99 protein-coding genes, 1 tRNA gene and 1 pseudogene (1 of these 101 only partly in view) are annotated in these 115,343 nt (G+C 42.9%); 60 read left to right on the top strand and 41 right to left on the bottom strand.

Translation table 11 applies throughout. From position 1 onward, the window contains the following. Positions 1-392 carry the 5' portion of a DUF47 domain-containing protein gene (locus ACQY3M_RS04500; RefSeq protein WP_428066326.1) on the bottom strand. It extends 232 nt beyond the left edge of the window, so the window shows 392 of its 624 coding nt (coding positions 1-392); it begins with the start codon at positions 390-392; its stop codon lies off the left edge, out of view. A gap of 278 nt (positions 393-670) precedes the next feature. Here ACQY3M_RS04500 and ACQY3M_RS04495 point away from each other — a divergent pair, with 278 nt between their 5' ends. Then, the gene (locus ACQY3M_RS04495; protein ID WP_428066324.1) at positions 671-4,570 is read left to right on the top strand and encodes a hypothetical protein; all 3,900 of its coding nucleotides are present in this window, start codon (positions 671-673) and stop codon (positions 4,568-4,570) included. After that, on the top strand, positions 4,530-5,585 hold the full coding sequence (locus ACQY3M_RS04490; RefSeq protein ID WP_428066323.1) for a hypothetical protein: 1,056 nt from the start codon (positions 4,530-4,532) through the stop codon (positions 5,583-5,585). Before ACQY3M_RS04495 ends, ACQY3M_RS04490 begins: the two co-directional genes overlap by 41 nt. 94 nt (positions 5,586-5,679) lie before the next feature. On the opposite strand, the gene rmuC is transcribed toward ACQY3M_RS04490, so the two are convergent. The 3 genes from rmuC to ACQY3M_RS04475 all read right to left on the bottom strand — a co-directional run bounded on the left by rmuC (position 5,680) and on the right by ACQY3M_RS04475 (position 10,204). Beyond that, positions 5,680-7,023: a DNA recombination protein RmuC gene (gene rmuC, locus ACQY3M_RS04485; RefSeq protein ID WP_428066322.1), complete on the bottom strand. Its 1,344-nt coding sequence runs from the start codon at positions 7,021-7,023 to the stop codon at positions 5,680-5,682. A 76-nt stretch (positions 7,024-7,099) separates the two neighbouring features. Further along, the gene (locus ACQY3M_RS04480) at positions 7,100-8,800 is read right to left on the bottom strand and encodes a diphosphate--fructose-6-phosphate 1-phosphotransferase (protein WP_428066321.1); all 1,701 of its coding nucleotides are present in this window, start codon (positions 8,798-8,800) and stop codon (positions 7,100-7,102) included. A 108-nt stretch (positions 8,801-8,908) separates the two neighbouring features. After that, the gene (locus tag ACQY3M_RS04475) at positions 8,909-10,204 is read right to left on the bottom strand and encodes an MATE family efflux transporter (RefSeq protein ID WP_428066319.1); all 1,296 of its coding nucleotides are present in this window, start codon (positions 10,202-10,204) and stop codon (positions 8,909-8,911) included. A gap of 83 nt (positions 10,205-10,287) precedes the next feature. On the opposite strand from ACQY3M_RS04475, the gene ACQY3M_RS04470 reads away from it, so the two are divergent. The 6 genes from ACQY3M_RS04470 to ACQY3M_RS04445 all read left to right on the top strand — a co-directional run bounded on the left by ACQY3M_RS04470 (position 10,288) and on the right by ACQY3M_RS04445 (position 15,912). Further along, a complete protein-coding gene (locus tag ACQY3M_RS04470) occupies positions 10,288-10,719 on the top strand; it encodes a pyrimidine dimer DNA glycosylase/endonuclease V (RefSeq protein WP_428066318.1) in 432 nt (143 codons plus the stop codon). 34 nt (positions 10,720-10,753) lie between these two features. Continuing rightward, complete coding sequence (locus ACQY3M_RS04465) at positions 10,754-11,635, top strand: VIT1/CCC1 transporter family protein (protein WP_428066316.1); 882 nt, start codon at positions 10,754-10,756, stop codon at positions 11,633-11,635. A 207-nt stretch (positions 11,636-11,842) separates the two neighbouring features. Further along, the gene (locus tag ACQY3M_RS04460; protein ID WP_428066315.1) at positions 11,843-12,610 is read left to right on the top strand and encodes a glycosyltransferase family 32 protein; all 768 of its coding nucleotides are present in this window, start codon (positions 11,843-11,845) and stop codon (positions 12,608-12,610) included. Between the two features lie 377 nt (positions 12,611-12,987). Beyond that, positions 12,988-14,802: an anti-CBASS protein Acb1 family protein gene (locus ACQY3M_RS04455; protein WP_428066313.1), complete on the top strand. Its 1,815-nt coding sequence runs from the start codon at positions 12,988-12,990 to the stop codon at positions 14,800-14,802. Between the two features lie 489 nt (positions 14,803-15,291). Further along, positions 15,292-15,642 (top strand): hypothetical protein, encoded by a 351-nt coding sequence (locus ACQY3M_RS04450; protein ID WP_428066329.1) that lies wholly within the window; start codon positions 15,292-15,294, stop codon positions 15,640-15,642. A 105-nt stretch (positions 15,643-15,747) separates the two neighbouring features. Next, positions 15,748-15,912: a hypothetical protein gene (locus ACQY3M_RS04445; RefSeq protein ID WP_428066312.1), complete on the top strand. Its 165-nt coding sequence runs from the start codon at positions 15,748-15,750 to the stop codon at positions 15,910-15,912. Here ACQY3M_RS04445 and ACQY3M_RS04440 read toward each other — a convergent pair. Next, positions 15,901-16,194: a hypothetical protein gene (locus ACQY3M_RS04440; RefSeq protein ID WP_428066311.1), complete on the bottom strand. Its 294-nt coding sequence runs from the start codon at positions 16,192-16,194 to the stop codon at positions 15,901-15,903. The genes ACQY3M_RS04445 and ACQY3M_RS04440 overlap by 12 nt on opposite strands. Positions 16,195-16,227: 33 nt before the next feature. On the opposite strand from ACQY3M_RS04440, the gene ACQY3M_RS04435 reads away from it, so the two are divergent. From ACQY3M_RS04435 to ACQY3M_RS04410, 6 genes are all read left to right on the top strand, one after another. Then, positions 16,228-17,103, top strand: a complete 876-nt coding sequence (locus tag ACQY3M_RS04435) for a phage minor head protein (protein WP_428066310.1) — start codon at positions 16,228-16,230, stop codon at positions 17,101-17,103. Between the two features lie 12 nt (positions 17,104-17,115). Continuing rightward, positions 17,116-17,562 (top strand): DUF2213 domain-containing protein, encoded by a 447-nt coding sequence (locus ACQY3M_RS04430; RefSeq protein WP_428066308.1) that lies wholly within the window; start codon positions 17,116-17,118, stop codon positions 17,560-17,562. A 271-nt stretch (positions 17,563-17,833) separates the two neighbouring features. Continuing rightward, the gene (locus ACQY3M_RS04425; RefSeq protein WP_428066307.1) at positions 17,834-18,817 is read left to right on the top strand and encodes a hypothetical protein; all 984 of its coding nucleotides are present in this window, start codon (positions 17,834-17,836) and stop codon (positions 18,815-18,817) included. A gap of 83 nt (positions 18,818-18,900) precedes the next feature. Continuing rightward, complete coding sequence (locus tag ACQY3M_RS04420) at positions 18,901-19,599, top strand: hypothetical protein (RefSeq protein WP_428066306.1); 699 nt, start codon at positions 18,901-18,903, stop codon at positions 19,597-19,599. Next, positions 19,599-19,796 carry a hypothetical protein gene (locus ACQY3M_RS04415; protein WP_428066305.1) on the top strand — a complete coding sequence of 66 codons (198 nt, stop codon included), beginning with the start codon at positions 19,599-19,601 and terminating at the stop codon, positions 19,794-19,796. The genes ACQY3M_RS04420 and ACQY3M_RS04415 overlap by 1 nt, the downstream gene beginning before the upstream one ends. A gap of 306 nt (positions 19,797-20,102) precedes the next feature. After that, on the top strand, positions 20,103-20,717 hold the full coding sequence (locus tag ACQY3M_RS04410) for a hypothetical protein (protein ID WP_428066304.1): 615 nt from the start codon (positions 20,103-20,105) through the stop codon (positions 20,715-20,717). 1,068 nt (positions 20,718-21,785) lie between these two features. On the opposite strand, the gene ACQY3M_RS04405 is transcribed toward ACQY3M_RS04410, so the two are convergent. Further along, positions 21,786-21,857: transfer RNA gene (locus ACQY3M_RS04405), tRNA-Arg, on the bottom strand. Between the two features lie 99 nt (positions 21,858-21,956). Between ACQY3M_RS04405 and ACQY3M_RS04400 the strand changes: the two genes are divergently transcribed. Together ACQY3M_RS04400 and ACQY3M_RS04395 are read left to right on the top strand one after the other, a co-directional pair. Then, the gene (locus tag ACQY3M_RS04400; RefSeq protein WP_428066303.1) at positions 21,957-22,559 is read left to right on the top strand and encodes an HAD family hydrolase; all 603 of its coding nucleotides are present in this window, start codon (positions 21,957-21,959) and stop codon (positions 22,557-22,559) included. 79 nt (positions 22,560-22,638) lie between these two features. Continuing rightward, complete coding sequence (locus tag ACQY3M_RS04395; protein WP_428066301.1) at positions 22,639-22,965, top strand: DUF805 domain-containing protein; 327 nt, start codon at positions 22,639-22,641, stop codon at positions 22,963-22,965. 47 nt (positions 22,966-23,012) lie between these two features. Here ACQY3M_RS04395 and ACQY3M_RS04390 read toward each other — a convergent pair whose 3' ends face one another. Then, positions 23,013-24,008, bottom strand: coding sequence for an aldo/keto reductase (locus ACQY3M_RS04390; RefSeq protein ID WP_428066300.1), 996 nt, complete (start codon positions 24,006-24,008; stop codon positions 23,013-23,015). Positions 24,009-24,017: 9 nt separating this feature from the next. Next, complete coding sequence (gene asnA / locus ACQY3M_RS04385; protein ID WP_428066299.1) at positions 24,018-25,025, bottom strand: aspartate--ammonia ligase; 1,008 nt, start codon at positions 25,023-25,025, stop codon at positions 24,018-24,020. A 116-nt stretch (positions 25,026-25,141) separates the two neighbouring features. On the opposite strand from asnA, the gene ACQY3M_RS04380 reads away from it, so the two are divergent. Genes ACQY3M_RS04380 through ACQY3M_RS04370 form a run of 3 tightly spaced genes read left to right on the top strand, consistent with a single transcriptional unit; the run spans position 25,142 to position 26,746 of the window. Beyond that, the gene (locus ACQY3M_RS04380) at positions 25,142-25,447 is read left to right on the top strand and encodes a hypothetical protein (RefSeq protein WP_428066298.1); all 306 of its coding nucleotides are present in this window, start codon (positions 25,142-25,144) and stop codon (positions 25,445-25,447) included. 1 nt (position 25,448) lies between these two features. Continuing rightward, positions 25,449-26,567, top strand: coding sequence for a hypothetical protein (locus ACQY3M_RS04375; RefSeq protein ID WP_428066296.1), 1,119 nt, complete (start codon positions 25,449-25,451; stop codon positions 26,565-26,567). Continuing rightward, entirely contained in the window at positions 26,564-26,746 is a 183-nt protein-coding gene (locus ACQY3M_RS04370; protein WP_428066295.1) for a hypothetical protein, read from the top strand. The genes ACQY3M_RS04375 and ACQY3M_RS04370 overlap by 4 nt, the downstream gene beginning before the upstream one ends. A gap of 68 nt (positions 26,747-26,814) precedes the next feature. Here ACQY3M_RS04370 and ACQY3M_RS04365 read toward each other — a convergent pair whose 3' ends face one another. Then, the gene (locus tag ACQY3M_RS04365) at positions 26,815-27,267 is read right to left on the bottom strand and encodes a hypothetical protein (RefSeq protein ID WP_428066293.1); all 453 of its coding nucleotides are present in this window, start codon (positions 27,265-27,267) and stop codon (positions 26,815-26,817) included. Positions 27,268-27,310: 43 nt separating this feature from the next. Here ACQY3M_RS04365 and ACQY3M_RS04360 point away from each other — a divergent pair, with 43 nt between their 5' ends. Genes ACQY3M_RS04360 through ACQY3M_RS04350 form a run of 3 tightly spaced genes read left to right on the top strand, consistent with a single transcriptional unit; the run spans position 27,311 to position 31,352 of the window. Further along, the gene (locus ACQY3M_RS04360) at positions 27,311-28,933 is read left to right on the top strand and encodes an O-antigen ligase family protein (protein ID WP_428066291.1); all 1,623 of its coding nucleotides are present in this window, start codon (positions 27,311-27,313) and stop codon (positions 28,931-28,933) included. A gap of 41 nt (positions 28,934-28,974) precedes the next feature. After that, the gene (locus ACQY3M_RS04355; RefSeq protein WP_428066289.1) at positions 28,975-29,619 is read left to right on the top strand and encodes a polysaccharide biosynthesis/export family protein; all 645 of its coding nucleotides are present in this window, start codon (positions 28,975-28,977) and stop codon (positions 29,617-29,619) included. A gap of 11 nt (positions 29,620-29,630) precedes the next feature. Further along, complete coding sequence (locus tag ACQY3M_RS04350) at positions 29,631-31,352, top strand: GumC family protein (RefSeq protein WP_428066288.1); 1,722 nt, start codon at positions 29,631-29,633, stop codon at positions 31,350-31,352. A 174-nt stretch (positions 31,353-31,526) separates the two neighbouring features. On the opposite strand, the gene ACQY3M_RS04345 is transcribed toward ACQY3M_RS04350, so the two are convergent. The 8 genes from ACQY3M_RS04345 to ACQY3M_RS04310 are packed head-to-tail and all read right to left on the bottom strand — an operon-like array spanning position 31,527 to position 40,107. Beyond that, positions 31,527-32,717 (bottom strand): Coenzyme F420 hydrogenase/dehydrogenase, beta subunit C-terminal domain, encoded by a 1,191-nt coding sequence (locus ACQY3M_RS04345; protein ID WP_428066287.1) that lies wholly within the window; start codon positions 32,715-32,717, stop codon positions 31,527-31,529. Continuing rightward, positions 32,714-34,171, bottom strand: a complete 1,458-nt coding sequence (locus ACQY3M_RS04340) for a lipopolysaccharide biosynthesis protein (protein ID WP_428066285.1) — start codon at positions 34,169-34,171, stop codon at positions 32,714-32,716. The genes ACQY3M_RS04345 and ACQY3M_RS04340 overlap by 4 nt, the downstream gene beginning before the upstream one ends. Before the next feature lie 56 nt (positions 34,172-34,227). Continuing rightward, positions 34,228-35,271, bottom strand: coding sequence for a polysaccharide pyruvyl transferase family protein (locus ACQY3M_RS04335; protein ID WP_428066283.1), 1,044 nt, complete (start codon positions 35,269-35,271; stop codon positions 34,228-34,230). A 2-nt stretch (positions 35,272-35,273) separates the two neighbouring features. Next, positions 35,274-36,224, bottom strand: a complete 951-nt coding sequence (locus ACQY3M_RS04330; RefSeq protein WP_428066282.1) for a glycosyltransferase family 2 protein — start codon at positions 36,222-36,224, stop codon at positions 35,274-35,276. Positions 36,225-36,226: 2 nt separating this feature from the next. After that, on the bottom strand, positions 36,227-37,093 hold the full coding sequence (locus tag ACQY3M_RS04325) for a glycosyltransferase family A protein (protein WP_428066281.1): 867 nt from the start codon (positions 37,091-37,093) through the stop codon (positions 36,227-36,229). Positions 37,094-37,095: 2 nt separating this feature from the next. Further along, entirely contained in the window at positions 37,096-38,181 is a 1,086-nt protein-coding gene (locus ACQY3M_RS04320) for an EpsG family protein (RefSeq protein ID WP_428066280.1), read from the bottom strand. After that, the gene (locus ACQY3M_RS04315) at positions 38,178-39,284 is read right to left on the bottom strand and encodes a glycosyltransferase family 4 protein (protein ID WP_428066279.1); all 1,107 of its coding nucleotides are present in this window, start codon (positions 39,282-39,284) and stop codon (positions 38,178-38,180) included. Before ACQY3M_RS04315 ends, ACQY3M_RS04320 begins: the two co-directional genes overlap by 4 nt. Position 39,285: 1 nt before the next feature. Then, on the bottom strand, positions 39,286-40,107 hold the full coding sequence (locus ACQY3M_RS04310) for a glycosyltransferase (protein WP_428066277.1): 822 nt from the start codon (positions 40,105-40,107) through the stop codon (positions 39,286-39,288). Between the two features lie 52 nt (positions 40,108-40,159). Here ACQY3M_RS04310 and ACQY3M_RS04305 point away from each other — a divergent pair, with 52 nt between their 5' ends. The 5 genes from ACQY3M_RS04305 (at position 40,160) to ACQY3M_RS04285 (ending at position 46,260) form a co-directional block, all read left to right on the top strand. Next, positions 40,160-41,080 (top strand): SDR family NAD(P)-dependent oxidoreductase, encoded by a 921-nt coding sequence (locus tag ACQY3M_RS04305; RefSeq protein ID WP_428066275.1) that lies wholly within the window; start codon positions 40,160-40,162, stop codon positions 41,078-41,080. Between the two features lie 3 nt (positions 41,081-41,083). Next, a complete protein-coding gene (locus ACQY3M_RS04300) occupies positions 41,084-42,406 on the top strand; it encodes a sugar transferase (RefSeq protein ID WP_428066273.1) in 1,323 nt (440 codons plus the stop codon). Beyond that, a complete protein-coding gene (locus tag ACQY3M_RS04295; RefSeq protein ID WP_428066272.1) occupies positions 42,399-43,418 on the top strand; it encodes a hypothetical protein in 1,020 nt (339 codons plus the stop codon). The genes ACQY3M_RS04300 and ACQY3M_RS04295 overlap by 8 nt, the downstream gene beginning before the upstream one ends. Before the next feature lie 136 nt (positions 43,419-43,554). Further along, positions 43,555-44,955, top strand: coding sequence for a hypothetical protein (locus ACQY3M_RS04290; protein WP_428066271.1), 1,401 nt, complete (start codon positions 43,555-43,557; stop codon positions 44,953-44,955). A 12-nt stretch (positions 44,956-44,967) separates the two neighbouring features. Further along, positions 44,968-46,260: a hypothetical protein gene (locus tag ACQY3M_RS04285; RefSeq protein WP_428066270.1), complete on the top strand. Its 1,293-nt coding sequence runs from the start codon at positions 44,968-44,970 to the stop codon at positions 46,258-46,260. Between the two features lie 120 nt (positions 46,261-46,380). Here the strand turns inward: ACQY3M_RS04285 and ACQY3M_RS04280 are convergent. The 3 genes and pseudogenes from ACQY3M_RS04280 to ACQY3M_RS04270 all read right to left on the bottom strand — a co-directional run. Further along, positions 46,381-46,611 (bottom strand): annotated as a pseudogene (locus ACQY3M_RS04280) (GNAT family N-acetyltransferase); the annotation flags it as partial. A 320-nt stretch (positions 46,612-46,931) separates the two neighbouring features. Beyond that, positions 46,932-48,059 carry an outer membrane beta-barrel protein gene (locus ACQY3M_RS04275; protein WP_428066269.1) on the bottom strand — a complete coding sequence of 376 codons (1,128 nt, stop codon included), beginning with the start codon at positions 48,057-48,059 and terminating at the stop codon, positions 46,932-46,934. Positions 48,060-48,083: 24 nt separating this feature from the next. Continuing rightward, positions 48,084-48,629, bottom strand: a complete 546-nt coding sequence (locus tag ACQY3M_RS04270; RefSeq protein ID WP_428066267.1) for a hypothetical protein — start codon at positions 48,627-48,629, stop codon at positions 48,084-48,086. 147 nt (positions 48,630-48,776) lie between these two features. Between ACQY3M_RS04270 and ACQY3M_RS04265 the strand changes: the two genes are divergently transcribed. The 3 genes from ACQY3M_RS04265 to ACQY3M_RS04255 all read left to right on the top strand — a co-directional run bounded on the left by ACQY3M_RS04265 (position 48,777) and on the right by ACQY3M_RS04255 (position 54,601). Then, the gene (locus ACQY3M_RS04265; RefSeq protein WP_428066265.1) at positions 48,777-49,007 is read left to right on the top strand and encodes a hypothetical protein; all 231 of its coding nucleotides are present in this window, start codon (positions 48,777-48,779) and stop codon (positions 49,005-49,007) included. A 291-nt stretch (positions 49,008-49,298) separates the two neighbouring features. Continuing rightward, on the top strand, positions 49,299-53,993 hold the full coding sequence (locus ACQY3M_RS04260) for an MFS transporter (RefSeq protein WP_428066263.1): 4,695 nt from the start codon (positions 49,299-49,301) through the stop codon (positions 53,991-53,993). Positions 53,994-54,139: 146 nt separating this feature from the next. Beyond that, positions 54,140-54,601 carry a YbaK/EbsC family protein gene (locus tag ACQY3M_RS04255; protein ID WP_428066262.1) on the top strand — a complete coding sequence of 154 codons (462 nt, stop codon included), beginning with the start codon at positions 54,140-54,142 and terminating at the stop codon, positions 54,599-54,601. Positions 54,602-54,708: 107 nt separating this feature from the next. On the opposite strand, the gene ACQY3M_RS04250 is transcribed toward ACQY3M_RS04255, so the two are convergent. Both ACQY3M_RS04250 and ACQY3M_RS04245 read right to left on the bottom strand, forming a co-directional pair. Continuing rightward, the gene (locus ACQY3M_RS04250) at positions 54,709-55,983 is read right to left on the bottom strand and encodes a carbohydrate porin (protein WP_428066260.1); all 1,275 of its coding nucleotides are present in this window, start codon (positions 55,981-55,983) and stop codon (positions 54,709-54,711) included. Between the two features lie 11 nt (positions 55,984-55,994). Next, complete coding sequence (locus tag ACQY3M_RS04245) at positions 55,995-56,141, bottom strand: hypothetical protein (RefSeq protein ID WP_428066259.1); 147 nt, start codon at positions 56,139-56,141, stop codon at positions 55,995-55,997. Positions 56,142-56,186: 45 nt separating this feature from the next. Here ACQY3M_RS04245 and rfbF point away from each other — a divergent pair, with 45 nt between their 5' ends. The 13 genes from rfbF to cdd all read left to right on the top strand — a co-directional run bounded on the left by rfbF (position 56,187) and on the right by cdd (position 68,635). Continuing rightward, positions 56,187-56,963, top strand: coding sequence for a glucose-1-phosphate cytidylyltransferase (rfbF, locus tag ACQY3M_RS04240; protein WP_428066258.1), 777 nt, complete (start codon positions 56,187-56,189; stop codon positions 56,961-56,963). A 15-nt stretch (positions 56,964-56,978) separates the two neighbouring features. Next, the gene (rfbG, locus tag ACQY3M_RS04235) at positions 56,979-58,073 is read left to right on the top strand and encodes a CDP-glucose 4,6-dehydratase (protein ID WP_428066257.1); all 1,095 of its coding nucleotides are present in this window, start codon (positions 56,979-56,981) and stop codon (positions 58,071-58,073) included. Next, a complete protein-coding gene (gene rfbH / locus ACQY3M_RS04230; protein ID WP_428066256.1) occupies positions 58,045-59,406 on the top strand; it encodes a lipopolysaccharide biosynthesis protein RfbH in 1,362 nt (453 codons plus the stop codon). Before rfbG ends, rfbH begins: the two co-directional genes overlap by 29 nt. 1 nt (position 59,407) lies before the next feature. Beyond that, positions 59,408-60,229 (top strand): aldolase/citrate lyase family protein, encoded by an 822-nt coding sequence (locus ACQY3M_RS04225; RefSeq protein ID WP_428066254.1) that lies wholly within the window; start codon positions 59,408-59,410, stop codon positions 60,227-60,229. 5 nt (positions 60,230-60,234) lie between these two features. Continuing rightward, a complete protein-coding gene (locus ACQY3M_RS04220) occupies positions 60,235-61,992 on the top strand; it encodes a thiamine pyrophosphate-binding protein (RefSeq protein WP_428066253.1) in 1,758 nt (585 codons plus the stop codon). Further along, entirely contained in the window at positions 61,989-62,885 is an 897-nt protein-coding gene (locus tag ACQY3M_RS04215; RefSeq protein WP_428066252.1) for an NAD-dependent epimerase/dehydratase family protein, read from the top strand. Before ACQY3M_RS04220 ends, ACQY3M_RS04215 begins: the two co-directional genes overlap by 4 nt. 1 nt (position 62,886) lies before the next feature. After that, positions 62,887-63,867: a glycosyltransferase family 2 protein gene (locus tag ACQY3M_RS04210; protein ID WP_428066251.1), complete on the top strand. Its 981-nt coding sequence runs from the start codon at positions 62,887-62,889 to the stop codon at positions 63,865-63,867. A 3-nt stretch (positions 63,868-63,870) separates the two neighbouring features. Beyond that, positions 63,871-64,722, top strand: coding sequence for an NAD-dependent epimerase/dehydratase family protein (locus tag ACQY3M_RS04205; RefSeq protein ID WP_428066249.1), 852 nt, complete (start codon positions 63,871-63,873; stop codon positions 64,720-64,722). Next, positions 64,723-65,715, top strand: coding sequence for a glycosyltransferase (locus ACQY3M_RS04200; RefSeq protein ID WP_428066248.1), 993 nt, complete (start codon positions 64,723-64,725; stop codon positions 65,713-65,715). Positions 65,716-65,727: 12 nt separating this feature from the next. Then, on the top strand, positions 65,728-66,036 hold the full coding sequence (locus ACQY3M_RS04195; protein ID WP_428066246.1) for a hypothetical protein: 309 nt from the start codon (positions 65,728-65,730) through the stop codon (positions 66,034-66,036). After that, positions 65,990-67,024 (top strand): glycosyltransferase family 9 protein, encoded by a 1,035-nt coding sequence (locus ACQY3M_RS04190; RefSeq protein ID WP_428066245.1) that lies wholly within the window; start codon positions 65,990-65,992, stop codon positions 67,022-67,024. The genes ACQY3M_RS04195 and ACQY3M_RS04190 overlap by 47 nt, the downstream gene beginning before the upstream one ends. An 11-nt stretch (positions 67,025-67,035) precedes the next feature. Beyond that, a complete protein-coding gene (locus ACQY3M_RS04185) occupies positions 67,036-68,097 on the top strand; it encodes a glycosyltransferase family 9 protein (protein ID WP_428066243.1) in 1,062 nt (353 codons plus the stop codon). Between the two features lie 79 nt (positions 68,098-68,176). Beyond that, positions 68,177-68,635, top strand: a complete 459-nt coding sequence (cdd, locus tag ACQY3M_RS04180; RefSeq protein ID WP_428066241.1) for a cytidine deaminase — start codon at positions 68,177-68,179, stop codon at positions 68,633-68,635. Positions 68,636-68,740: 105 nt separating this feature from the next. Here the strand turns inward: cdd and ACQY3M_RS04175 are convergent, their stop codons facing one another. After that, a complete protein-coding gene (locus ACQY3M_RS04175) occupies positions 68,741-69,469 on the bottom strand; it encodes an SIR2 family NAD-dependent protein deacylase (RefSeq protein ID WP_428066239.1) in 729 nt (242 codons plus the stop codon). A 237-nt stretch (positions 69,470-69,706) separates the two neighbouring features. Here ACQY3M_RS04175 and ACQY3M_RS04170 point away from each other — a divergent pair, with 237 nt between their 5' ends. From ACQY3M_RS04170 to ACQY3M_RS04155, 4 genes are all read left to right on the top strand, one after another. Further along, on the top strand, positions 69,707-71,086 hold the full coding sequence (locus ACQY3M_RS04170) for an MFS transporter (RefSeq protein ID WP_428066238.1): 1,380 nt from the start codon (positions 69,707-69,709) through the stop codon (positions 71,084-71,086). Positions 71,087-71,371: 285 nt separating this feature from the next. After that, positions 71,372-71,977: a LexA family protein gene (locus ACQY3M_RS04165; RefSeq protein WP_428066236.1), complete on the top strand. Its 606-nt coding sequence runs from the start codon at positions 71,372-71,374 to the stop codon at positions 71,975-71,977. 199 nt (positions 71,978-72,176) lie between these two features. Further along, on the top strand, positions 72,177-73,562 hold the full coding sequence (locus tag ACQY3M_RS04160; RefSeq protein ID WP_428066234.1) for a basic amino acid/polyamine antiporter: 1,386 nt from the start codon (positions 72,177-72,179) through the stop codon (positions 73,560-73,562). Continuing rightward, positions 73,559-74,908 carry a basic amino acid/polyamine antiporter gene (locus ACQY3M_RS04155; protein WP_428066233.1) on the top strand — a complete coding sequence of 450 codons (1,350 nt, stop codon included), beginning with the start codon at positions 73,559-73,561 and terminating at the stop codon, positions 74,906-74,908. The genes ACQY3M_RS04160 and ACQY3M_RS04155 overlap by 4 nt, the downstream gene beginning before the upstream one ends. A 53-nt stretch (positions 74,909-74,961) precedes the next feature. Here the strand turns inward: ACQY3M_RS04155 and ACQY3M_RS04150 are convergent, their stop codons facing one another. The 5 genes from ACQY3M_RS04150 to pyk form a co-directional block, all read right to left on the bottom strand. After that, positions 74,962-76,377: an MFS transporter gene (locus ACQY3M_RS04150; protein ID WP_428066231.1), complete on the bottom strand. Its 1,416-nt coding sequence runs from the start codon at positions 76,375-76,377 to the stop codon at positions 74,962-74,964. Beyond that, a complete protein-coding gene (locus ACQY3M_RS04145; RefSeq protein ID WP_428066230.1) occupies positions 76,370-77,104 on the bottom strand; it encodes an ion transporter in 735 nt (244 codons plus the stop codon). Before ACQY3M_RS04145 ends, ACQY3M_RS04150 begins: the two co-directional genes overlap by 8 nt. A gap of 204 nt (positions 77,105-77,308) precedes the next feature. Then, complete coding sequence (locus tag ACQY3M_RS04140) at positions 77,309-81,997, bottom strand: hypothetical protein (RefSeq protein WP_428066228.1); 4,689 nt, start codon at positions 81,995-81,997, stop codon at positions 77,309-77,311. Between the two features lie 280 nt (positions 81,998-82,277). After that, positions 82,278-87,185 carry a hypothetical protein gene (locus ACQY3M_RS04135; protein WP_428066227.1) on the bottom strand — a complete coding sequence of 1,636 codons (4,908 nt, stop codon included), beginning with the start codon at positions 87,183-87,185 and terminating at the stop codon, positions 82,278-82,280. Between the two features lie 207 nt (positions 87,186-87,392). Continuing rightward, complete coding sequence (gene pyk / locus ACQY3M_RS04130) at positions 87,393-88,817, bottom strand: pyruvate kinase (protein WP_428066226.1); 1,425 nt, start codon at positions 88,815-88,817, stop codon at positions 87,393-87,395. A gap of 147 nt (positions 88,818-88,964) precedes the next feature. Between pyk and ACQY3M_RS04125 the strand changes: the two genes are divergently transcribed. Further along, positions 88,965-89,903: an ankyrin repeat domain-containing protein gene (locus ACQY3M_RS04125; protein ID WP_428066225.1), complete on the top strand. Its 939-nt coding sequence runs from the start codon at positions 88,965-88,967 to the stop codon at positions 89,901-89,903. A gap of 12 nt (positions 89,904-89,915) precedes the next feature. On the opposite strand, the gene ACQY3M_RS04120 is transcribed toward ACQY3M_RS04125, so the two are convergent. Beyond that, positions 89,916-90,470, bottom strand: coding sequence for a hypothetical protein (locus ACQY3M_RS04120; protein WP_428066224.1), 555 nt, complete (start codon positions 90,468-90,470; stop codon positions 89,916-89,918). Continuing rightward, positions 90,467-90,883: a D-Ala-D-Ala carboxypeptidase family metallohydrolase gene (locus tag ACQY3M_RS04115; protein WP_428066222.1), complete on the bottom strand. Its 417-nt coding sequence runs from the start codon at positions 90,881-90,883 to the stop codon at positions 90,467-90,469. Before ACQY3M_RS04115 ends, ACQY3M_RS04120 begins: the two co-directional genes overlap by 4 nt. Before the next feature lie 156 nt (positions 90,884-91,039). On the opposite strand from ACQY3M_RS04115, the gene ACQY3M_RS04110 reads away from it, so the two are divergent. The 5 genes from ACQY3M_RS04110 to ACQY3M_RS04090 all read left to right on the top strand — a co-directional run bounded on the left by ACQY3M_RS04110 (position 91,040) and on the right by ACQY3M_RS04090 (position 96,827). After that, complete coding sequence (locus tag ACQY3M_RS04110) at positions 91,040-92,308, top strand: ankyrin repeat domain-containing protein (RefSeq protein WP_428066220.1); 1,269 nt, start codon at positions 91,040-91,042, stop codon at positions 92,306-92,308. A 2-nt stretch (positions 92,309-92,310) separates the two neighbouring features. Further along, the gene (locus tag ACQY3M_RS04105; RefSeq protein WP_428066218.1) at positions 92,311-94,101 is read left to right on the top strand and encodes an ABC transporter ATP-binding protein; all 1,791 of its coding nucleotides are present in this window, start codon (positions 92,311-92,313) and stop codon (positions 94,099-94,101) included. After that, on the top strand, positions 94,091-94,597 hold the full coding sequence (locus ACQY3M_RS04100; protein WP_428066216.1) for a deoxycytidylate deaminase: 507 nt from the start codon (positions 94,091-94,093) through the stop codon (positions 94,595-94,597). Before ACQY3M_RS04105 ends, ACQY3M_RS04100 begins: the two co-directional genes overlap by 11 nt. A gap of 30 nt (positions 94,598-94,627) precedes the next feature. Next, the gene (locus ACQY3M_RS04095) at positions 94,628-95,281 is read left to right on the top strand and encodes a tetratricopeptide repeat protein (RefSeq protein WP_428066214.1); all 654 of its coding nucleotides are present in this window, start codon (positions 94,628-94,630) and stop codon (positions 95,279-95,281) included. 124 nt (positions 95,282-95,405) lie between these two features. Further along, positions 95,406-96,827 carry a PTS transporter subunit EIIC gene (locus tag ACQY3M_RS04090; protein WP_428066212.1) on the top strand — a complete coding sequence of 474 codons (1,422 nt, stop codon included), beginning with the start codon at positions 95,406-95,408 and terminating at the stop codon, positions 96,825-96,827. A gap of 335 nt (positions 96,828-97,162) precedes the next feature. Here the strand turns inward: ACQY3M_RS04090 and ACQY3M_RS04085 are convergent, their stop codons facing one another. Continuing rightward, the gene (locus ACQY3M_RS04085; RefSeq protein WP_428066211.1) at positions 97,163-97,711 is read right to left on the bottom strand and encodes an epoxyqueuosine reductase QueH; all 549 of its coding nucleotides are present in this window, start codon (positions 97,709-97,711) and stop codon (positions 97,163-97,165) included. Positions 97,712-98,257: 546 nt separating this feature from the next. On the opposite strand from ACQY3M_RS04085, the gene ACQY3M_RS04080 reads away from it, so the two are divergent. From ACQY3M_RS04080 to ACQY3M_RS04060, 5 genes are all read left to right on the top strand, one after another. Beyond that, the gene (locus ACQY3M_RS04080; protein ID WP_428066210.1) at positions 98,258-99,064 is read left to right on the top strand and encodes a hypothetical protein; all 807 of its coding nucleotides are present in this window, start codon (positions 98,258-98,260) and stop codon (positions 99,062-99,064) included. 61 nt (positions 99,065-99,125) lie between these two features. After that, the gene (locus ACQY3M_RS04075) at positions 99,126-99,761 is read left to right on the top strand and encodes an OmpA family protein (RefSeq protein WP_428066208.1); all 636 of its coding nucleotides are present in this window, start codon (positions 99,126-99,128) and stop codon (positions 99,759-99,761) included. 2,046 nt (positions 99,762-101,807) lie between these two features. Then, complete coding sequence (locus tag ACQY3M_RS04070) at positions 101,808-102,323, top strand: DUF302 domain-containing protein (RefSeq protein ID WP_428066206.1); 516 nt, start codon at positions 101,808-101,810, stop codon at positions 102,321-102,323. 323 nt (positions 102,324-102,646) lie between these two features. Further along, complete coding sequence (locus tag ACQY3M_RS04065) at positions 102,647-103,063, top strand: YqaA family protein (protein ID WP_428066205.1); 417 nt, start codon at positions 102,647-102,649, stop codon at positions 103,061-103,063. Next, the gene (locus ACQY3M_RS04060) at positions 103,060-103,620 is read left to right on the top strand and encodes a sugar O-acetyltransferase (protein WP_428066203.1); all 561 of its coding nucleotides are present in this window, start codon (positions 103,060-103,062) and stop codon (positions 103,618-103,620) included. Before ACQY3M_RS04065 ends, ACQY3M_RS04060 begins: the two co-directional genes overlap by 4 nt. A gap of 90 nt (positions 103,621-103,710) precedes the next feature. On the opposite strand, the gene ACQY3M_RS04055 is transcribed toward ACQY3M_RS04060, so the two are convergent. After that, the gene (locus ACQY3M_RS04055) at positions 103,711-104,670 is read right to left on the bottom strand and encodes a bifunctional 4-hydroxy-2-oxoglutarate aldolase/2-dehydro-3-deoxy-phosphogluconate aldolase (protein WP_428066201.1); all 960 of its coding nucleotides are present in this window, start codon (positions 104,668-104,670) and stop codon (positions 103,711-103,713) included. A gap of 133 nt (positions 104,671-104,803) precedes the next feature. On the opposite strand from ACQY3M_RS04055, the gene ACQY3M_RS04050 reads away from it, so the two are divergent. Continuing rightward, positions 104,804-105,628, top strand: a complete 825-nt coding sequence (locus tag ACQY3M_RS04050; RefSeq protein WP_428066200.1) for a P-loop NTPase — start codon at positions 104,804-104,806, stop codon at positions 105,626-105,628. A 2-nt stretch (positions 105,629-105,630) separates the two neighbouring features. After that, positions 105,631-106,059 (top strand): phosphohistidine phosphatase SixA, encoded by a 429-nt coding sequence (sixA, locus tag ACQY3M_RS04045; RefSeq protein WP_428066198.1) that lies wholly within the window; start codon positions 105,631-105,633, stop codon positions 106,057-106,059. Between the two features lie 51 nt (positions 106,060-106,110). Here sixA and ACQY3M_RS04040 read toward each other — a convergent pair whose 3' ends face one another. From ACQY3M_RS04040 to hydE, 9 genes are all read right to left on the bottom strand, one after another. Further along, on the bottom strand, positions 106,111-107,223 hold the full coding sequence (locus ACQY3M_RS04040) for an ABC transporter permease (protein ID WP_428066197.1): 1,113 nt from the start codon (positions 107,221-107,223) through the stop codon (positions 106,111-106,113). After that, positions 107,224-108,372 (bottom strand): ABC transporter permease, encoded by a 1,149-nt coding sequence (locus tag ACQY3M_RS04035; RefSeq protein ID WP_428066195.1) that lies wholly within the window; start codon positions 108,370-108,372, stop codon positions 107,224-107,226. Continuing rightward, positions 108,369-109,298, bottom strand: coding sequence for an ABC transporter ATP-binding protein (locus ACQY3M_RS04030; protein ID WP_428066193.1), 930 nt, complete (start codon positions 109,296-109,298; stop codon positions 108,369-108,371). The genes ACQY3M_RS04035 and ACQY3M_RS04030 overlap by 4 nt, the downstream gene beginning before the upstream one ends. Beyond that, positions 109,288-110,010, bottom strand: a complete 723-nt coding sequence (locus tag ACQY3M_RS04025) for an ABC transporter ATP-binding protein (protein WP_428066191.1) — start codon at positions 110,008-110,010, stop codon at positions 109,288-109,290. The genes ACQY3M_RS04030 and ACQY3M_RS04025 overlap by 11 nt, the downstream gene beginning before the upstream one ends. A 9-nt stretch (positions 110,011-110,019) precedes the next feature. Then, positions 110,020-110,739: an efflux RND transporter periplasmic adaptor subunit gene (locus ACQY3M_RS04020; protein ID WP_428066189.1), complete on the bottom strand. Its 720-nt coding sequence runs from the start codon at positions 110,737-110,739 to the stop codon at positions 110,020-110,022. Next, positions 110,736-112,079: a TolC family protein gene (locus tag ACQY3M_RS04015; protein WP_428066188.1), complete on the bottom strand. Its 1,344-nt coding sequence runs from the start codon at positions 112,077-112,079 to the stop codon at positions 110,736-110,738. The genes ACQY3M_RS04020 and ACQY3M_RS04015 overlap by 4 nt, the downstream gene beginning before the upstream one ends. Then, a complete protein-coding gene (locus ACQY3M_RS04010; RefSeq protein ID WP_428066186.1) occupies positions 112,076-112,708 on the bottom strand; it encodes a TetR/AcrR family transcriptional regulator in 633 nt (210 codons plus the stop codon). Before ACQY3M_RS04010 ends, ACQY3M_RS04015 begins: the two co-directional genes overlap by 4 nt. A gap of 144 nt (positions 112,709-112,852) precedes the next feature. Then, positions 112,853-114,142, bottom strand: a complete 1,290-nt coding sequence (gene rimO / locus ACQY3M_RS04005) for a 30S ribosomal protein S12 methylthiotransferase RimO (RefSeq protein ID WP_428066185.1) — start codon at positions 114,140-114,142, stop codon at positions 112,853-112,855. Further along, on the bottom strand, positions 114,139-115,170 hold the full coding sequence (gene hydE / locus ACQY3M_RS04000) for a [FeFe] hydrogenase H-cluster radical SAM maturase HydE (protein WP_428066183.1): 1,032 nt from the start codon (positions 115,168-115,170) through the stop codon (positions 114,139-114,141). The genes rimO and hydE overlap by 4 nt, the downstream gene beginning before the upstream one ends. Between the last annotated feature and the right edge of the window lie 173 nt (positions 115,171-115,343).

The raw sequence follows: 115,343 nt of genomic DNA, 5'->3' as shown, positions 1-115,343 counted from the left end.
CTTAAGGAATTTACAACCTTACATACCGCGCTTACGGAATTTTCTATTATGGAAGCCATCTTTTTACTCTCTTCCGAAGGAGTATTTATCTTATATAAATAAAAGCGGTTGGCTATCATATAAATACCGTCTATTACATTATCCATATTTTGGGCAAGGGTAAAAATATCTTCGCGGTCAAAGGGGGTGATGAAACTTTCGTTTAACATATTCAATATATTGTGGTTTATCTCGTCGCCGCGGTGTTCTATTGCGTGCATTTTGTCAACATTGTCTCTGTTTATCTCGGGAGTGTTGATTATTTTATTAAGCAACTGGGCTCCTTCCAACAGATTTTCGGCCTGCTTGTCGAACAGATCGAAGAATTTTACTTCTTTTGGCATAAATAACATAGTTTTGTTTCTCCTTTTTTTAATCTTTATTTGAAATTCGTAAAAAAAGAGCAGACTAAAAAGTCTGCTCTTCAATACGCAAAAAAATTTATAGTCCTGGACAAAGGACTTCTTTCATTTTTAAATTTAGATATTCTACGCTTATAATAGTCCATAAACAAATTCTTATTATCTAAATTATATCATAATTTGTCTTTTTGTTTATAGGTCCTTAGTCCTAAAGAGTGATAGGGCCTTTTTCACTTGTTTAGTTTCCTCTATATTATTAGTATTTAAATATGAAAGCGCACTTGATTAAATATACATCTGTACTTCTTTCACTGTTTATGCTGGCGCAGAGCTCGCTTCCCACTTATGCGCAGGCTTATACGGCCACCCCTTTTTGGGCTCAAAATAAGGATAAACAATTTTCTTTTGACGAGGAAAAATTTGCCGTAAACGCAAAATTCTTCACGATAGGCAACACCCTCTCTTTCGATAGTTATAAATTCGCGATGAGTTTCGATAAAGATTTAAAATCTTTTCGTTCTTTAAGCGAAAAAGAATGGCAGGATTTATATTTTGAATACAAAAAAGCCGTCGTCGCAGAAGAAGATGCGGTTTCCGCCGCATATAACCATATAAACAAAACTCACACATATGGCCCCGATGACGCCGTATATATCGCCAACAGTTCCAAATTCAGGAATAAAAACGGCGATATCTGCGATAACGGAAAATGCTTCGACCCTCTAATATATAATAGGGGCCTGCTTAGGGCGCTTTTAAGGTATGGGGCAGGCGTCGACGAAACGAATAAAAAATGGCGTTGGAACAATGAACTTATGCTAGCACCCGCCAAAGACATTTACAATACCATATCGGAATACGGGATAAGCGTCGGCGATGCGGGGTTAGCGCAGAAGTATTTTAGACAGCTGATAAATAAAACCGGCGATTATTGCGATAATGACGTCTATATGGCAGATATAATGCCCGGTCTTGCCGGCGGAGATGGGCGGGCCGACGCCAGGAAAGGAAAAGAAGAACGCCGCTCCGCTTGCGAAAAATTGGGATATATAGCGCTTTCGCTCGGTATGATTGACAATCTTTCCGCCGCCGATAAAAACGCAAACGCCGAGCTTCTCTACAAACAATTAAAAAATAATTACAGGGAAGATTACGGCGCCTTGGTATTGGGCAATTATGTTACCGCCTTATTGCTGACTGCCAACAATAGGGCTTATCAGCTTTTGGAGAAATTCCTTCTTAAAGACAGTTTGTCCGACGGTTTGAGGGTGGGCAGCGTTTGGCAAATACTCGGCCGCGCATTTGACATTATTTCAATAAAAGCCTGGGTGGACAAAAGCACCGATATAAATAATAGGATAAGAGGCCGCGGCGGAAGATATTTAAACGAAGTCGGTTTAAGGTTCCAATATATAGACGAAGAAACCGCAAAAGAATACGGGTATAGCAATTTCGGCATAAGTATGGCTAAAGACGGACACAGCGGCTACAATATGCCTTACGGCAATCTTTTGGAAGATATCGGAGTATTGTTAAGCCAATGGCCCGATAACCGCGCCCGCGCGATAGCGAACAAAGCGGTAAACAATTACGCTTTTGCTTTAAGATCTTCAAACACCGGATATTCGGCGGTGCATATACCTTTGGTTACCGGTGCGATAAAAGGCGGCGGGGTAAAAGGCGGGAATTCTGCCTATGTAATAGGAAAACTTTACAGCTTGGACTGGTGGGATTTAAACGAAGGCACCCAACGCCGTGTCAATAATATAATGGCGCGTGTATCAAAAAGTTATAATGCCGGTTATAGACCGGAAAAGACCAAAGACGCCATAAAAATATCTAGGGCGGAAAAGAACCAAAAAATAGCTCAGCTGGCCGTATGGGGCGATATATTGGTAAGCGCGGTATTGATTACATCATTTGTAGTAAGTCTGCCTTCTTTGGCGAGGGGTACCTCCTCTTTTATAAAGAGTTTCCGTACTTCCAGAGCGGTAAGAAGCGCGCGCATCGCCAAAATCAGAGGTGCGGGCAAAGGCGCTTTGCTAAAGAAAGTACACTCAAATATAAAGAAAGGCGGGGTAACCCCGGTAAAACGAACGGCGGCACCACCTGCTAAACAGGGCTCTTCGATAGGTGCGTCTGCCAAAAATACAAAAAATGCGGCCCCAAAAGGCAAAGATACCCAAAAAGCACTTTCCTCAATGGCCGAAAAACACAGGAAAGCGACAAATACTTCCTCATCACAAAAAGTTGTCGCCTCAGCCGAAAAAACGCCTTTAAATGAGGGTACTGCTCAAGTGGTTTTAAGCAGACAAACCGTTAAAGCCACCCCGGCGATAGAAGGGGAGAAAACCGTTCTTACCGCAACGGTGGGGGAAGGCGGCGGCGGTGCGGCGGCGCAAAGCTCTGGGAAGCTTACGCGCGAACAAAGATTGTTCATATCCAAGCGGGAATCCGAAACCCAAATGAAAATAGCGGAAGAAGCTTTAGAAATGTCTCAGCCGGTTGCTTCAAAACCGTTTAAACCGGGCTGGTTCTTTAATAAGCCGTATAAAGAGTTGCCCAAATGGAAACGTTTTATCGCAGATCAATATTTCTCGTGGATATTGCCCTCTTGGGACGTAAGCGAACAAATAGCCAGAGGATCAATACGCAATCCGGGCAAAGCTTTTTCGGGCTTGACTCTTACCGGAGCGCCTACCGTAAATCTCTTTAGTCCAACCGTAATCGTGGCACCCGTTTCGCAAGCGCCGCAGACGGCAATTAAAACGGCTTATAATTTGTCCGACGCCTTCGGAACCGCTTTTAATATCACAAAAGTAACACCAAGCTTAACTACGGTTGAGGTTTTCTCAAACACTTCAAAAACGGCGGCAGCCGTAGCCAACGGCTTGCAGAAAGGAACGGCGGGAACAAAGCAAATATATTCCATCTTCGCACTCCCGAAAATAGAGGGTATTTTGAATGAATTTCACGGCGGGCCGAGCGCGAGATTTAAAGTCAATTACGCAGGCAACTATTATTTTGACCATTCCCCAACGGGTAGTTTGCCGGCTGTAACCCAGCCGCAGGAATCAATATTGTCCATATCCAATCAGGACGAATCTTCCCTGCCAGAAGTTATCGGCTATGACGAATTTTCTTACTTTGCTTCTCAACTTCTAAAGAAACGCAGCATCCCCAAGGCTAACAAAGGCCGTTATCAGCAGCTGCAGGCTGCCGCCAGATACCTTTCGCCAAAATTGACTGCCGAATTGTTGAATATTATCGACCAAAATCCATACGGACATCAGACATTTGATATGTATATGGACGAAATCGTAGGCGCAATAGAATCTCTTGAAAGCGGGCAGATGATAGCCCTCTCAGGACATAGAATACCATCCCTAAAGTATGGACCGCTGGAAGATTGGCAAGTAATAAAGTCTTTAGTGATAGAAGACAGCCCCCTGCAGGATATGTTTGAATATGTAAGTTCCTCAGCCAATTTTATGGTTAAATCCGCCTTACAAAGAGCTTTAACCTTCAGTGCGGAGAAGCAGAAGGAAGTACTAAAAAATTTAATAGAAATAAAACTCCGCTCAAGCGAGGCGGGTGCCCCAAAACATTCTTATTTGGTAGGGTTAAGCGGCGATACTTATGAATGGGAAAATTTTTCAAATGACAATGTGCTTCAGATGGCTTTAGGCAAAGAAATAAAGAAAGATTTGTATAAAGAATTATCCGCCGCCAAAGGAAAGGTAAAATATTCCGTTCTGCTTTCGAAATATAAAGAATGGCTTATAAATGTATTGGGCGCTTCCAAGGCGTCCCCGGCTGTATGGTTTGAAAATTCTGAAGGGACTTTCTTTATATACAGCCACGACGGACAATCCAGAATAAGAGTCGGCGGGCATGAACTTTTGCTGGGCAGAAAGATAAATTTCCATCTCCACTTGGAATATCGCAACGCCGTAGACGGCAGCTGGATAGGCCCGATAAATTATAATTATTCCTGGTTTAGTCAGGATATGCTTCCGTCGGATGCATTTAAAGATATCATACAGGATCCTATCGCCTATATGACGTCCAAGGGTGTCCTTATAAATAAAGAAAATATGGATTGGGACAAGACCGCGCCTCAAAACTATGGGGGGGGAGTCTGGTATTTATTACCTTTCAAACTCTAAAGACGGCTTAAAGCCGATAGAGGATAACGGGGGAACGGGGCCCGATTTCGCGGCTGGTCAAACAGAAAAATTTCATTCGGTCTATACCAATCCTTTTCTGGGAAATTTTAAGGGAAGCGACGAAAGTATGATCCCTAATATGACGGCAAGATCTTTATCCCATGTGCCCTACGACAAAACGGAAAAGCAAATTTTCTATAATCTTATAAAATTAGATTTGTCGGATATATTCGGCACTACGAACTATCTTGATTCTTGGCGCAGCAAAATGCGCTCATATGATGTATCTCCTTACAGAAAGAGTGTCTTTTCTCTATGGTCGAACAACAGATATAATGCCACCGCTTTCCTAACGGAATATTTGGGAATGAAGTTTCTTCTTACCAACAGGCATGCCGTAGGAAAAGCCAGCCAAGTCCATCTTTTTGACAGCGATTTCAATATGTTTGAGGCCGACGTAATTGCCAAAACTACCGATAGGGAAGGAATGGATTTGGCTTTGCTGCTCCCCAAGGATATCCGTGTTTTGGATAGATATAAACCTTTGCCTTTGTCTTTGAAGCCTATGCCTCAAACCGGCGGGGGACTATATACAATAGGATATCCGGGCAACGGTTTTCGTTTCATAAAAAAGCCCTTGCTTATGTTTGAACAAGATAAGACGTCAAAATATCCTCTTATAAACGTTTTGCCTTCTGTACTTGGCGGCACTTCAGGTTCGCTTTTAATGTTGCCCGCAGATCAAAAGGGGCACGACGGCGTGGCTGGTATAGCACATATCGGCGGAAAAATAAATTCCTTTTTTATACCGACTTTGACTATCAAGAGCTTCCTTAAAAAGACGATAAGACTCGGCTTTCTGACCCCTATTTTGACAATAATATATTCTATAACGCGGGGCTTTTTAAAGGATACGATTCTTTTAGGGAAAAGTTTTTGCTGGACGATTCTTTTTGGCAAAATAACCTTTTACAAAGCAAAGACTTGCCTTCCTACGGGTTTGACCATGGCTTAAAAATAGACGATATTTACATACCGCTGATATTGAAAGAAACAAATCCTAACAATATCCCGCTGAGCAACGATAATATATCTGACGAAGAGTAGTATCAGTCCACGTCTTCAAACAAACTGTCGGAGGTTTCGTCTGTTGTATTCTCTTCGGGCTGTCCCAGAAGGGGGACTTTAACTCCCGCCGATTTGTCCTGCGGCAGGTTCTTTTTACCTTTAACGCCCAGCTCTTCAAGTTTTTTTGCGTAGAGCAAAATACCTCTTCCGCCGTCTAGCGACGTCATCGACTTGTTAAAGGCCTGCCCCGCTTTGTTTATGCCGTTTCTAAGCTCCTGCATATTCTCTAAAAACGATGCGGCTTGGGTATGTATTGCGGAGCCTATTCTAATTATCTCGTCCATTTCTTTTTGGCTGGTGCTTATGCGCCAGAGGCTTTCCACCGTTTTAAGGATAGGTATAAGGGAGGAGGCCGTCACCACCGCTATGCGCTTGCCGCCCGCGAAAATGCCCAAATCGCGTTTGGCGTCCAAAGCGGCCATATAGGCATATTCTATGGGTACGAACATCATTACAAAATCCGGCGTGCGGCCTTTGATTTCTTTTAAATCCTGATATTTTTTTGCCGATAATTCTTTGATGTGTTTTTCGATGGATTCTATATGGTCCTGCAAATATTTGGCTTTTAGTTCGGAATCTTCTTCTGAAACAAATTTCGTGTAAGCCGTTAAAGACATTTTAGAGTCTATTACTATATATCGTTGGTCGGGCAAATTTACTATGCAATCAGGGCGGTAAGGTTTGCCCTCGTCGGAATGCAAGGTGGCCTGCACCTCATAATTTACACCCTTTTTAAGGCCGCAAGCTTCCAGAACTTCTTCCAATATCATTTCCCCGAAGTTGCCCTGAGTTTTCCCGCTGAACTGAAGCGCCTTGGTAAGGTTAGCGGCTTCTTTTTGCAGGTTTTCGTTTAAGTTCTGCATTCTGGAAAGTTTATCATGCAGTTTCTCCAAATTTGTGTTTAAAGGGGCTACGATTTCTTTGCTTTCGGTTTTGAGCTCCGATATTTTTGTTTTAAAAACTTCGTCGGCCAGCTGGCGGAAGTTATCCTTAGCAGAAGCCTGAAGTTTGTCAAAGGAGGCCTGTTGGCGGGCGAAATTATCTTCCAAATTTTGTTTTACGGCCTTTAGTTCGGCCTCTTTGGCTTTGAGGGCGGAAAGCTCATTTTTGAGGCTCTCGTTCAAGTTTTGAGTGTCTTTAAGTTCGCTTTCACATTTTTGGTTGAGGGCGGAAAGGTTTTTGTTCTCGTTCTCCAAAACGGCAGCTTTGGCAGATATATCGGCGAAATCTTTGTTTTTGGCGTCGTTTTCCTTTTTCAGGAGGAAAACCCACGCCGTAAGAGCGGCGGCAATAACCGCCAAAATAAGAATTATAATTATTGACATAGTTACATAATATCAAAATAGAAAATAAAAATCCCCGCCATATAAAAAGGCGGGGATTTGTGAGTTTAAAGAATTTTTATTTCTTTTTATGCTCGTATTTTAAGGTTTCGGTAGTCATATCGGTAACCTCTTCCGGGCCGAAGAACTGCATAGGGCCGGGGAACAAATAGCTTTCGGTTTTGGCCCAAAGCTCTCTGTTCTTGGCAAGCTGCTTAAACGGTTCGCCTTTAAGGTCTACGAGCGCTTTCCTTATTACGGGTTTTTCCTTGCCTTTTCTTCTTTCAATATTCATCATCATCGTAAGAGGAATGCCGCCGCAAGCCCAATCTTTGGGGCTTTTGACCAAATTCCTTACGGAAGAAAGATACCCGCTGCATTTGTTCAAAGCCAATACCGCCGCGTTGTAGCCCAAAGCGTAGGTATAATTGGCGTCGAAGTTGGAAGGCACGCCGCAACGCCCTTCATAGCCGAAGAAGTGCGTAATGGCCGAAAATTTGCCGTTATATTTGCCTTCTTTCTTGAGTTGGGCAAGCCTGGCGCGAAGCATTTCGATTAAGAGCTTTTCCGTCTCTATCAAAGATACCTGAACATTGCCGTGCGGATCTCTGTCCAACATAAGCTGGGAGGCGATGCCTTCGGGCAGGGATTTCATCAAGTCGGCCAGTTTCTTGGGCAGTTTGGAAATTACAAACTCTTTCTTTTCGGAAACTTTGTTCAATTTGGAAAGGGCTTCCTCATTGTCGGCCAAGAGGTCATTTAAAGCGGCGATGAGTTCTTTCATCTCCGGGATAAACTCTATCAAACCTTCCGGCACCAATACTACGCCGAAGTTTTTGCCGTCTTTGGCTCTTGCCGCCACGATTTTGGCCAAATAGTCCACGATTTGGGCCAAAGTCATTTTCTTGGCCAGGACTTCCTCGCCTATCAAAGTAATATTGGGGTGGGTTTTTAAAGCCACTTCCAAAGTGATGTGAGAGGCGCTCCTGCCCATAAGGCGCACGAAGTGCCAGTATTTCCTGGCGGAATTTACGTCGCGGCAGATATTGCCGACCATTTCCGCATAGATTTTGGTGGCGGTATCAAAACCGAAGGAGGTTTCTATCTGTTCGTTTTTCAAATCACCGTCTATCGTCTTAGGTACGCCGATTACGCTGGCGTCCACGCCTTCTTTTTTAAGATATTCGGCTATTACTCCGGCATTGGTGTTGGAATCGTCGCCGCCGACTACCACAAAGGCAGAAATTTTATTGTTTACGATATTTTCTTTGGCTTTGCTTAACTGCTCGTCGTTTTCTATTTTCGTTCTGCCGGACTGTATCAAGTCAAATCCGCCGGTATTTCTGAATTTATCCATTAAGGCGGGGGTAATCTCTATGAAGTTGCAATCGATTACGCCGCTGGGCCCGCCCAAGAAGCCGAAAAGTTTATTTCTGGAATTGGCCTTTTTAAATCCGTCCAAAAGGCCGGCTATCACATTATGGCCGCCCGGAGCCTGCCCGCCGGAAAGCACTACCGCCGCGTTAATGGGTTTCTTTGATACGGCCGAATTGGCGCCCTTGACGAAAGCTATTTCCGGCATACCGTAAGTATGGGGGAAAATCTTTTTTACCTTTGCTTGATCGGCAACGCTTTTAGTCGGTTTGCCCGCTTTCACTTTAACGGACGCGGGCCCGTTCTTTAAAATATTGGGAAGTACAGGTTTAAACTTGCCTCTGTGCTGCTGAAGCTGCGAGCACTCTTGAGGCGCACATTTCTTGTTGCACTTTTTAGTGGCCATGATGTAACTCTCCTATATTAAATATATAAGTTAATAATATTATACTTTTTTGAGAGCGAAAAGCGCCCTTTTTTCCGTTTTCGATTTTTCCAACGCGTTCGCGGAAGTCTATTTAAACCGCTTCTTTATCTTGCCGAAGTATAAAAACTGCGCCAATCCGCGTATGGAAAGATAACCCAAAAACGCCAGCCATAAGGCATTGTTATCCAATGCAGGGGAAAGCAGCCAATAAAGCGCAAAGAACACCCCCACCGCAAACAACATCGAGTTACGCATCTGCCGCGCCGCAGTTATTCCCACGAATACTCCGTCCCACAAAAACGCCGCAAAGCCGGCAAAGGGGATCAATACCGCCCAATATTTATAATTCATAGCCATGGCGATTACTTCGGTTTTATCGGTAAGAATATTCAAAATGAGATCCGTAAATCCAAGATAGAGCAAAGCAAATACTCCGCTAAGGCAAAAACCCCAAAGAAATATCCTCTTTACGATTTTTATAAGTTTTAAATAGTTCTTCGCGCCGTAATATTTGCCGCTTAAAGCCTCCGCCGCGAAAGCGAACCCGTCCATAATGTAGGAAAACAACAAAAAAAGCTGCATAAGCAAGCTGTTCGCCGCCAAGAAAATATCGCCCCGCCGCGCCGAGATGCCAGTAAAAAACACCGTTGCCATAATCAAGCCGAAACTTCTTATGAATATATCCCTGTTTACCTTGAAAAACGCCTTGAAGCCTTGCGCTGACTTCAAACACCCAAGGCTTATATAACGCCTTAATTTGCCGTAATATTTAAGCCAAATTAAAGCAGCCAAAGCGCAAGAAAGTATTTGCGCCACCAACGAACCTAACGCTATCCCCTTAATTTCCATATCGAAAACGAATACGAATATTAGGCTGGCCGCAATATTAGCCAAGTTCGCGCTTATCGCTATCGCCATAGGCGCTTTAGCGTTCTGCATTCCTATAAACCAGCCCGAAAACGCGAACATCGCCAAAGCGAACGGGGCTGACCATATATAAACGTAGAAGTATTGGGCGGCAAGCTCTTTTACTTCGGCCGAAGCTTTAAGAAAGAAAAACGCAACCTCAAAGATTAGGCTTTGCAGTATTATCAATACCGCGCCGGCCGATACAGCCGTAAAAAGCGAGCGGCACAAGACGGCGGTAGTTTCTCTCAAATCGCGCGCGCCCAGCGCTTGGGCGGTAAAACCGCTGGTACCCATTCTCAAAAAAGAAAAATTCCAATACAAAAAATTGAATATCACCGCCGCGGCCGCTATCGCCCCTATATACAGAGAAGATGACAAATGCCCCGATATTGCCGTATCGGTCATACCCAAAATAGGGACAGTTATATTGGCTATTATATTTGGGAGTGCCAGGCGAAGGATTTCTCTGTTCATATATAAATTATATCAATCCCGAAAGGCTCCTGCCTCGCCCATTGAAAAGCGCGCCCGCGCCCTTATACTATTACGGGGGTAGTATGACAAGAATAAATTTGCTAAATCCGCGCGAACTTTACGACCAGCACCTTATGGCCGAATACCGCGAAATCTTTATGATTCCCGCCGCACTTAAGCGCAGCCTAAAGAGCAAAAGAGGCTTCAAACCCGAAGATATCCCGCCAGAATTTATGCTCGGGCGTGGGCACGTGAAATTCTTCTACGATAAAGGCAAATACCTTGACGAAAGATACGAAGCCCTTAAAAAGGAACTCAAACGCCGAGGCTACAAACTTGATGCCAGGCGTATATTCCCCAGAAATATTTTTCTGCAACACAATCTATTTGGGGCTTGGTCCCCTTCAGACAAAGACTTGGCGTTAATACGGGAAAGACTAGCTCAAAAAATCGCCAAAAAACCGCTTTGGTACCGCAAGACCAGAGAGAGAACGAAAATTTACAAAAAGATATAATTTAATATATTTCCATATTTTAAGAAGGTAATCTATGCAAGAACAATATACTCCGTACGAAAAAAATCTTATGCGCAAATACCAGCGCGACGAAATAACCGCCTCCGTCATATACAAAAACATAGCCGCGCGGGAAAAAAATCCGCACAATAAAGAAGTCCTTTTAAAAATATCTTCCGAAGAACACGAACACGCATTGTTGTGGGAAAGATACCTCGGCGAAAAAGCCAAGCCCTCTAGAGCAAAAATTTTGTGCTACGGTTTGATGTCAATATTATTTGGGTATACATTCGTCATAAAGCTGATGGAGAAAAACGAATATCAAGGCATAGAGGATATGCACCTTCTGCAAGATAAAATAAGCAATATAAACGATATAATCGCCCAGGAAAAGGCGCACGAGGCCGCCCTGATAGACCTTTTGGACGAAGAACGCCTTAAATACGTAGGGGCGATGGTGCTTGGCCTTAACGACGCGCTTGTCGAGCTTACGGGCACGATAGCGGGCCTTACTCTGGCTTTGGCCAATACCCGCCTGGTCGCTCTTGCAGGTATAATAACGGGCATATCGGCCACTTTATCTATGGCGGCTTCAAACTATCTGGCCGAACGAGCCAGCGGCAGCAAAGACGCCCTAAAAGCCAGTATTTACACGGGCATAGCCTATCTTATAACGGTAGTACTGTTGGTAGCGCCCTATCTGATTTACCCGCAGGATATGTATTTGGCGGCTTTGTTTACGATGTTGGCGATAATGATACTGATAATATTCATCTTCAATTATTACGTATCGGTGGCAAAGAGTCTGCCGTTCTTTAAACGCTTTGGCGAGATGGCGGGGATAAGCTTGGGCGTGGCAATAATATCGTTCGTCATCGGCCTTTTGGCGAGATATTTCTTAAATATCGATATATAGAAATAGCTTTAACGACCCTGAAACCCCTCAAAAAGAGGGGTTTTTTATTCTGCATAATAATCAGAAACAAACCCCGCGCTCAAATCAAATTCTTTCCGCACGCGTAGATAATCTCTACGATTGAAAAGAATAGTCTTATTTATTATAATCTTGGCATAAGACAACGTTTTTTACGTCAAAAACATAAACGAAAAAGAGGTATATTCTATGCTTTCCGTATACAAGGGACTGCTGCTGCTAAGCGGTAACATTTTTAAACATCTATGCTATGTCTATCAATATCTTTTTCCCAAGAAGCGCTTTACTGTTCCGTCCCATACCCAACCTTTGAAAAAAGCAAAATACGAACAGAAAATCCCGCGCATAATTTGGCAGACCAATTTTACCGATAAGTTTACTTTGCCCGTATATTTCAACTATTGGGTAAACAGACATATGTCGCCTACTTATGAGCATCGTTTCGTATCTACGGAGGCCAGGGCCGAGTTCATAAAAGAAAATTATCCGAAGGATATTTATGACGCCTATTCCAGAATACAAATAGGCGCCGCGCAAGCCGATTTTTGGCGCGTACTGGTATTGTACAAATACGGCGGAGTATATTTGGACATCGACGCCACAACCGTAGTATCCTTGGATAAACTGATAAAACCAGAAGATACCGAAAAATTCCTTAAACTTAAAGACGGCAGAATATGCAATTCATTTATTGCCGCCGCGCCCAATAACCCCATAATCGGTAAAATTATCGAGCAAATTAAACGCAATATAGAGGAAAATACTATCGGAGGAGTGTTCGATATGACGGGCCCAGGCGTTTTTAATAAACTGTTGGACAGCGGCAAGGTAAACACTTTCCACTACAAGTCTTGTTTCCAAGGGGGATTCACCAATGAATACTTCCAATACATAGACAAAGCCGAAGGCAAGTGGACGAAACAGCAAAACACCACGCCGGTAGTAAGGAAAGACTAACCCCCGCGGCTAAATGCTTTGTATAATCAAAAAGCCCTCGTTTTAAAACGAGGGCTTTTAAATTTCTACCATCCTTGCCGCATAAGCGCTTGTTGAGTGTTTGCCGATTAAAAGGATTGGGGCAAATTCGGCAAACAATTTTGATAAAAACACCTTTGCTTTTGATAAAAAGGTTATTGAGGATTGCACAAAAGGAACCCCTCCGTCATGCCTACACTAAGTGCGGTGTCTAACGGTAGGGGTATTTATAGTATACAGTAAACAATTGACAGAATCAATAAAAAAATAATCTATCCCCAGAGGAGGAGATAAATAACAGCAGTAAAAAGAATAATTCTGGATATCATCTCTTTTGAGAAAGGGAAAACTATTAACGATTGGACAAAGGAATCAAACAAGACATAGTGTATACCTTTTTTGCGAAGTATGGCTTTATCGGTTATCAGGCGTGCGCGCTTCTTTCTCAACATTGGCTTATTGATAATGCCTGCACAATTCCAAACGAGGACGCTTTGCGTCCCGGCTGGAAAACCGAACTTTTGAGCAAGGAAAAACAAAGCGAAAATGCCGAACTTTTAAAAGAATTAGGCAATATCGAAACGAAAAAATACGATATATTTGCCAAAGCTCTGAAATGGGGCAGGAATCGTAAAATCTTCGGTATAGCTTTGGCTTATCCGATTATTGATGGCATAGATACCGAGAAACCTTTTAATATCGACGGGGTAAAGCCGGGCTCTTTTAAAGGAATAGCGATAATAGATCCTTATTGGTGTAGGCCGGAATTTAGCGCGGAGGGTATAATAAATCCTTTATCTGCGGAATATTTTACCCCGGCCTACTATGTTTTTAACGGGCACAGAATACATCGTAGCCACCTGTTAATTTGGCTTAATGACGAGCCTGCCGATATTTTAAAGCCGACTTATCAATATGGCGGCATTCCTCTTACGCAAATGATTTATGAAAGGGTTTATGCGGCGGAAAAATGCGCTAACGAAGCGCCGGAGATATTGCTTACGAAGCGCTCGACGATAGCTAAAAGCGACGACATCGCAAACGCCTTATTAAACGAGGCGGAAACCGCCAAAAAACTTACGTGGATGCGCAAACTGTTGAATAATTTCGGGATTTGGCTTACGGAATATGACGTACACCAATTAGATACTACGCTAACAGGTCTTACCGAGATTATAGACAACCAATACAAATTGGTCGCGAGCGTGGCGAAAGTGCCTGAACATAAGCTAATGAAAACCAACCCCAGCGGCGGGATAGGAAATACCGGCGAATTTAGTACCAAGGATTACCGTTTAGAGATTAAATCCCTTCAAGAAAACGGATATAAACCATTTATTGAAAGAGTGGAAGACATTATTTTACGTTCCGATTTGGATAGCAAAGCGCAAACGAATGTTATCTTTAGCGAAATAGATTTGTCCGACGAAAGCGAAAAGGCCGATCTGCAAGAGAAGAAAACCCGGAATTTGGCTACCCTTATAGATAAAGGGATAATTAGCCCCGATGAAGGGCGGCAAAGTGTAATTAGAGACGAAAACAGCGGGCTGGCTTGGCTTCCGGAAGACGCGCCGGAAGCTTTAATAACGCCGCAGCAGGAAGAGGAATTAAAGCCCTTGGCTTCCGGGAAAGATAAAGACAAAAACGGCGGCAAGAACAACAAAGCCAAAGCTGAGGATAGGGCCTTTAACGAGAAAGAAGTCAATAGGGACGAATTGGGCAGATTTGCGGAGAAAAATACTAATAAAGAAGAATTTATCCCGGTAGATAATCCCCCTGATATTAAAATCTTTTTAGGTGAAGAATTTAAAGGTTATAAAGGGCAAGAAGCAATAAATAAACTTTTAGAAGAAAAAAGAGGACATATAAAAGCCGCTTTTCACAGAGAGGATATAGGCGACATTACTTTAGCTTGGGGTGATGAAGAACGTGGATTATGTCATTTAATATCAAGAAGAAAAAGTAAAGGTGTTGATACAGAGGAATTCCTTTCTAATATTGCCGAAGTCGTTGAAAAGGGCAGATTACATAATCATCCAAAATATTCCAATCGTTGGCTTATATGGTATGACGGGAAACAAATCGCAATTTGTGCCGATTATAATGGGGAAAAAATGAACTGGATTATTACGGGATTTTATAAAAAGAAAGAACCTTCGGGGGAGAAAGATTGATGAACTGTGTTCTCTCTTTTCAGGAAACAGAAATGATTTCTTTCCTGCCCAAAGGTTCTATTAAAAGTGTAGCCAATCTTTAAGGAAAAGTCAATATATATGGAATTTAATAAAAGAGAAGATAACAACGGCAATATTTACTACAACCATATTTTGAGAAAAAAAAAGAAGCAGAAGATACCAACTTATCGGCTTCAACTGCCGGGGTGTATCTATCTTCTGCTAAAAATAGTATAGCGGATAATTTAGGAATAGTCAACACTAAGGCAAAGGTTTATAGTCCAAATCGAAATCCGGGAACGACGGATTTACAGTCAAAAGGGCAAGCTCAGGATGCTAAGGCTGAAGATGAGAGATGGATCACTGTCAAACCTAACGGGGAGGAAGAGAAAGGCCGCCCTGTATTACTTGATGATGATGGTACTGTAAAGGCCGGAATGGGCGGCAAGTTTAACGGCATACAAAGGGCAGGAAGCCGTTAATAAACTCCTGCAAGAGCAAAGAGGGCATATTAAAGCCGCTTTTACGCGTGAAGACATAGGCGATATTACTTTAGCTTGGGGCAATGAAGAACAAGGAATAGCACATTTAATTAAATCCCGAACGGAGAAAAGCCCATATAACGTAGATGTAATATTAGAACGGTTGACGGAAACGATAGAGAACGGACAACTCAGAAAAGGCAAATCCGGCAATTTTGAAATTTGGCACAAAGGGATAATGGTAGTAGTGCGGCCTGATTATTATGGAGAAGATATAAGATTTGTGGTTACAGGTTTTAAACAAAGAAGCCCAAATAAAAACTCAACAACTAGGGAGGACGCCGCTCCGGGGCTTTAACCCGGTCCCCTCCATTAATTGGCAGCTAGGGCGACTTTCTGCTGTCTAGTTATTGAGTATAAATAGTATAGCTAAAAAGGCGGAGTTTTTCAAGGAGTTAAGAATATGGAAGAAACAAAGAAAGAAGTTTTTAACAGGGGTGTGGCAGAATTAGTTTTTGTCGCATATTTTATGGGCGGCGGGAAAGAAGCTAAAGAAAGCTATAACGTAGCAACTAATATAGTTGACGTCTTGGAAAATATTTCTAAGAAAAACAAATCAGCTGCTTAATTTTTGAGACAGCTGTTCATCGGCAATGTGTCCGCATGTATCACATTCCCATATATTGCCGACTGTGAAACCGTGAAAGCGTCTAGGTTTATTTGTAGCACGATAAAGCCCTTTATGGCAGGAGCGACACAGATATTTATTATTATCAGAATGTTTAACAACAGCTTCTAATGCGGCAATTTTTTGTAATGCGTCATTAAGCTTCTGTTCAAGATTGTTAAATCTTTCTTCCATAAGAATGTATTTATCGTAAATTTCTTTAAGGTTTTTAAGGTTAATCATATATAGATTATACAACAAAGAACATAAAAACAAATGGCGAGCAAAGAACGCAAAATAATACGGCGGAATATCCTTTACGGTGGGGAACTGTTCCCCAGTGAGGGCATACGCAAATGGTATAAACGGGAGCTTTCGGCTTTAAGCACGGAAATGAGCCGTAAGACCATAGCCGATATTATAAAGATTTACCGCCGGGAAAATGAAAATATTAAAGCGCTTTACGCTCAGGACGCGGACAGCGCGGAAGTTTTAAAAGCGGAGCTGGACAGGCTAAATAAAGAGTTCTACGCAGTATTTACGGGCAAGGCGGAAAGTTTGGCAAAAGGCTTTGTAGAAAGGCAGTCAGATTATGCAAATATCAGCGTGAAAGGCTCTTTAAAGGCTTTCGGCACCAGTATAGGGGGCGCCAGCGGCACCACTTTTGAGGTCAATTTTTTAAAGGGTTTTTACAGCCCGCGGGATATAAAAATAAGCAAAGCGGCAATAGCGGCAAACGTGAAATTGATAAATAGCATAAATTCCGATTTTTTTAAAGAAATAGCGGAACTTATTTTTAGAAGCGTAATGAACGGCGAGGGTATAACGGCGGTAAAAGAGGGTTTAAGTAAGATAACGGGCAAATTAGACAGGCGGGTTGAGTTGATAGCAAGCGACCAAAACAAAAAGGTATACGAGGCTTTAAGCCGCAGGAAACTGTTAGATGTCGGTATAAAACAATATGAATGGGTTTATACATACGGTTCTAAAAAGCCGCAATGGGAAAGGGAATATCACAGGGATGTGCTGGCGGGGCAAATATTTAATTTGAATAAAGCGATAGTCGTAGATCCTAAAACCGGCGAAGAGGGATACCCCGGCACATTGATAAACTGCCATTGCATAAAGCGGCCGGTGATAGTTTTCAACTAAGAGGTAATAAAAATGGCTAAAGTAATAGACCACAATAACTTTTGGTATATAGAAAAGAACCCTATAAGCAGGGCGGGCATATTCCCGTATTTGGGGCGCGAAATAGGGCTTCCCGATCTTGAGGCGGATAAAATTTACAATGTTTTGCGCTCGGAAAAGGAACTTATGAACCCCGAGGCTATAAAGAGTTTTGAGCTTTTGCCAATAATCAAGGGACACAGAATGCTGGGCCCTGCGGAAAACGGTTTAACTCCGGCGGAAAATATACCACAGCAAGGAATAGTGGGCGAGGAAGTGTTTGCGCAAGGCGATACTTTGTACGCCAATATCAAAATAACCAGCGAGCAGGCAAAAGATGATATAAACAACGGTCTTAAGGAGTTGTCTTTGGGGTATTTTTGCGAATGGGTCAAAGAAAGCGGCGAATATAAGGGGCAACCATTTGGCCATAGTGCCTAGGGGGCGTATGGGGCACGGCGTAAGAGTTATGGACGCATTGCCAAGCGCGCTTGCGGGCAGTTGCGCTTGCGACAGTTTAGAACTTTCGGGCCCTTTACTCCGTCAGGCTCAGGATAACGATTTTGACGAAAGCAAAGTAAAGCGTGACGAACTTGGGCGGTTTGCGGAGGAAAATGGACTGTCCACGCAAAAGCAAACCGAGAAAGAGCAAGAACATCGAAGGCAGAGGAAAGAAGCCGAAAAAGCCATTTTTAGTCCTTCTGAAGAACTTTTGGAAAAGTTTAAAAATGAAGTTCAAAACGTTTTGGCGGACGATAAGGTATCGCCTAGAACGGAATTAAGCCTTGGAGAAACACCACAAATTTATGTTAATTTAGGTTTACCAAAAGGCGAACTAAAGACAAATAAAATGACGCTTTTAAAAGCACTTGGCAAAACCGGAAAGCACCCGCATAATGTGCCCATAAAGGTATTAGAAGAATTACCCGCACTAATAATGGACCCGCAAGCAGTTTTTAAGTCTTTAAGTACTTCTTCCAACCCAAGCGGCTATATTTCCGTATTGGACGCTGTAGATAAAGCGGGAAAACCAATTATTGCCGTGATTTCTCCCAATAAAAAGGATGAAAACGAAATTTCTTTTATACCCAGTGTTTATGAAAGAAATAATTTTAACAATTTTGTAAGCAATGTGATAAAGGAAAACGGGGTTCTCTATATAAAAGAAAGAACCGTGTTGCCTTCTCTGCACAATGCAGTTCTTCAGCGGAACACGGTTCCTACAAATAAGATACTAACAAAAGAGGATATTGTCAAGGGATATTTAGAAGAATCGCCAAAAGAACCAATAGAAATTACCGGTACGGAACTGGGCGATTATACGGATATAAAAGATTTCAGGGCTAAAGCCATTGATTGGTATAAAGCCAATTTGCAGGGCAAAACCGTCAAACACCCACAACTGGGGGAGATATTATTTAGCCGTAAAGGACGGGATGAATATGAAGCATTTTCAGGAAACCCCGATAAGTTGAAAATGGTAGTAGCCTTGTACTCTATTATTGAAACTGGCCGCTATTTAGGATCAGAGCCGTTGCATAAAATAAGAAAAGACGGGGCGATTTGTTTTCACCTGATAGAGAATATGGTGAAAATAGGGCGAGGTACAGCGCAAAAGGTTAAGGTTATCGTTTGGGAAGATACTAACGGGAAAAAGTTTTACGATTTGAAAATACCTAAAAAAGAACTTCAGTAACGGGAATCCTACACCAATTAGGAGCCGCTACTGAAGCCAACAATAGTATAGCGAATAAATAGAGAAATTTCAAGAGGTGTTTTATGAAAAAGTTGTTAGAACTATTGGGAAGTTCCAATGACGGAATAAACCTTTTTTTAGAAGAAGATTTAAGCAGTAAACAAAGCGGGGCAGACGGCATAAGCGCCGCACCCGAAAAAAAGGAGAATGCACAAATGGACAAAAGCAAAATAGCAGCAGAAATACTGGCTATTGCCTCTAAGCCTGAAAGCGAATTTGAAGATGGCAAAGAGGGGCAAATGAAAGCTGTTATCGGGTTGCTTGATAAAGTGGCCGATAATAAGTCCGCAAGCGGCGCGAATGACGATAAGGGCGCGCTTGAGGAGGATAAAGCGGATAGTGCCAATCCCTCTGAAAAGGATGAGAAGGACGATACCGCAAACGATAAAGCGCCTTGCGATAAAGATAAAGCCGAGGACGCTTTGGAAGCGCGCATAATGGAAAAAATGGCAAAAAAGCTTGCTCTTTACGAGAAAGTCTCTCCATTTACCGGAAGCTTTGACCATACCCCTATGTCTTTAGCGCAAATGGCTAAATACGCCTGTGATAAGTTAGGTATTAAAGGTATAGCCGAAGACAGCGCGGAAACGGCTTTAACGGGTTATTTGGCCGGAGCGCAAAAGCAGGTTGTGTTCCGCGAGGCGGTAAACGGTGCAGTAGGCGACGCTATGCCCGTAGAAAAAGACGCCGCTTTTGAAAAATATTTAAAGGAGGCTAACTAATGCCTATACAAACTATCGTAAACAAAGAATTACCAATCGGCGTACCCGGCGAATTTTATGATGATTCGCCGCGCAGGGTACACGCCTATGCGTTGGGAAACAATTCCGATAGTACAGCCGCCGTGGGGGTAGCTTACAGTAACACAAAGGACATTATTATAGAAAATAGCGGCTTTATTTACACGAAGTCTATTTAACAGAGAAACTGGAAGATGTGTTCAAGACCACCACTGAAGGGGCACATCTTCCAGCTTCTAAGTTAATTATAGCAAAAAAATAATGGATTACAAGGGGATACAATACGGGCAAGACAAAAATATATGCAGGCTTGAAATGCACACTTTACTTACGGAAATTATTTTGTAGATAGGATAAAAACAGAAAGTATACTGCTATGTAAAACGGCAGCAAAATATGTTGCGGCGAGTATATTAAACGCCGAGGAAGTAGGTAATGCCCTGCGTTCCGAACGCGGCGGCAGATTTGCCGATATAGACGAGGTATTGCCCGCCGATGAAATCCCAGAAGACTTGGAACTGCCGGAAGATGAAACGGCTATTGATGAGTGGGACGAAAGCAAGCACCCCCGCAAGGACAACGGGCAATTTGGCACGGGGAGCGGCGGAAAGGAAACAAAAGAAGGAAAACAGACAATAAAAACAAATGTCTGGAAAGACGAAACAAAAAAGAAAGAAGCCGAGGCACTTTTAGAAAAGGAGGACTCACAAAAAAACATTGATGATGTCCCTTCTGTTAGTTACAGAGAGGTGGGAGAAAAAGAAGCTGACAGATTAAACTCTGCTATCGGATTAGACTTAACGGGATTTGTCCACCAGTTGACAGCTGGAGGAATTCGGCACATTTTCAAATCACACGGCGATGAACAAACCGAGAAAGCCCGAGGGCAATTGCCTATAACCAAAGAAGATATTTTGCTAATTCCTCTTATTACGGGCGATTTTGACAATGTGGCTCTGGCAAAAGAAAAATCAGAGGGGCGTAATATACTTATTTACAGCAAAAAGATAGGCAATATGTATTTTTATTACGAATCAGTCGGTGGCAGGAAAAATAAGACTTTGCAACCTAAAACAATGTACAAACGAAAAGCAAAGTGAACGAATTTGATGACTGGTATACAGTCCCCGTTATCCCTAACGCCCGAAGCGATTCACTTTGCTTATAAACAGTATATCTCAAAAAGAGAGAATTTTCAAGTAATTATGAAAAAGAAAAGCAATTTTATTTTAGGCAAACCGCACTCTGTCAAAACGGGAATATTTACTATAAATACCATATAAAAGAAGAAGCAACGGACTCGGTCAAAGCTGGAATGCAATCCAGTACCGGAACCGCCGCTTCTAATAATAGTTTAGCTAAAGATGATTGGAAAATAAAGGCTATTTCGGAGAAGACGATTTAAGCAGTGGAAATTACTGGGTTGGCGGTAAAGACGTCGCCCTGGGGCTTTGCCCTGAACTTTTCATTCTAACCAAACAGCTTGAGGAGGCTTTCTCTTGTCAGAAATAACTCTAAATATAGTCAAAGAACAGTTTTTTATAAAATTTACTGCTGTCCGTTTGTGGAAGCTTTTATGTACGTACCGCAAGTGATACAAAAGATGGGTATTTTTGACATAAAGCAGAATTGGAAAAACAGCGGCTATGAGGCCTTTTTTTAATCGCACCGATATTTATTGTCGGCAAAAGATATGCGGAAGAAGTGGCAATAAAAAGGATAAAAGAAAATCAAAGGCTTTATTTGCACGAAGTGGAAATACAAGAGAGGCTGGAGCAATTTATCCAGACGTCCCAAACTCAAGACGTTAATGCCCCAGCCTTTAAGTTAATTATAGCTGATTACAAAAAAAAATACAAATACCCTTATAGGAAAGGTTATTTGGAAATTCGGAAGTGAATAAAACGGCATTACAAAATGTAGCCCAGGGAGGTTTGTCTCGGAACATTTTCCCGTTTAAGATCGGCGGGTAACTAAAACAGGGGCAATTGCGGCGTATGTGTAAGAATTGTCTATAAATTAAATCCTCACTTTTAGGCGGGGATTTTTTATTTTCATTTTTTAGCGAATTCGGCAAAAATTTAAATGGAAAAAAAGCGCTTTTTTATCTTCTTTGTGGCTATTTGTGACCATTTTAAGGGGTAAAAGTTCTTTTCCTATAAATAAAATACCCCCAATAAGAATCGAACTTATATCCCCTGCTTAGAAGGCAGGTGCTCTATCCATTGAGCTATGGGGGCGTACTTTCTACAACAAATTTTCTATAAATATTATATAAAATTTTTCGCACACGGTATCCTTTTTTATTAAATATTCCTCTTTTATGATAGAATAACCCTATGAAAAAGACCGTAATATTCGATTTGGGCGGGGTTCTTGTCGACTGGAATCCCAGATATTTTTACCGCGCAGTCTTTAACGACGACAATCGTATGGAAGACTTTTTGGCGCGCTGTTGCAATTCCGAGTGGGTTTTAAGAATGGATGAGGGTATGAGCGTTAAGGAGAATATCGCCCTCGCTCAAAAATCTTGCCCCGAATACGCCAAAGAAATCGCACTCTACGACGAGGGCTGGCACCATATGTTCGGCCCTATATTCCAAGGAACGGTGGAAATATTAAAAGAGTTAAAACAAAAGGGATATAAACTTTACGCTTTGACAAATTGGTCCGCCGAGAAATTCCCCTGGGCAAAAGAAAATTTTAATTTTTTTACTCTCTTTGACGCTATGGTCGTATCGGGACAGGAAAAATGCATAAAACCGTTCCCGAAAATATATCAAATTTTACTCTCCCGCTATAATCTTAAAGCAGAGGACTGCGTTTTTATAGACGACAATATTAAAAATGTGGAAGCCGCGCGTGAGTTGGGGTTTTCAGCAATTCGCTTCACTAGCCCGCAAGAACTTAAAAACGAACTCTCAATCCTGCTGGAAGATTAAAATCTCTTGCTTTTATACTCATTATGCATTATTATAGATAGAGTAAAGATTTTATATTAAAAAAAGAGAGGGTAAAAAAATGGAGTCTTTTAAAAAATATTTTGTAAACGTTGTAAGCAAAAAGTACATAGCTTTCGAGGGAAAAGCGGACAGGGCGGAATTTTGGTATTTCGTTTTGTACTCTTTTATAATAAGTTTCGTCTTAGGGCTTGTATTTGCGCCGCTGGCGGGCCTTTTTAACTTGGCTATATTACTGCCGTCTTTAAGCATATCGGCAAGGCGCCTTAGAGATGCCGGCCATAGCCCGTGGTGGCTGCTTACCACAATTTTCGGCATAGGTGTGTTGATCGTTATCGTTTTATGCGCTTTGCCTAGCAAAAACACTTCCCACACTAAAGCAAAATAGACAATAAAAAAGGCGGCCTCAAAAGCCGCCTTTTTATACTTGGCAATCTACTCGATAGGGGCGATATTGTCTATTGCCTTTAGTTCCTCTTCCGTAAAAGAGGGGAACGCCATCACCCCCAGATTTTCCTTGACTTGTTCCGGGCTGCTTGCGCCTATCAATACGCTTGTTACCGAGTCATCGCGCAAAACCCAGTTTAAAGCCATTTGCGCCAAAGTCTGATTGCGTTTCTTGGCGACTTCATTTAAGGCCATTATCTGCAAAAGACGCTCGGGCGTCAAATCCGCCCGTTTTAAAAAGCGTCCGTCTTTGGCTATGCGGCTGTCTTCCGGTACACCGTTTAGATATCTGTTCGTCAAAAGACCTTGCGCCAAGGGGCTGAACGCTATCAAACCGATACCGTTTCTGCGGGCATATTTCTTTAACCCGTTGCGTTCTATCGTCCTGTCAAATATGGAATACCTTATTTGATTGATTACGAAAGGACATTTCAAATCTTTAAGTATTAAAGCGGCTTGGGCGGTGGTTTCAGCGTCGTAATTGGAAATACCCGCGTATAAGGCCTTGCCAGATTTTACGGTCTGGTCCAAAGCGCCCATTGTTTCTTCCAAGGGGGTATCTTTGTCCATACGGTGGGAATAGAATATATCTACATATTCAAGCCCCATTCTTTTAAGGCTTTGATCCAAACTCGCCAAAAGATACTTCCTGCCGCCAAAATCGCCGTAAGGGCCGGGCCACATAGTGTATCCCGCTTTGGTGCTGACGATAATCTCGTCCCGGTAAGGTTTAAGATCGCCGTTTATTATCTTGCCGAAGTTCTCTTCCGCCGCGCCGGGCACGGGGCCGTAATTGTTGGCCAAATCAAAGTGGGTAATGCCGTTGTCGAAAGCGGTAAAACATATCGCTTTCATATTCTCGAAATTGTCGTTCGTGCCGAAATTGTGCCACAAACCCAAAGAAACCGCCGGCAGCTTTAATCCGCTGTTGCCGCTGCGATTGTACTTCATTTTAGAATATCTGCTTTCGTCAGCTTTATACATATATCCCTCCTACAAAAGATTGATGCCGTTTTTCGAGCATTCCTCGCGCATGCCCGAAGGCCAAAGCGAGGCTTGCACTTCCCCTATATGCGCCTTGCCCAAAAGCAACATGCAAAGGCGGCTTTGCCCTATCCCACCGCCTATCGTGAGGGGGAGTTTGTCCTCCAAAATCAGTTTATGATAATGATATTTCTTGCGTTCTTGGCAGGAGGCCGCTTCCAACTGCTTTGACAAAGACTCCGCATCAACCCTAATGCCCATGGAAGAGATTTCAAACGCTTCCCGCAGAAGATCATTATAAACCAATAAATCGCCGTTTAAGGACCAATCGTCATAATCTGGCGCGCGCCCGTCGTGCGGCAAGCCGCTTTTTAAAGCGCCGCCTATGCCGATTATAAATACAGTCTTATGTTCTTTGCAGACTGCGGTCTCCCGCTCTTTGGGCGATAGGGCGGGATATAAAGATTCCAATTCCTTGGCCGATATAAAAAATACGTCCCGCTTTATTTCAGTCTTAACTTGCGGATACTCCCTTTTAAGTTCCGCCAAAGTGTCGCAAAGCACGCCCGCTATTTTGTTTACCGTTTCCTTAAGGAAAGATAAATTGCGTTCTTTGCGGGTTATTATAAGTTCCCAATCCCATTGATCTACGTATATGGAGTGGAGATTATCGGTTTCCTCGTCGCGGCGTATGGCGTTCATATCGGTGTAAAGGCCTTGTCCAGGTTTAAAATCATAAAGTTTCAGGGCCATACGCTTCCATTTGGCCAAAGAATGTACTATCACGGCTTTGACGCCTGTTTGCTTAAGGTCAAAACTGACGGGGCGCTCAACACCGTTTAGGTCGTCGTTGAGGCCGCTTGACTCCTCCACAAACAAAGGGGCGGAAACCCTTTCAAGATTAAGCGCCAGCGCCAATTTCTTTTGGAAAGTGTCTTTTATAAATTTTATGGCTTTTTGGGTCTGCCTCAAATCGGTAGAGCTTTTGTATTCTTTGGGTATTATCAATTTCTTCATTATTAAATTGTATAAAATTATCTTACATGGGGTTCAAAATTGACAAAATACTCATTTTTTTGGTATCTTTTTAATTAGGGAGAGCCTCATATTCAATTATATATGAGGTTTTTTTAATGGTTATAACAGATCTCTCCCAAACACCACAAATAAACAAAAGCGTAAAATTGACGGAAATCGCCGCCTGCACAAACGGCAGGAGCGAATGTATTATGCTGCTTGCCACCGGCTCTTTCAGCGGGGGCGACATAAAACTGCAAGTCAGCCAAGACGATATAAACTATTATCCGCTTACCGATGAAAACGGCGTGCAAATCCTGCTTAAAGCCGATATTCCGCTATATCTCAAATTCGCCAATCTCTATTTAAAATGCGATTTGACCGGCATATCCAGCCAAGACCTTAAGGTAACGGTGCAGTAATATGAAAACTTCCCTTTTAACTTCCCTTAAGGGGAATATGGGTTTTAAGGCGGGGGAAGGCTTTATCCCTACGGAGTACAACTGGGCCAAGCCTTCTTCCTGGCCCGAACTGCGCCAAACGACGCCTGAAGGAGCTATCGGCATTTTGATAAGCGACAAATATCCCGTATTCTCTTTTTCCGTCAACTGCGAAGGGGGCTATAAAGTGCTTGTGGGACAACGGGAATACGCACTCTTTGAAAATGGGCAGCAGTGCGTAATCAATATCGCCGATTTGGCGGATTTTGAAAGCATTCTTATAAACTATCCCGAAGCCCTAACTTCTTATAGCTTAACTCTTTTGCCCGTAAACGAAAATGCGGATATAACGGGTTTCAAATGCGAAAGAAGCCAAGAGAGCGGAACCCAAGAACAAGGAGTATTATGGGTCCACCTTGCCACAGATTGCCTGATGGAAAGATTTTTGCTCTCGGACGACAACGATACCCAAAAAGTCCGTAACAGAGATTTGCGGGCGGTAACTTCCTCAAGCGGAGAAATAAAAGTAAAAAGCATATACGGCGCTTTTAACGAGTGCGGAGAACTTTCTTATCTGCCCGTTATCAATTACGGAAATTATCTCTCAAAGAATTACTGTTCTTTAAGGAACTGTTCAAAACTGAGCAAAGTTACGCTTAAAAACTTTACTCCCCAGGATACCATAAATATGTTTTACAACTCCCAAGCGCTGCGTCGGGTTATATTTGAAAATTCAAATTTTGGTTCATTAACCAATGCCTTTAATATCTTTGGCAACTGCCCAAATTTGGATATGGCTATGCTGGATTTATCTTCGGGCGATAAGCTGGAAAGGATAACCTGTGCGGGGACTTCTCAGAAACCAATGACCGGGTTTAAAGGATTGAAGGTATCTTCCGCCGCGCCGTTTACTCAAAGTGCGCCGCAAATTGATGTTTCTTATACGGGTATGGACAAAGAGAACCTTAAAAGTTTATTTGAAAGCCTGCCGCAGGTAAGCGCGGGACAAAAAATAAATATAACGGGTTCCAGCGGCAGCGCTGATTTAACCCAAGAAGATATAGCCATAGCCGTAAACAAAGGCTGGGAGGTGCTGCAATGATGTATCAACTTTCGGAAAACCCGCAAGGCCCATATTATAGAGAGCAAGACGGCAAATATTATGATTTGCTTATATGCTCCAAAGCTACGGGGCCCAAAGGGGTAAATGTAGGCTGGAAAGAATACAAATCCCTAAAAAGCGCCCTAAAAGCGCTGGGGGTAAAAGCCGGAAATGAATAAAATGAAAAATCCCTCCGTAACGGGGGGATTTTTTATGTCTTTTAAAAAAGCCTTTTCTTTTGGAGAACTTAGCGTGCCGTTATCTTATTAAAAACTACTTCCACGTTTTTTTTAAGTTCGGTCATAATCTTTTCAAACGGGCGGCCGGAAAGCGCGATAGGATCCGGCATATCCTTTTCAGTGCCGTAGGCATAATCCAAAAAAAGGAATATTTTATCGGTATATTGCGGTGCTCTGTCCAAAAGCGTATCCAATATATCCTGCGTCATAACAAGCAGCAAGTCGGCCTGCTCCAAATCTTTTACGGATACGAGAGTGGAAATATGATTCTCAAAATCGGCTCCGTTTTCTTTAAGAAAGTTCTTTATTTTCTCCGGAATGACATAATCTGGGCTTGCGTACAATCCGCGGGAAAAGACCTCTATATCCGTCCGTCCGGCTTTCAGCGCGGCCTCTTTTAAAAGGCGTTCCGCGGCAAAACTCCGGCATATATTAGCGTGGCATATAAAACATATTTTCATAATATAATCTTAATATATCAAATTTTATACAATATTAGTTAATATGGATTTATTCTTTAAAGGCTTTTTTGCTATACAGCTTTTCTTTTTGGTATTTGCTTTTGCGGGCACCACTCCGTGGGCTTTTTCCATTTTTCAAGGCTGCGCATTTATATTATCGGCGATGCTCCTCTTCAGACGGGGCCTAATCCTGACAAAACCCTTCAAAGCGGCGGCGGCGGCTTTTTTGTTTCTTATAGTCTATACTCTTATACAAGCCTGTTTTACAACGACGATTTTGGATCCCGTACCCAATTTCCCGGCCACCCTTATGCGCCTTTATACTTTGGATCACGCCGCACTTTTTCTCACTTGGTTGGCCCTTTTTGTTATAGGAAGCAATATCGCGGGCGACTTCAAATCCAATAAAGTAATAATATGGATAATAATCATTCCCGCCGTCATAATTACCTTGCTGCATATAGCGGTGCCGGGACTATATCTTAAGACTTTGATAGATTTTAACGGGGGGATAGGCCCATTCATAAACCGTAACCATGGGGGCTGTTTCTTAGCTGTTTCCGCGATACTCTGCGAGACTTTATCGGCGGTGCATTTTGCCGGGAAAAATAAATATCTCGCGGAAAATAAAAGAAATGAGTTTTACGCAAAGCAGATCTTATTCCTGTTTTTATTCTTCTTTTTGGCTTTTGCGGCCGTATTTACCCGCTCAAGAGGGACCATGCTGGCTTTGTTTACGGGCGCTTTTGTTTACTCCCTTTTCTTGGCGTATTTTTTCTTAAAAAATAGGGCAGCCAAAATTACAGCCATTATTATGGTTCTAATTTTATTTTTCGGGGGAGTATTTTTCGCCTTGAAAGAGAAAGGAGATATTAACGCCTTCGCGCATAGGACGTCTTCCCGCTCGGTAGACATAAGAAAAGACTTGTACACTTCCGCCTTAAAAGCGTTAAAAGAGCGCCCGCTATTCGGCACCGGGATAGGAGCTATGCCGATAATGATAACCAATTACACCCAACCCCTTAGAGAATACATAGAACGCCTGCACAGCGACCCGCTGGAAATCCTTTTGGGCGCGGGGATAGCCGGCACTCTTCCGCCGTTTCTGCTTACGCTTTTATTTTTCTTGTTGGCTTTAAAACGCTTAAAATACCTGCCTTTAAAGAAGCAAGTCTTCTACAGTGGGCTGATATGCGCCCTTATATCCTTTTGCATAAGCAGTGCGATAGACTTCCCGTTGTTTATACCGGCCTGCGCTTGCGTCGTATTCATTTTGGCGGGTATGCTTTGCGGAGTATCTTTTTATAGAGAAAATTATTCCAGAATAAGTATAAAATTATGGTTAAAGATTATAATATTAGCCGTTTTCTGCCTAACTTTTTACTATACTCTGCAAAAAGCGATAGCTTGGCGGTATTATTACTTCGCCAACGGTTTTAAATACGAGGGTAAAGTAGAATACTATCAAAAGGCATTGCGCTATTATCCATCGCCGCGCTACGCTTTGCGCTTGGGGGTGGAATATTATAATAAAAGCTTGGACAAAAAACTATCCCCGGAAGAAAAATCAGCCTTAAAAACCAAAGCCCACGATTTGGCGCAATCTTATCTGATTAAATATCCGCGCGAGAAGGAACTATCCCGCCTTTATATCAATACTCTCTAGTCCTTTAATGTTAGCTCCATATTTGCTAAAATAAAGTTATTATGAAATATTACAGCATTATTATATTTTTGGCTTTTGCGGCGATACTTAACGGCTGCGGCAGTCCCGCAAAAGTAAACAACAGCTTGATTACGGAAATAAATAATGGAGATATCACTCAAGACCTTAACGATTTGAAAGGAAACTCCGACTATATTTTGCAACCCGGCGACCTTGTGGAAATACAAGTCTTTATGGAAGATGATATGAAACGTATTCTCCGCATAGCCACAAACGGTACCATAACTTACCCGTTGATAGGCAATATAAAGATTTCGGGATACTCCGTTTCCGACGCGGAATACATTCTTTCTTCCGCCTTGAAAAAATACATAAAAAACCCGCAAGTATCCATGCTGATACAGGAATACGGCAATAAAACCGTATATGTGCTGGGGCAAGTGGCAAAACCGGCCGCGATACAAATACCGCCGGAAAAACCTCTTACGGTATTGGAAGCCATAACTTCCGTAGGCGGGTTTACCGATATAGCGGCAGTATCCAGGGTAAGAGTTTTGAGAATGGAGAACGGCAAACAAACCTCCATAGACGTCGACGTAACCCAAATAACCAAACAAGGCAACAAGGCTTTGGATATCCCCTTAAAACCGGGCGACGTAGTATTTGTGCCGCAAAGTATTTTTTAGGAACATAGAATATGCGTGAAGAACTTAATAATAATGAAGAGATAGACTTTAATTACTATATAGAAGTGCTTCTTAAACATTTTTGGGTTATAGCCGCCTTTATGGCGTTGGGTGCGTTTTGCGCGATAATGTTTAATACCTTCACCAGGCCCGCTTACCAAGCTACCGTGCTTATGATGATTAATCAGGAAAACGCGGGAAAACTGAACACAAATCCTTATGCTTCCTTCAGTGCGGAAGAAGATTATTACAGAACTCAATATAAACTTTTGGAAAGCAGAAACCTGCTTGAAAAAGTCTACCGCCAAATGGAGCTGAATAAATACGAGGAATTTGCAAACCCCGCCGGGGTTAAAAAACTGCTCAAAGCCATCGATATTACCCCGATAACTAGATCCCGTTTGGTAAACTTGTCGGTAACCAGTTTCGACCCTGCCCTTTCGATGGAAGTAGCCAATAATATAGCCGAAACTTTCGTCCGCGACAATATAAGCAACCGCATATCTATGGGGCAAGACGTAATAAGAGCTCTTGAAAGTACGGAAAGAAGCGAAGGTGAAGAGGAATTATTAAATTCAATGCCGCAGATAGTAAACAGCGACTTTATAAAGAATTTGAAACTGCAGGAAACCTCTTTATTGAACAAACAGGCTGAATTATCCTCCAAATATACTGCCATGCACCCGGAAGTTATTTCCGTAAAAAGGCAGCTTTCCTCGGTGCAAAACAAAATAGCATTGGAAACACAAAGGCTGGTGCAAAGTATAAAAATAGAGCTTTCGGGGCAATTTTCCGGCAACAATATCCGCATAGTGGACAATGCCGTTATGCCGGAAAAACCGATAAAGCCAAGAAAACTGTTTAACCTTGCCTTAGGGCTGTGCGTGGGTACGCTGCTTGGCATATTATTTGCTTTTATATTGGACTTCTTTGATCAAACGGTAAAAAGCTCTGAAGATTTGGAAAAGAAGCTAAGACTGCCTTTCTTGGGATTTGTACCCAAAGAGAAAATCAAGAAAAACGAAACGGAATATGCCTTTATGACGAAACAGGGCAATTTCCTTTTGGCGGAAAATATCCGCAATATAAGAACGATGCTCGCTTTCGCACAATCGCAGGCCCCGCACGAGCCGCTTTTAATAACCAGCTCTTTGCAGGGTGAGGGAAAGAGCAATCTTTCTACCAATTTAGCCGTAGCTTTGGCCCAGACGGGCAAGAAAGTACTGATAGTAGACGGCGATTTAAGGCGTTCGCGCCTGCATAAAACCTTTAGGCTTTCACCCGAGTTGGGGCTAAGCAATATTTGGACGGCGGAAGGCGAAAAGGCGGAATACGCCGCAAACGTACAAGCCGTAAAAGACGTGCCCAACCTCTATGTAATGACGGCGGGCCAAAGGCCGCCAAACCCGGCTGAACTTTTAAATACGCCCAAACTGGCGGATTTTATCGATTGGGCAAAAAAGAATTACGACCAAGTATTAATAGACTGCCCCGCCATTGTACCGGTATCCGATACTCTGCTTTGGGGCAAGTATATACCCTATGCGGTATTCGTGGTCAAATACGGCCAGACGAATACCAGAGTAGCCCAAATAGCCATTGATAAGCTAAATAAGGCGGATATAAAGATACTCGGCGCGGTAATAGGCCACTATCAGCCAAGCGGTATGGCTATCGGCAAATACGGTTATTACAAAAAGAGTTACAGCTACTATAACGAAGACAAAAAATAACCCTCGAACCTATTGCGAACTAAAAACCCCCGTACAAAAACGGGGGTTTTTTATAGCTTAAACTAATGCCTGTTTAGTCGTAGAAATAATAACGTCACCTTATTTTGGGGGAGCAATAAAGAGAAAACGGCAGTTTATCGTTTTAACTTCGCGGCATTTACTTTCAATCCGCTTTTATCTTGCTCCGCCCAAGAAGCGAATTATCTTTAAGATAAGGGGCTTCATTCCTTTTTTGTTTCTGATAAGCGAATAAAAAGAGCCTTTTTTGTTTATCAAAGCGTCAAAAAACTGCGCGCGGAAAGGACTGGGCTCGGTAGACTTCATAAAATAGGGATTGTATTGGGACATATTCTCAAAAGAAATATCCTTATAAATCAAATTATTCTTTAATTCCTCAAAAAGATCTTCGGCCTTCGGGGAATTTAACATAAGTACGGATACGCCTTTGACGTCGTACATTTCGGGTATAAAATTCTTTACGCCCCATAAGTCGGCCATGGTAAAATCCGAATATTTATCGCAGCCTTTGAAAGAACAGGCGTGGCACGAGGGCCTTTCATACAAATTTGAAATGGTAAAAGGAAGAATATAAATAATCTTAAACAACCGCCCTTTTGACCTTAACAATAAGGATTTAAAAGGCTTTAAGAGGCCCTTTATTTCGGGAAGGGAAGCCCCGTCCTTCTTTTTAATACAGAGATAGCTGGCGTCCCAGCCAAAGCGTTTATAACGGAAATCTATGGCCGAAATGTCTTGAAGGGGGAGTGTTTCCTCCAAAAATCTGCGCCATACCAACGGGGAAGGCACGCCGTGGCATATAATATCCGCCGTAATAAGCGAAGCATAGTCCCTTCCCAAATAATTTTTGAGGCCTGCTATTTGGCAAGGCGTACCGGTAAAAAGGACGGTTTTACCCTCTTGCAAAAATTTTTTGGCTAGCCTAAAGCATTCCTGCATATCGCTTTGCACATATTTGGAGCGGCGCAGTTTATCCAATTCTTGTTCGTCTTGCGCGCTTTGATGCACTACATTCCACTTCCCGTCAAAAGCCGCGCCGAATACCACGCCGCCGCGTTTAAGGGCGTATTGCGCCAATAAGGAAAACATACTGCCAGAAGATCCCGCACTCCTTATATTTTCGTCCTTATGTTTAGCGGCCATAATCCTGCCGGTATGAAAGGGGGGGGTATTGTTTATTATAGGGCATACTTTAAGACATAATCCGCATTTGACGCACAGACTATCGTCAACGTTGGGATACAAAAAGCCTTCCGCGTCGGCCTTCATTGAAATGGCATTTTTCGGGCAGATATTGCGGCAGGCACCGCAGCCGCTGCATTGGGTTTTGTCTTGAATAGATATCATTTTATTTTCTTGGAGATTATTGTTCCTATCCTCTTAAAAATATCTAGCATATTTTGTTTATCTATAATCAGGTTTATAAATAATGCCCATATAAAAAAAGCAAAAGTAAAAAGGGCCCCATATAAAATCCACTGAATAAAATTATCAATTTCAATAGGATATTTAAAAGAAATATATAATGCCGGAATGAGGGTAAACAATACAGCCGACATATTCCTAACAGTACGCATATGCGAAAGTTTTGTAATATTCTTTGGCACAAAGAACAACAAGTCTATATCCCTGTAAATATTGGATAACATCAATCCGATTACAATACCGTAAAGGCCAAGGAACTTTACCCCTATTAATCCACCTATAAGCGCGATACTTCCCTGAATAGTAGTTTGCCAACGTGTTTGTCTGTACATACCAGCCGCTACAACCATCATTCCTTGTGGCGTTTTAATATTATACAAAAGCCCATTTAATACTATTATCGTTCCTAAAGTAGGCAATATATATTCGGCATCTTTTACCCCTTTAGTATATAATGATATAAATGGTATTATAAGCAATAAAGATACACTGTATACTACGGAAATAAACAAATAGTACATTTGCTCAAATTCTCTGTATGCTTTCTGTAATGTTTTACGTTCTTTCCGTACTATTACGTCACCAAAAGAGGCAGATAACCCCGCGGTAAAAACAGAAAGTATTCCGTCTATTCCGCTTACAACCATATTATAAATCGCATAAACACTTACTTCTTTTATCTGTAAAAATACCGTCGCCAAAATTACCGGACAAGCAGATTGTATACTGCCAAGCAATTGAAGATAAAGAACATTCCATCGTTCCTTTATCGAGGAGATATCAGGTTCTACAGAATAATTGATATAGTCGTAATGCTCCTTTACGTAATACCATAGAATAAAAGAACGCACAAAAACCGATGTTAACAGTATAACTTGCAATAGAACTATGTCACATTTTGCTTTGGCTAAGAAATACGTTAAAACAACATTTAAACCCCAATAAACTATTTGGGAAATTGATATTATATAACTGCGTTGATCCGCAGTTAGCAAAACTCTGTATTTTGAAAGAGTAAAGAAATCTAAAGCGCCTGAAGTACCAAGCGCAAAAACTATAATGCTTATTTTCCAATATGGCAATATATTCCCCTTTATTATATAAGGGTAAAATAAAGCCAATAATACAACCAATGTAAGAAATATATAACCAGATAAAATATAAAATTTTTTTGACGCAGATAAAATACCGTTTATTGAACTTATATTCTTTTCCGCCAAAGGCTTATAAAGAGCATATATGCTTGCGCCGGAAATTCCAGCTTCCACCAATACAAAATAAGCTATAAATTGCGTAACAGAAGTTACTATACCGTTTATATCAGAGCCATAGGTTGTTATTATTATTCTCGGTATTATGAATGCCGCCAACATCATAATTAGCTTCTGCGACGCCATAGCAACAGAATTATTTACAAAAAATTTAGTCCTACTCACCGTATTATGCTCCCAAGATAAGAAAAGGATTTTAAACGTTCTCTTTCAATAATGGCATTTATCCTTCCCCAAGAAATTTCTTCTTCGTAATTATCGCAGATATTGTCTATCAGGCGGCCTTTCAGCCCAGTTAATTCAAGCAAATTTTCCAATCTGGAATTGACATTGCTCGGAGGGGGGAGCAAATCCACAAAAAAATCTTTATTGAAATTTATTGAAAACGCCAATCCGTGGAAAGAGTTTGTCACCACATATTTTGCCTTTAAAAAATACCCCAGCCACTCCTGTGGAGTAACCATCAGCACTTCTATTCCCTTTCTTGGGATAGGAGAAGTGGTTATCATAACAACTTTCAAGCCTTTTTTTTGCCCAAGTTCCTTGGCATAGTCGATTATTTTGGCATTATGGCTCATAAGGTATAGCAATACATAATTTTCCCTGTCTGGCATTTGCGCGACTTCAAGCCACTCGTTTTTAGTCAAAAGCAAGGTTGGGTCTATATCCCTGCGTACGGATTTTGAAGATAATCTTTCCGCCAATGGCACGCCGCAGTCTTCCCTGACTGAAATCCTCGCAAACAATTTAAGCAATGGAGCGCAAAGAGCTTCTTCCTCAGGAGTAATTTCCGGCCTTCCGAAACTTGCCGCATAAGAATATTTCTTGTTATTATCCCTTACAAAATCCAACAAATAACTGCTGTCAAAACCGTTGCCGAAGAAATTCCAAACTTGATCGCTGCCGGTTATAAAAATATCAAATTTATCATTTAGGGCGGGCAAATTATCGCGCTTTAACGGAAAGGAGTTTTTTAAGATAATATCTCTAAAAGATTTGAAATTGCGCCTTACCCTGAAATTCCAAATAGGAAAGAATATCCTTTTTACAAATTGTTTTATATTTTTTTTGTTAGGAATGCCCCTGTAATTCAAAATTAAGCTTTCCGCCCCCAATAAAGATATTGTTTTTTTTAAAGCGTAGGCCTGTAACACGGCGCCATAATTATTTGCCCAAACATAAGTCAAAATCCCTGTTTTTCTCATAATTAAGTCCTTACTATATATTTGTTTACTGTTCTGGCCAACGCCGTATTGATAAGACAGATCGTAACGAACAATTTAAATTTTAAGGATATATCTTTGACAAGAAAAAGTCTAAAATATTCTCTTTTGGCGATTTTTATTATTTCTTCGGGGTTCGCTCTGTGCGGATATAAGCGGACTTTTATAAATAAAGAGTATAAATGTTTTATATATCGTTCTTCAAAAAATTTTATCCGATTCTCGTCTTTTAAAGATCGTTCTTCATTTATAATTTCTCTAAAAACCTTTAAGGAATCAAGATCTCTCTGTTCAAAAGAAGGTTTTCCATTACTTTTGTCATAATAATACTTAGCTTTAAAACCACAGACCATACTTACATCCTTTTTACAAATATCATATAAAAATTTTAAATCCTCACTCATTCCGACTGGCGGGAAAGTAATATCATTAACAACTTCCCTTTTGTAGAGTTTGTTCCATACCGATACGAAAACGGCATTGTTAAGGAAACATTCTTTTATAGCCGCAAATCCATTTAGTATTTTTTTCTCAGAATCGTCTGCAAAAAGTTTTTGCCCGTTTCTATTTATATAGAATATATTGCAGGAAGATATATCGGCGTCGTTTTCTTTCAACAAATTTAGAAGGTATTCATACATGTCGGCAGCGATATAATCATCGGCATCTACGAAACCGATATAATTCCCCATCGCTTTTTTTAATCCCAGATTTCTAGCTTCGGAAACGCCTTTCTTTTCACTTCGGTAAACTTTAATGCGGCTGTCTTGTTCGGCCGCCGAGCGCGCGACATCAAAAGTCGCATCCGTTGAACCGTTATCCACCAAAAGTATTTCCAGATTGGAATGAGTTTGCGCTTTAATGCTTTCTATACAGTTATTTATTAAAGTTTCGCAATTGTACATCGGAACAATTATTGAAATAAGTTCGTTCATTTTTATCCCCTAAAGCAATCCATAAAATAAAAAAACACGCCCGCGGGCCAAAATATTGCCGAAAATAACGGCATATTTTTATATCCTTCCCCGTTAAAACACAAATACCGCCAATACAATACGCCCGCCTTTGCCCGTTCTTTCAGCGGGATGGACTTATCCTTTATCAGCCTGCCGTAATAAAGTTTTGTTCCTTTGGGGCTGCGGCGATATTGGCGGCGTATCGAACGGGTTAATCCGTCGGGCATATAGTCGCAGTAATACAAAATATCGCCTGTATAGCGCATAAGATGTTTTTTGGCTATTTCGCCCCAGACGACGGCCTCGTTCATAAATTTTTCGCCCTCAAATACGGGAAACGGATATTGTCTTAATACCGAGGTCTTAAACACTTCCGCCATATCACCGCGGATATGATATTTATACCTTATATCCGCCATTGAGCAATCCAAACCAGCCGAAGCCGCGCTATTGCCCAAAGGCTGTTTGTCAAAAGCCCCTGCCTTTAAACCGCAAATGCCGGCAAATCTTTCATTATCAACTACGGAGGAAAAAGACTTCTCTATCTTTTCAACGGAGTCTGACGGAAGGAAATCGTCGCTGTCTACTATAAAAAAGGCTTCCCCGCCCGCTTTTGAAACGCCTAAATTTATCGCCTTATGCTTGCCGCCGTTTTCCGTCTTGATGTATGTTATTTTGAAGGGATTGCGTTGCTCAAGCCAAGTTTTAAAAAGTTCTTGCGTGCCGTCCTTGCTGCCGTCGTCTATTACAAGCCACTCAAAATTATGGCTGCTCTGCCTTTTAAGGCTTTCGTACAATTTGCCCAAAGTATGCGCACGATTATAAGCGGGGGTGAATATCGTTATCATAATCAAATGTCCATAAAATAAAATTGATAGGACAAAAAGGAGCCGTCCCCAAAATTCGCCGCGCGGTAAAGTATCGCCATAATAGATAATGCCCCCACGGCGGCATAAGTTAATATCAAAAACGGCTTGCGCTGAGAGGGTGAAAATCTGTTTGCCACAATATTGACGGCATAAGGTATCAAAACCAATAAACTTAAATCAAAATAAGCGAAAACGCGGAACAATATTTCTATATTTCTTGTCCAAAACAGAAAAATTATCCCGAAAAAGTAAAAGAACGCCCAAATGTGGTTTCCTTTATCGGCAAGTATTTTCTTGGCGAAAGGAAGAATAATGCATAAAGCCGCGGCCATTTTCACGTATTCGACTAAATTAAGGGCATACTCTCCACCGGCGTTTTCCAAATAGTTAAGAAGGCGCGCGGACATTGAAGAAAGGCCCGGCAAAGAAGCCGTAATGCCAAGCAGCCTTTGCGGATTGATTAAAGCCGTAAAACCTATCGCGGCGACAAAAAACAATAGCCAATATTTTATGCCTTTGGTATGCTTTAAAACTTCAAAAACCAACAGCAGGGGAAGCAAAACTATTATGGATTGGTGGAATAGGAACCCGGTAAGCAGGCACAAAAGAGAATAGAGTTTGTTCTTGTCCCAAAAGTATATTACCCATAAGGACATCGACATACAAAGCATCTGCCTGTTAAGAACCATATTGTAAAAGAAGAAGTAACACGCCATATAGAACAGCAAGGCGAATTTAGGGTATTTTACGTGTTTTTCCAAAAAAATCACCATTATGCTTATCGCAGCCAAGCTGTAAACAAACAGAAAAGCGTTATAAGAAAACCCCAATCCGGAAAATAGATTATTTATTATGGCATAGCCAGCTTCCGCCGACATATAGTTAAGCGTTAAGCCGTAATATATATCTTGGTAAACATAGAAATCGCTCCCGCCCATATTGCGCCACCCCGCAAGCATCGCAAGCAATATTATGCACATCAGCGCGCCGAATTTGCGCAATTTGGGTATAAAATCGGTAAAACTTAACGCGGCCACTGCCGAATAAATGGTAAGAAAATAAATCATAGTCCGTTTAGATATAAATCTCCGTAACCTTCCGCCATCTTTTGCAGGGAGTAAGAGTCCCTTATCATTTTAACTGCGGCCTCTCTCTTGGCGGGGGAATATTCTTGCGCGGCAATTCCTATCGCTTTAGCCAACTCTTTGTAATCGCCCCTCTTGAAAAAGGAAACAGCCTCATTGCCGCGCAAATTGGAGTAAGCCTCTATATCGCTTAAAATTACGGGCAGCCCGCAGGAGAGAGCCTCATACACCGTAAGGTGGAAACTCTCCGTAAGCGATGTGGATATGTAAAAATCCGCAGCCTGCAAATATTTGTGTATCTCAGGGCAAAAACCCGTAAACATTATGTTTTTCTGCCCGTCCAACATCGTTTGCATTTCCGAAAGCAAAGGCCCATCGCCGCAAAAAACGAAAAAGTCCTTTTCCTCTTTCAAAGCCATTACCGCTTTTGCAAGGGTGGGGAAATCTTTTCTCTTTATAAATACGCCCGCCCATATAAAAATTTTTTTATCTTGCGGCAATTTCAAAACGCGCCGCAAAGCGGCCTTATCTCCGTCATAAGGCTTAAATTTTTCCGTATCCACGCCATTGTTTACATAAGCGTAATCGACGTCCGGTTTTTTGCGCCTTAAAATAGCCGCCAGCATTTGCGAACAACATACTCTCTTATCTGCGGAAGATAAAGCCCAAGTAAACGCTTTGGCCATTATAGCCCCTTTAATTCCGCCGTAGGCCAAAGCATAATCTTCCTCATAATCGCAATGAATTTCCGACACCCGCTTATATCCCTTAACAAATAACGCGCAATATACCGCCGAACGGAAACAATGCGTATGTATTATATCGGGTTTAATTTCTTCAATTTTGCGTTTTAAAGCCCGCCCCGCACAAAAAATCCCCTTTATGCGGCTTAAATTTAGGGAGTACACCTCTATCCCCTTAGACTGCAGTTCTTGTTTCCAAGAATTATTCTCGTCTTCCTCGGGCGAAAGAGTTAGAACCATAGGCTTAAAAACCCTTCCGTCCAAATTTAGTGCCGTACCCGCCAAGATATTTGTGGGGCCCGTTCGTTTCAAGGTGGAAATTATATAAAGGACTTTCTTCATACTATAACTTCCTCAGTATCCGAGTATAAAAGAAACTCCTTAAAGAATTGGGCATAAGGGTTTGTACAAAAAAGCGGATGGAAAGTATATAGATATAGTCTTTAAGGCCTATCATGGCGTGCTCTTTCATATAAGAATACAGCTTTTTGTTGCTCAAAAAATATTCAAAGCCGCCGCGCCGACCATATAAAGCCTTGTCTGTCCTGGCACGGACCAGTATCTGCGGCAAATTGGCGAATTTAAAACCCTTTTCCGCCATTCTCGTCCAAAGATAATAATCTTCCATATAGTGTAAATGCAAGTAGCCGCCGGCCGATAAGACATCTTCCTTTTTAAACATAACCGTCATGTGATTAAACGGACATCTCTTCTTTAGGAAAGACTTAAGTTCCCCGTCGCCAAGCGGAAGACGCCTGAATGCTATGCTCTTTTTGGTAAGGGAATCAATTTCCTCAATGGCTCCGCCCGATACGGAAAGATCTTTATCTCTCTCAAAAGCCGCAATTTGCAGTTCAAAACGGTTGGGGGCGGCAATATCGTCGCTGTCCATACGCGCTACCAAAAGATAAGAACAAGCCTTAAGCCCCTCATTAAGCGCGGTGCCCAGTCCCATATTTTTAGGAAGGCGGACAAGTTTAAGCCTCTCTTTAAAGGAAGATATTACGCTTTCAAGCTCCGGCGTCAAAGAGCCGTCGGCCACCAAAACCGTCTCGGAAGGGGGAAAAGTCTGATTAAAAACGCTTTCAAGCGACTCTTTAAGCCAAGAGGCCTTTTCTTTGGCGTAAACCGACATCAAAACTGAAAATTGCGTATTGCTCTTCATTTGATATATTATACCATTTAGGGGAGATTGCAAAAATGGTATAATTTTAAATATGAGCGGGAAGATATCCTTTATTACGGGCGGGGCGGGTTTTATAGGCTCTCGTCTGGCAGAAAAACTGACCGAAAAGGGCCATAAAGTTATAGTTTACGATAATTTTTCTTCCGGCGACGTAAAAAACCTGTCCGCAATCAAAAACAAAATAAAGATAGTAAAAGGCGACATAACCGATTTTAAAAAATTGAAACAAGCTATGAAAGGCGTCGATTGCGTTTACCACCATGCGGCTATGGTTTCGGTCGCACAGTCTATGGAGGAACCGGCAAAAACCCATAAAATCAACATAGAGGGCACCAATAATGTCTTGGAAGCCGCCCGCTTAAACGGCGTAAAAAGGGTTTTATTGGCATCTTCCAGCGCGGTATACGGCAACGGGAAAGATATTCCCTACAAAGAAACCTCTGGGACCGATTGCCGCTCGCCTTACGCCGCCAGCAAATTGATTGGGGAAGAACTGCTAAAATGCTATTTTAAGGCCTACGGCCTTGAAACCGTCTGCGTAAGATATTTTAATGTGTTCGGGTCGAAGCAGAACCCCAATTCGCCCTATGCCGCGGTAATAGCCAAATTTATGGATTTAGCCAAACGCGGCACTACCTTCTTTATCGATTGGGACGGCAAACAAAGCAGAGATTTTGTCTTTATAGATGATGTGGCCGACGCCACAATTTTGGTAATGGAAAAAGGCAAGGCGGGGGAAGTTTACAATGTGGCTTCAGGCAAAACATATACTCTGCTCAAGCTGGCAAAAGAAATAGAGGCTATCGCCGGCAAAAAAATGAAGCGCGTTTTTAAGCCCAAAAGAGCCGGCGACGTAAAAAATTCCGCCGCCGATATAACAAAAATAACGCAATTGGGCTACAAAGCGAAAGTTTCGCTTAAAGAAGGCTTAAAAGAGATACTTAAAGCTTAAATTATGAGATTACTATTTTTTATTGCGGATTTAATTTCATTCACGTTGATAACGGCGCTGGTCGTCGCTCTAAGATACGGGAAATTTTCCCACAATGTTTTTGACCCGACTATAAAAGTTCTTTTGCCGGTGTTTGGCGTAACTTCGCTAATTTTGTGGATATTTTCTTTTTATGACACTCAGCTGATAAAAAAAGGACGCTTGGACTACAGCAACATAATAATAGCTTTTACCATATCTTTGATTACTTCCGCTTTCGGGATATATTTTACCACGTCATTTTTCAACGTAGCTACCCCTAAATTTATCTTGCTGTTGGTGTTTATTATCTATTTTTCTTATATGTACATATCCAGAAAGTTATATGCCTCTTTCACTTTTGTCAAACAAAGAATATTGCTGCTTGGCAAAAGCAATACCTTAAAGGAAATAGAAAAGGATTTGGTTTCTTATGACAATTTGGAAGTACTGGGCCGTTTTGAAAATCCGGAAGACATAAAAAGCATTCCGCCCGAAACCGTGGATCTTATAGTAATGGCCAGCAAAATGCTGAGCGAGAATAAAAAAACTTGGGCGGTAATATCGACAATGTTCCTAAATAAAGGCGTTCTGCTGACAACGGACTATAATTTTTACGAACATCTGTTTATGCGCTCAAGCAAGGGCAGCCTAAAAGACGCGATGTGGCTTATACGCGGCGTCGCCGCTAGGCAGGAAGAAAAATATTATCCTTTTATCAAAAGAGCCTTGGACGTTCTTTTCTGCCTGGTGCTTATGCCGATTATGCTTCCGCTTGGGATTTTAACTTATTTCGCGATAAAATTTATCGACGGGATACCGCCCTTTTTCTTCCAGGAACGAATCGGCAAGAACGAAAAGAAGATATACATCTACAAATTCCGCACGATGAAGCCAGGCAGCGAAGATATTACCAAAATCGGCGCGATTTTAAGACGGTTTAGACTGGACGAAATACCCCAGCTTATCAATATATTCAAAGGCGATATTTCTATCGTCGGGCCCAGACCCGTCTGGACCGACGAATATTATTTTCTAAACAAATATCTGCCTTGCCACAATATAAGAAGCGTAATCAAACCCGGCCTTACGGGTTGGGCTCAGCTTAACTTCAAGGCGCCGCCCACCTATTGCGTAAGGGAAGATCTTAAAAATAAAGAGTCTATCCCCGATTCCACTTTCGACGCCGCTTACAAACGCCTTTCCTATGACGTATGGTACATAAAAAACCGCTCCCTGTTTTTGGACTTGGAAATAATGTTCAAAACAGCCAAAAGGGCTTTTATTAAGGATAAAAACATTGTTTAAAATTATTTTAACTATTTCGTTTATAGTTTCGGCCGCTGTTATCCAAGCCGCAGGTTTCCCATTATGCCTTTACGAGGTAAATGAAGCTAAATATATAAAAACCGTCAAAAAGGCGGGATTTAATTGTATTCAGACATACACGCAAAACCCCGAAAAAATAAAAGACTTGGCTTTAGAGGCCCAAAAACGCGGAGTTAAAATCGTTGTATATCCCGATAAAATAATAAATTCGCCATACCTGGAAGAAGCGCGTTCCTGGCCTATACTAGCCCTCTATTTATACGACGAACCGGACGTAAATAAAAAAGACAATTCCTATTTAAAAAACCTTCAAAATGCCGCAAACAAGGCTTTCCCCGATAAGAAAACCGCCTTTGTGGTAGGCAAGGGAAGCCACGCAAAGCCCTATTATGATACGGCGGATATTTTGATGGTGGATTGGTACCCCGTACCACATCTGCCTTTAACTTCTTTCGGGGAGCAAGTGAAAGATGTAAAAAATATTTTAGAAGAGGGCGGCCTGCCCGAGAAGCCCGTATGGGGGGTGGTACAATCTTTTGACTGGCGGGAATTTAAACAATACCGCCCCGATGACAAAAGGATAGGCCGATTCCCTACGGTTGAGGAAATGCGGTTTATGGCTTATGACGGCCTTTTGGAAGGTGCGGAAGGTTTATTCTTTTTCACTTTCAATTCACAAAGCATTCCTTTGCCCCAGTCCAAGCCGGAACATTGGAAAAGACTAAAAAAAGTCGCCAAAGAAATAAACAAAATGCTTCCCGTATTCGAAAAGGGCTTGCAAACGGCCTCTCCGCTTGAGGGGGAGAATAATTTAAAAACGCAAAGACGCCTCTATAAAGGGTACTACTACGATATAATTTTAAACATATCGGAAGGCGACCTCCTTTTGCCTAAAGAATTTGAAAAGAAAAAATATAAAAATCTTTTCGGTAAAAACAACAGAGTTGTGCCCCCATATACCGCTGCGGTATTAAAAAGCAAAGCGAATTAAAAAATAAAATACCTCAACCGATTTTGGCGGATTTTAGGACTTTAGACCCATTTCCCAATGGGAATAAAGACTCTTCCATTTTATCTTCCATAACTTATACTATATATTAAAGCGTAACACAGGAGATTTAACTAAAATGAAAAGGATAATTTCGCTAATTCTTGCCTTAGGGATCATTAGCTCAAACCTTACGACGGTATTTGCACAAGACGCCGCCTCGGCCTTGCACAATAGAATGAAATTATACGAAATATGGCCAGGGCTCTTTGCCGAAGACATAAACAAGTATGTAGCCAAATCTGAACAATATTTATTGGCAAAGCCTTCGGCTTCCCAGGCGGAATTAGACGCAATGACAAAATCGCTTAGAGAAAGCGAAAACCTTATAAATAAAGTATTGAAAGCAAATCTTGCCAACGACGATTTTATTTACGACCTTTACAATTCTTTAGCCATCGCCGATAACAGATATAGCAGTAAGAGCAGATTTTCCTTGATGTATACGAAAAATGCGGTAAATGCGCTTTCTTCGGGGCAAACCCCTCGTTCTGCGGCGACCGTATTGAAAGATACTCCTGATTTCTTCAATAAAATAGCAAAAGATATCTTGGATAAAAGTTCCATGGATTTCGAATTTTTGGTAAACAAAATACAAAAGACTTTTAATATGCCCCGCGTTAAAGCCGTCTCTTTGGCCTTATCGGCGGAAATACAATATGCGCAAAGCCTTCTTGGCGGCAGGATAGCGGCGTTAAGGGGCAGAATTGCCAGAAATAAAGTCCTGATAAGAAAAGCGGGCGCCAGAGCAGACAGACAAGTAACCGCTTGGAGAAGAGAAATATCAAACGCACAAAAAGAGCTTTTGGATCTTAAAAGAATCTACGACGATCCTTTTAGAACATTGCTCTATTCCGTAGGAGATGAAGGGATAGATAATATAGTCGCAATAGCAAAACAAACCAATAAAGCAGAAATAAGTATGATACCGGGTTTGGCACAAAGGGTATCAAAGGCGGAATTGACCAGTAAAACAAAAATGGGTTTAAAATCTTTAAAGAGCGTATTGCCTTTAGCCATAGGCGCGGGATTGTTCTTAACATTATATACCAGCCAAGCGAATGCGGCAAACACATCTAACAGCGAACTGGCAATAATAAATGCGGTATCAAACAGAACTGAACTGAAAAGAGAAATTTTAACAGCCGTACAAAACAATCCCGATAATATCGGTATAATATATACAGGGGGGAAAGAAGTACGGAATATGGTAAGCGAGCTTTTCCAAAGCGAAAGCGAAAACTCTCTTTCGGCAGAGAAACTCCTGCCATATATAGAGGACTGGGGCGATAGAATACACACATTGGCAACTAATGATGAAGCTTTGGAAGCGTATCTCTCCGACATTAAAGCCATAACGACCGAGATAGAAAAGGAAGAATTTAACGAAAGGATACAAAGGGATTTGGTAATTCCTCAGGACAATACGGCCGTACACAAGAATATCCCTTTTGAATTGATGAGGTTTCAACCCAAATAACGGGAGGAAATTATGATATACCAAAAAACGGTTTCTATAATGCTTTGTCTTACTTTAATCGGAGGGTCAATACCCTTAAACGCGCAGCCTATACCTCGCAAAAAGGAGGTTCCTTCCTACAATCAGACGGGCGTATATTCTTTTGGCGGGTTTAATTCGGGCTTTACCGCTCCGTCTTTTGGCAATACGGGAAATGTCCTTATGGCGCCACCTCAAAAAGCAAAAAGCCCTAGTCCCTTAAATTTCCTTCATCCTTATCAAGGGTTAAACTATTTTGAGGCAATATCCTTATATAAAAAACTTAATCCCAACGGTAATATTTCGGGCTTTCACGATGTGTATTACATTAAACCCGCATGGAATAAATATCAATCGGCGATAAAGGATTATCATAACAGCGAGTTTGCCAATTATACCCCGTATCAAGTAATGAACGCCATGAGCAGAGAAACTAAAGTAATATCTGAACTGCTGAAGAAGAATCCTCGCTACCAAAAAGAGTTAAAGAAAGCGAAAGTAAAAGAATACGGTTCTGCCTGTCTGCAAGGAATAGTTTTGGGCTTGCTTACGGTAGCGGCGGTATATACGGCAGGGGCGACGCTCGGCGCAGAAGGGGCATTGGTGGCTACTTGGTTTGGCTCTTCCGCCGCGGTTACTTCAATGACTCTAGCCTCCGCCAGCATAACAAAAGGTTTGGCCGCCGTAATTATGCTTGAGATGATGACTTTTTTAGGCTCTGAAATAGTGGATAATCTCTACGAAGATCTCACCCAGCGCTTGGTAAAATACAACTATTTAACCAATAGCCAATACGCTCAAGATTTAACCGGGAGTGCCGCCAAAGCCTCCATCGCGAACGAAAATATCGTGGAGCTTCCTCAGCCGCAATCTTGTGAAAAGCCTCAGCTTCCCAATATTACCCGTTCCACCCGTTGGTTGGATAATATAGCCAAAGAGGAATCCATCATTCGTCTACACGGTTTGATAGTTATAAGAACGGAATTACAATATTCCTCCGATCCGATTAAATACGATATGGCACTGTTGGATATAATCAATCTTTTCAGCGATGCCCAACAAGTGGAATTTGATGAAAATGTCTTTACCAGGCCGATTATTGATGAAAACGGCAAGCACTATCAAAACAACAGCAATATCGTAGACGTTGGAACGGGCAGACTTATAAAAAGAACGCCCGAACTATTAAAAGCCTTAAAAGCGATACAGAATATGGACGCTGAATCCGGCAAGGTGAAACTCAATCACCCCAGATCGGTAAACGGAGTAATTTGGCCCAATAAATAAGGCTGTATATTTGCTAAATACCCCCGAATATTCGGGGGTATTTTTTGTTTTGCTTACGTTTTATACTCCGTAAATATTTTAATATATTCTATTGGAAACATTGCTTGCAAGCATAGGAAATCATTTCCTCATATCCTTTTCAAAACGAAAATAAACATCAGTGCCAATCTCAGGTTTACTTACTTGGTTTGCGCTATGGATATTTTTCTCTTTATGCTTCTCGTAAAAAAACTCCTCTATGCGAAAGCCGCATTTATTAACGTAAAAGTGAATATTTCTTTGCTCAAAATAAGGGGTTACGGTTTCCCAAATAAGGGTATCGGAATATTTGGCTTCTATGGTGTGCCAAGCGACCTCGGCTGTGATTTTTCGGACTTCTCTTTAACAACGGGGGAAAATGCCTCTTGCAGCTTTTTTTGCAAAAGGGGGGGGAAATGCTCGGAATTAACTTTTTAAATAATATATTTACGTTTTGGGAGATTTTTTATTTTCATCTAATGGCTACTGCGCTTTTACTAGGAAGTTAATTATATTCTACTTTATTATTGGCTTGTAGGAATTGGATAAACTTTAAAACAATTTATACAAGTTGATAAGATAATAAAATAACCCCAATTATAAGAGACAAAAAAAAGCCCTCCTGAAGGAGGGCTTTTTCTCTAATTTTAAAATTAGAACAAGGCTTTTACGAATACGCCGCCTTTGTTGCTGGCATAATCATTGCCGTTGGTGTTGGAATCTCTGTTCCTGAACTGATACCATACACCGGCGGAAAGCCACTCTTGGAACTGGTAATCCAATTCCGGGCGAACGGTGAAGAGGTCGTCGCTTCTCTTTACTCCGTTATTGTTAGCGCGGTCATAAGCCATATTTTCATAGGCTAAGGTCAAACCGGCGGTAAGTTTGTCGGAGAGTTTGTGAGAACCGTATAAGGATACCAAAGTATCGGTAAAGTATCTGTTATTTTCATATACAGATTCTTCGAATCTTCTTTCACCGGACAAGCGAACGGTGTTTCTTTCGGTCGGGTTCCAGGACAAAGCTACATAATAACCGACGAGGTCTTCATAGCTGCTGTAACCTTCCATATCGTGGCTGTAATCGCGCATTACATAGTTAACTTTAGCTACGCCGGAAACTTTCTGAGCGATTTTGCCTTCAACGCCGAGTGCTACCGCACTGCCGTCGGAATCATTGTTGGTATTGTCCTTATAAGCAATGTTCGTGTAAACGTATTCTACGAAAGCGCTGGTCTTGGAGGAAATATTGTAGAAAGCCTGCACGCCGGCGTTTAAGCGGTTGCGGGTCAAATCATATTTCCACGGATTATCGATATAGTAATCGTAGGAATCGTTGGCTACAACGCCGAAACCGAATTTCTTATCGGTGGAAGTCTTAGCCGAAAGATAGAAGTTGTTGTTCAATCTTTTAGCTCTTTCGGTAAGTTCGGAGTTGGCCTGATCAGACGTATAGAGGAAAGAATCCCCGATTTTCAAGAGATCATTTTTAACGTCGACGTTGGCATAAGCATTCCAGAAGCCGTTCTTGCCATTGTCTTCGGTATAGGCGTTATAACCGCCCAAAGCGGTGGCGTTTAATTCCAAGCCGCTGCCGGCTATGGGGTTGGCATAAGTCACACCGGCCTGAGTCTTGCTTATGAAAGAATCCTTCTCATTACCGTCGGTAAGGTAAATATTGTCGTCGTAGCTGAGATCTTCCGATACGAGGAACTTTACGTCACCCGCAAAGGCCGAGTTGACGACCAATAAAGATACTGCCAATAATAATAACTTTTTCATATGTTTCTACAAAGTCTCCTATAATTAACGCGGTGAAGACGGGCTCAACGTTTCTTCCACGTTCTGCACGGTCTGCTGGTTAGCAGCACTTTCCGTGCTGGGCAATACGAAAGCGGGAACGACTTCCGCTTTCGCGGCCGGCTTAGCCGTTGTAACGGTCGCGGCGGCTTGGGCGGTAGTTTGCCCGGCTTTTACGGAATACGTTTGGCCTTTGGCATTGGTTACCGTTACGTTATTACCTTCCTTTACTGTCATCACTTTGGTGGAAGCATTGATTGAAAGAGTCGTTTTACCGGTGCTATTTACAGTTTCTCCGTCAATTTTTACTCCATTGAGATCAGAACCTGAAACAATGATATTGCCCTTAGCATCTTTGGACACCGTAGCTTTTACCCCTTTAGGGATAGAAATAACTATACCGTTATATTCTACCGTGGTATCTTTTTGGCCATCGGTGGTTATTGACGTTTCGGACGCGGTCGCTTTCTCGGCGGCGGCATTTGTCTTCTGAGCGGAAGCAAACGTCACAAGCATCAAGAAAGCAAACATTAATGCAGTTATTTTTTTCATTTACTTTTTACTCCTGTTTTTTTGTAATACAGATTGTCCTTACTAGATAAATTTTACTATATTTGCAAAATATTTGCACAAGTCTTAAAAAAATATTATACTCGCTTTCCGAAATTTTATATAATATTGGAAGAGAAGGAAATAATTATGTCGAACAGCATTACCTATAATATAATAAGCGCTTTTGAAAAGGCGGATATCCGCAAATCTATTTGCGGCGGATATTCTTTTATATTATTCGGCATATATTCCTTTAATAATTATATCACTTCCATTATGCGTCTATTCTCCAAGGGCTTATATTACACCATGTTAATGTCCAGGTTAGGATATAAGTTATCCCTTAGGAAGAATATGATGCAGATTCTCACGAGATAATCCAAAATTTAAATTTATTATACGTAAGATCTGCGGGACTTAATAAAAGAAGCGGCAGATCTTATTATTTTTTTGTTTTGAGGTTATTTTATGAGAACATTATTTTTAAAAAATTATTTTTACGTTTTTCCTTATATATATAGAGCGACATATTATCTGATGTCGATGTTCATTCATTTTATGATTAGGCGATAGCGGCGCAAAAATACAATTTTTTACGCGGGGACACAAAGGCAAAGTAAAGATTAATGGTTTCCGCAAGCATTAAAGAAGGACTAAAAGGTAAATAAAATGAAGAACACTGTATCGTGGTTGCAAAAAGGTTTAAGCAAGAGCTTAAACAAAGCTATATCGATAGCTATCAGCTTGGCGATTCTGCTGAACTTAACGGCAGAAAGTTATGCCCAGCTGCTCCCGGTTAAAACCGGATACGATTTTGCCGCTTGGCAAAAGGAGAACTCGTTCGAGTTTGACATATCCGACATATTAAACGGGGCATACAATCGCGCGCAAGACGCCGACACGATAGAGGCACTCTCTAAGCTCATCAAAGAGGAATACGCTGGGGTAGAGCTTACGGCCGAAGAACTTGCGGCGGAAATAGAGTTCGCCTACCAAGCGTACAAAGAGCTTGAACGTCTTAACTCGGCTTCTTATCAAGCGGGGCGTTCAGCCTACGCGCGTGGCAAAGCGCCGGACGGCAGTTACGACGTTGAAAAGTATTACCTTAAAGCCTGTTCCGGGAAAGAACAAACCCTATACAATAAAACCACATACGAGTGCCCCGCCTTCATACAAGGTTTGCTCAATGGAGTTCTAAACGATAAATTCTACAAATCAGAAATACAAAAAGGCATTTTGGAAAAAGGTGATACGCCCGCAAGCAATAATAGCGTATTTGCCAAAGTGCGGGATCTGGCCTTATTAGGCGGAGTGAACGATAAAGATTATGCCCGTTTTATAAACTACATAAGCGCCATAGCAAAACAAGCGCCGCAATACTGCGATAATGACATTTACCTTGTAGATTATATGCCCGGTATAGAATATTCTTTTAGCGGGAAAAGCCGCGGCCTAAAAGAAAAAAGCGCCAAGGGTAAGCAAAAAAGACAGCTCGACTGCATAAATTCCGGCGAAGCCATGGTCTTGCTTGCCTTGTTTGGCAAAAATCCCTCCGCCAACGGGAGGATAATATACGATTCCGTCTCAGAAGCCTGGGACGGCGACTACGGCGCCATAGCTTTGGAATCGGGCGTAACGGCCCTATCGCTGATAAACGACAAATCGTCTTGGGCCAAAATAGAGCATCTGCTTTTAAGCGAAACTTTAAAAAACAAAGGGATAAAGGGTAAAGCGAAAGCGGTTCTCGAGCTTCTAAGCGTAGAGAACGCCGCCGAAAAAGGCATAGGGGTATTTAACAGATACATAAGAGGCGGCGGCGGCAATTATCTTAACGGATACGGGGAAAAGACGCAATATCTCATACAAGAAGGGCAAGACAAATACGGCAATATATACGGCAATGTCCTTGAAGATATAGGTTATTCGATAAGCGTAAACAAATCCAAATACGCCGCCGCACTTTCGCGGAAAATCATAAGTAAATATCTGCGGGAGGAAGCGCGGAGCTACGCTTTAGCCAAAACTGCCGCCGCGCAAGGCAATTTCCTCTTAATGCTGCTAAAGAGAGATACGGGCAACAAAATACACACGCCTTTAGTAAGCGGTGTATTGAAAAACAAAGGCAGAAAAGACGCCTCAGCTTTAAGCGCAAGGAAACTGCTTAATAATCTTGACTGGTGGGACCTTAACGCCGCCACGCAGACGCGCGTCAACAATTTGGCTTTTATGGAAGGGGGGGAAGGCCTCTCTAAAAAGGTTCTCAACGACAATAAAGCCGCCAGATACAATGACAACCAAAAAATAAAATCCGCCGGTTATTGGACGGATATGGCACTAATGGTGGTTTTGACGCCCGCACTTATCAAGAGTATACCTTCTCTTATCCGCGGCGGGGCAAATTTAGCAAAGACTTCATACCGTTTAAGCAAAATAAAATTGGCCGGCAAAGCCCGTTTGTTAAAGGCGGTAAAGATACGCGGCGAGGGTATAAACATAGCCGCGATAAAAGCCGATAATCTTAGAATTAAGAAACTCTACAACGCGCGCAAAAGCGCGATAAGCAAACTAAGAGCGCGGCGCAGCGGCGGCAAAAACATAAGCGCATACCGCCAAGCCAAAGCCGATAAAGCAACGGCCGAATATAAATTGGCCAAAAGCGAACGCGATATAGCAAAAGCACAGCGCAATATATCCGCTCAGGAAAAGGCCGCGATAGAGGCAGAGATAAACACCGTAAATCAAACAAACAAAAGCATGTACGAAAAATATCTCGCCGCCACTAAGTCCTATAACGCCAAAGTAAATCTTTATAATACCAAAGCGGCGCAGTATAATGCTTTGTCCGCAAGCGGCGAGAACGCAAAAGCGCAGCAGATTCTAAAAGAACTTGAAACGCTTAAAGCCGAACTTTCGATAAAACCTCAAGCCCCTAAAGCGGTACAGCTTAGCAAAGCATCGGCAGATTATATCGCCCGCTACCGCAGCTACGAGGCCAATTTGGCAAAATACGCCAAAAGCTCAGAGGCTTTAAAAACAGCACGCGCCAACAGATTTGGAGATTGGCTAAAAAACAGCAAACTCGGCCGCTGGTGGAACAGCGAAAGCGGAAACGGCTTGATATTTAACCACTCGGGCAAAACGGAAACAACTTTGGCCGAAGCCTTTAACATAAAAGGAGAGTATAAAGCGCCGACTTTATCGGACTCGCCAAAAATATCTCCGCTCAACCGTATTGACAATCTATATAAATGGCTTGATAATCACCACCTTGGCTTAGCTAGCAAAACCCTGCGAATAGTAAACAACAAAGCCACCGTGCTGGGCACGACCTTACTGTTCAATTATAATGTAGCCACCGTAACGCCTGGAATGTTAAACGGAGGCAGAGTTCTGGCGGCGACGGAACAGGTGGCCAATGTTACGCGCGGCGGCGTTAAAGCGGCGAATATATTTAATCTCAGCACTTACGATATCGCGGCCAAAACGGGCATAAGCATAAAGAATATAAGGCCCGTAGACGTAGTAGACCCCAAGATATTAAGTTTCTATAACGGCATTCCATTAATAGGCGGAAATATACTGCAAGGGCGGGGTGCGGCTTATTGGACGGCTAAACTTGCCTCCGGGCTGCAAAACGCCGCGGCGGGCGTAGCTTTGCCTGTAATGCTGGCGCGCGACGTATACAGATACGCCGATGGCAAACTCTTGGCAGGTTCATACGGGCAAACGCAAGCCCCTACGGCAAGAATAACAAAGGATTACAATTACGGTTTTATAGAAAACAGAACCGATCCGTCCTCTTGGGTGTACGAAGTACCCGGCAGGCCTCATCTTTTAAGGGAAAGCCCCGCCGCCGTAGCGGAAATATTGGGAGATTTTTACTCTTCCGCATCGGTCGGCAACAGTGCCAATGAAGCGGCGGAAAATACCACTCAAGCTAAAGAAGAACCCAAAAGCCTGTTAGGCAAAATAGCGGCATTCTTAAAGAAGAAGGACGATATAGTAAAGCCTTCGGCTTTCTTGTATAACTTCCTCGCGGCGACGACGGTAACAGCCACCGCACCCATGATAAGCCAAGTATACGGGCTGGATACTTCCACTACAAACACGATAATCAGCTTAATAAGTTATCTGCCCGCGGGTTTGGTGCCGTTTATGGGATACTTCTTTAACAGATGGGGCGTAATAAATATGGCGAGGACGGCCGCGGTCGGCACTTTCCTCGGCATCGGGCTGACGGTATTGGGCGGCCTTAACGGCTTTACCAATGACGGCAGTACGGCCGGCCTGATAAGTTCTTTGGCGGGCATATCGCTGGTATCGCTTTCCAACGAGATAAAATACTCGACGATATATCCTTTGATAGACGTCAATTTCGACGCGCAAAGAGCGCTCGGCCTTACCACGCAAACGGCTATGGCCAGAAGTTTGGGAACCATATTGTTCCTTGAATTTGGGCCCTTGCTTAACTTTGCGTCGCAATCTTTGGGCTTTGGGGAAGTAAATAACGCTATAACTTTTCCTTTGCTTCTCGCGCCGTTAAGCCTTATCGCGCTTACCAGCATCTTCAGGGGGAACTTCAGAGACGTACCCTTGCCCGAATCCAAAGAAGACGGCGGGCTAAAAGGCCTTGTGGAAATGTTCTTTAAAGATGCCGAAGCCCGAAAAGCCGCCATCTCTTTCTCTTTGATAGAAGCGGGCGAGCTGACAACTTCTTTATTGGTATTTTCCATGGCGCAGGAGCATTACGGCGCTCTATCTGATATGCCTAATATATTGGGCGGCGTACTGATATATACGGCCATGGGCCTTGCCAGGGCTTTATGCGGAGAACTGCAGAAGAGGGGGATACTCTCTTCGACCTCCACGTACAAAATATCGGGTGGATTGGTCTTATCGGGTTTAACCCTTTTCGCCTTGGAGGGAATATCGCCTTTGGGGCTTACGGGCGCGGCTTTATTCTTTATTGGCGATGCGAATCTCTTCCCGCCTTTATTTAACGCGGCACTGCAAGGCAGAGGCGAAAAAGCGGCAAACACCACTTTGCTTATATTCAGCTTTTCGGTAGCGGCGGCCGCCGCGGGAACGCTGCTCAGCTTCGTATCGGATTTGACGGGCTCTTTGCAGGTAGCGGTGCTTGTCCCGGTTGCCTTGAGCGGCGGTGCTTTGGCTTTAGCGCAGTCCATATTCAAAAAACAGAAGGCAAATGCCGCGCAGACCGCCCAAAAAAATACGACTTCTTTTGACTTCTCTACGGAAGTAGTATACGCCAGCGGCGAAAAAGAAGGGGAAGAACTCCTGCCCGATAATAAAACAGAAGAGAAAAAGGAACTTTTTACCAAAACAGACACTGAAAACAAATAAAATGTAAATTAACAGTCCCGTTCCTCTTTGAGAAACGGGGCTTTTTAAAGCTCGGGTTCAACACCGTACAAAGAGCCGGAAAAAGCGCTTTAAACAAAGAAAAAACGGACCCTTTCAAGGCTTTTTTAAATTGATATGATATATTTATGGAAAATATAGAAAGAGTAAAACAACAGCTTAAAGAACATCATCTTGAAGACAGATATATAGAATTGCCCGCCTCCACCGCGACGGTGGCTTTGGCCGCCCAAGCCATAGGCTGCGAAGAGGGGCTTATAGCCAAAACACTTTCCTTCAACACAAAAAGCGGCCCGATAGTCATAGTGGTTATGGGTACGGCACGCATTGACAATAAAAAATTTAAGGAATATTTTAAGGAGAAAGCCTCCTTTTTAAAAGGTGAGGAAGTCACAAACCTTACCGGCCACCCGATAGGCGGAGTATGCCCCTTCGGTCTTAAAGAGGGGGTAAAGATTTACTTGGACGAATCTTTAAAGAAATACCCTTATACCTATCCCGCGGCTGGCGCGGCCAATAATGCGGTAAAACTTACGATAGAAGAACTGCAGAATATCACCCGCGGCATTTGGGTAGATGTTTGCAAATAAAATTTTGTTAATAACAAATAAAAAAAACGCGCGATTAAGGCGCGGGTTTTTTTGATGCGGAAATGCGTTTATTAGCCCAATTTTTACAATATAAACTCAATATGGACTTAGAACATAAAAGTTGTCCTAAGTGAGGCTACGCTAACCCACTCTTGCTCAGAACTTAAACCCGCGCGCGGATAAAGCTGTATATCGGGCGTAAGAGTAAAATATTTGCTTATTCCCCAAACCCATTGTGCTTCTATAACCGTTTCGGCCGAGCGGACATAAGGCAGGAGCAATGCATCTTCGCTCAAGCGGTTATAAGCCGCGGCTATGGTAATTACGTCCAACGGATTTCTTTCCAAAGGATTTAGGAAAGAAAGCCCCAAAACATAGGATTGTTTTATAGAAGTTATATTATCGGTTGAGCCGTTTGCGCGCCCAAATATATTCCATTTTTTGCCGAGGTCTCGCTCCGCGTTTAAAGACCAGCCCCAGCTGTAACCCTCCTGATCTTCCACCGACGGCTGATAATACGCCATCGCCGAATATTGGGCGGAATTGTCCGCATAACTTAAAGAGGCAAATGCCGTATATTCGCCGGGAAAGGCGTCCTTAAACCTTATTTGACTGCCGCTGATATTTGTGGCGTCCTGATAGCCTGCGCTTAAGATTATTTTCTCGTTTAAAGCGGCTTGCAGGTAAGCGCCCAAACTAGCCGCAGGGTAACTCGCGCTAGCGTTCTGCGCAAGAGCATAGTTTATAAGCGCCGTTTGAGGGTTTGAATCATAAGTCGTCCCGTCAAAATTGTATAGAGGATATTGCCCCACCGTCAAACTAAGCCAGCTTAATTTGCCGGGCATGGTGTGTGTATAGGTAGCTTGGGAAAAAGTATCTCCGTCCGATAAGCCGTCGTTTATACCGGCAACTACATTAACCATATTGTTTAAAGCCGCAGCTTCTCCGCCCCAATAACGCGTAAGAGTGTAGTTAAAATCTATTTGGCCGGAACCCCAGCGCTCGCTCTTAAATAAATTCCACGTGGCATAGGGGTAATAAATAGCTTGTATTGCAGTGTTCTTTCCGTTCGGCGCGGCACGCTGAGCCATAAAAGAAACGTCAATGCCGAATTGCAGCCCCAATTTGTCTTCCGCCATTTTTTTGGCTTCGGAATAAAAGGAAAGGAAATCACCGTACTCGCTAAAAGATTTATTCTGAGAAATCCGCCTCTCATGCCTGGCTGAAACCTTTTGCGCAGAGATGGCTTCCTCCAAGAGTACCTGTTCATAAAAAACGCTCTCTTTCCCCGTTTGATTTTTATCGGTTCCCGAAAAAGCTGAAACAACAAAACCGAAAGTTAAAAAACACGCCAACAAAACGGCGCGAAGCAATCTCCCCATAAAACAAAACCTCATCTGTACATATACTTATTTTGTATTGTAGCATTAAAATTGAAAGCCAAGGCAAACTGTTTGGATAGTTCCGTCATAGAAAGAATATCGCAAATAAAGATAAGATAACCTTTCTGATAATCCTTTTTACTTATATATTTCGCCACAACTTAATTATGTATAATATATAAAACCATTTGGAGGCATATTTTATGAAAGCTGTAATATTGGCGGGCGGGATGGGTACGCGCATAGCGGAAGAATCCCACCTTCGCCCTAAACCGATGATAGAAATAGGCGGCAAGCCGATACTGTGGCACATAATGAAGATATACTCCCATTACGGTATAAACGAATTTATAATATTGGCGGGCTATAAAGGATATATAATAAAGGAATATTTCGCCGATTATTTTCTGCACAATTCCGATTTGCAAATAGATTTGGCGGCAAATACCATACAAACCCTGAACCATAAAGCCGAGCCGTGGAAGGTTACGATACTTGATACGGGGCTAAATACTATGACCGGCGGCCGCATAAAACAGGCGGAAAAATATATCGGGGACGAAACTTTCCTCTTAACCTACGGCGACGGAGTAAGCGACGTCAATATCAAAGATTTAATAGCCTTCCACAAAAAGACGGGCAAACTGGCCACCGTAACCACCGTACAGCCCGAGGGGCGTTTTGGCGCGATGGATATAGATATGAACGGCATAATCAAATCCTTTAAGGAAAAGCCCAAAGGCGACGGCGGCTGGATAAATGCGGGTTTTTTCGTATTGGAGCCGGAAGTTCTTAAATACATAAAGGAAGGCGACGACGCCTGCGTATGGGAAAAGGCGCCTATGGAGGAATTGTCCGCCGACGGCCAAATAGCCGCCTATAAGCACGAAGGCTTTTGGAAGCCGATGGACGCTCTGCGCGACAAAAACCAGCTTGAGCAATTATGGGCGGAGAGCAAAGCCCCTTGGAAGAAATGGTAAAGGCCGAAAAATTATATGACATTGGAACAATTTTACAAAGGCAAAAAGATATTCCTGACGGGGCATACCGGCTTTAAAGGTTCTTGGCTCAGCGCCGTGCTTACAGATATGGGCGCGGAAGTTAAAGGCTACGCTTTAGCCCCCAATACGAACCCTTCTTTATACGAACTGCTCGGGCTTGAAAAAGCGACGCAAAGCGTAATAGGCAATATTTTGGACGCCGATAAACTTAAAAAAGAAGTAATTTCTTTTAAGCCCGATATAGTATTTCACTTGGCGGCGCAGCCTCTGGTAAGGCTTTCCTACAAAGAGCCGGTGGAAACGATACAAACCAATGTTATCGGCACGGCGAATCTTTTTGAGGCCGTACGCCAAACGCCCAGTGTAAAAGTTCTGATAAACATAACAAGCGACAAATGCTACGAGAACAAAGAAACGGACGTCCCGTACAAAGAAACTTCGCCCATGGGAGGCTATGACCCTTACAGCGCGTCAAAAGGCATGGCGGAACTTCTGACCTCCTGTTACAGAAATTCGTTTTTCAATATTAAAGAGTACGGCAAAAGCCACAATACTGCCTTGGCAAGCTGCAGGGCGGGCAATGTGATAGGCGGCGGAGATTACGCCTTGGACAGAATCGTACCCGACTGCGCCCGCGCCTTAAGCAAAGGCGAGCAAATAGTGCTGAGAAACCCGCTTGCCACAAGGCCGTGGCAGCATGTGCTGGAACCGCTGTTCGGCTATATGCTCTTGGGCAAAAAGCTATGGGTGGATCCCTCTTTGGCGCAGGGCTGGAACTTCGGCCCGAACCCAAGCGACGTCCGTACCGTTGAGGATTTGGTAAAACTGTTTTTAAAGACGTGGGGGGGCGGCTCTTACAGAGTTGAGCCCTGCGCCAAACTGCACGAGGCGAAACTATTGCATTTGGATATAGAGAAAGCTTTTAAACTACTTAACTGGCGCCCCGTTTACGACTTTGACAAAGCCGTTAAGGAAACGGCGCTGTGGTACAAAAATTTCTACGAAGGCGCAGACATCAAAGCGTTCACGCTTAAACAGATATCTGAATATAGAGAGAATTATGGAAAACTTAACAAGGAAATTGATTAAAACTTTAGGCCGCAAATATTACAGAGCCCATCAAAAAAAACAGCAAAGGACTTATATCCCCGCATCGGGTAAGGTGCTAGGCACGGAAGAGCTGGACAATATGCTCGACGCCACTTTGGATATGTGGCTGACGACGGGGCGTTTTAATGAACAATTTGAAAAGCAATTTGCGGCTTATTTGGGTTCAAAATACGCTTTAAGCGTAAATTCGGGCTCAAGCGCCAATCTGCTGGCTTTGAGCGCGCTCACTTCCCACAAGCTGGGCGACAGACGCCTAAAAAAAGGCGACGAGGTTATCACCGTGGCGGCGGGTTTCCCGACTACCGTCGCGCCGATAATACAAAACGGGCTTATACCCGTGTTTGTTGACGTGGATATAAACACCCACAATATTTTGGAAAGCGAAATCGAGCAAGCTCTTTCACCAAAAACCAAGGCGGTTTTCGTAGCGCATACTTTGGGCAATCCTTTCAATCTGGAAAAGATAAAACAAATCTGCCAAGACAAGGGCCTTTGGCTCATTGAGGACAACTGCGACGCCTTGGGCGCCAAATTCGGCGGCAAACATACGGGCACTTTCGGGCATATAGGCACCTTCAGCTTCTATCCCGCGCACCATATAACGATGGGCGAGGGCGGCGCCGTCGTCACCGATGACCCAGTTTTGTACAGGATTTTGATGTCCTTTAGGGATTGGGGCCGCGACTGCTGGTGCCCGCCTGGCAAAGATAACACCTGCAAGAACCGCTTTAATATGCAGCTGGGCAAACTGCCCTTCGGCTATGACCATAAATATACCTATTCCCACTTGGGCTATAACCTTAAAATAACCGACTGGCAGGCCGCCTGCGCTTTGGCCCAGCTTAAAAAACTTGACGGCTTTATAGCCAAACGCAAGGAAAATTTTACCCGCCTTTTTATGGCGCTTAAACCCTTTGACAAATACTTTATTCTGCCCGCCTGGCAGGCACAGGCCGAGCCGAGCTGGTTCGGCTTTATCCTCACCGTACGCAAAGAAGCGGGTTTTGACAAAATAGAACTCTGCAAATATCTTGAAAGCCAAGGCATAGGCACAAGGCAGGTGTTCGCGGGCAATATCTTAAGGCAGCCCGCCTTCACCGACGACGATATCCCTTTGAGAATTAAAAATTCCATACTGTTAAACTCTCGCGAGCTTACGGATAAGGAATACGCCCTGCTCCCAAATACCGAAGAGGTTATGCGCGGCAGTTTTTGGGTTGGAATATGGCCCGGGCTCGCCACGGACGATATAGACAAAACCATAGCCGCGATTAAACAATTTATAACCGAAAAGACAAAACAGGAGAAGTAAAATGAATTATCTTGAAAAAAAGATGGTTGACATCCTGACGGATTTAAAACATAATCACCATGTTGAAGGCGTAAAGGCCGAATTTGAAGCCGAAGGCACCCGCCTGGAAGAAGCCATGCGCTTAAAAGAAGTGGTAACTACGGCGGGGCTGGAGCTTACGATAAAAGTCGGCGGCTGCGAAGCCCTTAAAGATATGTATGACGCCAAAATAATCGGCGTATCAAGGATAGTCGGCCCGATGATAGAAACGCCTTACGCTTTAAGCAAATTCGTCAATTCCGCGAAGCTGGCCTTCCCCAAGGAATATGGCGACGAGGTTAAATTTCTGGTCAATATAGAAACTGAAACCGGCCATAAAAACCTTCAGGCCATGCTCGACTGCGAAGCCATAAAAGGCATACACGGCATAGTTTTGGGCAGAGTTGATATGTGCGGTTCTCTCGGTTTGACTAGAGAAGACATTAATTCCGACAGAATTTTCGAAATCGCAAAAGACATTCTTACCAAATGCAAAGCGCGCGGCCTTGAATGTTGTATCGGGGGCGGTGTATCGGCCCATTCCCTGCCGTTTTTTAAAAACCTTCCGCCAAATACTTTAGACCGCTTTGAAACAAGAAAAATAATCTTCGGCGCGCAGGCTTCCCTAAACGACGAGAAAGCGCCTCAAGGAATTTTGAAAGCCGTCGGCTTTGAACTTATGTGGCTAAAAAACAAGCGCGACTTCTACGGCTGTATCCATCAGGAAGACGCAAAAAGAATCAATATGCTGGAAGCCAGATACAAAAAATTGATTGAGGAAGCCGGCGGCAAAACCGGTTATTGATTTAAATGATAAAAGTATCGGATTATATAGCAAAATACCTCTCCGCCCGCGGAGTAAAGGATATCTTTATGATATCGGGCGGCGGGGCAATGCATTTAAACGATTCTTTCGGCAACTCCAAGCTGAAATATTACTGCGCCCATAATGAGCAGGCCCTCGCCATAGAAGCCGAGGGATACGCCCGCCTAAACCAAGATTTGGCCGCCGTTTGCGTAACAACGGGCCCGGGCGGGCTTAACTGCCTAAACGGCCTTTTCGGACAGTGGACGGACAGCGTACCGGTGATATATTTTTCGGGGCAGGTCAAATTCAGCACATGCAAAGCATCTTGCCCCGATATACCCCTTAGGCAGCTGGGCGATCAGGAGGCTGATATTATAGCGGCCGTAAAACCTTTTACCAAATACGCCGTATCTATAACCAAAGCCGAGGAGATAAAATTCCACCTGGAAAAAGCCCTCTATTTAGCCAAAAACGGACGACCGGGACCCGTTTGGCTTGATGTGCCGATAAACATTCAGGCCGCTTTTATAGACGAAAAGAAACTAAAGGGCTTCAAAATACCCGCAAAAACCAAATACAATTTTAAAACGGAGCAAGTAATAAAAGCCTTAAAAAAAGCCAAAGCGCCGCTTATTGTTGCGGGGCACGGCATAAGGCTTGCGTCCGCGCAAAACGAGTTTAAAAAACTAGCGGGCCAATTTAATATCCCGATCGTAACAACCTTTAACGGCTTTGATTTGATAGCGGAGGATAACCCACTGTTTGCCGGCAGAATAGGAACCGTCGGGCAGAGGGCGGGGAACTTCGCCCTGCAAAACGCCGACTGCGTTTTGTTCTTGGGCACAAGGAACAATATCCGCCAAGCCAGCTATAATTGGGAGAACTTCGCTAAAAAAGCGGTAAAAATTATCGTGGATATTGACGAGGCGGAACTAAAAAAACCGACGGTAAAGCCCGATATAGCCGTCAAAGCCGATATTAAGGATTTTATAAAAGCGCTGCTGCCGAAAGCCAAAGATTTAAAAGCCGAGAAATGGCTTAATTGGTGCCGCGCGCGTGTAAAGAAATACACGCCCTTAAGCGAATTTAAAAATTTAAAGCAAAAACTCAACCCATACGAATGCGTCAGACTGATAACCCAATGCTCGGGGCTTACTACGACGGTAGCCTCAAACGCGACGGCGTGTTTGGCTTTATATCAGGCGGGGGCCTCAAAAGAGGGGAAGAGAATGTTTCTAAACTCGGGCGACGCCTCCATGGGTTACGGCCTGCCCGCCGCGATAGGCGCTTGCATAGCGGGCGGGGAAAAAGAAACAATCTGCCTTGAAGGCGACGGCAGCATAATGATGAACCTTCAGGAACTGCAAACGGTAAAAACCTATAATCTGCCGATAAAGATATTCCTGTTTAACAATGACGGCTACATATCCATAAAGCAAACGCAGAGAAATTTCTTCGGCAGATACACCGCCTGCGGGCAAGAAAGCGGAGTAAAAATGCCCGATTTCATTAAATTGGCGCAGGCCTTCGGCCTGAAAGCCGTTCAAATAAGCTCGCCCAATAATTTAAAAAAGCAAATAGAGAAAGTGCTAAGCCTTAAAGGGCCCGTTTTATGCGAGATAGTTTTAAAGGACGATTATATTTTTACCCCTAAACTATCATCAAAAAAACTGCCCGACGGCAGTATGCTATCGCCTACTTTGGAAGATATGTTCCCGTTCCTGCCCAAAGAAGAAATGGAGGAAAACATTTACAAATGAATATTTTACTGACGGGCGCAAGCGGATTGCTGGGCAAGGAACTATTGCCCCGTCTTTCGGCGGGCGGCATGAAAGTTTGGGCTTTGGATATTTTGCCGCCAAAGGACAAACTGCCCGGCATAGAATACATACAAGGCGACCTGTTTGACGAAACTTACGTCAAAAATATTCTCGGCGGGGTAAAGCCGAATTATCTTATCAATCTGGCTTGGAAAGTATCGGGCGATTATGCCGATTCCCCGTTAAATTTTAAATTTCTGCAAGCGGGAATGGCTTTGCTTAAAGCGTTCTGCGCCAACGGGGGGAAGCGGGCGGTATATTTCGGCAGTATGTTTGAATACGCCGCGTCCGAGAAGCCTTTAGCGGAAAGTTCTCCTTTGCAAGCCACAAACGCTTATGAGGAATGCAAAACCCGTCTTTATAGGCAGGCATTGGATTACTCTAAAGCTAACGGAATTGAACTTTTGTGGATAAGGCCTTTCCAAATATTCGGCAAAGACGAGGTTCTTCCCCGTTTGACGGCGCAGATAATAAATTCCTTAAAGGGGGGAACAGTATTAAATTTAAGGCATTCCCGGCTTAAGAGGGATTTTGTCTTTGCGCCCGACTGTGCGGCGGCGACTGTAAAAGCCTTATTTTCCAAGGCGCAGGGCGCGCTTAACATATGTACGGGGGAGGCGGTTTCTTTGGCCGATTACGCCAAGTTGTTTTTCAAACCGGCGGGCAAAGAGGATTTGCTTTCCCTATCCGACGAGCCCTCAAACCAGCCAAGCCTTTATCTGGGCGCCAACGGCAAACTGTTAAACGAAGTTGGATTTAATTCTTTTACGCCTTTGCCCCAAGCGGTAAAGATAATTTTACAAAGCAATAATATACCCTATACGGATAAGTGAAATGTCTATAAAAAACAAACTGCAAATAATAGTAATAACCTATAATAGGGCCCAATTTTTGGACGCTACCTTAAAACAGCTGCTGACCGATAATTCGCCCGTAAAAGATTTTGATATTACCGTTTTGGATAATAACTCCACCGACGATACCGCCGCGCTGGTTAAAGCCTATCGAAAAGAACACGGCAATTTAAAATACAAGAAAAACGCCTATAATTTAGGGCTTGGCGGAAATATCGCCAGAGCGCTGGAAATCGCCGATATGCAATATGTTTGGACCTTGGCCGACGACGATATAATAGATTGGTCCGCTTGGCCTTATTTGGAGGAGGCGGTATCCAACGGCGAGGAAGTCATCTGCGCAGCCAATTACGCTTTAAACGAAGGCGAACAAGATGATATTCCCGCGCTTTTGCAGCAATTTTCTTTCGTATCGTGCGATATATATAAAACTTCCCTATTTACCGATACGACTATGACAAATATTCTAAACAATGTCTATACCCTATTCCCACATTTGGTGCCCGCAATAGAGCATATAAACAAAGGCAAAAAAATATATCTTTTGCCTAAACCTCTTGTAAGCAACGGTATGAAGGCGGATACCGATATTTCTTATATAAGGGGATACGACAACGATTCTTTATATCTAAAGCAAAGATCTATGTCTTGGATAACGGGCTACGCCAATATCATAGCGCAGATAAAAGACAAAAAACTGCGTTATAAAATAATGGCGCGCCCGATAAACAGGGAAATACATAAGGGCTGGCCGCATTTTTATTCGGCTATGTATAACTGGTATTGGAAGAAAGGCAATATCCTGCCGCTGTTGGAAACGGCGCGGCAAATACCCTTGTCAAAACGGATTTTGCTGTTCCTGTATATGATAAGCCCGATTAAACTGACCTCTTCCGACAGAGGATTTTACATACAGATTTTCGGCAAGATAAAAACAAAAATATGGCCTAAAAAGAGATGATTTATGCGTAAAACAATACTGATGACCGGCGCAGGCGGATTTGTGGGGCGTAATTTAAAACCCTTCTTGGAAGATAAAAACTTTAAACTAATCGCGCCAAAAAGCAAAGACTACGACTTTACCGACGCTAAAACCGTAAAGGCTTTGGCCGATACCTATCAGCCCGATTTATACATACTTTCCGGTTTTTACGGGATAAGCGACCCTAAAAATATACCCTCGGACATTGAAAAAAAGAACCTGGCCATATTTGAAAATTTCCTCAAAGCGGCCGACGGGCGCGATATAATAACCTTCGGCTCGGGCGCGGAATACGACAAAAGCCGCCCGATAAAAAAAATCAAGGAAAGCCAATGGGGGGAAGTTATCCCCAAAGATTTATACGGCCGCGCCAAATACAGATTAAGCCAAGAAATACAAAAATACCCCAATGTACTCAATTTAAGGCTGTTCGGCGTTTACGGGCCGTATGAGTTTGACTCCAGATTTATAACCCACGCCTCAAAATGCAATTTGGCGCATAAACCGATAACTATGCGGCAAAATGTCGTCTTTGACTATATCCCCGTAGAAGATTTATGCGAAATAGTGCTGCGCTTCATTGAAAAAAAGCCAAAAGCGAGGTTTATCAACATAACGCCCGACAAAGGCATATCGCTTATGGAAATCGCGCAAACAATAAACAAAATATCTTCTTACAAGAGCGAGATTATATCCGCCAAAGAAGGCCTGGCCAATGAATATACGGGCGATAACACTCTGCTGAAAGGGGAACTGCCGGATTTTAAATTTACATCATACGAGGACGGCATAAAAAGATTTTACGAATATCTCGCCAAAACAACGGAGATTTAAATGGCGTTTACTTCCAAAGACATAGAAATTTTTATTTTTACCAGAAACCGCCCCCAAATGTGTATACAGGCAGTTGAAAGCGTTTTGGCGCAAAAAAGCCTAGGCGATATTTTTCTGCTGGATAACTCTACCGACGACAAAACAGAAGAATTTATCAAAAACTATCCGCAAGTAAAGTATATACGCACTCAGCCCGATAAACCTTTCGCCAATTTTATAACGGCGCAAAGTTTGATGTCTAAGCCCTATACTATGGTATTGCACGATGACGATTTAATCCACCCGCAATATTTGGGCCTCGCCTTAAAAGCTTTAACTAAATACCGGGATATATCTTTTATAAGTGCTAAATCTTTCTGTTTTTATACCAATATCCCACCAAAAGAATATACTATGCCTAGAAGTCTTAACGACAAACATTATCTTATAGACAATCAGGCCGATTTTGCCCTAGGTTTTTGGACGTCACCGTCACCTTCTTGGAGTGGCAGCATTATCAAATCAGAGTTCTATAAAAATGCGGATATCTCACTGCTTCAAAAAAAGTTTGGCAAGATTTTTGATTGGCCTATGATGATAGAAACTATGAAAGTAGGCAAGGCAATAATATTTGTTGATGGGAATTGTATCTTTTACAGATTGCATAAAGGACAAGACAGTTTTAATGAGAGCACCAGTATTTCTATTGAGAATTTAACCAATTGGCTAAAAGTATATAAACATTTTTCCGAAACAAACGATTATTTGCGTAAAGTCTACTTCTTTCAAAGCGTGGGAAACGCAATAACAAATCATACTAAATTTGTTTCTAAAAAAGCGAAAGAAAAACTACCTCCGGAAAAGCTTATCCGTTATTTAACGGATAATAATATTATAACCCCGAAAATGGCCCTATATTATAAATATCGTAAGAATATATTTGCTAAGATATTTTTTCATTACATAAAAAAACAATACAGAAACTATTACAACAAAATGATTAAAAAAATATAAGATATTAACTTTATGACATTCAGAGAATGGAACAGAAGAAAAAACCTCTACCTGCGCGGGCTTAAAGCTAAAATGGGCAAATTCCTTTTTGACAAAAAAAACAAAAACAGATTTAAAACGAACAGAATAAAATACAATAATTACCCAAGAAATATTCACGGCCCAAGAACCATATTGGATTTTAGGCAAACACTATTGTTCGACAGCGCCTTGCTGTTTGACGACATCTGCTATTTCCTAAAATATCCCAAATATTACCTGAGGAGAAAAAAAAGTGAAAGCTATAATCTCAAAAATATTCGCCAGAAAAAAGAAATATGAAGATTTTGATTTTTCCTTGATAAAATCAGTCCTTCTCCGCCCTATCGGCGCAGGGTTGGGCGACGCCGTTATATTAACCGCCGTTTTAAAACAGCTTAAAGAGGCCTATCCTAATATTAAAACGGGGGTTTTGGCAGTCAAAAGAAACGAAATTGTTTTCAGAAACAATCCCTTCGTAGACAAAGTCATAAAAGACAATTTTATCGGCTATTTCTCCAACCGCGGGAAATGGCAGATATTCATAGATTACATTCCATCGTTTACTACAAGAAATATAATTTTTGATTTCATTTTAAAACCTAAATATACAATCTCTTTCCAGAAGAAAGAGAAAAAATATTACAACATAAACACCATACAAAACATAGATTATTACATTCCCGATTTGGCTCGGACACATCTAAGCAAAAGCCTGGAACTGACTCCGTTAAAACCTTATATCAAAACCGCCAATCCCGAATATTCTTTGCCCGAAATCCCAAAAGAATGTGAGGAGAAGGCGAAAAAACTCTTACACAAAGAGAAAGCCAACGTCGTTCTTAGCCCAAGCGGTACGGACAGAAAAATTAACCCGGAAGAAATACGGGAAATTTTAAAATCCGCTTTTGAAGGGAAAGAAGATCAAGTAAATCTAATTATTCCCTTTACGAGGGATTCGACGGAATACATATCCGTTTTACGGGATCTCCTCCCCTCGCAAACGCCACCGCTGAGTACGGAAGAATTCTTCGCTTTAATCAAAAACGCCGATATGATTATCTCCGTCGACAGCGCCGCCGTACATATAGCATGCGCCTATCGCAAAGGCTTGCTCGCTTTTTATTCGGGATGGGAAAGAAATTTTAAACTCTTTGCACCTCTAAAAGCCGATAACGCCATAGCCATTCAATCGGAGATATCGGCCAGTGCTCCAGTAAAAGAAATAAAAGCCCTCCCCGTTGAAAAGGCTGTTGCTTCCATACGAAAGCTGCTTCATAATAAGATATAATATCGGTTATTATGACCTTCAGAGAATGGAACAGAAGAAAAAATTTGTATTTGCGCGGGCTTAAAGCCAAAGCGGGCAAATTCCTTTTTGACAAAAAAAATAAAAACAGATTTACGCCCCACCAGCTAAAGACCATAAAGAAAATCGTATTTTTGAGAAACGATAACAAACTCGGCGATATGATAGTCAACACCGTTGCCTTTAGGGAAATTAAAAAAGCCCTGCCCAAAGCGGAAATAACCGTAATAGCGGGGCCCGCCTCGGCGCAAATAATAGAAAACAATCGCAATATATCCCAAATAATAATATGCAAAAAAGGCCTGCGGCATATAATCAAAACGGGCTTAGCCCTAAGGCGCCAAAATATAGATTTATACATAGATATGGATAAACACCCCACTTTTGATACCTTGCTCCTGCTAAGGCTTATAAACCCTCGTTTCGCGTTCGGGTTTAATAGAGGGGAGTTTAAATCCTATAATCTAGGCTGTACATTTGATTTGGACGGCTCCCATATAACGGCGTGGCACCAAGCTATGTTTAGGACTTTACGCTTGGAAAAGCCCCAAAACATATCTTATGATTTATTTGTACCCAATGCTTTGAAGAAAGAAGCCCTAAAATTTTTATCAAAACTGCCTCACAAAAAAGGCCATATCGCCTTAAACGCTTTCGCGGCAAGCAAACACCGCTGCTTGGGGGAAACTCAAATCAAAGCGCTTTGTGCCGCATTGGATAAATACAATATAATTTTGCTGGGGCAACACGCCAAAACCGAAGCGCTGGCCAATCGGATACAAGCAAATAATCTATTTATAACGCCCCAAGACAATCTATTTATGAACTTCGCCATACTGGCCGTCAGCGATTTGCTGATAACGCCCGATACGGCTTTCGTACACGCGGCCGCGGCTTTGGACAAAAAACAAATTTGTATATACAAGGCAAGCGACAAGGCCAACCAAAAAATATGGGCGCCTTTATCCGATAAGGCGACGATACTGCAGGCGCCGGACGAATTTTCGGAACTTCCTTGGGAAGAAATAGCAAAAGCAACGCTCCAGAAAATTTAAATTCTCCGATACGATATTGTTTAAAAAATTTACGCTCTTTATGCTATAATCTAAAGACACTTAAACAAGGAGCGTATTTATGAAACTTTCCAAAAAGCTTTTGGACGAATTACTATCAAACGCGGCGCAGGCTATGAATAATTCTTACTCTCCTTACTCAAAATTTAAAGTGGGGGCCGCGGTCCTGGCCGAAAGCGGAAAAATATACAGAGGCACAAATATAGAAAACGCCTCCTACGGTCTTACGGTATGCGCGGAAAGGAACGCCATCTTCTCCGCGGTAGTGTCAGGCGAGCGGGAAATAAAGGCATTGGTAATAGTTTTCAGCCAAAAAGATTTAGGCCCTTTAAGCACGCCTTGCGGAGCATGCAGGCAGGTTATGGCGGAATTTGCAAAACCCGATATGCCGATATGTACGGCAGATTTATCATCGGGCAAACCGGCGCGGATATCCTGCAGGAAATTAAAGGATTTCTATCCTTTCCCTTTCACTCCACAAGCTCTGGAAAAACCGACAAAAACTAAAAAGAAGAAATAACGTTCATCAAAAAAATAAAACCCGGCTTGTTAATTCAATCCGGGTTTTTAATAGGTGGCCCCGCCGGGGGTAAGGGCAGGGCCTGTGGAATTTAAAATATACAATTTATTGGAACAGTTTTGCAATCTCCCCAAACAACTCGCCCGCCTTACGTTCGAAGTAAAAATCCGATATCGAATCGGTATAGGTAGATGGCAGGGTGTTTATCTCTATTATTTTAGCCCCGTTTTGCTTAGCCGTCAACGGCAGGGCGCACGCGGGCATTACCTCGCCGGATGTACCTATTACAAGCATAACGTCGGCAGTGTAGGCCAAATCCAAACTTTCCTGATATACCTTAGGATTGATACCCTCTCCATAAAATATAAAATCAGGTTTAAGAAAAGCGCCGCACGCTTTACACGACGGCAGTTCCGCATTTAAATCGACTTCAGCCAAATTGTAGCGTTTCCCGCAGGCGGTACACAGCAAATAATTTATCGTACCGTGGAACTCTTTTACGTTGACGCTGCCCGCCCGCTGGTGCAAATTGTCAATATTCTGCGTTATTATCCCTTTAAGCAGGCCCTTTTTTTCCCAATCGGCAAGGACTTTATGTGCGGTATTTGGTTCGGACTGCCCCATGGAATTGAAAAAAATCTTTTTCATCTCGCGCCAAGACTCTTTTGGATTAGAGTAAAAGAAATTGATATCAATGGCGGAAGGGTCGTAACGTTCCCAAAGCCCGCCCGCGCCGCGGAATGGGGGGATGCCACTCTCCACGGAAATACCCGCACCGGTAAAAGCGACAAGCGCTTTGGCGTTCTTAATAGTTTTTATGGCGTCCTGTAACATATAACGATAAAGTTATCAAATAGGGCGGGAAAAATCAATAGGACCTTTTTTTTATCGCTTTTGACGACGGTAATTTAAATAAAAAAGTCGTTTGTATTTGGGGCTATATTATGTTACAATTCTTTTTGTAGACACAACAACAAGGCAAAAGAAAGGCTTACTTCTCGCCAACTGCGGGGATAATGATGTTTTGTGTTTGTTTTGTCTTGTTCTTGTATATTATAGACAGGAGAAAGTATGTTATCAAAGTTTATCAACTGGATGAAGCCTCTCAAAGATGCTGACCAAAGATTAACAGACGAAAAAGTAATAAAAAGAACATATACGATGTGGCGTATAAAGATGTTCTTCGGCATGTACTTCGGCTACGCGCTCTTTTACTTCACAAGGAAAAACCTTGACTTCGTAAAACCTGCGCTTAAAGACAATTTCGGTTTTGACGTAATACAATTAGGTATTATCGGCACGACCATCTACGCGACTTACGGCGTAGGCAAGTTCCTCAGCGGCGTAATGGCAGATAAATGCAATATAAGATCCGTAATGGCTTTGGGTCTGTTCTGCTCTTCGTTGGTAAACTTGGCCTTTCCGTTCCTGCCCGATTTGCAGGCTTGGGTAGCCAAAACCCATATGACTATCCCCTTGGTAGGTTTCGCGGCATTTGCATGGGGTTTAAACGGTATTTTCCAGTCCATGGGGTTTCCTCCGGTCGCTAAAGGTTTGGTCTATTGGTTCTCCCCCAGCGAGAGGGCGACCAAATGGACTTTATGGTCATCCAGCCATACGTTCGGCGCGTTCTTCGTCGGCGTATTGATAACATATTTACTTAAATTCGACTTGTGGAGAATGGCGTTCATCATACCTGCAATTATGGGTATCTGCTACAGCATTTTCCTGTTGTTCTTCCTTACCGATAAACCGACCACCGTCGGTCTGCCGCCTATCGATGAATATAAAAATGACCCTATGCCAATTAAGAAAGATACCGGCCTTACCCACTGGCAAGTTCTTAAAAAACACGTATTCGCCAACCCGTTCCTGTGGGCTTTGGCGCTTTCTTACGTATTCGTTTACTATGTACGTTTCGCCACTTTGGACTGGGGTACCTTATTCTTGGTGGAAGATAGAGGCTTCGCTCAGGATGCGGCCGTTTCCGCTTTGAAATGGATGCCGTTCCTCGGTATGCCGGGCGGTATCGTAGCGGGCTACTTGGCGGATAAATTCTTCCAGGGCCGCTGCACCCAGATGAACTTAATCTATTTGGCTATTTTAGCCGCCAGCTGCTGGGGATTTTATAAAATCGCCGGCACCGACGCTTTCTTCTGGACGTCCTTGTTGGCAGCTTTCATCGGGTTCTTCGTAGACGGCCCCCAAAACTTGGCCGGCGGCGTTCAAACCAGCCGTATCGTAACCCAGGAATCCGTATCCGCGGCCTGCGGTTTTACCGGTATGTTCGGATACTTCGGCGCTATGCTTTCCTCAAGCGGCGCGGCTTTTATAAGCAAGCATTATGGTTGGCAGGGTGTATTTATATCCTGCATCATCGCTTGTTTTATAGCCGGTATTTTGATTTCCATCACGTGGAAAAAGGAAGCTGCACCGGACGCCCACAAATAATAAAAGTCTTTTTAAAAGCCCCCGTTCAAGCGGGGGCTTTTTTTATTCTCATAATTCCGTATAAAAATATATTGGCAGTATAGAAAATATGCCCCCCTATAAAACGCAAATATTTCCAAAAACTATAACGAGCTATATTTATAAGGATATATAAACCTTTGGGATATCTTCAGAATAATTCCAGAAAAATATTGCAAATATTAAATTTTTTTATTATATTATTAGAACAATATATAGAACAATTAAAACAATAAAATCTTTTCACTTTGCAATTAGAGGGATAGTATGAAGAAACTTCATCCAAACCAAGAGAAACTTCTAAAACTTCTAAAGGAACACCAGGATAATCCTCTCACGATGGAAGAGCTCGCCTTGCAAATGGATATTTCCAGCAAGAGCGTGGTTCACTATCATATAACCCAGCTGGAAAAGAAAGGCTATATAACGCGCAGCGCCGCAAACTCCCAGCAGTATTATATAAAGAATACGGAGGATAATGTCCTCTATCTGCCGCTTTACGGTATGGCCAAATGCGGCCCAGCCGGTACAACACTAGACGGCACCCCTAGCAGAGTTGTCCCGGTGGATCCGTCTATGGTGAATTTCCCTGTATCTAAAGGATTTATGGTGGAAGCGAAGGGGGATTCCATGACGGAGCTTATACACCCCAAAGATTGGATAATAGTGGAAAAGAACGACGCCCCGCGCGAGCGCGATGTTATAGTCTGCTCCAATAACGGCGAAACGATGATAAAACGTTTCGTCCCCGATAAACGCAGCGGCAATGTCCTTTTGGTATCAGACAATAAACATTATGCCCCCATAATAGCCGATAAGGAATCTTTTAAGATAGCTGGGATTGTTAGGAGCGTGTTAAAAAGAGGTTTGTAAAAAAAGGGAAAGAGGGTAAAAAAGAGTTCCCGCCGTTGGGGGACTCTTTTTTATTGCAGTTTTAGATATTATATACAGCGCAAGGAGCTTTAAAAATATTGAAAAAATATATAAAAGAAAATATCAAAATTTAGTAAAATTTTTATTAGCGTTTTTTTAAACGCTTATTTTTTTATTGGGAGGTGTAAAGTTACGAGAGATGAAAGAGTATCCTGACGAAGCGGCTGTAAAAACAGACAAAAATTATACCGTTAAACTCACTCTTTGGGGTTTAATCGGAGTGGTAATAAGTTCTATGATAGGTTCGGGCGTTTACTCCCTGCCGCAAAATATGGCGCAGGGCGCGGGCGCGGCCTCTATAATAGCGGCCTGGCTGATTACCGGGCTGGGAATGTTCTGCATAGTGTATACTTTTCATCTTTTGGCCAAAATCAAGCCGGAAATGGCTTCCGGGATATATGCCTATGCGCAGGAAGGCTTTGGGCCGGGGGCAGGCTTTTTTATAGCGTGGGGCTATTGGCTTTGCAATATATGCGCAAATACGGGGCTTGCCGTAATTTTGATGGAAGCTTTAAATTATTTCTTCCCGCCGTATTTCGAGGGCGGAAACAATTTAAACTCGCTTTTGCTTTCCACCGCGATAATATGGCTGTTTTATATTTTAATTCTCCGAGGGATAAAAACCGCCACGATAGTCAATTTCATAGGTACCTGTTTCAAATTGGTGCCGGTATTCATCTTCATCGCCGTATGTTTAATAGCTTTTGACCTCGACACAATAAAAACCGACATACTAAACACCATACATTCACCGGAGTTCAGCTTCTCTTTTATGATGGCGGAAATAAAGAATACCATGCTGGTAACGATATGGGCTTTTATCGGGGTGGAAACGGCGGTGGTATTATCCAGCAGGGCGAAACGGAAAAAGGACGTTTCCTGCGCCACCTTGGGCGGCTTTCTTATCTGTCTGATATGTTATATTCTTATCTCGCTTTTGCCGCTGGGCATACTGCAAAGGGGGGCGGTAGCGGCTTTTCCCAACCCCTCTACGGCGGGCGTATTGGAGCAAATTATCGGCAAAACCGGCGGACTGATAATGATATTGGGGCTTATGGTATCGGTTTTATTTTCTTGGCTGTCCTGGGTAATAATCTCTACGGAAGTGCCATTCAGCGCGGCGGGCAAGGGCTTGTACCCAAAAGCCTTCTTGAAAGAAAACAAAAAAGAAGTACCGGTGTTTTCGCTTCTGATAACCACTATTACCACGCAAATAACTTTGTTGATAGCCTTCTTTTCCGCCGACGCGTGGAATACCATGCTCAGCATTACCAGCGTTATGATACTGCCGGTATATTTTATAACGACATTGTACCTGTTTAAAATATCACGCAAGAAGAAATTCAGCCAGACCTGTAAAGTCAGCCGTCCCAAAGCGATATTTATAGGCTCTGTCGGGATAATATACTCTTTATGGCTGATTTATGCGGCCAATCTCAAATATTTGGCGATGGCGGTTATATTCTTCGCCGCGGGCATACCCGTATATTGGGCCGCCGCCAAACAAAGAAAGGAAAGCAAATGAAAACCTCAATGAAACTTGGCATAGCGGGCCTTTGCGGGCTTGTCGTAAGCTCCATGATGGGATCGGGCGTATTCTCGCTTCCGCAGAATATGGCCGCGGCCGCCCCGGCCGACGCCGTACTTACGGCATGGATTATAACCGGGCTGGGTATGTTCTTTATAGCAGAAACCTTTAGAATATTATCCAACATTAAGCCGAAGCTGACGGCAGGTATATTCGCCTATGCAAAGGACGGGTTCGGCAAAAGGACGGGCTTTTTTATCGCTTGGGGATATTGGCTTTCGAACGTATTTTCCAATATAGCGATGGCGGTAATCATGATGGAAGCCTTAAATTACTTCTTCCCGCCGTATTTCGAAGGGGGGAACAATTTAAATGCGCTTCTGCTTTCAAGCCTGATAATATGGTCTTTTATGATCTTGATAAGAAAGGGTATAAAAACGGCGGCTTTGGTGAATTTATTTGGCACGATAGCAAAAATTATGCCGCTGATATTTTTTATAATTGCGGCTTTCGTAATGTTTAAGTGGGACGTCTTCAAAGAGGCTTTGACGGCCAATATTCTATCGGGCTCTTTCAGCGTAAAAGAGTTGATGGGAAATGTCCGTTCCACTATGGTGGTAACGCTGTGGTGCTTTATCGGGATAGAATCGGCGGTGGTGCTCTCCGGCAGAGCAAAAAAGCAAAGCGATGTAGCCAAAGCCACTTTGTTGGGATTCTTGTCCTGTTTGGCCGTATATATGTTAATTTCCCTGCTTCCTTTCGGCTTTTTGGCAAGAGAGGACATAGCCTCCTACGCCAATCCTTCGACCGCCGGGGTATTGGAGGCGGCGATAGGCAAGGCGGGTGCGATTATAATGAATTTGGGCTTGATTATATCGGTGCTTTTCGCTTGGCTTTCTTGGGAGTTGATCTCAATAGAAGCGCCTTACGCGGCGGCAAAAGAGGGCACATTCCCCAAAGCCTTCGCCAGGGAGAACGAAAACGCCGCGCCGACTTTCTCTCTACTCATTACCACGATATGTATGCAGGCGGCCCTTTTTATAGCGTTTTTCTCGGCAAATGCTTGGGAAACCATGCTAAACATAACCGCCGTAATGATTTTGCCCGCCTATCTGGTAACCACTATCTATTTGATTCAAAACGGCCGCAGAAAACATTATAAAAGCGAGTGGGGGATAAGCCGCGTCAAAATAATGATTACAGGAATATTGGGCTCCATATATGCGATATGGCTGATTTACGCGGCCAATCTTAAATATTTGGCAATGGCGGCAATATTCTTTGCGATAGGAATACCGATATTTCTAAAAGCGAAGAAAGAGAGGCTATCAACCCGTTCTTAAAAAATAAAACCGCTTGCTTTTTGGGCAGGCGGTTTTGCTTTTCATCTGGCAAATTAAAGCAGCTTTCTATCGGGCTCCTTGCCGAGATACGATAGAACTCCCGCCGCGGCCGCGGTAACTATCGCCAAAATCAAAGTTAAATGATAGGCCGATATAAACGCAGAAATATGGTCCGCCCCGCCATTTTGAAACAAATTAAGCAAACCGTCAAAAATATTCACCGTAAGAGCCACCCCCACGACTATCCCCGTATTCCTCGCCAAAGAGTTTAAACCGCTGGCGTCATTGTAGTATTTTCGTTCTATCGCACTCATTATGCTGTTATTATTGGGAGAATTAAACATTCCGTTACCTATACCCAATATCATTTGTCCAAGAATAATTTGATATTCCTTAAACTCCGCCCCCAATCCCATATACCACAATAAACCGCAGATAACTACTATCATCGAACAAACGGTAAGTTTCCTTGAACCTATTTTGCCAGAAAGCCAACCGCTTATCGGCGCCACAACTATCAAAGGAACAGAGTAAAACAGTATTAAAGTACCCGTTTTGAACGCGCTTAAACCGTATATATCCTGCAAATAAAACGGTATCAGCAGGCCGTTGACGTTGATCGCGATGAACACCAACATCATCGCCATATTGCCGTAAGCAAACACCTTGTTGGAATATAAACTCAAATTTAAAAGAGGGGTTTTGGTTTTTCTTTCGTGTCTGTAAAGCACTATGCCCAATATAGCCGAGAGCGTTAACATAAACAATATGTGCGGGCTGGTAAAACCGGCTTTTTCAGCCAAAGAAAGCGCGGTAAAGAAGCACATGCTCAAAACTATAAACAGAATGGCCGAATTTAAGTTTATTTTACCTAATTTGCGTCTTTTTACGCTTGGCAGCGTCTTATATGCGAAATAGGCGCCAAAGGCCGCCAAAGGCAAATTTATGTAGAATAAAGACTGCCAGCCAAACGCATCCAAAAGCATACCGCCCAAACTAGGCCCCGTTATATTGCCCAAAGCCACTACGGAGCCTATCATACCCAAAAATTGGCCCCGCTTCACACCGGTGAACATACTCGCCACCACGCCCTGCGCCAAAGCAAACAGCATCGCCGCGCCCAAAGCCTGTATAAAACGAGATACTATCAAAGCCAAAAGAAAAGTCGAACAAGCGCATAATAAGGAGCCTGCCCCAAAAAGCATAAAACCCCAGCTGTATACCCTGTTCTGTCCATATTTGTTGCCCAACTTGCTGCTTATGGGCAAAATGCTTACTATCCCCAAACAGTATATTGTTACTATCCACTGTATTTCTATCAGGCCGACATTAAAATATTTCGACATCACCGGCAAAGCTATATTTACCACGCTGGAATCCAGCGCGCCTATAAAATTGCCTATAACCACTATGAAAAAAGCAAAAGTTCTGTTCCTTGTGTAGTTCTCTATAAATCCGCCATCAGGCATTTTCCTTCTTCTCCTTGGCGGCCTTGCGCGCATTCATAAAACCAGAAGAAAATATACCGGAATATACCGCAAAAAGCATTATCCCGGAAAACGCCGTGAGTATCTTAAGGAATTTCCCCGCCTGAGTTACAACCGATATATCCGCGCCCGCCTGACAAAAAGTCATAGCCGTAAACCAAATGGCGTCATATATATTCTTAAAAACTTCAGGTTGGGCCGTATGTTCGAAGTAATAAATCAAAAATGAGTTTATAGTAAGCAGAAAACCCATAACAAAAGCAGTGGTTACCAACGAGTCCATATTCTGATATATTACCTTCAGCATCAATTTAAGCGGCTGGGAATATTCTACAAGTTTCAATATTCTGAAGAGTCTTAAAAATCTAAGCGCTCTTAAAGGCTTAATGTTGATGTATACCATCGGAACTATAGCCAAAAAGTCTATAATCATTTCGGGGCGAAGGGCAAAACGCAGACGGCTGCCCTTGTAATACGGAGATAAATCCGCCGTCCAAAGCCTTAAAATATATTCAATCGAAAATACTATCGTTATAAGAAGATCGCAAAATTCTATCGCGATAATATCATCTGGCGTAAGACTGCCGGAAAGCGAAAAAATCGAAAGCGGGATATTGAGGAATATCAATACCAATATAAAACTTACAAACCAGCCCGCGTTAAGCAGAGCGTAAGCTCTTTTTTTTATTTTTCTGTATAATTCAAGCATATTGTTAATACCCCCTTAAATTATATTAAATAAATCTGGCAAAGACCGCAAGGCAGAGGGGGGATTCCAAAATTTGCCCTTTGCCTTAATCGAAATATGCGGAAAAACAAAAAATTCTAGTTTACAAAGGTTTTATCGCCTTATTAAAAAGCCCGATAAAAAAGGGCCGCCTCAAAGGCGGCCCTTCTTATCTCTAAAGCAAACTTATTTTTCGCTTTCTTCAAGATTTAAAGAAGATGTGTTTATATTGTTCAAATTATAAGCCGGTACGCCCAAAGGTTTGAAGTCAAAACTAGGCTGAGCAAAATTAGGCGTAAAACTCGGTTTGAACAAATTGGTATTCCACCTGTCTAACATAAAGTACGGAACACCCATCGCCGCACCATGTTTGACCGGCGTAAACATATTGGCTACGCGTCCCGCTTTTATCAAGTCCGCACCTTTGAGGAATCCCAAAGTGGTACCGCCCAATACCGCGGCCGGTATCCAAATGTTGTTCTGCATAGCCTGCAGTTTGGTAACGCCTTCTGGGTTGTTTGCCACTTCATTATCGGAAACGTGGTTATGCGCCAGCGGTATTAAAGACATACCGACGTGTACCGCAGGATAGGCAACTTTCCAATCCGTAAGAATACTTTCCGCCACTTTTGCGCGTTTAAGGTTGTTTTCGCCGATCATCAAGAAGCCGTTAGTCGTATTGGCAAAACCCATACCCAGCAAGGACATACCCGCCGCGAAAGTCCAGAAGTTATCTTCCGTCGCCAACAGCGCCGTACCGGCCGCGGCCGAACCCAATGAGAGCCCTATCAGTTTCTTATAAGTAAGAGGATTGGACTCCCCGCCAAGTTTCGCGATCAACGGTTTGGATTTGTATCTTACCAAGAATTGCGGTACCGCCAGCAAGAAAGTTGCGGCTATAGGCCTCAGAACCGGATCGCCCACATTTATTCCCAATAAACGCACATCCGTAAGGTAGTTGTTTGCCTCGTTCTGACTATATTTGTTAAATAACGAGGCTTCCACGCCCAAAGCGCCAAATCCGGCTGCCGTTATCGGCCACACTTCTTTCCTGAACATTACTTTTGTGGAATTCACGCTTTCTTTCAACACCCCAAAAGTAGGCCTGTATAAGTTATTGTTGAAATAATACATGAATTTGGAATTGCCGGCCAAAGGCTTTATAGATTGGCCAAGCGTATAGCCCGGAACAGAGCCTATCAGCCTGGACATGTGCGCCGTATGGAATTTATATAAGATAGCACCGGTTATACCCAAAAGTACGGGATTGGATATTGAGAAGTCAACATGACTGTGTTTTAAGGGTAATCCGTCTTTGTCAACTATCGGTTGGCCTTTTGCAATTACCAAAGAACCGTCCGTCCCGTAAACATCATCGCCTTGGAAAACAATCGGATTTCCGTCTATCTTGCCGGTATCGGTATAATAGCGGGGATCAACCGCATCCCAAACTGTGAAAACCGCCGGAGGCAAAAGCATAGCAAAAGAGCTCAAGTTTTTATACATCATACCCCTGAGCAATCCGCCGCCGCCGCCCATTTCTTTCATCAAGGGGTTAAAAGCGGCTCTCGTTAAAGAGGAAGACAATCCTATAAAACCCGCGCTAAACAGCAAAGGCGTCAAGGACGGTTTGTCCAAGTTGTAAATATTAGCGTCGCTCCAGCCGCCAAACCCTGTCGCCGTAGAAAGTGCCAAAGAGCTGGCCGCAAGGCCCAAGCTGACCTTCATCATATTTGCGGAGCCGAATCTCTTTACGAAAGGCGCCCAAAACGGAGAAAGGAAACTCGGAAAATAAGGCAAAGCTACCGTTATCAAGGATTCCTGAGTATTGCTCATTTCCGGATAGTTCTGTCTTAAAGGCCCGATAAGACCCGTAGACGCCGCACTGAGCGAAAGGAACTGTACGGCATATAAGGTGTTTACCTTATCTCTGGCGCCGTTAAGCGTTATATTGAGCGGAGTATTGAAATTGCCCAGTTTAGCATACTGCGTAAATACGGGCAGCTCACTCTTAGGTATAGAGAAAGAATAAGGATAGGTAAAAGGAGTAGGTTTCGCGCCCATAGCACTCCTTCCAAGTATGCTTACCTTATTGTTTTCATCTATTAGAACCTTTACGCCGTTAAAATCCTTGTGCGTAGACAAATTGATAGGCGTAGAGCGCAACGTAGAACCTTCTTTTATCCAGACCGAACCTGTACCGGACATTATTTTGTTCTTATTGCGGAACAGATCTAAAAACCAGTTCTTGCTTCTGGCGGCAAGGCTGGTATTTTCCGCCAAAAGTTTGATTTTAAGCTCTTTTGTGCCGCCCAAAGTCAATCTGGCCAAATTCGCGAAATTTTCGTTATCTAAACCGACTTTAAAGAATGTCGGGTTGACGAGTACATTTTCATGTTCAAAAGCCAATTTGAAAGCCGCATTTTCTTGACCGGTCAATAATACATTGCTTACTTTATCGGCTTTAATGTTGGGGATTTTCTTCTCGCCCAAAGTTATATTCACGGGCAAAGGCATAGGGTCGTCCGCCTCAGACGCTCTGTAGAAAAGCTCCAAGGAACCGGTACCTTTCGCCGTAGTGCCTAAAGGTCTGGAAAGCCAATTTATATGTGCCATGGCAGAAGCTCTCTCAGGCGTTTGGATACCGGGTACCAAGCCCTTTAAGTTATAACCGAAATCCATCGCCGCCTCAAAGTTGCGGCCCCTGAAATTGCTCTGACGGAAAGCGTTTCTAGTTTCTCTGGCAAGGATATTGGGATATTTTTTATATTTCTCAAAGAAGCTCTTGGCAAAGAATTTCTGCGTCGCATTAGCATTTGCTACGTTTAAAGCCTTCTGGGTATTCATTATGTCCAACACTCTGTTAGGAGCGCCGGCCGAGGCCTTATAAGCCGCCGCTTTGTCTATTACCAAACCGCCTTTTCCCATATCGAATGAAGTAGTAGCCAAAGCCTTGGCCACGGTCGTATTCGCCGCGCCGCCGCCAACTACCGCAGGCAAAGCCTCGGAAGTATATAAATTCCTCTGGGCAAGAACAACGCCAGCCATCGCGCCTTTAACACGTCCAGAAAAACCTCTCAATGCCAAACGCGCAGATACGTAGGGCCTAATTTTTGACATATTGCCCAAAGTAGCTTTAAGCCTGAGCGCAGGATCGGTTATTTTCGCTATCTTCCCGGCCATATATGTCGCTTTGCCCAAAGATACGGCTTTACCAGCCAGCCTTACCAAGTCAAAGGTAGCCCATACCATAAACGCCACATCACCGGCCATTGCCGCGTTACTGGCGTAATCATAAACCTTACGAGAAGTCTTTTTGGAATTTTTGCTGTTTTGATTTACTATCGCGCCGCTGCCCAAATGCGATTTGATAGCGGGATACTTCAACAGTAAAGCCATATCCAAATCGCTTTCCTGCGTCAAAGTCAAATCTCCCATTGAAGTGTTGGCGATTTTCAACGCCAAGTAGGAATCGGGATCCAAACCCATCTTCTTAGAAGATTCACTGGCTTGGGCCCCGGCTTTACCGGCCAGCAACGCGCCCGCCAGGAACGGCATTATCGGCCTATTATTATTGACGCCGTATTTCTTTAAAAGAGCCAAGCTGTCTTTAGAGCCCTCCTCAGCCAACAATACGGCAATATCTTCAAACGCGTTTCTGTAGCCATATTCCGTGGTGTATTGCGCCCCCTTTGAAGCGGCGCCGTGCAAATAGTTGCCTTGAATATTGTTAAAAGAATCTACAAAAAATTGAAAAGAGAGCGCATCAACAAAAGATGTTCCCTTCGCTTCAATATTCGTATATTTATCTAAAATAATATTTAATTTATCATAACGTTTTAATGTCAGCAATGCGGAAAAACCGGCATTAAGAATATGCGGAAACGCCGCCGTATCCATACTTTTATCTATTAAAGATACTACCGCTTCCGAATAGGCGGAATCGTTCTGCGGAACTACATAAACGCCCAACATCATAAGGTCTATGATGTCCTGAAGCATTTTGCCAGCGACTTTCGTTCTGCCTTTTTTATTGGATTTTAAAATGCCAAAGTCAAAAGCAGATTTTAAATCTACTTCTTTAATTCTAGAGGTTATATAGTTGTAGAGTTCCTGCTTTTCGGCAGAGGTTACCACGTCTTTATTGTTAATCTTTAAGTTTAACAGCAAGCGGGCGGCTTCATAATTCATATTGACGCCCAAGGCTTTAACATATTCTCTCAAAATTTGGTAAGCGGCTTCGTTTAGTTTCTGTTCGTGGGCCTTGTACCAATTAAGTTCTTTCTGCGCTATACTTACATACTCCTTATACATCTTCTGCGCAGGATACTGTTTCTCTATTTCCTTAACGATATCGTTTACGGTAGAGTTATTGGAGTTAAAGGTGTAGTTATTCTCTTTAGCATACTGCTTAGCTTCATTAGTGATAAATTCGGAATATTGTTTCTTAAATTCGTTAAAAGGCATTATTCTACGTTGGGCATAAAAACCGGCTAAGAACCTCTTTAATTCATAGACCAATTTTCCCACGGTATTCGTAGAAACCGCACCGGTATAAGCCGAAGCCCTAAAAAAGTTGCCGCCATACTTCTTATTGCCGGCCGCCCTATATGAAACCATCTTTTCTGCCAAAGGCTTTATTATTTCTTTCTGCTTGGCTACTTCCTTAGCGATTACGGCATCATATTGCCCTACGGAAGTGTTTTCTTTTATATAAGCATTATCTATTTTTTCTTCAAGCTCAAGCGCTTGCGAATCATAAGAAATATTCCCATAGTCTAACGCCAATGCCGGAGCATTGCACTCAAAAAGCAATACACCGGATAATATCAATGATATTGATTTCCTTGCTATATTACACATATGTTTATTCATAATAATTATCACCTTTGAAAAGAAGAGAAAACCTTATACTCCTTATTATCATTATATCAGCAAGCAAGGCTTGACACAAGAGAATTTAGACCCATTGACAATTAGGACTTAAGACCCAAGCCTTAACGATCATAAAAAATAATCCGTTTCCGCTTCAATTAGGTTTATATAAATACTCTTTAAGGGGGGAAAATATTCTATTGCAAAGATATCTTTCCCAATAAAAATTCCCCGGTTTTTACCGGGGAATTTTTAAAACTTCTTATGACATTTCTATATATTATTCGGCAGCGGCCGCATCGGAAGATTGAATTTCTTCTTCAGCTTCTGCCTCGTCGGTTGACAATATATCTTCCAGCTCGGCGGAGGGGGTTGTTATGTTCATTTGACCAAAGTCGTTATTGAGCAATAACCCGTTATTTCTCCAATCTTGCATCATCACCGAGGGAGATCCGATTCCGAATCTTGCAAAAGCGGGCAAGCCGGTGGGTATTCTAAGTGAAGGCTTTGGTAAAGACTTAAACTTGAATAATCCCGATCCTAATCCATAGAAGAAAGCTGAGCCGCCCAAAGTCAAAGCGGGTATCCAGATATTATCCTGCAAAGCTTCGTATTTCTCGATAGTAGGATCTTTTTCGAGTTGGCTGTCAGCCGCACCGCTGAACATTTTAGGGAATATTGCCATACCTATATGCACGCCAGGATAAGCTACTTTATACCCCGTCAGCATACTTGACGTAGCTTTAGCGGCTTTAAGATTATATTCGCCTATCTTCAAAAGTCCGTTAGTCGTATTGGCAAAACCCATACCTACCAAAGCCATACCTGGTATAAATGTGGCAAGATTATCTTCCGTAGCCAATAAGGCTGTTCCAACGGCCGCGGATCCCAACGAAGCACCTATCAAACGTTTATATGTTTCGGGATTGTTCGCTCCGCCAAACAGTTTAAGTATCGGTTTGGATTCAAGCCTTACCAAGAAAGGCGGTATCGTAAGGGCCAAAGTGGCTATTACCGGTTTAACGGCATCATTGGAAATATAGTTAGCCGTATATCTGTTAGACTCGGTTTGGCTGTAGTTGTAAAGCAACGAAGATTCCACACCCAAAGCTGCCGTAGAAGCTAAAGCTATCGGCCAAACACCTTTTTTGCCCAAAACTTTTGTGGCATTCCAAGTTTCCGCCAATGTGCCAGCAACAGGTCTGTAAACGCTGTTAAATCCTCTTGCAAACATATTCGTACCGTTTAAGCCTTTGGCGAACTGCGACATCGTATATCCTTTTACCTTCCCTATCTGCGAAGGCATTCTAGCCGATTGGAACGCCAAGAATACTCCGCCCGTAATACCCAGCAATAAGGGATTGTACAGCGAGAAGTCTGTATGAGAATGCAATATCTTTTCGCCCTTGTCGTTATAAAGGAAATTGCCTTCGGCATCAGTATAATATCTGGGATCGGCCGCGTCCCATAATGCCGCGCCCAAGGAAGGCGCCAACATCGCAAAGGAACTTAAATTCTTAAAAGCCATACCTTTAAGCAACCCTGCGCCGCCGCCCATCTTGTCCATCAAGGGGTTAAACGAGGCCCTGGTTATCGAAGAAGATAAACCTATCAAAGTTCCGCTGATAAGCAAGGGCGTGATGGACGGTTTATTGGGGTTCATATAATTTACGTCGCCAAAGCCGTGGAAGCCGGAGAACATCGGTATCGTAAGTGAAAGACCGGCTAAACCCAAACTCGCCTTAACCATATTCGCCGAACCGTATCTCTTTACAAAAGGCGCCCAGAACGGAGACAAGAAACTCGATGCATAAGGCAAGACTATTGATATCAATGCAACCTCGGTGTTAGATATATCGGGATAGTTTTGTCTTAACGGGCCCACCAAGCTGGTAGACGCCGCACTCAAGGAGAGAAATTGCACCGCAAACAATGTATTGAGTTTATTCTTCGCGCCAGTAAGAGAGAGATTAAACGGATTGTTAAAATTGCCGTTGGAAGCATATTTAAGGAAGTTAGGCAGCTCTCCCTTGGGCAAAGACAAGGAGAACGGAACATTCAAGCCCGTCATCGTGCCGCTGGCGCCCTTGCCAAGCAATGAAATGGTATTATTCTCGTTTACTATAAGCTGTATTCCGTCGAAAGGCTTCTGCGTGGAAAGTTTGATTGAAGTCGGCCTCAACAACTCGCCTTCCCTTACGAAAACCGTTCCCGTACCGGGGAATAAACTCTTCTTCCCGGCAAAAGAGTTGGTAAACCAACCGCCGACCTTGCCGGCAAAGCCAGTGCGCTCACCCATAAATTTGAGGTTTAAAGGTGTAGAACCGGCATAAGACATCTTGGCTAAATTGGCAAAACTTTCATTGTCTAACCCTATCTTAAAGAAGTCCGGGTCTACAAGTTTAAACTCCTTTTCGGCGCGCCAATTGCTTACCCATCTTTCTATCCCGTTAGACCAGCTCTGCGGCATAAATTTGGATTCGGCCGCTTTCGACATCCATCTGTAATAGAAAGGAAGCTTCTGCTGTTTCGTTATGGAAAGCATTACATCGTCTTCCCCGGTTAAAAGGACATTTGTTACCTCATTGGATTTGATGGTGGGGATTTTCTTTTCAATCGTTACGTTTACCGGCAAAGGCTCTGCGTCCATTCCAACCGCGCTTCTATGATGCAGTTCCAAAGTGCCCGGCATAGCCGAAGTGCCTAAAGGTCTGGCCAAATAATTTACGTTATTGGAAGTTACGGGCGCTCTCCACTTTACGTTTCTGGCACTGGCAATACCGTTAGAGAAATCTATTCCCGCAGACAAAGAGTATTGATCAAATTTACCTGCATTAAAGGCCTCCTTCGTAGCATCGGAGAGATAACCTCTGTATCCTCTGTATTTTTCAAAGAAACCCCTGTTTGCAAAAGACTCTTGGGCCGAAGCGGCACCAGCGTCCAAGGCTTTTCTCGTATTGACGATATCAAGCACTCTTCCGGGTTGGCCCGCAGAAGATTTGTAAGCCTCAGCCGCGTTTATAACATATCCGCCTTTCGCCGCATCAAAAGAAGCCGTAGCCAAAGTTTTAGCGACTGCGGTGCCTTCATAGCCCACACCGGCAATCTTAGGCAGCGGCGCAGAAGTATACAAAGCCCTCTGAGCCAAGACCACGGGCTCCATGCCGTTCTTGACGCGGGCCGTAAATTTGGCAACAGACTTGGCGGCAGAGGAATATTTGCGCAAATGCGGCAAATGGCTGGTTATATAGGCCATTCTCTGTGCCGAAGTTCCTACTCTGGACAATCTGAAAGCGGCATAAGCTCCGCGGCCTAAAGAGTAAATACCGCGGGCCAGTTTAGCCAAGTCCCAGGCACACCATACCAATATGCCCACATCCAAAATATTGCCCGTAATTTTTGCATATTTGTAAATAGTTTGCCCTTTTTCTTTGCTTGCGCGGCGGGCGTCATCTACTATCGCGCCTTTACCAAGCATGGTATTGGCTATCTCGCTCTTGTACTGCTTAAGCATTGCCGTATCTATGAAAGATTCTTGTGCGACGCCTATATCGCCCAGCGCTTCGTTAATCAAATTCAAAGCCATAAAAGCATTGGCGCTCATTCCGCTTTCTTTCTGCCCAGCTTTAAATCTGCTCATATTTGTATCTATGGCAGAGGCAACCCTATTTACTTCATCGGACGTCACCATTCTTACACGCCCGTCGGAAGTAAATTCCTGCTGCCCGACAGTTTTTTTAACAAACGGGCCGGTATATCTCTCCGCGCCAGCCTTGCCGCTCATTAAGGCTCCTGCCACAAAAGGTTTTATGCCGCCGCAGCGGGGGGAGAAATGGTCTTTAAGATTAAAGGCAAAATCAAGCGTCATAACGCATTTATCAACGCCGAAATTCTTAAGCAATTCCAATGCTTGAGGGCTGCCTTCTTCCGCCAACATCAAAGCTATATCGGTATAGGCGTTGGCAACAGTGCCGTCTTCCAACTGGTATTGAGCCAATGAAGACATATTGCCTAAATATTTGCCGTTTATCGTCTGGAAGTAATCCACCCAATTTGCAACGCTGAGTAAATCCATAGTTTCAAATATGGACTCTTGCTGATTAAAGTAGCTTAAAATATCCCTTATCGCGCCATAATCCTTTACCGCGAGAAGGGCCGAAACGGCCGTAAGAAGCAAATAAGAATGAAATTGCGGGGCCTCAACACTGCTGAAAACCATTCTCTTTACCGCCGTGGATCCGCCGTCGCCAACTTGGCCCAAAGCGGCAAAAACCGTCAACGCGGATATATACGGGTTGGCGGAATCCGTTTGCAGCGTTATAGACTTTTCCAATTGATCCAAGGCAAAATCAAAAATGATTTTTTCCTGCTCGGCGTTTAACAAATTTTCGCCGTTATAATTCATGGAGATAAACAAAGGAACTGTGGTAAATAAAGTGTATCTCAATTCCTTTTCCAAATTGGGATTGTTCTTATACAAGGTGAACAGTTCGTTTATTTTGCCTTGAACTTCCTCAAATATCTCTTTATTATAGAGGTCCGCCTCGGCATTTACTTCATTTGTATATTCTTCAAAGCTGGCTTTTGCTTTTGAAAGTTCCTGCGTCCTTATTTTCTCTATTTTGCCTTGCTCTTCTTTAAGCCATTTGTCTATATTGGCTGTTTCTTGAGTTTTCCAAGCGGCGATATCGGCCTCGGAATATTCTCCGCTCAGCAGATATTTTTCAGCCTGCATATTCATCTCAAGCAACGCCTGCTTCTTTAACGATTCATTATCCTTTTTATATTTGTCGGCTTGCGAATTTACCGCTTTTTCGTACTCGGCATAAAATTGCTTGTAGTTTAACGGTTCGTATGAAGTTTCTTCGCTCTCCTTCGCGGAGCCTTTAGATCCCAAAAGCAACTCCATCTTTATCCTTTCAGCTTTTTGCCAAATAGGGTTATCCAATATTTGCGGCCTAACGTATTTTGGGCGCACCACTCTGGTATTGTCTGAGGGGATTACCATATCCATCTTCATCTTCTCTTCCAGAAGTTTCTTACCGTCAAAAACCATTGTCTGGCGCCCGCCTTCATAAGGCAGCCTTCTGGCTTGCGCATAGGCAGGAGCGCTGCTTTCAAACACCATAACAGCGCTGAGAATTAAAGATACAAATTTCATACTTGCCGACATAATTTTTTTATTCATAATTTTCACCGTTTTCGACAACAATATAAATTCTACCGTTAAATTTATACTTTTTCTACTTATATTTTAACAGAGAGTATTTTTTTTCTCAAGAGTTTAAAGACCCAATCTTCAATAGGTCCTAAGACCTAATTGCCATATATCCTATGAGATACAAAAAAACGCCCTATATCATATAGGGCGTTCTACGTTTATGACCATAGTTGTCTATAAAGTTATAACATACAGCAGATTAGTATCGCCCGAAGATCCAAAAGGTATACCGGCTGTCACTACCACTTGGGTACCTTTCTCGCCAAAGCCAAATTTCTTGGCCGCAGCTCTGGCCTCGCGTTCTATATCTTCAAAGCGGGTCAAGTCGTTTACCACCATGGCGGTAACGGCACATACTACTGACATCTTTCTCGCTACGTCTATATGCGGCGTAAGTGAAAGTATCGGCAGGCACGGGCGCTGACGCGCCGTTCTTAACGTCGTGGTGCCTGAATCGGTAAAGTTAATTATAAAATCGCTTAAAGCTATCAAATTCGCCACCACGCCGGCTGCAGTAGTTATCGCCGCGGCTGAAGAACTGTCGTCGCCAAGGCTAGACGTATTGGCTTTCATATTATCCTTAAACATAGGCTCGGCTTCCACAGTCTTTATTATGCGGCACATAGTACTTACAGCTTCCACCGGATGTTGTCCGCTGGCCGTTTCGGCCGAAAGCATAACGGCATCTGCTCCTTCATATACAGCAGTCGCCACGTCGGAAGCTTCCGCCCTGGTCGGATTAACGTTGCTTATCATAGATTCCAACATCTGTGTGGCTACTATCACAGGTTTGCCCGCCTCGCGGCACTTGGTTATTATGCGCCTTTGCATTACGGGTACTTTTTCGGGGCTTAGTTCTACGCCCAAATCGCCGCGCGCCACCATTATTACGTCGGAATACTCTATAATTTTATCAAGATGTTCTATCGCCGAAGGCTTTTCTATCTTAGATATTATGCCCGCTTTGGACTTTATCAACTGACGCGCAAAGACAACGTCCTCAGGCTTCTGCACGAACGAAAGAGCAAACCAATCGACATCCAACTCCGCCGCTTGCTTTATTTGTTCCATATCCTTTTCAGTCAATGCCGATATGGGAAGTGAAACATCGGGAACATTCACGCCTTTATGGTCGGATAATACTCCGCCGTTTATAACTTTGGTTTTTATTTCCTCGGGCGTTACGGATAAAACTTCCACCCTTATAAGACCATCGTTAAAAAGCAAAATATTGCCCGGCTTTATGACTTCAAAAATTTCCTTATGCGGCAGATTTACGCGTGTTTCGTCGCCCGGTTTAGGATTCATATCCAAGATAAATTCTTGACCGTCTTTTAAAACTACCGACTCGTTTTCAAAAACGCCGACCCTAAGTTTAGGGCCCTGCAAATCAAAGATCACGCCCAAAGCGCAATCGTACTTCTTTTCCAGGCCGCGGATTATCTCTATCTTTTTTGCATTTTCCGCTACGGAGGCGTGGCTGAGATTCATTCTGAATACCGTCGCTCCCGCCAAATAAAGCTTCTCGATAAGGTCTTCGCGTCCGTCAATGCGCCCTATCGTCGCTACGATTTTACATAAATTGCTGTTTCTGTGCATTTTAACTCCCTTTATATTTGCTACTTTTATATATATTTTATATAAAAGGGCAGCAGGCTTTCAATTTGTCAAGCCGCGCGGGTATTGATTTTAAAGCGTTTTTATTCTTAAAATAATAGATTATAAATACATAAGGGGACAATTTTAATGCGTACCATATTAAAGATTATAATAGCGCTTTGTGCGTTAGGGGTGTTTTGGGGATTTTGGAATACTTTAATAAAGAGCGGCAAACAGCAATCTTCCGCCGTGGAGGAACTTGTAGGGATGTCGGTGTCTTCCACAACCACGCCACCGACGCAGACCTCTCAAATCCAGCCGGAAACACAAGTAGCTGAGCAGGAAGATAAAGATGCCAACTTTACATATCAGCCATCCATAAACAAAGAGGAAACCATAGATGAGGTCTTTATAGACGGCAGCGCCCAACATAATTACATAGACATAACGGGCGGCTCTACGGAACAAAACACCATAGATACAGCAAAAAAGGAAGACAAGAGAAAATACTTCCTAAAAGAAAAACAGAAAAAACAAGTCATCGCTTTTGAAAACGAGTACAGAAACAAGAAAATGACCAAGGACGAGCTTTTCAGCGAGCTTATGGACGCGGTATACTTCGACGATATCCCAAAAGCAATGGCTTTAATAAACAGAGGCGCGCCGGTAAATTCACCGGAAAAGAACACCTCTTTTACTCCTATCTTTATGGCAATATCAAACGGAAACGAGGATATGCTAAGAATGTTGATAGAGAAAGGCGCCTCAATGGATATCTACGACGATAAAGGCTATGCCCCAATACATCGCGCCGTAACGGGGGAAAATTACACCGCTTCCGCACCATATCCCGCAAATACAATGATACAGGTGCTTTTGGAATACGGAGCAGACATTAACCAGGGAACCCAAAAAGACGGGGTTACCCCGTTAATGATAACAGCCCAAGAACATAAGGGCAATATAATGACATTCCTTATAGAATCCGGCGCCAACGAAGAATTGACCGACAGGCACCAACGTACCGCTTTGGATTACGCAAAAAGTTACGACTGCACTTCCTGCATAAGGATTTTGTTAAGTTAATGGGAATTTATCTCACAAAAACACGGCCGCCCCAAAAACAGCCGTGTTTTTATTTGCACCAAAAAATAATATCGTATTATCCAAGGGGAAAAAATCGTCCATACGCCTCTCAAACAGCAGCGCCGCGCCGTCGTTTAAAGAGTATCCGCACCCAACGCCCCAGCGTCCGTAATAAAAAAGACGCGCGCCCAGCAAAGGCGAGAATTTGCCCTCAAGATTAGAAGAAAACCCAAAATACAATTTAAAAATAAAGCCGTAATCTTTGACGTCAAGTTTATATTCGCCGTCTTCCCGCTCTATATAAGAGAAGGATCCTTCGGGGGGGATATAAAAATTTTCCGTTTTTGCCGCCAGGAGGCTTTGTCCTTCTTTAGTGCCCTGCCCAACTTCGGGCACGCGTACTTTATGAATAAGAGTTCGATCCTTTAATTCTATCGTCCTTTTTAATCCCGTATCCAAATAATCGTTTGGAATTTTGGCGTTCTCTACCGCTTCCCTTTTAGCAAATATCGCAAAAAGCAAAAAACAGCAACAAACAATCAGAATGATAATAGCAAGGTTTTTCATTTGACGATAACCTCGCCGCATTTTTTTAATGGCCTGAAGGGGAAACCTAAAGATACATGTATCCAGCCTGGCTCCATTATCAACTGCCCGAAATGAATAAACTTGCAAATCCTGATTTTATCAAACGCTTTTTCCAAACAGCAGTTTAAAGGAATAAAATCTGCCGCTTCGCCCCCTATATGCTGAGAGTTTGCCACACCTTTTACCCAATCGTTGAGAGCGGGACATCTATAAGCGCTGGTTATGACTAGCGGAGTATCAAGCAGCGCGCGGATAGGCTCAAGAAGATAATAAGACAAGGCCGTAAGTTCCTGCAAATAAAAGGAAGCGGAAAAAGTATTTTGTTCCTTGAAGCGTCTTAGGGAAGTGTAGGAAAGTTCCTCAAAAGAGAAATGCGGAGAAAGTTTTTTCATAAGCACCTGTAAAAAGCCGTGGTTTTTCGGCAGTTTATAAGGCTCTCCGCTTATTTTTATAATAGCTAATTTAAAAAATTTAGTCAAACCGTCAAACTTTGGATTTTTTTTGCTAAAATGATATATGTAATATATTGCATTAAAGGGGAACCCAAAATGAAAAATTTATATTTGTTTTCTTTATGCCTTCTTGCTTTTGTTTTAGGCGCATGCGGCAAGAAAGAAGCTCCAAAACAGGAAGAAGCTCCAAAAGTATGCACAAATACTTGCAAAAGCTGGGAAACCAGAACAGATTATCCGGACTGCAAATGTCTGAAGCCGGAATATAAGTTGCCAGATTCAAAACTGCAGGCGGATTTAATCAGCGCCGCAATGAGGGGCGACTTGGGATTTATAAAGAAACAAGTAGACGAAAATCACATTAATCCGGAAGCATATTTAAGCCTGCAGGATATGGAAAATCTGTTGGCGTTCCGCGAAAGCCTGCCGAAAGGGAAATTCCTTTATAACAATATAAAGAGAACCACAAACGATTTGACGCTGGCCTATTTGGCTGCGTCTGAAAAGAATAACGGTTTGTATATATTACAATTTTTAGCGGAAAGAGAAGTCAATTTCAACAAACCCAGTATAGGCGGAAAATTGCCGATAGAAGGGGCTCTTGAGAACGGAAACAAAAAAGCCATTCCATTACTTTTGCAGAACGGGGCTGATGCCTCAATTTTGTTTTCTTCCTCGACAAATTATTTGGCGCAGACAATAGAATCCAATGACACAGAAACGACAAAACTCCTCATCGAATACGCCACCAAAAACGGGATAGACATTTCCGAGTCCCTACCGCCTTTGGAAAAAGCCATAAAAGAAAGAGATAAAAATATGATTACTCTTCTAATCGATACGGCAAAAGCGGATCCAAACCAAACCGATTCCAAGGGCAACCCGGTATTGACCGACGCGGCTTTAAGCGGCAATAAAGAGATAGTTACAATGATTCTCTTAGCCGGCGCGAATATCGACCAACTTAACACAAAAGGGCAAACGGTTTTAATGACTTTGATAGAACAGTCCGGCAACAATTCCGGCAATATGAATGATATGTCCATATTCTTAATAGAAAACGGGGCTAACGTAAACGCTGTGGATTTAAAAGGCGAAACACCGATGTTCTATGCCGTAAGAGCCAAAAATGAGCAATTGATAAAAAATCTAATAGCTAAAGGCGCCGATATAAACGCCAGGAACAATAAAGGCGAGAGCGTTTTGTTTATAGCCGCGGAAAACGACGATAAAAAGATGGCAAAATTCTTATTGGACAATGGTGCAAGCGCCAGGCTTCAAAACCGTCAAAAGCTAGATGCGTCCACAGTCGCCGTACAGATGGGCTTTATGGATACTTACGACATCATAGAAAGCTATAAATAACTATGGACAATAATTTTAACAGGGAACTTAATCCAACTACCCTAAAAGACTTCGTACGAAGAATGGGCCCCTTAATAAAGCCCTATTGGTTTCGAACGCTTTTGGGAATAGCCCTGACTATACCCGCCGGCGCATTAGACGGCGCGGTAGCGATGTTCCTTAAATATTACGTCGATAATGTAGTGGTGGCCAAAAACGCGGATTGGGCGGGATATATCCCGTTGCTGATAGTGCTTTTCGCCATAGTGCAGGGAGTGTTGAATTTCTCCTCCACGTATCTTAACAGCTGGGTCGGCACGAAAATCACCACCGACTTAAAGAAAAAGCTCTACCAAAAACTGCTTACCTTTGATCCGGGATTTTTTGATAATCATAATTCCGGCGATGTCGTATACCGCTTTTACAGCGACGCCGATACCGCCAGTAACGCCTTAATCAACAATGTAAAGCAATTCCTGACGAGATTATTTTCCTCGATAGGTTTGGTATGCGTACTAGTATACAACTCCTGGCAGCTTACGATAATAGCGATAGTGGTCTTGGGCATAGCCGCCCTGCCGATGCAATACGTCAGAAAGAAGATAAAAAAGATAACGCCCAAGATAGTGACTTCAGGCTCAGACGTAATAACTTCCTATAACGAAACCTGCACGGGCTATAAGACGATAACCTCTTATAATTTGCAGGACTATCAATTAAAGAAACAATACGGCATTTTGGACGAACTGTTCTATCTTTCCATGAAGATGGTAAAACACACCAACTGGCTTTCCCCTGTAATGCATGTGGTAATATCCTTCGGAGTGGCGGGCGTAATATGGTACGGCAACAATTTGATAATAAAAGGGACCATAACAAGCGGTAACTTCGCCTCTTTCATAGCGGCGCTGTTAATGCTCTATACCCCGCTTAAATCGATAGGCAACAATTATATAGACATACAAAAAGCGTTCCTCGCCATTGAGCGCGTATTTGAAATGCTAAACTACAAAACCTCGATAAAAAGCGCGAAAAACGCCTTAAAGATAGACTCTATCCGCAAGGATATAGAATTTGACAATGTCGTTTTCGAATATAAAGAAGGCCTGCCCGTACTCAAAGACATTTCTTTAAAAGTGCCCGTCGGTCAAACTATAGCTTTGGTAGGCAACAGCGGCGGCGGAAAAACGACTTTCGTCAACCTTATCCCGCGCTTTTACGATACGACAAGGGGAAGCGTCAAAATAGACGGCATAGACGTAAAAGATATCGATCTCTATTCTTTAAGGAAGCAGATTGCGGTAGTGTTTCAGGATAATTTCCTATTCAGCGGCACTATTAGGGAAAATATAATGATCGGGAACCCCGATGCCGCCGAAGCGGATATAAAACAAGCGGTAAAGAGCGCGCATTTGGAGGATTTTATAGCTTCCCTTAAAGACGGCCTTGACACTTATGTCGGCGAACGCGGCGTAATGTTATCGGGCGGACAGAAACAGCGCATAGCGATAGCCAGAGCGTTCTTAAAGCAGGCGCCCGTAGTGATATTGGACGAAGCCACCAGCGCGCTGGACAATAAATCCGAAGCGATAGTACAAAAAGCGATAGACAATCTTATGAAGGACCGCACGGTATTCGTAATAGCCCATCGCTTAAGCACGATACAGAACGCCGATAAAATAATAGTAATAAACGAAGGCAGAATAGTGGAAAGCGGTACGCACGAGCAACTTATGAAAGAAGGAAACGGCGCCTATAAAGCCTTATATAACGCTCAGTTCAAGAAAAAGAAAGAGGTCAATAATGAAGAATAAGAACAAACTTTTTATAAGTATGGCCAAGCTCGTGGCGCAGCAATCTACTTGCGCGCGTCTTAAAGTGGGGGCGGTTTTGGTCAAAAACAACCGCGTGATAAGCATAGGCTTTAATGGAGTGCCTTCCGGCAGGGAACACTGCGAGGATCACTTTAAAAAAATATACGAACACGATTTCGCCGATAAATACAAAACCTTGGAAGACTTTTTCAAAAGTCAGGATTTCTATCAGATACACGGAGCGTTTTCAAACGATAATGAACTGCACGCCGAACAAAACGCTCTTTTGTTCGCCGCAAAAAGCGGTATAGCTACCGATAACTCCGACTTATATATAACTTTCTCGCCTTGCGTACACTGCGCCAAAGTAATAATAGCCTCGGGCATAAAAAGGGTTTACTTCTCCGAACTTTACGACCGCTCTTTGGAGGGCGTAAACCTGCTGGGCAAAAACGGGGTTGAATGTATTCATCTGCAGGAAAAAGATTTGTTATAAAAATTTAAAGGTAACGGGTGTAAAACAATTATGAAAAACAACAACAATCAGCAAAAGATAAACGAAAAAGGAATTATCGATGTATTGGAGCAGAAAATCAAACTCTATAAAAAACAAATTTTGATAATGGTTGGCATAGTACTCCTGGCTATCGCCGCGGGCGCGCTTACGGCCCATCTTAAAAATCAAGCTTATCAAAAACAATGGGGGGATTTATTCTTGGCGGAATTGCCTTTGGCCTTACAGACCGAAGAAGAAAATACAGACTTCTCCGAATTGGAAATTTACGCCGCCGCCAATGAGGAAAAACCCGCCGGCGCCTATGCCGCTTTGACGCTGGGCAACGCTTATTATCAAAATAAGAATTACGAAAAGGCGGAACTCTATTTTAAGCAGGCTTTAAAAAACGGCAACAAAGAATTACAGGCATTGGCGGAAAGCTCTTTGATAGCGGCCTATATCGCGCAAAATATGTACGATAAAGCAATAGAGCAGGCAAACGCTTTTGAGGCCAAATACCCCAATCACTTTATTTTGGCGCAAGTAAAAACACACAAGGCTTTAGCGACGGAATTATCAGGCAAACCGCAGGAGGCTAAAGCGATGTATCTTGAAATCGCGGAACAATATCCTTCAAGCTACAGCTCCTCTTTGGCGAAACTTCAAGCCGACAAAATAAAATAAATTTATATTTTTGCAAAGAAGCCCGCGTCCCCAAAAGATGCGGGCTTCTTTAATAAAAGTTAGGGCTTTGCCGAAAAAACTATTCAAAAAATACCGCATATAGGCAATAGTAAAAGGATAAAATATGGAAAATAAAATACAGACGCTTTACATAAAAATAATCCAATCCGCCGGCGGCGCGGACAACATAACATCTCTAGGCAGCTGTATGACAAGACTGCGCTTTACTCTTAATAACGAAGACGTTATCTCTCCTGAAAATTTTAAGAAAATACCCGGCGTAATGGGATACCTAAAGAACGGACGCCAACATCAGCTAATCTTAGGCCCCGGCATATGCGGTGAACTTGCAGACTATATACACTCAAAGCACAAAATAGCTCCGCTTAATTTAGATGGAACAAATAATCAAAGCGCAGAAAAACAAGCAAATAGCTCCGTACCAAATACAGCCGCCGAGCAAATAGGAAAAAACAAAGAGGTAAAAGCCGAAATAAAAAAGAAATATTCCAGCGTTTTAAGCAAAATATGCTCCAAAATAGGCAATATTTTTCTGCCGCTGATACCCGCCTATATCGCCTGCGGCCTGATACTTGGCGTAAATAATATTTTATCTAAAGTATTACCGGCGGATTATTCAAACATAAACGCTTTGCTTTCCGTATTCGGCAATGGTATATTCTTTTATTTAAGCGCGATAGTAGGATATAACGCCAACAAAGAATTTGGCGGCACGCCCGCATTGGGCGTGGTATTCGCGGGGATACTAAATATCCCGTCACTGAGCGAGGTAAGTTTATTCGGAATGCAGCTTTCCGCGGGCAAGGGGGGGATAATAGCCGTATTGGCGGTATGTTATTTCGGAAGTATGTTTGAAAAATTCATAAAAAAACGCTTTAAGGGCAGTACGGATATGTTCCTAACTCCTACATTCACCGTCCTTGTAATAGGATTTTTATCGCTTATAGCGATACAGCCCGCGGCTGGCTATCTATCCGATAAATTGGCGCTGTTCACGCAAAAGGCCATAGATCACGGCGGAGTATTCACGGGCTTTATCTTGGCGGGCGGATTTCTGCCGGTGGTAATGCTGGGGATACATCAAAGCCTAATACCTTTATACCAACAGCTGATCGACACTTTGGGCAATAACCCGCTATTTCCAATATTGTGCATGGCGGGGGCGGGGCAAGTCGGCGCGAGTATAGCGGTGCTGGCAAAAACTAAAAACAGCCGTCTGAAACAAATAATAAAAAACGCTTTGCCCGTCGGGATATTAGGTATAGGCGAACCGCTGATATACGGCGTTACCTTGCCTTTATTCAAACCGTTCATAACCGCCTGCATAGGCGCGGCGTTCGGCGGAGCGGTAATATCAGCGCTGCACGCTACGGCTGCTATACCCTTTGGAGTATCGGGCGTTGTACTTTTATTGGCTATGAGCGATTGGCACAGTACGATATTCTATTTTATAGGCTTATTAACCGCCGCGGCGGCGGGCTTTATCGCCACGTGGCTGGTAGGTTTTGAAGATCCGACGGAATAAAGGGAAAAACACCTCTGCGGCGGTATAAAAAACTATTTTTTAGGGCAATACTCTCTCGCAAATAATTTTTTAGCCTTTACTATGGGGAAAAAAGGCCTATTTGCTTGTGTTATTTGCCGCTTAAAAGACTATATTTGAAACTTTTTACCACAATATAAACCTGACCGGATACAAATTTTTTCCATCAAAACGCATATCCGACACGCCCAACGTATAGGGAAAGATATACCCCTTATATTTATCGACAATCAATACAAAGCCCTTACTGTGTAGGGGAAAAACTTTATTTAACGGAGGAAAAAGCACGGAAGAATTTCCTTAAGCGAAAATTTATACTACTCAATGTCTTTGCTTCTTTTGGAATAGGGGCAACCGCAATAATTCTGATTGTACAAAGTCAATTCTTTATTGACGGCGCGGCGCAACTCCTCAAGCCCGCCCTTGCGCCAATTGAAAGTATCGTAAGGTATTCCTTCAAGCTCGCCCGCCATAAGCCCGGCCTTATTTACCTGGTCCATATCCTTATGTCTGGAAACGCCCAAAACGGAACTGAAAGTATCAAAGCCGTTATGCTTGGCAAATACCGCCGCACGACGCAGCCTCATCAAAAAACATCTAAAGCAGCGTTCGCCGCGTTCAGCGTCTTTCTCGCAGCCTTTTATCGCTTCCGCCCAGAGAGCAGGTTGATATTCCAAATCATAAAAAGGCACTTTAAAAACATCGCACAACCTTTTATTCTCGGCTAGACGTTTTTTATATTCATCTTCCGGCGCAATATTCGGATTATAAAAGAGTACGGCAAAATCCCTGCCCTCCCGTGAGAGTTTCTTTATTACGCCACAGCTGCACGGCGCACAGCAGGAAAGCAATAACATCTTTGCCATATAATTATTATAGCAAACCAAAATTAAAAAATCCCGTTTTTAGTATACCCAAATATATTCCAAAATCATAAAATCCAAATCTAAGCATTTTTTAATTTTGCGACATATTTTAAACTTATGAGAAAATATCGGTTCCACAATTAAACAAAAAACTAAATATTGCAAACATTTTATTATTCCACAATATTATAAAAAACTGTACATTTTTGTAAAAAAAGAAAGGGAAAAACTACTGTTTTTATTTACATTTCGACCATAGATTATAACAAAAATATTATATATTTTAATATCTAAAAAATGATTCATTCTTTACAAAAAGAGAGGTTGCTTTTTATTTTTCCAGCATAAATTCCGGTTTCCTGGTGACTATGACATATAATCAAGGGGGATAATCTTGCAAATTCTCGTCTGAGAAATAGGCTTATAAACAGTTTGTGACATATAAAAACATAGTAAAAACATATATTGACATATAATCCAATTATTGCTATTATATGTCAAAAGCTGTTAATAACACCGTTGGATAACTCTATCGGAGGTTGCCTTATGCCTGAAAGCGAAGAGAATATCTTTAAATTAAGATTAAAGCTGAAAAGTGGAGAGGAATTTGAAGCGGAAGGGGATCTTTCCTTTATCGAAAAACAAAAAGAAGAGTTTTTAAAACTTGCAAATATTGACTCAAAATCGACTTCCGAAGCGGGAAATTATTATGAACAAAAAATAATTCCAACGGATTTTAGGCATTCCGTCACAATCTCAAGAAGTGAGCAGGAAAAAGCTGAAGACATCAACGGCAAAACGAGTTTTTTGGATAGTGGGGAAAGAAAAGTCTACACCCCCAAAACTGATATATGGGGTTCTCCCAAAATCCCCGTTCCGCAAACTTACAGAAGTACCGAAGAAACTTTATCCGACAAGTACAATCCAGAATACTTTGGCAAAAGTCCATCGCCTAGAGGTGAAATTCGCAAAAGAACTGTCGGAAAGGTGCCGCCTCCAATCCCCAGACCGGAAAGTTCCGTATGGGATAGAATAGCCTACTGCGAACAGGAACATATTATTATAAGACGAAAAGACAAAAGCTTAAACGCCGCCTTGGCCGCACTGATAATACTTGGCAGCGCCAAAATGCTGAGGAACTCATCTAAAATGAGCGCTCTTGAACTTTCTAAATCCATGAAGCTATCCGGCTATCTTAAAGAGAACGAACGCCTGGACAGAGTTCTATCTGCGGAAATAAAAGAAGGAACCATTGTTTACGAGGGGAGCAAACGGAACAGAGATTATATAATAACGCAAAGCGGTACGGCCAAGGCATATACTGCGGCGGAGAGGATCCTTATTAACGGATAAAAATCGGATAAAATTTGTATAATAACATCTGTAAAACTTTAGACAAGGAAGGTAAAAGCTAATGAAAAAAGGTTTACTTACAGCAGTATTGTGCGCTTTAGTATTAAGCGCCTGCACCACGCCCGGCAAAAGAACGGCGATAGGTGCCGGGGCCGGCGCCGCGACTGGCGCAATAGCCGGAGCGGTAATCGCCCATAACACAGGCGGCAAGGCCGAAAGCGGAGCTATTTACGGAGCTTTGGCAGGCGCGGCTTTAGGAGGGGGAATCGGCAACTATTTGGATAAACAAGCCAAAGAACTAGCAGCGATAGCCGATGTAACTCGCGCCGAAGACGGCAGTATTATCGTAACCTTAAAGAACGAAATTCTTTTCGATACCGACAGCGCCGTCTTGTCCTACGAGGCGGGGAATACTTTAATGGACCTTAACAAAGTTCTCAAGAAATATCCCGCCAATATTATAGTAGTAGAAGGCTACACAGATTCCACCGGTACGGTAGCTTATAACAAAACTCTCTCGGAAAAACGCGCTAAAGCCGTTTATGATTTCATCTTGAATAACGGCCTTAAGACAAGCTCCATAAGCTATGTCGGCTATGGCGTACAAAACCCCGTAGCCAGCAACGCTACCGCCGAGGGCAGAGCCAAAAACCGCCGTGTGGAACTTAACATAACGGCCAATAAAGACTTAATATAAAAGTTTTTACCTAAAAAATCCCCGCTCTTAAAAGCGGGGATTTTTTTATTTGACTAAGGGCTAATATAATTTAAACACCTCTAAAACAAACCCTGTCCCTCTCTAGTAAAATCAAAGCGGCAGAAGAATTTTAAGTAACTAGAAAATATCTTCGAAGGGAAAGGAAAACGAGTCATTATCAGAAAAGTATTTCCAAGCAGATAAATATTTTCTATAAAAAACTTTCTCCTGGCAAGTGGGGGAAAAAGCGATTTCCAAATGCAATAGGCGGATTTTTAAACATCAAAAGGTATTTAATTTTATACAAAACTTTTAAGACCTCCAAAGAAACGCCATCATTTACGCCTATTTATACAATAAAAAGGAGGCCGGAAACAACGGGACATATACCTTTTGCAAAATAGTTTTGCCAAGGGTAAGAAACCACCTCTTAAACTTCTAAAAAACCTCTTTTAATACAAATAAAAGTAAAAGAGGGGAAATCCCTCTTTAAAAAGAATACGGGTAAAATATCAAAGGATTTTCAAAAGAGTATTTTTGAACGAATGGGGGATTGCCCCTTGCAACAATTCTAACAAATAGCAAAGTTCTCATCACTAAAAAATAAAATAGAAAATAAAACAATATGTTTTAGATACATTTTAGTTCCAATAATTATATAAACAAGTATCAATAATGATTTTAAACTGAGCATAAAAAATAAAAAATCAAATAAAAAAAGCTTCTAATCCCCCTTTTTAAAAAGATATATATAAATATATTGTAGAATAAAAACAATTCTATAATTTTAAAGGATAAATATAATAAGAAGCAGAAAAACGTTAAATTTCAAGTCCGAATCAAGTGAGTATAAAAAAGATTGATATTTAGTAAAAAGGGGGATTTATAAGGCAGGTATTTTTAGCATTATTTTACTTGTGATAATTTTTATTATGTTAATTAAAATAAGTTTGTTTTAGAGCTTTTTATTAGTTATAATTATTATTAATAAAATTTGAATTTATTTGGTTTTATCTATATTTTTTATTATGTTTTAATAAAAAATATAGATTTTTAAAATTAAATCCAATGCTATTTGCAAAATCAATCTTAATAAAGCGGAGTTATTCCTTTTTTTAATATTCCTTATTTGATTATTTGAGTGTCTTTTTTTAAAACAAAAATAACAAAAAATAATGCTCATTTTCGCGTTTTTTTACTTTTTTACTTTTCCATTTCTCCCCTTATTTTTTTGTTTTAATTCATAGATTATTCAATTATTATGGAACTAAAATATGCTTATAATTATCTTTTACGCAAACAATATGCCGTTTTAAGCATTTAAGGGTACTGATATATCTCAAAACTTTAAAAAACGCAATATAGCGCAAATTTGGGGATTTAAGCCATTTTAGGAACTATTTTTATTCTATAACTATATTTTTTATTTATAATACTTTTAATACCATTGACAAGTTAGCTAATAAAAAGGGGAAGTAAATCTATCCCCAAAATACTTAAAAGCGGCTGTAAGCCACATCTCTATTAGCATAGATACAGCTAAAACAAACGGATATTCTATGAAACAGGAAAGTTATTTAGTATTGTGTTTTCTGTTAAGAACTTTGAGACTAATCCATAAAAATGATTGGAAATGGGGATAAACTATGTCTAAAGTAAAAAAGGATTAAGACCAAAATAATAATTTTCATTAGGGGTTTATTTACAAATATTTCTTCTTCAGAGGGGGATAGGTATTTCCGTAAAATATTTTTCTTTCAGCAATTTACGAGAAAGAAAGCATCTTCCCCCTTAATGCGGTGGGAATTTTCCCCTATTCTATGATAAACCTTTTCCCCTTTCATGCCGTTGCCCCTAATTTCACGAAATTGTTTATTCAATAGACGAGATCCCCCCATTTTTGATTATTATATGGAAAAGATTTTTAAGGATTATTCTCGTATTCCCGCATAAAATATCGCCAGAGTACATCTGAGTATTGCAAAAACGTCCAAACCATTATATTCTTAAATAGGAGTATAAAACATAATAAGCAGGAGCAGCACAATGTCCAACAAAACTTATATTCTGATAATAATCCTTCTTACCGCCGGCATATTTGCCTATATCAGTTGGAGCGAAAGCAGAAATATCAGAGGCCACCAGGAATTGGAAAGCGTAACAGCAACCTATAATACCCCCCAGACTGTGCAAAGAATCAAAAATATTTTAGAGGAAAAAGAAATTCCGCTGATGGCGGAAATAGATTATGCCGCCGCGGCGCGAGGTTCCACAAGGGAAATACGCCCAAGCGTACTGCTTATCTTCGGGAAAGAGGCTGATAACTCTTATCTCATATCAAAAAAACCTGAAATAGCGGCCGCGCTGCCCCTAAAAATTCTTGTTTGGGAGGGGGATGACAGCATTACAAGAATAAGTTTTGTAAAAACAGCCCTGACGGCACAGCGCTATAAAATGCAGGGCGAACCGATGTTCGATGATTTAGATTCTTTGCTTAACGACATAGCGGCGCAGGCTTCCGCTAAAGAAGAAGCCAACAATATAAATGTCATAACCGAATAACAGGATATAACAAAAACCCCCGCCTACTCCCAATAGGCGGGGTTTCTATTGCAAAAGCCGAGGAAATACACACTAAGACTTCAATTTTCCCCCAATAAATTCCCCTCCCTCTCAAGAATAACTTGCTTGGCGGATTAACAAAGCCCTATTTCACTTTAGGGTTACCCAGATTTTTTAAATACCTTAAGAGGGTTCTATATCTCCACAAGTCGGATTGACCATATATTTCTATTGAGCGCGGAGAAAGGCTATATCCATTATCAGGAAATTAGCAAAAGCACAAAATTCTCTTGGAGTTAAATACAAAATGATAATATTTAACTATGTTTTACGCTTTAACGGCTTTGCTTATTTCCGGGTTTCTATCCTCCACGATACTGCCAGGCACCTCCGAGGCGGGCTTTATTTTGTTTATCAAAAACTATCCGCAAGAAGCAGCCTTGGCTTTGATTTTGCTTAGCGCGGCAAATACTTTGGGGAGTTTGACCTCTTTTCTTTTGGCCTGGTTTATACCTAAGAAGAATTTCCCGGAAAAGACGGAACGACTATTGTTAAAATACGGCACGCCGATTTTGTTTTTTTCTTTCCTTCCGTTTATAGGGGACGCATTTCCCTTGGCGGCAGGCTGGCTGAAATTGCCCCCTTTAAAATGCGCTTTTTTTATCGGCGCGGGAAAATTTATCAGATATTTTATACTTATGATAAGTTTCTTTAAAGTTTATAATATAATATCTTCATGACGGAAAAAGAGAAAATGATTTCGGGGCTGGATTATCTGGCCTGCGACAAACAACTAAAAGCGGAGCGCATAAAGGCCAAAAATTTATGTTTGGCATATAATGCCCTGCCCGCGGAGGATTTCAAAAGCAAAGAGGCCCTCCTCCGCCGACTATTTGGCAAAATAGCCGGGAACGTAATAATAGAGCCCAATTTTTTCTGCGATTACGGATACAATATTGAATTTACCGATAATGCCTACATAAACCATAACTGCGTCATTTTGGACTGCGCAAAAGTTACCATAGGCGCAAATGTTATGATAGGCCCTAACTGCGGTATATATACCGCCACCCATCCCATAGAAGCCAAAGCCAGGATTTCCGCGCTGGAAAGCGCAAAACCTATATTGATAGAAGATAATGTCTGGCTCGGCGGAAACGTTACAATATTGCCCGGCGTAAGAATAGGCAGAAACAGCGTAATAGGCGCTGGGGCCGTAGTCAACAGGGATGTCCCCGCAAATTCTTTGGCAGTGGGGAACCCTTGTAAAATAATCAGAAAAATAAATAACGATTAGCTTTCCCCAGCCGTTAAAACCATACCGGAATTTTCCTCTTCAAAAAAGCCCGCCGTTTTAGCGGCGGGCTTTTTAATCGCTGCTATTGTTTTACTTTTGTACTATGTGTACGGCGAAACCGCCTATTTCTTCTTTAAAATATATAACCCTTAAAGAGCCGTCCGGATTATACCCCGCGCTTTCCTCTATAAACGCTACCCCCGCCTTCCTAAAGCGGTAAAGCGCGCGCTCCATATTGTTCACGCCGATGGCGATATGGCCGTGGCGGCCGTAGAAGGGCTTTTTCATTACTTCTACAAAGGTATCGTTAAAGTAAGCGCCGCCGAAGTCTTGCTTCTTGAAGCCGAAAAGTTTTTCAAATGCGTCGGCCGTGGCGTTAGATTCCTTTTCGTCCGCGCTGTTTATCCCGACATGCTTTAAAAAGAAGCCCAGCATTTTCGACACGTTTGCGCGCGCCAGAGCTTCCATCTGGGCAAAATCCCCCTCTTTAACCGCTTTAGCGGGCATAAGCCAAGGCGCGCAAAAACCTATAACTTTTTCATAATCGGCATATTTGACAAAATCTTCTTCCGATACTCCCCCCAAGAGGAATTTTACTTCGGGATAAGCCTCGCCCAAAGTCTTTAGAGCGGACAATCCGCCCGCTTGCTCCGCGGGAAAGAATTTTACCGTCGTCAGCCCCTCCTGCAAGGCGGCCTCGATTTCGCCCGCCGTAGAGCACGAGGGAATAAACGGAATATCATTTTCAAGGCAATAACGGCCAAGTTCGCCTTCCCCGTCAAAACCGGTAAAGAACTTTGCGCCGGCCGATACCGCCCGTTTTAAGGCCTCGACATCTTTTACCCCCCTTACGCCTATAATAAAATCAGGCAGTTTGGAAGTTATCGCTTTTATATGAGGCTCCGCATCGGGCGAAAACCCAATTTCAGCACACGGCAGAGAAGCGCGGCTCAAAGCTTCGGCCAAAGAAACGGGGTCTAAATTTTCTTTCAAATCAAACTGCGGCAAAAGGCCGATTTTGTTTATCTCGGCGAAGATATCGTTTTTCATTAGGCAAATCTCCTTATTAAAGCAGTATGTAAAACACAGAAAAATTAGAAATTACAGAAGTATTTTACAACTTTTCTTTGCCTTCTTAAATGCTATAATTTAACTGAAATCAAACCTTTGGGGGTCCTTTTATATGAGCCAGAACTGCAATCACGATTGTTCCTCCTGTTCGCAAAATTGCGATCAACGCACGGAACTTGAAAAATTTAAGCAGCACGCCAAGAGCAACATAAAACACGTAATAGGTGTACTCAGCGGCAAGGGCGGCGTAGGCAAGAGCCTGGTAAGCGGGCTTATGGCCTGCGCTTTGGCTAAAAAAGGGTTTAAATGCGGCGTTTTGGACGCAGATATTACGGGCCCTTCCATACCGAAGATTTTCGGCATAAAAGAGAAGGCGCAAGCCTCGCCCGAAGGCGACGGCATTATGCCCGTAACGGCCAAAAATGGGGTAAAGGTAATGTCGCTTAACCTGCTTTTGGAAAAGGAAAACGACCCCGTAATATGGCGCGGCGCTTTAATAACTTCCGCCGTAAGGCAGTTTTGGACCGATGTAATCTGGGGCGATATAGACTATCTGTTTATCGATATGCCGCCCGGTACCGGCGATGTTACGATGACGGTGTTCCAGTCTTTGCCGATAGAGGGCATAATTATAGTAACATCACCGCAGGAGCTTGTCGGAATGATAGTGGATAAAGCTGTAAAAATGGCGGAAAAGATGGACGTAAAAGTACTCGGTTTGGTGGAAAATATGAGCTACCTCAAATGCCCCGACTGCGGCAAAGAGATAAATATCTTCGGCGAGAGCCGCCTGTACAAAACGGCGGGCGAATTTAATATCAGCCCCGCTGTCAAACTGCCGATGGATCCAGCGATAGCCAAAGCCTGCGACGAAGGTGACGTATCTTCCTTGGAGTTATCCGCGCTGGAACCTCTTATCAACAAAATAGGCGCCTGATTATGAACAAAAAAATATTGGTTTTAATGCGGCACTCAAAGGCTTTGGATATGTACGAAAGCGGAGCGAAAAATGATTTTGAGCGTCCGCTCTCGCCGGCGGGAATAGCAAAAGCAAAAGAGCAAGCGAAAAATCTTAAAGAGACTTTGGGCAATGTCGATATTATAGCCGCAAGCCCGCTTTTAAGGGCAATGCAGACGGCGGAAATAGTAGCCGCGGAATTTAACGCCGCAGACAAAATAAAGCCCTTCCCCGAACTGGCCGACAGTATGGACGTAAACGGATACGGGGAAATCATCAAGGACTTAAGCGCCAAACATTCAAAAGTGATACTGATTGGCCATAACCCCGCCATAAGCGCTTTGGCCAGGGAGTTATGCGGCGATTACGTTTCTTTAAGCGCGGGCGATTATAAGATTATGGAATCTTAGAGAAAAACAGACAAAAAAAGGCCCCCGCTTAACGGGGGCCTTTTTTACGCTCTAATTCAGTTTAGACTTAAAGTTTTTATAAGCCGCCGCGCCCGTAATCAAACAGATAATCGCCAAAACCGCACAGTACTGCCAAAAGAAATTTAAATCCCCGCCCTTGAGCATTATGCTTCTAAAATTCACTACGGAATACATCATCGGGTTTAAATAGCACAGCCAGCGGAAAGTTCCCGGTATATTCGCCACGGGGAAAAACACGCCCGAAAGCAATATCGCGGGCATCAGAAACAGTACGCTGCCCATCATAGCCTGCTGCTGAGTCTTGGCGAGAGTGGAAAGCAAAGTCGCTATCGACAAAGCCGATATTATCAGCAAAGAGCCCGTCATCAAAATCTGCCAAAATGAACCCCTGAACGGCACTCCAAAGAAAATTATCCCTATAAAGAATATGGCGCATATTATCACTATGCCTATTATAAAATAGGGCAAAGTCTTGCCCAAAAGGATTTCGGCCGCGCTTGCGGGCGAGGCTATCAGCTTTTCCATAGTACCCGTTTCCTTTTCTTTTGTTATCGCCATACTGCATACGACAAGCATTACCAAAAAAGTGGCCATTACCATTAGGGCGGGCACCATAAAGTCGGCAGTATCCATATAGTGGTTGAACATAACCTTATAATCAAGCCCGATAACCCCCACGGAATAATTATTGGCGCCCCTGTCTTCGGCCACGCGCGCTATTATCTGTTTGACATAAGCCTCCACCTGCTGGGCGCGCTGAGCGTTTATCGCGTTGATAAGCAGCTGTATCGGCCCGCCGCGTTCGAGGGCATACTCAAAACCTTCTTTCGGGGCGATGAGTACCGCTTCGGCCTTATTGTCCAAAATAAGAGAGGACGGTTCTTGCGTCTGTGCGCCGTTGACGTCTTTAACTTCTTTGAACCACCCGCTGGCCAAAGCGCGGCGGGTTATTTCCCGCGCTATCGGGCTTGGTTTGGATACCACCAAAAACTCTATATTTTTAACTTCGCTTGTAAGCGCCAGGCCGAACATAATCGTCTGCACTACGGGTATAAAGAATATAGCCACCAGCATTTTGGGGTCGCGCGATATTTGTATAAATTCCTTTTTTATAAACCCGATTAAAGTTCTTATCCTTATCATTTACGGCTCCAAATCCGTCTTGAATTTATTTACGGACAGCAGTATCATACAAACGGCGAATATCGCTATGGCGCAAAGGGCAAAACTTAAAGAACTTATTCCCGCGTCGCTCAAAAATAGATTTCTGCTTATCAGCAGGAACCACCTCTGCGGAAAAATCACCGTAAAGTATCTGAAGAACGCCGGCATATTCTCTATCGGGAAAATAAAACCCGAAAATATAAGCGAAGGCAAAAGCCCCACCGCGAAAGCGAATTGTATCGCGCTTTGCTGCACCCTCGTCACCACCGAGATAAACACCCCCAAAGCCAAAGCGCCCGTTATATATACCGCGCAAGCCAGCATATACAACATAAAACTGCCGACAAACGGTATCTTGAACACCAATATCGCCAAAACGAATACTATCAATATGTCAAAAAAAGTCAGCAGGAAGTAGGGAGCCAATTTGCCCAGCACTATTTCCGCCGGACGCACTGGCGTAGAAAGCAGCAGCTCCATTGAACCGTTTTCCCACTCCTTTGCCACCGTAAGCGCCGTAAGAACTATCGCCAAAAAACCTATTATTATGGTGTTTAAAGCCGGTACGATAAACCAGCGGCTGTTAAGCTCCGGATTGAACAAAAATCTGCTGCGAAGCGCACCCGCCAAGGCTGAAGCGCCCTGCACCCGGGGCGCGGCGTCGGTGTTTTCTTCTGCGTATCGCTCGTTTTGCTTTTGCGCTATGCCCGTCATATAATTTAACATTATCGCCGCGCGGGCATTATCGCTGCCGTCTATCAGAAGCTGCGCCTTGCCTGGGCGGGAACTATCGCCCCGCATAATATTTCGGCCAAAACCCTTATCTATTATCAAAATACCAGCAAAGTCATTGGCGTTTAACGCGGCTTCCGCTTGGCTTTGGCCGTGAAGTCCTTTCAAATCGAAATAGCCCGAAGAAGTTACCTCCTGCAAGAACCGCCTTGAAACGGGGCTTTGGTCATTGTCGCGCACCTTAAGCGGCATATGCTTATAATCCAAGTCTATTATAAACCCGAAAAGCCCCACAAATACCATAGGCAATATAAGCGCGACAGCCAGCGTAAAGGGATCGCGCATTATATGCTTGTATTCTTTTACAGCTATGGAATATACGCACCTGAAATTCATTTCGCGCCCCCGCTCTTTAAGGCTTTTAAAAATACGTCATCCAAAGAAGGCGATGTTTCCTTATAGTAAAATTTCTCTTTGTTTTTATCGGCAAACTTCTTAAAGCTTTCATAATCGTTAGGAAAAACCCTCAAATTCGCGCCGAACACGGCGCTTAGCCCCAAACCAAGCGCGTCAAATTCCGCCTTGACGCCGTTTAAATAATCGGGATCGGACATATAAAGCTCCAGCGGATTGTGAGAGAAAAATTCTTTCTTAAGACCTTCGGGACTGTCACAGGCGATTATGCGCCCCCGTTCCATAAGGACTATCCTGTCGCAGTATTCCGCTTCGTCCATATAATGAGTGGTAACGAATACCGTTTTGCCTTTTTCCGCAAGCCTTTTGATAAGCCGCCAAAAATCGCGCCTAGTTTGTGGCGAAGTACCTGCGGTAGGCTCGTCCAAAAAGACAAGCTGCGGGTCGTGCAGCAAAGTGGCGCAAAGCGCTATCATCTGCTTTACGCCGCCGGAAAGATGTTTCACTATTCCGCTTATGTGCCGTTCTTCCATGCCTATAAAGTCAAAGACTATCCGCGCGCGCTTTTTGATGTCTTCGCGTTTCATATCGTAAAGACTGCCTGCGAAATAAATATTCTCCCGTACGGTCAAGTCGGGATAAAGAGTAAACTTCTGGGACATATACCCTATATTCGGCTTTAAAACCGCCGTTGAGGTGGAAACGTCATGGCCGTCCACCAGCACTTGACCGGAAGTCGGATTCAATATCCCGCAAATGGTGCGGATAGTTGTGGTCTTGCCCGCGCCGTTGGCGCCGAGAAAGCCGAAAATCTCCCCCTTCTTTACGGAAAACGAAATCCCGTCCACCGCTTTGAAGTTCCCGAAACGCACCGTCAAATTTTTTACTTCTATTATGTTATTTGTCATCTTGCAAAAATATATCCGCGAAATTATTTACCTTAAACTTTTCCATAAGTTCACTTGGGCCGCCCGCGGCTAAAAGCCTTCCGTTTTGTAATATATGCACTTTATAACAACGCTGAGCTTCGTCCATATAAGAGGTATTAACTATTACCGTCATATCGCGCCCCGCATACTTATATACCAAATCCCAAAGCTGCTGGCGGCTTACCGGGTCTACGCCGATGGTAGGTTCGTCCAATAAAAGAAGTCCGGGCCGGTTTAAAAGTACGCACATAAGCCCCAGCTTTTTGTACATCCCGCCGGAAAGCTTACCCGCAGGCCTATCCTTAAAATCGGCCATATCCGTCGCGTTGAAAAGCTCTTCGCTCCTGATTTTAAATTCCTTTTCCCCTATCGCGTACAAATCCCTGAAAAACTCCATATGCTCCATACAGCTTAGATCGGGATAGAGGCTGGGTTCCTGCGGGAAATAACCCAAATATTTTTTTGCCTCTTTTATGGATATATCTTTACCTTCTTCTTTATATTTTAAATACCCCTCGTCGGGCGTCAAAAGGCCGGCGGTAAGACGCATAAGAGTGGTCTTGCCCGCGCCGTTGGGGCCGATAACCCCATGTACTTTGCCCGCCTCAAAAATCGTGCTAACCCCGCTTAAGGCCTGCGCGCCACCCATCTTTTTGCCGATATTTTCGGCCCGCACTTCCATAGCTTTCATAACGCCGCCTTAAAAAGAAACTTCCAAGGTCATACCGGGTTTTAAAGTAAGATTTTCGTCATTGACAAAGCGGGTTTTCACGCCGTAGACCAAACGTTCTCTTTCCTTTCTGGTCTGCACGTTTTTGGGAGTGAATTCCGCCTCGTCGTTTATCGTAGAAATTACCCCCTCAAAAGTTTTATCCGCCTCGGGCAGATAACCGATCACTTTCATTCCCACCCTCAAAGAGGCAAGCTTATTGTGCTCCACATAGATCCAAGCGTCTATCTTTGAAAGGTCCGCCACTGTAAACACTTTACGGCCAGCCGGAACAAATTCCCCGGGTTCATAATATTTGTAAAGTATTTTGCCCGCTATCGGGGATTTTATCTCACACCAACTCTTATACAAAGCGGCGTGGTCGTAATTGCTCTTTTTCAAATCGTAATTTTCCTGAGAACCCGCCGTAGTTTTTAACAGGCGCGCGGCGCGTTCGTATTCTTTGCGGGCGATATCCTCTTTTATGCCGATTTCCCCGCAGTCAAAGGCCGCCAGGAGCTGCTCCTTAACGACTTTATCCCCCTCTTCGGCGTAGACTTCCTTAAGGGTATCGCTTATACGGGCAGGCAAATCTATCTCCACCGCTTCCATTACTCCGCTGTAATGGAACGCCCCTTTTCGCAAGAAGAGCAAACTTACTATCACCAATACCAATATAACTAAAACCGAGCCAATTATAATCTTTTTCATTCCGCACCTCTGCCTAAATTATCCATTACCGCCAAACGGTTTAACCGTTCGGTATAAATATCCGTCAAAGCTATTCTGCTCTCAAGCAAAGCCAAATTGGCGTTGTCCACTTCCAAAAAAGTCACGCTGCCCGCCTTATATGCATGATAAGTCAAATCCGCCGTTTTGGCGCTGTCGGATATCATTTCCTTAGTCAGTTTCTCCTGAATAGAAAGACTGCGGAGCAGACTCTTGGAAGAATAAAACATTTGGCTTAATTCCTCAAAAAGGCTGTCTTTATCGTATTTCGCCGCTTGAGCTTGCTTTAAGTTCGCTTCCGCCGCCTTTCTGCTTTTGCCCCCCTCAAACAAAGGCAGTTTAAACGCTACCCCCGCGCGGCCGTTTAATACGCTTTCGTGTATCGGGCCGTTGGGATATTCCATATAAGCGCCCGCACTCAAAGAAAGCGAGGGATACAAAGACGAACGCAAATATTTTGCCAAATTCTCGTAATAACCCGCCATATCGCCAAGGGCCGCCAAGGCAGGCAAGTCATCATCAAAATCATAGCCCCCGACTGATGATAAAGATTTCAAAGTAACTTCCAAATCCTCGGCTTTTACTATCGAGCTTGGCGCATTATCGCCCTTTTCCGCCTTTATACGCCAATCCAAAGGATAGCTTGGGTCTATGCCGTAGCTGTCGCCCGTAAGACTGAAAAGCGCCCGCAAATGCGCCCCCAAAGACCCCCTGGCCGAAGCTATATTTATCTCGGCTTTGATCTTCTGTCTGCGCGCCATATAAACATCGATATTGCTTTTAGCGCCCGCCTCATAAGCGGCCTGTATATCGGCAAGCTGTTTGCGCGCCACTTTTAATTGCTCGTTCATAAAATACATTCTCTGTAAATCCTGCTGAACGGTAAAGTAGGCGCGGCGAACATCTAAAAGCACATTTCGTTTCGCAAGTTCATATTCCTTTTCCTTGGCTTGATAAGCGCTGTAGGCGCTCTTGGAATAATCCTCGCGCCCGCCGTTGTCAAACAAAACATAGCCCAGCGAAGGCCCCGCCGCATAGCCCCAATTGTCGCCGTATTCCGTCGTTAGGGGGCCAAGTTCCAGTTGCGGCACTTGCGATACCCAGCTGCCCTTCGCATCCAAAGACAATGACGGATATAATGACGAGCGGCTGCTTTCATAATTTAAATAAGCCGCTTCCTTGGCCGAAGCCTTGCTCTTTAGTTCGGGCGAAAACGCCAATGCCGATTGTTCGCATAGGCTTAAACTTAGCTCCTTTACCTTGCCCGCGTTTAAAAGCGTAAAACAAAAAAAGAAAAAGATTAATAATGTATATTCCTTCATTTTTCTTCCCCAAATATAGCATCAATCATCATATCTATACGCCTTAGCGCGCCGCGGTCTACCGCCAGACCCAAACCCGACGACTTTATTTTGAATGAGAAATCCACCTTCAACCTAAAAAAAAGGCCAAGCAATATCTGCGGCAATACTATCGACGGCATTAAAAACAAAATCGCGTCGCAAGGATCCCCCCCCTTAAGCTCCCCCCTGGCTTTCGCCCGTTTAAGTTCGCCGTACAGTATTTCCACATGCTTGGTAAAATTGTCCGCTATAAATTTTAAAGTCTTTCTGTTGCCGGAAAGAACGTCCCCGCCAAGCGACGACAGCAGCACCCTGTTCTCTTTTACAAACTCCAGTATCTTTACCAGTACGCCCCTAACATTATCCCGTGGCGCGCCGCTAGGAGATATGCTTATGTTTATCCTTTCCATCATAACGGAATAAATCTTTTTTAATACCGCCCTGTCAAAATTGTCTTTGCTGCCGAAATAATAGTGGAACATTCCCAAATTAACCTTGCTGCGAGCGCATACCTCTCTAACAGTGTATCCGTTCAAGCCCCGCGCCTTGGCCAAAGCGACGCCCGCTTTTAACATCTTTTCGTCATTACCGGAGGGAACTCTGCCCATAAATCCTCCTTTTTTATACGCTTGTATAATAATTATACGGTCGTATAATTATTTTGTCAATATTTTCTCCGAAATCAGAAGAAAAAAATAAAAATCCCCGCTGACGCGAGGATTTTTAATTTTGCAGCATACCAATTTTAAAGTTTATTTTATAATCGGCTCTACGACGCGTTTGTATCCCTCGGCCGAAATTACCTTAGCCTTAAATATTTTCCCCGCCTCCACGGGTGCGGTAAATTCCGCCCTACCGTCTATATCGGGTGCGTCTTTATAGGTGCGGCCGAAAGTCGCCGAGTCGCTTATCACCTCTATTTCCACACCGACGAGTTTCTTGTTTATCTCGTCAACAACTCTGCTTTGAACGCTCTCCAAAGCGGCGGCGCGCTCTTTTTTGACGCGGGCCGGGATTTGGCCTTTCATCTCGTAAGCGGGTGTACCTGGCTCCCTAAAAAACTCAAAAACGCCCACATTGTCAAATTTGAAGTCCGAAACGAAATCTTTAAGTTCTTCAAAATCCTTTTCAGTTTCGCCGGGGAAACCGACTATAAAATTAGTCCTTATCGCTATATCGGGTACCGTTTCCCTGAGCATAGCAAGAACCTCTTTGGTTTTGGACGCGCCGCAATGGCGCCGCATGGCTTTAAGCATATTATCGGAAATGTGCTGGAGCGGTATATCTATATAAGGATAGATTTTGTCTTCCCCTGCCATAATCTCCGCCAGCTCCTTAGTTACCCTATGCGGGTAAGCATACATTATTCTTATGCGTTCAAGATTTTTTATCTTAACCATTTTTTTAAGCAGTTTCTCAAGCTGAGGCTTGCCGTACAAATCCTGCCCGTAAGAGGTGGTATCCTGCGCTATTACGGAAAATTCCTTTACCCCCGCGCGCGCCATAATCCGCGCTTCCGCTATAATATCCTCCACAGTTTTGGAGCGGTATTTCCCCCTTATATAAGGTATCGCGCAATAGGCGCAGCGGTTATTGCAGCCGTCGGCTATCTTTAAATAAGCGCTGTGCGGGGCGGTAAGCGTCATTTTGTAAGGCGAGGGTACCATCTTATCTTGAATGGGTTTTATGTACTCACCTTTTCTATTGATAAGTTTATCTATTTTGGGTTGCTCGGATATGGATAAAACCAAGTCGATGTCGGGGAACTCCGTTTTGACTTCGCCCTTAAGCCTATCAACCATACAGCCGGTAACTATCAGTTTTTTTATTTGGCCTTTCTTTTTAAGTTTTAAAGCCGCTTTGATATTGTCTTTAGCTTCTTTTACCGAAGAAGCCAAAAAGCCGCAGGTATTTATGATTATCCCCTCAGCCTCTTGCAAATCAAACACGAGTTTATGACCATGCGCCATAAGATTGGCGCAGAAGTCCTCGCTGTCTGTAAGATTTTTGGGGCAGCCCAAACTGATTAAAAAAAAGTTCATTTTTTATCCTCCGCTATATAGGCCTTGCTTATGCCGGGCCCTTCGTCTATGAAGCGGCCGATGGCTTTAAGTTTCTTTTCCAATTCCGCCCTATATTCTTTTACTTCGCCCGCCCTAGCTTTGCCGGGGTATAGACGATAATACTCGCTCATATCGCCGCCGACGTTCGGCATTATTACATTAGCGCCGCTCTTTAACGCCGTAAAACGGCCGTCGGGCCTTAAAGTTTCCATAGCGGTAGTGGCGGGTATGTTGATATTAGGCATCAAAAGCCTTATTACGGCCATCGCCTTTAAAGACAAATCGAAATTATCTTTGCCGCAGTTTGCCAGCGGAGTATCGGGATTGGCGATAAAAGGCCCTATGCCAGCCATATGTACGGGCAGGGCTTTTAAAAACAAAATATCATCGGCAATGCTATCAACGCTTTGGTCAGGAAGCCCGACCATAAAACCCGAGCCGACCTCATAACCTAACCGCCCCAAATCCTTAAGACAGCGAAGGCGGTTTTCAAAACTCATGCCCGGGTCCAGTTTTTCGTATAGGGTTTTGTCGGTAGTTTCTATTCTTAACAAATATCTGTCGGCACCCGCTTGGCGGTAGAGGGAATATTCCTCAAAACTCTTTTCGCCCAAACTTAAGGTAACGGCCAAGCCCAAGCGCTTTATTTCTTTTATGACGCCCGCCATATTATCCGCGCCGAAGCCGTCTTCCTCCCCCCCTTGCAAGACCAGCGTCGTATATCCCGCCTTGGCGGCGGCTTGCGCGTGGGTTATTATTTCCTTTGGTGTCATACGGCTGCGAAATATCTTTTTATTATCGCGCCGAAGCCCGCAATAAAGACAGTTTCGTTTACAGACGGTGGAAATCTCTATAAGCCCCCTTAAATGCACGCCGTCGCCGACGCTTTCACGTCGAACGCGGTCGGCCGCTTCATATAATAAAGAAGCGTCTTGTATGTTTAAAAGGGTTATTATCTCACCCTTTGTCAAAGCGTGCGTTTTTATGGCCTTTTCAATTGTTTCCATTTTATATATTTTACCATTTATCCCCATTATCCCGCCGAGAAGTATTGCGCGAGGCGGCCTCATAATTAGCAACCTCTTGTTTTATTTGCTAAAATTGGATATAATAATATTGCGGCTTTAGACAGAATTAAGCCCGCATATACAGATTTGAAAGTTTTACGGGGTAAAACCGA

Source organism: Candidatus Proelusimicrobium volucris, from assembly GCF_959605025.1.
Classification (GTDB): domain Bacteria; phylum Elusimicrobiota; class Elusimicrobia; order Elusimicrobiales; family Elusimicrobiaceae; genus Proelusimicrobium; species Proelusimicrobium volucris.
The sequence above is the reverse complement of the archived record's forward strand: the minus strand, read 5'-3'. Positions and strand labels throughout refer to the sequence as shown.

What these genes read in the sequence shown, in the direction of transcription:
- ACQY3M_RS04495 (WP_428066324.1), top strand. Translation starts at nt 671, where the DNA reads ATGAAAGCGCACTTGATTAAATATACATCTGTACTTCTTTCACTGTTT.
- ACQY3M_RS04490 (WP_428066323.1), top strand. Translation starts at nt 4,530, where the DNA reads ATGGGGGGGGAGTCTGGTATTTATTACCTTTCAAACTCTAAAGACGGC.
- rmuC (WP_428066322.1), bottom strand. Translation starts at nt 7,023, where the DNA reads ATGTCAATAATTATAATTCTTATTTTGGCGGTTATTGCCGCCGCTCTT.
- ACQY3M_RS04480 (WP_428066321.1), bottom strand. Translation starts at nt 8,800, where the DNA reads ATGGCCACTAAAAAGTGCAACAAGAAATGTGCGCCTCAAGAGTGCTCG.
- ACQY3M_RS04475 (WP_428066319.1), bottom strand. Translation starts at nt 10,204, where the DNA reads ATGAACAGAGAAATCCTTCGCCTGGCACTCCCAAATATAATAGCCAAT.
- ACQY3M_RS04470 (WP_428066318.1), top strand. Translation starts at nt 10,288, where the DNA reads ATGACAAGAATAAATTTGCTAAATCCGCGCGAACTTTACGACCAGCAC.
- ACQY3M_RS04465 (WP_428066316.1), top strand. Translation starts at nt 10,754, where the DNA reads ATGCAAGAACAATATACTCCGTACGAAAAAAATCTTATGCGCAAATAC.
- ACQY3M_RS04460 (WP_428066315.1), top strand. Translation starts at nt 11,843, where the DNA reads ATGCTTTCCGTATACAAGGGACTGCTGCTGCTAAGCGGTAACATTTTT.
- ACQY3M_RS04445 (WP_428066312.1), top strand. Translation starts at nt 15,748, where the DNA reads ATGGAAGAAACAAAGAAAGAAGTTTTTAACAGGGGTGTGGCAGAATTA.
- ACQY3M_RS04440 (WP_428066311.1), bottom strand. Translation starts at nt 16,194, where the DNA reads ATGATTAACCTTAAAAACCTTAAAGAAATTTACGATAAATACATTCTT.
- ACQY3M_RS04435 (WP_428066310.1), top strand. Translation starts at nt 16,228, where the DNA reads ATGGCGAGCAAAGAACGCAAAATAATACGGCGGAATATCCTTTACGGT.
- ACQY3M_RS04430 (WP_428066308.1), top strand. Translation starts at nt 17,116, where the DNA reads ATGGCTAAAGTAATAGACCACAATAACTTTTGGTATATAGAAAAGAAC.
- ACQY3M_RS04420 (WP_428066306.1), top strand. Translation starts at nt 18,901, where the DNA reads ATGAAAAAGTTGTTAGAACTATTGGGAAGTTCCAATGACGGAATAAAC.
- ACQY3M_RS04415 (WP_428066305.1), top strand. Translation starts at nt 19,599, where the DNA reads ATGCCTATACAAACTATCGTAAACAAAGAATTACCAATCGGCGTACCC.
- ACQY3M_RS04400 (WP_428066303.1), top strand. Translation starts at nt 21,957, where the DNA reads ATGAAAAAGACCGTAATATTCGATTTGGGCGGGGTTCTTGTCGACTGG.
- ACQY3M_RS04395 (WP_428066301.1), top strand. Translation starts at nt 22,639, where the DNA reads ATGGAGTCTTTTAAAAAATATTTTGTAAACGTTGTAAGCAAAAAGTAC.
- ACQY3M_RS04390 (WP_428066300.1), bottom strand. Translation starts at nt 24,008, where the DNA reads ATGTATAAAGCTGACGAAAGCAGATATTCTAAAATGAAGTACAATCGC.
- asnA (WP_428066299.1), bottom strand. Translation starts at nt 25,025, where the DNA reads ATGAAGAAATTGATAATACCCAAAGAATACAAAAGCTCTACCGATTTG.
- ACQY3M_RS04380 (WP_428066298.1), top strand. Translation starts at nt 25,142, where the DNA reads ATGGTTATAACAGATCTCTCCCAAACACCACAAATAAACAAAAGCGTA.
- ACQY3M_RS04375 (WP_428066296.1), top strand. Translation starts at nt 25,449, where the DNA reads ATGAAAACTTCCCTTTTAACTTCCCTTAAGGGGAATATGGGTTTTAAG.
- ACQY3M_RS04370 (WP_428066295.1), top strand. Translation starts at nt 26,564, where the DNA reads ATGATGTATCAACTTTCGGAAAACCCGCAAGGCCCATATTATAGAGAG.
- ACQY3M_RS04365 (WP_428066293.1), bottom strand. Translation starts at nt 27,267, where the DNA reads ATGAAAATATGTTTTATATGCCACGCTAATATATGCCGGAGTTTTGCC.
- ACQY3M_RS04360 (WP_428066291.1), top strand. Translation starts at nt 27,311, where the DNA reads ATGGATTTATTCTTTAAAGGCTTTTTTGCTATACAGCTTTTCTTTTTG.
- ACQY3M_RS04355 (WP_428066289.1), top strand. Translation starts at nt 28,975, where the DNA reads ATGAAATATTACAGCATTATTATATTTTTGGCTTTTGCGGCGATACTT.
- ACQY3M_RS04350 (WP_428066288.1), top strand. Translation starts at nt 29,631, where the DNA reads ATGCGTGAAGAACTTAATAATAATGAAGAGATAGACTTTAATTACTAT.
- ACQY3M_RS04345 (WP_428066287.1), bottom strand. Translation starts at nt 32,717, where the DNA reads ATGATATCTATTCAAGACAAAACCCAATGCAGCGGCTGCGGTGCCTGC.
- ACQY3M_RS04340 (WP_428066285.1), bottom strand. Translation starts at nt 34,171, where the DNA reads ATGATGTTGGCGGCATTCATAATACCGAGAATAATAATAACAACCTAT.
- ACQY3M_RS04335 (WP_428066283.1), bottom strand. Translation starts at nt 35,271, where the DNA reads ATGAGAAAAACAGGGATTTTGACTTATGTTTGGGCAAATAATTATGGC.
- ACQY3M_RS04330 (WP_428066282.1), bottom strand. Translation starts at nt 36,224, where the DNA reads ATGAACGAACTTATTTCAATAATTGTTCCGATGTACAATTGCGAAACT.
- ACQY3M_RS04325 (WP_428066281.1), bottom strand. Translation starts at nt 37,093, where the DNA reads ATGATAACGATATTCACCCCCGCTTATAATCGTGCGCATACTTTGGGC.
- ACQY3M_RS04320 (WP_428066280.1), bottom strand. Translation starts at nt 38,181, where the DNA reads ATGATTTATTTTCTTACCATTTATTCGGCAGTGGCCGCGTTAAGTTTT.
- ACQY3M_RS04315 (WP_428066279.1), bottom strand. Translation starts at nt 39,284, where the DNA reads ATGAAGAAAGTCCTTTATATAATTTCCACCTTGAAACGAACGGGCCCC.
- ACQY3M_RS04310 (WP_428066277.1), bottom strand. Translation starts at nt 40,107, where the DNA reads ATGAAGAGCAATACGCAATTTTCAGTTTTGATGTCGGTTTACGCCAAA.
- ACQY3M_RS04305 (WP_428066275.1), top strand. Translation starts at nt 40,160, where the DNA reads ATGAGCGGGAAGATATCCTTTATTACGGGCGGGGCGGGTTTTATAGGC.
- ACQY3M_RS04300 (WP_428066273.1), top strand. Translation starts at nt 41,084, where the DNA reads ATGAGATTACTATTTTTTATTGCGGATTTAATTTCATTCACGTTGATA.
- ACQY3M_RS04290 (WP_428066271.1), top strand. Translation starts at nt 43,555, where the DNA reads ATGAAAAGGATAATTTCGCTAATTCTTGCCTTAGGGATCATTAGCTCA.
- ACQY3M_RS04285 (WP_428066270.1), top strand. Translation starts at nt 44,968, where the DNA reads ATGATATACCAAAAAACGGTTTCTATAATGCTTTGTCTTACTTTAATC.
- ACQY3M_RS04275 (WP_428066269.1), bottom strand. Translation starts at nt 48,059, where the DNA reads ATGAAAAAGTTATTATTATTGGCAGTATCTTTATTGGTCGTCAACTCG.
- ACQY3M_RS04270 (WP_428066267.1), bottom strand. Translation starts at nt 48,629, where the DNA reads ATGAAAAAAATAACTGCATTAATGTTTGCTTTCTTGATGCTTGTGACG.
- ACQY3M_RS04265 (WP_428066265.1), top strand. Translation starts at nt 48,777, where the DNA reads ATGTCGAACAGCATTACCTATAATATAATAAGCGCTTTTGAAAAGGCG.
- ACQY3M_RS04260 (WP_428066263.1), top strand. Translation starts at nt 49,299, where the DNA reads ATGAAGAACACTGTATCGTGGTTGCAAAAAGGTTTAAGCAAGAGCTTA.
- ACQY3M_RS04255 (WP_428066262.1), top strand. Translation starts at nt 54,140, where the DNA reads ATGGAAAATATAGAAAGAGTAAAACAACAGCTTAAAGAACATCATCTT.
- ACQY3M_RS04250 (WP_428066260.1), bottom strand. Translation starts at nt 55,983, where the DNA reads ATGGGGAGATTGCTTCGCGCCGTTTTGTTGGCGTGTTTTTTAACTTTC.
- rfbF (WP_428066258.1), top strand. Translation starts at nt 56,187, where the DNA reads ATGAAAGCTGTAATATTGGCGGGCGGGATGGGTACGCGCATAGCGGAA.
- rfbG (WP_428066257.1), top strand. Translation starts at nt 56,979, where the DNA reads ATGACATTGGAACAATTTTACAAAGGCAAAAAGATATTCCTGACGGGG.
- rfbH (WP_428066256.1), top strand. Translation starts at nt 58,045, where the DNA reads ATGGAAAACTTAACAAGGAAATTGATTAAAACTTTAGGCCGCAAATAT.
- ACQY3M_RS04225 (WP_428066254.1), top strand. Translation starts at nt 59,408, where the DNA reads ATGAATTATCTTGAAAAAAAGATGGTTGACATCCTGACGGATTTAAAA.
- ACQY3M_RS04220 (WP_428066253.1), top strand. Translation starts at nt 60,235, where the DNA reads ATGATAAAAGTATCGGATTATATAGCAAAATACCTCTCCGCCCGCGGA.
- ACQY3M_RS04215 (WP_428066252.1), top strand. Translation starts at nt 61,989, where the DNA reads ATGAATATTTTACTGACGGGCGCAAGCGGATTGCTGGGCAAGGAACTA.
- ACQY3M_RS04210 (WP_428066251.1), top strand. Translation starts at nt 62,887, where the DNA reads ATGTCTATAAAAAACAAACTGCAAATAATAGTAATAACCTATAATAGG.
- ACQY3M_RS04205 (WP_428066249.1), top strand. Translation starts at nt 63,871, where the DNA reads ATGCGTAAAACAATACTGATGACCGGCGCAGGCGGATTTGTGGGGCGT.
- ACQY3M_RS04200 (WP_428066248.1), top strand. Translation starts at nt 64,723, where the DNA reads ATGGCGTTTACTTCCAAAGACATAGAAATTTTTATTTTTACCAGAAAC.
- ACQY3M_RS04195 (WP_428066246.1), top strand. Translation starts at nt 65,728, where the DNA reads ATGACATTCAGAGAATGGAACAGAAGAAAAAACCTCTACCTGCGCGGG.
- ACQY3M_RS04185 (WP_428066243.1), top strand. Translation starts at nt 67,036, where the DNA reads ATGACCTTCAGAGAATGGAACAGAAGAAAAAATTTGTATTTGCGCGGG.
- cdd (WP_428066241.1), top strand. Translation starts at nt 68,177, where the DNA reads ATGAAACTTTCCAAAAAGCTTTTGGACGAATTACTATCAAACGCGGCG.
- ACQY3M_RS04175 (WP_428066239.1), bottom strand. Translation starts at nt 69,469, where the DNA reads ATGTTACAGGACGCCATAAAAACTATTAAGAACGCCAAAGCGCTTGTC.
- ACQY3M_RS04170 (WP_428066238.1), top strand. Translation starts at nt 69,707, where the DNA reads ATGTTATCAAAGTTTATCAACTGGATGAAGCCTCTCAAAGATGCTGAC.
- ACQY3M_RS04165 (WP_428066236.1), top strand. Translation starts at nt 71,372, where the DNA reads ATGAAGAAACTTCATCCAAACCAAGAGAAACTTCTAAAACTTCTAAAG.
- ACQY3M_RS04160 (WP_428066234.1), top strand. Translation starts at nt 72,177, where the DNA reads ATGAAAGAGTATCCTGACGAAGCGGCTGTAAAAACAGACAAAAATTAT.
- ACQY3M_RS04155 (WP_428066233.1), top strand. Translation starts at nt 73,559, where the DNA reads ATGAAAACCTCAATGAAACTTGGCATAGCGGGCCTTTGCGGGCTTGTC.
- ACQY3M_RS04150 (WP_428066231.1), bottom strand. Translation starts at nt 76,377, where the DNA reads ATGCCTGATGGCGGATTTATAGAGAACTACACAAGGAACAGAACTTTT.
- ACQY3M_RS04145 (WP_428066230.1), bottom strand. Translation starts at nt 77,104, where the DNA reads ATGCTTGAATTATACAGAAAAATAAAAAAAAGAGCTTACGCTCTGCTT.
- ACQY3M_RS04140 (WP_428066228.1), bottom strand. Translation starts at nt 81,997, where the DNA reads ATGAATAAACATATGTGTAATATAGCAAGGAAATCAATATCATTGATA.
- ACQY3M_RS04135 (WP_428066227.1), bottom strand. Translation starts at nt 87,185, where the DNA reads ATGAATAAAAAAATTATGTCGGCAAGTATGAAATTTGTATCTTTAATT.
- pyk (WP_428066226.1), bottom strand. Translation starts at nt 88,817, where the DNA reads ATGCACAGAAACAGCAATTTATGTAAAATCGTAGCGACGATAGGGCGC.
- ACQY3M_RS04125 (WP_428066225.1), top strand. Translation starts at nt 88,965, where the DNA reads ATGCGTACCATATTAAAGATTATAATAGCGCTTTGTGCGTTAGGGGTG.
- ACQY3M_RS04120 (WP_428066224.1), bottom strand. Translation starts at nt 90,470, where the DNA reads ATGAAAAACCTTGCTATTATCATTCTGATTGTTTGTTGCTGTTTTTTG.
- ACQY3M_RS04115 (WP_428066222.1), bottom strand. Translation starts at nt 90,883, where the DNA reads ATGAAAAAACTTTCTCCGCATTTCTCTTTTGAGGAACTTTCCTACACT.
- ACQY3M_RS04110 (WP_428066220.1), top strand. Translation starts at nt 91,040, where the DNA reads ATGAAAAATTTATATTTGTTTTCTTTATGCCTTCTTGCTTTTGTTTTA.
- ACQY3M_RS04105 (WP_428066218.1), top strand. Translation starts at nt 92,311, where the DNA reads ATGGACAATAATTTTAACAGGGAACTTAATCCAACTACCCTAAAAGAC.
- ACQY3M_RS04100 (WP_428066216.1), top strand. Translation starts at nt 94,091, where the DNA reads ATGAAGAATAAGAACAAACTTTTTATAAGTATGGCCAAGCTCGTGGCG.
- ACQY3M_RS04095 (WP_428066214.1), top strand. Translation starts at nt 94,628, where the DNA reads ATGAAAAACAACAACAATCAGCAAAAGATAAACGAAAAAGGAATTATC.
- ACQY3M_RS04090 (WP_428066212.1), top strand. Translation starts at nt 95,406, where the DNA reads ATGGAAAATAAAATACAGACGCTTTACATAAAAATAATCCAATCCGCC.
- ACQY3M_RS04085 (WP_428066211.1), bottom strand. Translation starts at nt 97,711, where the DNA reads ATGGCAAAGATGTTATTGCTTTCCTGCTGTGCGCCGTGCAGCTGTGGC.
- ACQY3M_RS04080 (WP_428066210.1), top strand. Translation starts at nt 98,258, where the DNA reads ATGCCTGAAAGCGAAGAGAATATCTTTAAATTAAGATTAAAGCTGAAA.
- ACQY3M_RS04075 (WP_428066208.1), top strand. Translation starts at nt 99,126, where the DNA reads ATGAAAAAAGGTTTACTTACAGCAGTATTGTGCGCTTTAGTATTAAGC.
- ACQY3M_RS04070 (WP_428066206.1), top strand. Translation starts at nt 101,808, where the DNA reads ATGTCCAACAAAACTTATATTCTGATAATAATCCTTCTTACCGCCGGC.
- ACQY3M_RS04065 (WP_428066205.1), top strand. Translation starts at nt 102,647, where the DNA reads ATGTTTTACGCTTTAACGGCTTTGCTTATTTCCGGGTTTCTATCCTCC.
- ACQY3M_RS04060 (WP_428066203.1), top strand. Translation starts at nt 103,060, where the DNA reads ATGACGGAAAAAGAGAAAATGATTTCGGGGCTGGATTATCTGGCCTGC.
- ACQY3M_RS04055 (WP_428066201.1), bottom strand. Translation starts at nt 104,670, where the DNA reads ATGAAAAACGATATCTTCGCCGAGATAAACAAAATCGGCCTTTTGCCG.
- ACQY3M_RS04050 (WP_428066200.1), top strand. Translation starts at nt 104,804, where the DNA reads ATGAGCCAGAACTGCAATCACGATTGTTCCTCCTGTTCGCAAAATTGC.
- sixA (WP_428066198.1), top strand. Translation starts at nt 105,631, where the DNA reads ATGAACAAAAAAATATTGGTTTTAATGCGGCACTCAAAGGCTTTGGAT.
- ACQY3M_RS04040 (WP_428066197.1), bottom strand. Translation starts at nt 107,223, where the DNA reads ATGATAAGGATAAGAACTTTAATCGGGTTTATAAAAAAGGAATTTATA.
- ACQY3M_RS04035 (WP_428066195.1), bottom strand. Translation starts at nt 108,372, where the DNA reads ATGAATTTCAGGTGCGTATATTCCATAGCTGTAAAAGAATACAAGCAT.
- ACQY3M_RS04030 (WP_428066193.1), bottom strand. Translation starts at nt 109,298, where the DNA reads ATGACAAATAACATAATAGAAGTAAAAAATTTGACGGTGCGTTTCGGG.
- ACQY3M_RS04025 (WP_428066191.1), bottom strand. Translation starts at nt 110,010, where the DNA reads ATGAAAGCTATGGAAGTGCGGGCCGAAAATATCGGCAAAAAGATGGGT.
- ACQY3M_RS04020 (WP_428066189.1), bottom strand. Translation starts at nt 110,739, where the DNA reads ATGAAAAAGATTATAATTGGCTCGGTTTTAGTTATATTGGTATTGGTG.
- ACQY3M_RS04015 (WP_428066188.1), bottom strand. Translation starts at nt 112,079, where the DNA reads ATGAAGGAATATACATTATTAATCTTTTTCTTTTTTTGTTTTACGCTT.
- ACQY3M_RS04010 (WP_428066186.1), bottom strand. Translation starts at nt 112,708, where the DNA reads ATGGGCAGAGTTCCCTCCGGTAATGACGAAAAGATGTTAAAAGCGGGC.
- rimO (WP_428066185.1), bottom strand. Translation starts at nt 114,142, where the DNA reads ATGAACTTTTTTTTAATCAGTTTGGGCTGCCCCAAAAATCTTACAGAC.
- hydE (WP_428066183.1), bottom strand. Translation starts at nt 115,170, where the DNA reads ATGGAAACAATTGAAAAGGCCATAAAAACGCACGCTTTGACAAAGGGT.